Below are 115343 nucleotides of genomic sequence, written 5' to 3'. Positions count from 1 at the left end.
AAGGCGGATGCACAGAATGCCAAAGAGCGGATCGCGGGCATCGAAGAAGAATTGAAAGGTTCGGGTATCACCATCGCGGGCATACGAACCGATAATATCGACAGGGTCAGGGCCAAGGCTAATGTGAGCGATGCGCTGGTCAGTCATCCCGATGTCAACTGTTTTGTGGGGCTTTGGAGCTACAACGGTCCGGCGATCCTGAACGCGGTGAAAGAGTCGGGTAAGTCAGGGAAGGTCAAGATCGTTTGTTTTGACGAGGAAGAAGAGACCTTGCGGGGTGTACAGAACGGCGAGATCCTGGGCACGGTGGTGCAGCAGCCTTTCGAATTCGGCTATCAGTCGACCAGGCTGATGGCGCAATATTTATCGGGTGATAAAAAGGGCTTGCCGGCCAATGGACAGGTGATCATTCCGGCGCAAGTTATCCGGAAAGATATGGCGGCGGATTATCTGTCGAAAATGGCGGCATTAAGACGAAAGTAGCTATGGCGAGGCCCATCCTCCATATGAACAAGATATGCAAGCAGTTCGGCGATGTATCCGTGCTGAAGGATGTCGATCTCACCGTATACGAGGGTGAGGTGCTTGCGCTGATGGGTGAGAACGGCGCAGGGAAATCCACGCTGATGAAAATCCTTTGCGGCGTGCACCCCTTCACCAGGGGCACTATCCGGCTGGACGAAAAGGAAATCTTTATCGCCTCGGTAAGAGACGCGATGAGGATGGGAATTGCGTTTATTCACCAGGAGCTAAACCTGGTGGAGAATCTCGATATAGCGGGGAACATCTTCCTGGGAAGAGAGCCAGTCACAAGATGGGGATGGCCGGATAAAAAAAGGATGTCAAAAGAGACCGCAGGTCTTTTGGCCCGGGTAGGGCTGGACGCCCGGCCAGAGACGCCGGTGCGCCAGCTTTCGCTGGCCAGCCAACAGTTGGTGGAGATCGCGAAGGCGCTGTCCTTACGCTCCCGTATCCTGATCATGGATGAGCCGACCTCTTCTCTCACGATGAAAGAGACAGCGCTTCTCTTTGACACGGTGGCTGACCTGAAATCCAAAGGCACGAGCGTCATCTATATTTCTCACCGGATGAATGAGATCATGCAGATTGCGGACAGGGTCGTCGTGCTAAAAGATGGGAAGAATGGCGGTGAGTTGAAGAAAGAAGAACTGAACCATGCCAGCCTTGTGCGGCTGATGGTGGGGAGGAATATCGACCGTTCAATATTCGCCAGCCGTTGTGCCCTACCTAACGCATCGTTCAATGCCGAATCCATCCGTACTCATCGATACCCCCATCAGCCGGTCAGCTTCTCCCTGAACAGCGGAAAAATAACAGGGATCGCCGGCCTTGTAGGATCAGGCCGCACTGAGCTGGTAGAATCCGTCTGTGGTATAAGATCTCTCATCGCCGGCTCCGTCTACCTCGATGGCAAAGCCATCCGCATTAAATCCCCTTCCGATGCCATTCGCCAAGGCATTTTTCTCGTCCCTGAAGACCGGAAGCAACACGGCATTATCACGGGGATGTCGATCACTGAAAATCTGTCCCTGCCTAACTTACACGCCTATTCAACAATGTCCCTTGTCCGACAAGCAAAAGAAAGCTTTGCGGCCCGCGCGCAGGTGGACAACCTTGACATACGTTGTGCCTCACTGCAGCACCTTTTGAAAGATCTCAGCGGAGGCAACCAGCAAAAGGTCGCCATAGGCAAATGGCTTTCCCGCACAGCGAGGCTTATGGTTTTTGACGAGCCTACCAGAGGTGTCGATGTAGGAGCAAAAGCGGAGATATACCGCATCATGCGACGGCTGGCAGATGAAGGGGCGATGGTGCTCGTCGTCAGCTCCGATATGGAAGAATTAATGATCATCAGCGACAGGATGCTGGTCATGCATGAAGGCAGGATCAGCGGCGAACTCCTTTCGGATGAATTCACTGAACAGCGTATCCTGTCCTATGCATTTGGCAATGGGTAATCCATACGATATTATGAAAAAAGAAAAAGGCATTTTTATCATCTTCATCGTCCTTTGTAGCGTCGTCTCGATAGGAAATCCGAACTTTCTGAGCGCGGCCAATCTGCAGAACACCACCCGTCTGATAGGCATTTTCGGCATCTTCAGCATCGGCAGCGGCATTGTCATCATCACGCGTGGTATTGACCTGTCTGTCGGCTCCATCTTTGCACTGGAGGGTGTCCTTCTGAGCATGCTGCTGGTGTCGCAGAAAATAGCCTGGCCCATCGCAGTGATGACGGTGCTCCTGTTAACACTCGCTATTGGCTGGTGTCATGGGATAATGATCTCCAAACTAAAGATCCAGCCATTTATTATCACCCTTTGCGGGCTGCTGGTCTACAGAGGGCTCGCCCGATTCTTTTCAAATGATATTACCATGGGGTTTGGCTATGGTGAGGGCTTTACGGCACTCCAAAGGCTGGCTACGGGGAATCTATTCGGTGTTCCATCGCCGTTCATATTGCTGCTGGTGGTCGGGGCGGCGGCCTGGGTCTTTCTTCACCGATCTGTGTACGGCCGCTACCTGTTCGCCGTGGGGCAAAATGAAGAAGCAGCATTCTTCTCCGGTATCAACGTAAAAAGAATGCTGCTGGCGGCCTATATCATCAGCGCCCTGCTGGCCGGCATCGCCGGCATCCTGCTGGCTTTTTATACGAACGCCATAGCCCCTTCGTCTCATGGGAACTTCTACGAGCTGTATGGCATTGCGGCGGCAGTGCTGGGCGGCTGCTCGCTAAGAGGCGGGGAAGGCTCCATCATCGGTATCGTCCTTGGCGCCGCCATGTTACAAGTCATCCAAAACCTGGTGAACCTGCTGGGTATTCCCAGCTCTCTAAACTTCGCGGTCATGGGCGTGGTGATCCTCACTGGTGTGCTGGCGGATAAATTTATCAGGCGAAACAAATATTAGCCGCTGCCGAATAAAATTTCACCTGCTGAAGATATCAGTTAAATGGTGAAGAATGATGCGAAAAGTTGGAAAAAGAGGGTGAATATTCTGGATAAAAACAACAGGCGACCCGAAAGTCGCTTATGAATCTAACAAGTGATCCCGCTGAGATTACCTCGCTTCGCTCGGTTGTCCCTCCGCATTGAGCTAGCCCGAAGCCTCCCGGTCCGCTATCGCGGCCCGCGGCTTTTTCATTTGTCCGCGCCTGCAAGCAACCTTGCGCGCTTCCAAACAAAAAAGCCGACCAGACTTTGTCTGGTCGGCTTCGTGATCCCGCTGGGACTCGAACCCAGGACCCATACATTAAAAGTGTATTGCTCTACCAACTGAGCTACGGAATCCTTCCCTTTTTACCCCAACTCAAAAAGAATCAGCGTTTTTTGGGAGTGCAAAAATAAGCCAAAAACTATTTACAACAAATTTTTATCTCAGTATTTTCCCACGAAAAAAAATTGGTTATCAACATTGTGGATAGCTCCCCAATTTCTTTTATTCCCCCCAACACACCTGTTTTATCATCCATAACTCATAAGTTTGCACCCACAACCCATAAGTATGTCTTTCTTCAAAGATAAAGTAGTCGTGATCACAGGTGGCAGCGATGGCATAGGCAAAGCCCTGATCGAAGCCCTTATCCCACAAGGCGCCAAAGTAGCTACCTGCGGTCGCAATCACGACAAGATCTATAAACTACAGGTCGAATACGCCAACGTCCTCCTCCATGCCGTAGCCTGTGACGTCAGCAACGAATTTGAATGCCGCCGCTTCATCGAATCCACCATAGAAACCTTCGGAAGCATCGACATCCTCATCAATAATGCCGGCATCAGCATGCGTGCCCTCTTCCTGGACTCCGTCACGGAAGTCACTCGTAAAGTGATGGAGATCAATTTCCTCGGCGCCGTATACTGCACCAAATACGCATTGCCTTCCATACTGGAAAGAAAAGGCTCCGTCGTCGGCATATCTTCCATAGCCGGCTACCGCGGTCTTCCCGGCAGAAGCGCCTATTCCGCCTCCAAATTCGCCCTCCAGGGATGGCTGGAGTCTATACGCACCGAATTATTGCACTCCGGCGTCCATGTCATGTGGGCATGCCCCGGTTTCGTCGCCTCCAACATCCGCCATGCCGCTCTGGACGACAAAGGACAGGCCCTTGGAGCAAGCGTCCTCAATGAAGGCAAGCTGATGACCGCCGAAGAATGCGCCCGGCATATTTTAAGGGCCATCGAGAAACGCAAACGGACCCTCGTCCTCACTTTCCAGGGCAAGGTCACCGTGCTGCTGAACAAGATCTTTCCTTCCCTGGCAGATAGACTCACCTACAATCACTATTATAAAAATGGTGAATTTGTAAAATAAACACCGGAAAATGGCCTTATTAACCCTGACTTCGGACATCGGTCAGCAAGATTATCTGGTGGGAGCTGTAAAGGGCCAATTAGCACAAATCAACCCGGCGTTCACAATACTGGATATTTCTCATGATCTGTCCCCCTTTAACTATCCCCAGGCAGCCTATGTCTGCCGCAATGCCATCAAGCATTTTCCCGCTTATACCTATCACCTCATCATGGTGAATATGTTCGAGAAAAAGCCCGAGCAGCTATTGCTGGCCTATCACAATGACCAATATCTGCTGTGTGCCGACAATGGCCTGCTCACCATGATCCTGGAAGGACGCCCCGAAATGGTCATCGGCCTGCCCCTGGACAAGACTGCCATTAAGAATACCCTCTACTGCACAGGCGTTATGGGCCGTGCTATCCAGGAGCTGACCAATGGCAGCCGCCTGCTGGACATCGGCACACCTGACCCTCCTTTTACGGAAAAGAACCATTTGCGACCCGTATTCGGAGACAGCTGGATCGAAGGACAGATCATCTTCATCGATCATTTTGAGAATGTCATCGTCAACATCACCCGGGATGAGTTTGAAGAACGCCGCAAAGGCCGCAGCTTCCGCATCGTCTTCAAAAGGGATGAGATCATAGATAAGATCAGCGAGAGCTATGCCGATGTGGGAGAAGGGGAAAAGCTGGCGCTTTTCAATTCCGCCGGCTACCTGGAAATAGCCATCCAGAAAGGCAATGCCGCCGGACTCTTCGGACTCCAGGGCTTCTCCGAGCAATCCCAGAATCAATACCTCCAGAGCCGGCTGTTCTACCAGACCATCAAAGTCTTTTTCGAGTAGCCAGGCCTGGCCCGACCGCCCAATACGTCAGGCCCCGGTCACAACACCTGACCTAACCCACCGTTAATTACCCGTTAATTTCTCCCACCGGCGACTGACCATACCCCAATTTGATGAAAATTCGCGCTTTATCTATCTCCCAACGGCCTCCAAAAATTTGTGTTTATGTCCGAAAATCGCGTCCTTTGCCACCCTAAGGTGGACAGATACATTAAAAACTCAAAAACCTATCTGCCGGTCGTTTAAAATCAACATCATATGAGCTTCAACAGAGTGAATAATATTGTAGGCTGGATCGTGGGTGTGATTGCCTGTACCGTCTATGTCATGACCATGGAACCCACAGGCAGCTTCTGGGATTGCGGTGAGTTCGTCTCCAGCTGCTACAAGCTCCAGATCCCCCACCCGCCCGGCGCCCCGCTGTTCGTCCTCATGGGCCGGTTTTTCATCATCCTGTTCGGCAACAATCCGCTCACCGCCGCAAGGGGCGTCAACTTCATGAGCGCCATCGCCAGCGGCCTGTCCATTCTCTTCCTCTTCTGGACGATCACCCACTTTGCACGCAAGCTCGTACAAAAGACGACAAACGCAGAACCAGATAAACAGCAGCTCTTCACCATCATGAGCGCCGGCGTCGTAGGCGCCCTGGCCTATACTTTCTGCGATTCCTACTGGTATAGCGCCGTAGAAGGGGAAGTATATGCTTCCAGCGCCTTCTTCACCGCCCTGGTCTTCTGGGCCATTCTTAAATGGGAGCATCATGCCGACCAGCCGGGCTCCGACAAGTGGATCGTCTTTCTTTTCTATATGATGGGCTTGTCCATCGGCGTCCATCTGCTGAACCTCCTGACCATCCCCGCCATCGTCATGGTGTATTACTTCAAACGCTTTAAGCCTACCACCTGGGGGGCGATATTCGCCTTCGCCACCGGCTGCGTCATTACAGGCGTCGTCCAGGTGCTGGTCATCCAGTATACCATCAAAGGGGCAGGCTATTTCGATATCTTCTTTGTCAACAGCCTGGGACTGCCTTTCTTCTCCGGGTTTGGATTGTACTTCGCCCTGGTGGCGATCCTCCTCACCTGGGGTCTTACTTTTAAAAGTGAGTCCATTTCCCAGGTCAAGCTCCGCGCCTGGCTGATCCTGTTCATCGTCATCGTCGCGCTGCCTGTTATCATCGGCGCTGCCGGCAGTGGCGGCGGTAAGTTCTTCAAGCTCCTCGTCGCGCTGGGCATTGCGGTAGCAGCCGGCTATATCATCAAAAAAGAAGCGCTGCCCAGCTTCAAGCTGGCCCTTTGGTGCTTTTCCTTTATGCTATTGGGCTATTCCACTTATTTCACCACGCTCATCCGCAGTAATGCCAATCCCGGCGTAGACATGTATAATGTGGACAATCCCGTCAGCCTTGTCGGCTACCTCAGCCGCGACCAGTACGGAGATTGGCCGATCCTTTACGGACCGGATTTCCAGGATCACGCGCCCCGGGTGGACGGCGGTCCGCTCTATGTAAAAGGAAAAGAGAAATATGAGGTGGCAGGCCGGATCTCCGCGCAGGATTGGGGCAATACGCCTTCTTCGCACATCTTCCCCCGCATGTGGGATGGCAATAATGACAGGGGGCAGATCGACGCCTACCGGACTTTTGCCAACCTGGGCGAAGGCGATAATCCTACGATGGCCGACAATATCAAGTATTTCATAAAATACCAGAATGGGGTGATGTTCCTCCGCTATTTCATGTGGAACTTCTCCGGTAAGCAAAATGACCTGCAAGGTTTTGGAAATGTGCGGGACGGCAGCTTCATCACTGGCATCTCATTCCTGGATAATCTCCTCTACGGCGACCAGAGCAAACTGCCCGACACCATCCATAAGAATAACAAATCTTACAACCGGATGTACATGCTCCCCCTGATCCTGGGTCTCCTCGGTTTGGTATTCCAATACCTCCGCAGCAGCAGAGATTTCTGGGTGACAGGTCTTCTGTTCTTCTTCACCGGCTTTGCCATCGTCATTTACCTCAACCAGGCAGGCTATCAACCCCGTGAAAGGGACTATGCTTATGCGGGGTCCTGCTATGCCTTTGCCATCTGGATCGGGCTGGGCGTCATATGGGTGAAGGAGCTTATCGAAAAATATCTCCTCAAAGGCCGGCCGTCCCTGGCAAATTATGCCACTGCGGGTCTTTGCTTCCTGGCCGTGCCGGTGCTCATGGGCAGCCAGGAGTGGGATGACCACGACCGTAGCAAAAAGACCCTGGCAAGGGACATCGGAAAGGATTACCTGGAAAGCTGCCCCCGCAATGCCATCCTGATCTCTTTCGGCGACAATGATACATATCCCCTCTGGTATGCCCAGGAAGTGGAAGGTATCCGGCCGGACGTGCGGGTCATGAACTATTCCCTGCTGGGTACCGACTGGTATATCAACCAGCTGCGGTATAAGGTCAACGAGAGTGCCCCCGCCGATGTGCTGTTTACCCCCGAACAGATCCAGGGCAACACGAGAGATGCCGTTCCCATCGGCAACATCCCCGGTTTCGACCAGAATAAGTATTATGATCTCTACGATATCTTGAAAAATGTGGTGGGCAGCAACGACCCCAAATACACGACCCAGACCGAAGAGGGAGAGACATATAATTTCCTTCCCATCCGCAAGCTGTCAGTTCCAGTGGACGCTGACCTGGTACGTAAGAATGGGACGGTCAATCCCACCGATAGCATCGTTTCGGAGCTCCATCTGGACATCGCAAAGAATAAAAACTACCTGTTCAAGAATGAGCTGGCCGTATTGGCCCTGATCGCCGCTAATAAATGGCAGCGTCCCATCTGCTTCAACTCGACCTATGAGCTGGAAGATATGGGTCTTGGCAAATACATCCGCCAGGATGGACTGGCAGGAAGACTGGTGCCCGTCGAAAATAAGAACCCGAATACGGGCAATTATAACAACGACCTGGCTTATGACAACATGATGACCAAATTCGGGTTCGGCAATGCAAACACCCCCGGCGTTTACTACGACGAGGAAAATCGCCGCCACCTGAATACCCTTCGTGCCGCGCACGCCCAGCTGGCACTGAGCCTTATCGATGAAGGCAAAAAGGACGCAGCCCAGAAGCTGCTGGAGCATTTCGACCGGAACGTGCTGGAATCCAACTTCCCCTATGGAATGACGTCCAATCGGGGCAACCAGCACAATAGGATCTCCATGAGCTTCCTGCTGGCATGCTACCAATCCGGCGATCTGAGACTGGCCCAAAAGGTTTCCTATTCATTGAAAAAGGATCTCGATCAGCAGCTGCGCTATTACAATTCCCTGGGAGAAAGTATGCCGAATGAACAGATGGCCATCAATGCCCAAATGGCCATGCAGGGCAAAGGCGGTAATCTTTCCGACAGGCAGATGGGCTTTGCACAGGACATCGTTTCTTCTTTCCAGATGACCATGCAGCTGACGGACTGGGAAAAACAATTCGGCGCAGGCACACCGCCGCCCGGAAAGCCGGTACAGGAAAAAGGCCAGCCCCTCATCAGCAATCCGCCCCCTGCAGCGGATACTGCAAAAAAAGCAAACTAACCCTCATAAGCCAACCGGCTTACGGAATAAGACAGCGAGGTCCCGGCGCGCTAATAGCAGCCGGGACCTTTGTTTTGCAGGCAGTTAGAACCAAATCCCTTCATGGTTTGTTAATTATATTGTGAACCTGCCGGATTACAATATTTGACGGTTAATTCACCCGGTCAGAGTACAAGCGGGCAGGTTATTCTAAAGAATTATCTGTAAATTGAGTGGGAGCGATTCCATCTTTCTAATCAAACAATATGATAGGATTTCATTTCAGGCGATATGATCCGAGTGACCAGGATAAACCAAAATTCGACCAGCTGCTGGACGTGTTCCTGCAATTGCTGAGCTATACCAACGGCGACGTAGGGGAAGCCTTGCAATGGATGAATCAGCTGGACAAGGAATATCAGCTGACGGATGACGAATATGGCATGGGCGACTTCATTGATGACCTGAAAGACAAAGGGTATATCGACGAAAACAAACAGACAGGCGAGATCTCCATCACCCCCAAGACGGAACAGGGCATCCGCCGCCGTTCCCTGGAAGAGATCTTCGGCAAGCTGAAGAAGACCAAGCAAGGCAACCACAATACCTTCAAGCCGGGCGGAGGGGACGAGATCAACCCCGAGAGCCGCCCCTTCCGTTTTGGCGATCAGCTGGAGCAGATCGATTTCACTGAATCCATCCGCAATGCCCAGATCAATCATGGGATCGAGAGTTTCAATATGCAGGAGGATGATCTGAAGATCAGGGAGACGGACTATAAGTCGCAGACCTCTACGGTATTGATGATCGATATCTCCCACTCGATGATCCTGTATGGAGAAGATAGGATCACTCCCGCCAAAAAGGTCGCCATGGCCCTCAGCGAGCTGATCACCACAAAATATCCAAAGGATACGCTGGACATCGTCGTATTCGGCAATGACGCATGGCCCGTCGAGATCAAAGACCTCCCCTACTTACAGGTAGGACCTTACCATACGAATACAGTGGCGGGCCTGGAGCTGGCCATGGACATCCTGCGCCGCAGAAGAAATGCCAACAAGCAGATCTTTATGATCACGGACGGGAAACCCACCTGCCTGAAAGTAGGCAAACGGTATTATAAGAACAGCTTTGGCCTGGACCGCAAGATCACCAGCAGGTGCCTGAACCTGGCCGCTCAATGCAAAAAACTGAAGATCCCTATTACCACGTTCATGATAGCGAGCGATCCCTATCTGCAACGTTTTGTGAACGAGTTTACGGAGACCAACAACGGGAAGGCGTTCTTCGCCTCCCTGGACCACCTGGGCGCCTTCATATTCAGGGATTTTGAAAGCGGCAAACGTAAGACAGTATATTAACCTACAAACATAAAACTCCGGCTTGCAGCTTGTAGCTAGTAGCTTGCAGCTAGAAATTAACAACATGGACATAACTAAAGTAAAGACATTCGGTGAGCTGCTGGCGGCAGGATACAGGAACAGATCTGTAAAAGAAGAGATCCGGGAGAACCTCATCCGCAAGCTGACCAATAAAGACGCTACTTTTCCAGGCATCATCGGTTATGAAGACTCCGTCATCCCCGATACGGAAAGGGCTCTGCTGTCCCGACATAACATTCTTTTTCTGGGACTGCGCGGCCAGGCTAAGACCAGGATGGCCCGGCAAATGATCGACCTGCTGGACGAATATATTCCCTATATCGCAGGCAGCGAGGTGAATGACGATCCCTTCCGCCCTATTTCAAAATATTCCCGCGATCTGCTGGCAGCCAAAGGTGACGCTACGCCCATCAGCTGGCTCCATCGCACGGAACGTTATGGAGAAAAGCTGGCGACGCCGGACGTCAGCGTGGCCGATCTCATCGGGGACATCGACCCCATCAAAGCCGCTAACCTCCGCCTGAACTTTGCCGACGAGCAGGTGATCCATTTCGGGATCATCCCGAAAAGCAACCGGGGCATCTTCGTCATCAATGAGATTCCCGACCTGCAGGCCCGCATACAGGTTTCCCTCTTCAACATACTGGAAGAAGGCGATATCCAGATCAGGGGCTTCAAGCTGCGGATGCCATTGGACATGCTGTTCGTCTTCACAGCCAACCCGGAAGACTATACGAACCGCGGCTCCATCGTCACACCGCTGAAAGACCGCATCGAAAGTCAAATCCTGACTCATTATCCGAAAACGCTCGACACAGCCCTTGCCATCACCGAGCAGGAAGCGGATATCCACGCCGAACAAAAAGGCAGGGTGGTGATCAGCGATCTGGTAAAAAGATTGATAGAACAGGTGTCTTTCGAAGCCCGCACCAGTGAATACGTAGACAAAAAAAGCGGCGTATCGGCCCGTCTCACTATCGCAGCCTTTGAAAATGCTGTGAGCGCCGCCGAACGCAGGGCCATCCTAAATGGAGAAAAAGAAACACAGGTCTGGATGAGCGACCTCGTCGGCATCGTTCCGTCCATCACGGGAAAGATCGAGCTGGTCTATGAAGGAGAACAGGAAGGCCCTTACCAGGTAGCATTCAATCTCCTGGAAAAATCATTCCGCAGCCAGTTCGTCAATTACTTCCCCAATCCCGATCAGATGAAGAAAAGGAAGGCGGATACAAAAGATGAGAACCCTTTCAAAGCCATTACCCACTGGTTCGACAAAGGCAATCAGCTCAACCTGTTCTTTAATACAAAAGACGAAGAAAAGATCCAGCAGCTGTACAAAGTAGACGGCCTGCACGCCCTCGTTAAAAAATATTTCAAGCTGGCAAATGAAAAAGAGGCGGCACTGCTGATGGAGTTTGTATTACATGGACTGGCGGCCTATTCGCTCATCAGTAAAAAGGTGGTGGAAGGAAAGATCGAATTCAAGGACCTCATCGGCTCCATGGTAAACCTCGGTTCATCAGGAGGCAGCTTTGGCAGCGAAGACGAAGACCTGGACGACTTCAATTAAACATCATTCATCCTGGTACTCATTCGTGAGTCCCGTGATAAAGTCGGTGAACGAACCGCATATAAATGCTGACGATGACCCCTCCCCGGGGTCATTTTCATGTCCGAAAAGGTAGACGCTGCCATAATCTTCGGGAGCCAGCGATAATACAAACACATTGTCGGCAGGGTCCGCAGCAAATGGGACCTTGCCTTGAATATCCACCCCCTGCCCGACATTGTCCCGTATCAGCCTGTCAATCGTACCCAGTGGGATAAAGTAGTCGATGGCATACACGTATTCTTCTCCCTCGATGGCGTCAAAAGGAGGATATCCGCCGTTATTCTTTACATAGAACTCAATAAATTCCCTGGGAAGCGTCACCCCCCATCCGGCAGCGATTTCCACTATCTCATCGTAGCTTAATGCTTTTTCCGAACCTTCGAACTTTTCCATATCCATAGTTCACCCTATTATATTGACTTCTCTTTCCAATTCCACGCCAAACCTGGCTTTGACGCTTTGCAGGATCTCTTCGCTGAGATCATAGATCTCCCGGCCGCCGGCTTGACCATAGTTCACCAGCACGAGCGCCTGCCGGGCATGACACCCGGCATCTCCCTTCCGATACCCCTTCCAGCCGCACTGCTCGATCAACCAGCCCGCAGCCAGCTTCACGCCTCCGTCCACGGGATAGCCCACGATCCCCGGAAACGCATCCCGAAGGCGGGCAAACTCCCCGGCCGGAACCGTAGGATTCTTGAAAAAGCTCCCCGCATTGCCGATCTGAGCCGGATCAGGCAGCTTGGACTGTCGAATGCGTATGACGGCTTCCGACACAGCCTGAATGGTCGGCTTTTCAATACCCATTTTATCCAGCTCTTCCCGGATGGCGCCGTACTCCGTGTGAAGCTTCGGAACCTTCGAAAGCCTGAATGTCACATCCAGGATAACGAATTGTCCCTTATACCGTCGCTTGAAGACACTTTCCCGATATCCGAAAGCACAATCGTTGAGGCTGAATGTGTATACCTTATGCTCGTCCAGGTGGTAAGCCGACAATTCATAGAACACCTCTTTTATCTCCACACCATAGGCCCCGATGTTTTGCATGGGGGCCGCGCCGACACTACCCGGTATCAGCGAGAGGTTCTCCAATCCGGCCCAGTTCCGTTGTAGCGCATGCTGTACAAAGACATGCCAGTTCTCCCCCGCCCCGGCACGGACATAAACATAATGTCCGTCTTCCCGCACCACTTCGATCCCTTTTATCTCATTACGAAGGACCAGCCCATCCACATCACGGGTAAAAAGGATATTGCTCCCGCCTCCCAGGATCAATAGGGGCCTGTTCGAAAAGTCTCGCAATAATGCCGTCAGCTCCTCCTGGCTGCCAAAAGAGGACAACCAACGGGCCGACACATCAATTCCAAATGTATTATACCCTTTCAGCGTGGCATTTTCCAAAATATGCGGCATGTTCCGGTTTGAAGGATAAAATTATGGTTCTTTGCGTAAATATCGGCGCCAATCCTACACGGCATCCACATCCGGGATGATCACCACACTTCGGAACTTCGGATGATTGTGCAGGATGGCCGTCTGCTGCTGGATCACGTGCTTGGCAAAAGAGATGGTATGCCCGTCCTTCGGGAGCTTGAGCAGCAGCTCCATCAGGAACTGGTTGCGAACCCTGCCTACCACCGGTTCCGCAGGTCCAACGAGATAAGGCCCAAAGTCCGGCTTCAGGTTGTTGGCAAACAGCTGCGCGGCAGATTGCACCACCTCCTTGTCCTTATGCCTGAATGTCAGCAGGATGATACGGGAATATGGGGGATAGAAAAATTGCTGCCGGGCAGTTATCTCATGCTGAAAAAAGAGTTTGTAATCATGCGCTCTCAGATAAGCCAGCACAGGATGTGCGGTATTTCCCACCTGTATCAGGACCCTGCCCTGCCCATCCATACGGCCCGCACGTCCGCTCACCTGCTCCATCAGCTGAAAAGCACGTTCATTCACCCGGAAATCAGCAAAGCTCAGGATCCCGTCGGCATCCAAAATACCGACCAGGTTGACATGCATGAAATCCAGGCCTTTCACTACCATCTGCGTGCCTACCAGGATGTCGATCCGTTGCTGCTCGAATTGCTGGATGAGACTGTCATGCGCCGTCTTCCCCTTGACACTGTCAATATCCATCCTGGCTATGCGCGCCTTGGGAAAAACCTCCTCCAGGAGCTCTTCGATGCGCTCCGTACCGAAATTACGCTGCACAAATTTATGATTGCCGCAGGCAGCACAGCTGGTCACCGGCGGATATACCGTGCCGCAATAATGACAATGCAGCTTATTGGTCAGCTTGTGAAAGTTCAGGGAGACATCGCAATTACGGCATTGCGGTATCCATCCGCAAACCTCGCAGACCTGGTAGGGTGAATACCCGCGCCGGTTCTGAAAAAGGATCACCTGTTTGCCGGCTGCCAGGGACTGTTCGATGGCGGTATGCAGGTCCGGACTGATAATGACCTTACCATCTTTTGTGCGGATCTTCTTTGTATCGATGATCTCTATCCCGGGAAGCCGCACCTGCCCATACCGCTCCGATAGTTCCACCAGGCCATATTTTCCGCTGACCGCATTGAAATACGTCTCGACGGAAGGAGTGGCGCTGCCCAACAGCACTTTCGCCTTGAACAGCGAGGCATAATAGACTGCCGCATCCCGGGCGTGATATCGGGGCGCCGGCTCCTGCTGCTTGTAAGACGCGTCATGCTCTTCATCCGCGACGATAAGGCCCAGGTCATTGAAAGGAAGGAACAACGAAGAGCGGGCGCCCAGGATGATCTTCAGCTCGCCGCTGCGGATCTTATTCCATATCTCCAGTCTTTCATTCTGGCTGAACTTGCTGTGGTAAATGCCGATATAGCCTCCGAAATGCTTTTGCAGCCGGCGTATGATCTGGGACGTGAGCGCGATCTCCGGCAACAGGTAAAGCACCTGCTTACCCTGGCGGATTATTTTCTCTATCTGCCGGATATATACCTGGGTCTTGCCGCTGGACGTGACGCCATGCAGCAGGCAGACGGAACGCTCCTGCCAGTGCTGCTCGATACGGTCGAATGCAGCCTGCTGCGCCGGGGTCAGCTCAAAATCTATATTGACGTCCCGGGGAAGATAACGCAGCCGGTCGACGATGCGGCGTTCGAGAATAAGGATCCCCTTTTCCACCAATCCCTTCAGCTGAGCATCGGAAGCACCCGACTTCTTCAACAGCGCGCTTTTGGTCACCTCCCCTTCAGTTTTGGACAAATGCAGGTACCCCAGCAGCAATTCCAATTGCTTGGGCGCCCTCCCGCCCCAATCATTCAACAAAGGGGCCAGCTTCTCCTCATCACTGTACAAGGAGTTTAACACCACATAACTTTCCTTCTTCGCCGAATAAGTATCCTTCAGCGCTTCCCATACGAAACAAACCTTCTTTTCAATCAGCTTTTTTATGACAGGATAAACATGCGATGAATCCAACAGCTGCTGTACTTCATTTATCTTCAGCTCCTTTTTGATATGAAGGGCTTCCGCCACAACGAATTCCTCGTTGTCCAGGTGAGAGAACTCATCGCCTGCCTCTTCATTGAATACAAGTATGGTTTCGCTGCTGAGCTTGAAATGGGCAGGCAAAGCCGCCGCCATGACCTCCCCTTCACTGCAGAGATAGTATCCCGCAACCCATTCCCACAATTGCAGCTGCGCCGCGTGAACAATAGGCTCCTGATCAAGCACGTTGAGTATGTCCCTGGGTTCAAAAGCCTCAGGTTTTTCCAGGTGCATCCGTTTCACGATGCCCGCATACTTCTTATTCCTCAGCTGTACTTCCACACGGCATCCTTCGCGAATGGACATACGCCATTGCTCCGGTACGGACCATGTGTAATTTTTAGGCAGCGCCAGGGGTATGATGACTTCGGCATACATGAACCGGCAAAGTTACTCATTCCGGGGGACATTCAGGGCCTCGATCCAGGGCGCCCCAAGCCTTTCCAGACCAGCTTCCATCTGGCGGAACACCCTCTGCTTCAGGGCCTGCAGATCATCCATGGTCAACCCTTCCACGCTTACTTCCGGCAAGAACACCGTTCGCAGCTCACCGGGATTGAGATTGAAAATGCTGGAATAATGCATACGTTTATATGCGTCGAGGAATAGAACAGGCTTCACAGGCGTCTGCGTCTCGATGGCTATGCGAAAAGCTCCGTCGTAGAATTGCTTCAAAGGAGCATGGGTCTCATTAAAAGTGCCCTCGGGAAAGATAAAGACGGAAATACCCTGCCGCAATACACTTATCAGCTCCCGGGCGCTCTTCGAGCGCTGTTCAGGGTTGCTCCTGTCCACCATGATCACTGCCTGGCGGTAGATATAGCCGAAAATAGGAACCTTCCTCATCTCCGCCTTGCCCAGGACACGAAACGCGCGGCGACGGACAACAAACAGGATCAGCGGTATATCCAGGTAAGAGTTGTGATTGGCGACAAATACATATTGTTTGGCCGCATCGGGTTCCGGACCAGGCAGCATGACATGACGGATCCCTATCAGGGTCATCCAGCACCAGTCCCAGTACCAGCATGCCTTATAGATAAGGTTGCCGCCTCTCACGGGGCCCCGTAGGGAGAACAGGACAACAAAAGGAACCACAAGCAGCATTCCTGCAATAAAGAGCAGGAGCGCATAGCAACAGTAGATCCAGTGTAGAGGCTTCAATGCAGCAGGCATCCTGCAAATATGCTTAATTTTCACCGGAGGCCCGCCCTTTGTTCTTATCTTTTCCCTCATCCGGCCGGCCGCCCGCCGCCCTGAGCTTGACCAGCTTGTTCAGCAGGTCGAACCAAAAGGGTGCGCCCAGGGAGATAGCCAATGCAGTCAGTAACCAACCGATAGGCGTGAACCTGCGGAAGTACCTGTCGTTCCACCCCATTCCAAGGATACTGCGGGATAAGACAAGATCGTTTTGCACATCCTTGTAAACACTGTCAAGCAATACATTGCTGGCAGCTTGCTGCGACCTGAGCGCGATGTTCACCATCTGCTCCCTGGCAGTTTTATCCCTGGCCAGGATGGAATAGATCCTGATAGTATCCACATTCGCAGCAACAGCGATCACTATCCCCATGACCAGGAGTATCCAACGGGTCTGCCGCTTGTACCACCCGGAAACCCGGGACATCGTATTATTGAACCATTCTTCCACCAGGGTGATGAACCGGTCGGTATCCTGCTGCGCGTCGACCAGGAGGTTATTCAATTGCCGGAGGGTCTGCGGTCCGATAATGACCTCAGGCTGCTGCTGTAGTTGCCCCTGGTTATATGCATGCGCCTCCGCCAGTATCCTGCGGATCTCATCTATTGCCCTCTTGCTGCCGTCATAATCTTCTCCCCGCAGTATTTGCATCAGCGCCCGGGAAAAGCTGGCCGCACTGATATAGGATGGTCTGTTCCTTAAGATGAAGCTATTGCTTTCAGAAAGATATCGGATGCCGGGATTGTCATAAAAACGCTTCCAGAGGGCGTTATCCGGGTCATCCTGCTTGCCTTTATTGTCATCCCTCAGCATCCGGGCAATGCCCTTTTGCAGCATTTTCGCCCGCAGGTCGAATATCTGGGATAAGAATTCCTGAAAGATGGTCGCCAGCAGGCTGTATAGCAGAAAGACAAATACCAAACCGACAAATACGTCCAAAGCGATGTTGCTAAACATAGAAGTATGGTTTAATTACTCTATTACTTACAGTCGCACTGCCATTCCACGCCCAATTCAATGCAGGTGATGACCACCAGACTATGCGCTGTTTCCGGTCTTCCCGTCGGCACGGCGAATATGACCCGCAGATGCTGCCCTTCTTTTGTATATCCTTCCAGGGCATATTTCGCATCGGGATGCCCATCGGGCTGGCTTTTCCGGTAGTTGATCTCTCCCCCCTCCAATATCTCCCGTATCTCCTTTTCCGTGATATGCCGGCAATCCATGCGGCAATGGGCATGACGGGTATAGATCAGCCGGCCGGCATGACGGTCGATCGGACTGCCCTCAACGGTTGGGGTAGAAGATTGGCCGCATCCTGTAAAAACCACCACAAGGACAGCCAGCACGTTTATAAGCCTGAGTTTCATGGTATTCTACTATTCTGCTCCGAAGATACAGAGATACATGGTATTTCGCCGTCCTTCAGGTATCTTTGCGGATTGAACCAATATGGAGCCAACGCGCAATAAATCGGTCGCCTTTCATACGCTGGGATGTAAGCTCAATTACTCGGAGACTTCCACCCTGTCCCGCATGCTGGAAAGCGAAGGCTTTGACAAACGGGCCTTCGACGAGAAAGCCGATGTATATGTGATCAACACCTGCTCTGTCACCGATAATGCCGATAAGGAGTGCCGTCACCTGGTACGCCGTATCCAGCGCCGCAGCCCGGAAAGCCTCGTGGTGATCACAGGCTGCTATGCCCAGCTGAAACCCGAGGCCATCGCCGCCATTCCCGGCGTGGACCTGGTGCTGGGGGCGGCGGAAAAATTCAATATCGCCCGCCACCTGAAAGAGCTGTCCAAAGGTGACTCCGCCCGCATCTGCAGCTGTGACATCGAAGCCGTCACCGGCTTTCACTCCACCTGGTCCCTCAACGACAGGACCCGCACCTTCCTGAAAGTCCAGGATGGCTGTGATTACAACTGCTCATTCTGCACCATCCCCATGGCAAGAGGCAAAAGCCGCAGCGATACCATTTCCCGGACCGTACAAAACGTCCGGCAGCTGGCAGCCACAGGCAAGGTGAAAGAGATCGTCCTTACAGGCGTAAACCTGGGCGATTTCGGCAAAGGCCCCGACGGAGACAAAAAAGAGGAAACCTTTTTCGGTCTGATAAAAGAACTGGACACCATCGACGGCATCGAACGCTTCCGGATCTCTTCCATCGAACCCAACCTGCTCAGCCCGGAAATGATCGGGTGGGTGGCCGGCAGCAAAAAGTTCATGCCGCACTTCCATATCCCGCTGCAAAGCGGCAGCGACCACATCCTGGGGCTGATGCGCCGCCGCTATAAAAGGGAGCTGTACGCATCGAGGGTGCAGCTGATCAAAGAATTGATCCCACATTGCGCCATCGGAGTAGATGTGATCGTGGGTTTTCCCGGAGAGACCGAAGCCCTCTTTAAAGAAACCTTCGACTTCCTCCACGAGCTGGACATAGCTTACCTCCACGTATTTACCTATTCCGAAAGGGACAATACCAGGGCGCTGGAGATCAAGCCCGTCGTCCCCATGGACGTCCGCCATCAGCGCAATAAGATCCTGCGGAACCTATCCTACCAAAAAATGCAATATTTCACCCGTCAGCACGAAGGACAAACCCGAAAAGTCCTCCTGGAAGGCCATGTAACCACTCCCATGATGGAAGGTTATACGGATAACTACATCAAAGTTACGACCCCCTACAGGGAAGAATGGGTTAACCAGGTGATTGACTGGAATTTATAAGAGGCAACTCCTGCATGAATTGCGCCGTATGTATTAATAAGCCCCTAACGGCATCCTGTGAACATAAGAGCAGCCATTTTGTTAATCTAAGTAAGCAACATGCGAAAATTCCAGGTTACGATACAATTCGACATGAATGATGAATTCGCCGCTCTTGTCCCCTCCCACCGAACGTACATCAATCGTTTGATCGAGCAAGGGGTCATCGATCACTATGTAGTGACCATGGAGACGCAACGGGTATGGATCACTTTCTCCGCAGAAGACAAGGAAGCCGTCGAGAAATATCTTTCCAAATCTCCCCTGTATAAATTCTGGACATACGAGATCGACGAGCTTTTCGTCGTGGATGGACTGCACTACAGACTGCCGGTGGTCCAGTTGAATTGAACAGGCATACTCAATACCAGAGCATATATTTATACAGCGCGGGGAATTCCCGCAGCAACCCAACCAGGTCATTGGCATAAAATACGTCCGACGAGGCGCTGTGCACATGCTTTATATCCAGCTTGCGGAAGATGTATTTGCAACGGGTGATATGATAGAAGCTGCTGACCACGATCACAGATGAATAATGCAGCGAATCAGCCACGGTCCTGAAATCCTTTGCCGTTAGATAGGTGTTCTCTCCATCATTGTCTTCGATGACATCGGCCGGAGGAACCCCTTTCTGCTCCAGGTATCTTCTCATCGCCATGCCCTCAGGCACCTTGGCTCCTTTCAATCCTTTTCCACCACTGACCATGATCTTACGAACCCGTCCCTGCCTGTACAGCAGCAATGCTCTATCCACCCTTCCCTGCAGGACAGGAGAAAGCGAACTATCCGCGTCGACCCTGTTACCCAGGACCACGGCGACATCGGCTGTGCCTTTGTAGTCACGCAAGCCGTCAAACGAAATGAAGACCAGGTGAATCACCATCCACAGCAAGGCGACTCTGACCAGTATACGGAGGAACTTTCCAACGCCAGTTTTAAAGCTCATTGCCGATCGGTTTTCTTTGAAACCTTGATCTTCCGCATCCATGCCGGCTTTTGCTTTTCCAGCTTTTTATAGATGGGACAGCTTTCGATATGCGCTCCCGGCAGGTAGCCGCTGCTCATGAGAAATTCCCCGACGATCTCCCCGCCTGTAAACCGGAAAGTCTTCTTAAACAGCTTGACCCATTCTTCTTTCGCCAGCGGATGATGCTTGTCCAGCCAATTCTTAAATGAACCAAACTCCTTTTGCAATCCCTTTATGACCTTCGCATTCTCAATGGTCGCCTCTATCTTCAGCCGGTTGCGTATGATCCCCGCATCCTGTAGAAGCCGGTCTTTCTGCTTCTGTCCATAGCGGGCGACCTTGTCGATCTCGAAATTATCAAACGCCCTGAAGAAATTGTCCTTCTTATTCAGGATGGTCGTCCATGACAAGCCGGCCTGGTTGATCTCCAATATGAGGCGGGCGAATAGCTGGTTGTCGTCATGAATGGGGAATCCGTATTCCTTGTCGTGATAATGCACATGTACATTGTCTTTTTCCATCCTTTCTACGACTTCACAATAGCTGCGAGGTTTTTCCATGGTGCAATTTATATAAAAGCCATATTTTTATGGATAGGAGAAAACAAAAAATGTCAAAGATCTACCTGTTCGTATCGCTTGGACTCGCCATTTGCACTTTTTCCGGAAAAGCACAAACAACCGCAGGACTTCCCGAAAACACCGTCTCACCGGGGTATGATCCGCACGCTCTTTTCGCACCGGGATTCTACAATGGTCAAAGCAAGCCCCGTCATGCCGCCAATGGCGCTCCCGCCTCCGATTACTGGCAGAACAGGGCCGATTATACGCTCCGGGCCAGCCTGGACACGGCCGGCAATATCCTGAATGGCAGCGAGACCATCCACTATACCAACAACAGCCCCGACAGCCTTCATTCGCTATGGCTTCAGCTGGATCAAAATACTTACCGCAAGGACGCACGCAGCAATTACTATACGGAAGGAGCCAGCGATCGCCACACGGATGGATATATCCTGGGATCCGTAAAGGTCGAACAGGGCGGCATCACCACCACCGCAGACTACGTCGTGACGGATACCCGGCTACAGATCCGTCTGAGAAAAGCCCTGCCTTCCAGGGGTGGGAAGATCAATATCCTGATCGACTACCGTTATACAGTGCCCGGAGATTTCGGCAACCGCACGGACTACACCAGCACCCGCAATGGAAAAATATACGAGATAGCCCAATGGTATCCACGGATGTGCGTATATGACGATAGCCAGGGCTGGAATACCCTGCCCTTCCTGGGCAGCGGCGAGTTCTACTGCGAATATGGCGACTTCGACTACAAGATCACCCTGCCCTGGAACATGATCGTAGCCGGCTCGGGCGAGCTGCAAAACCCTCAGGAAGTCCTCACGGCAACAGAGCTGGCTAGGCTGACGGCAGCCAGGTCCAGCGACAGGACCGTTATGGTCCACGGCGCCGAAGACATCCATAACCCCTCCGCCAGACCCGTACAAAAGGGCACGCTTACCTGGCACTATAAGATGTACAATACCCGGGACGTCGCCTTTGGCGCCTCGCATGCCTATATCTGGGACGCCGCCCGGGTCAACCTCCCCGGTGGGAAAAAGGCGCTCGCCATGTCTGTCTATCCCGTGGAGAGCGCAGGTGACAGCGCCTGGGGAAGAGCAACAGAATACCTCAAAGCTTCTATAGAGTATTTTTCGGAGAAATGGTATGCATATCCCTACCCGGTAGCCATCAATGAAGCAGGTATCGCCGGCGGAATGGAATATCCCGGCATCGTCTTCGACGGCATCACGGACAAAGGCAGTGTGCTGTATTGGGTGACGGCCCATGAGATCGGGCACAACTGGTTTCCCATGATCGTCGGCTCTGACGAACGTCAATACGCCTGGATGGACGAAGGCTTCAATACCTTCATCGATATCTATGCTTCCGATGCCTTCAATAAAGGTGAATACGCCCCCAAACGGGACGGCGAATACGCGCCCGGCGGCGGCAATCCCGTGGAGGAGATCGTGCCGCTGCTGAAAGATCCGCAAGCCCCCGTGATGATGACGCGCGCCGACGCCATCCCGGAAAAATACCGGCATCCCATGACCTATTTCAAGCCCGCACTGGGGCTGGTGCTCCTGCGGGAAGTGATCCTGGGCAAAGAACGGTTCGACTACGCATTTCGCCAGTATATCGACCGCTGGGCCTATCGGCACCCTACCCCGTACGATTTCTTCAGGACGATGGACAACGAGGCAGGCGAAGACCTCTGCTGGTTCTGGCGGGGCTGGTTCTTCGGCAACGGCGGACTGGACCAGGCCATCCAACGTGTAACCTATGTTGACAATGATCCCGCCAAAGGCATACAGGTGACGCTCACCAATCTCGATAAACTGGTGATGCCGGCTACACTGGAATTGACATGGAAGGATGGCAGCAAACAACGTATCTCGTTGCCGGCAGAGACCTGGATGCAGTCCGGCACGCGGCAGCTGCAGCTGGCGCCCGGCGCCGGAGGACAAAAGCTGGCCGCCGTAACACTGGACCCCGATAAGGTACTGCCTGACGTCAACAGGGACAACAACACCTGGAAATATAAGGACTAAACGCCCGCAGGCTGAGCAGCTGGTTTAGAGCCCATTAGAAAAAATTTCCAGAAAAAAAGCTCACAAAAAAATTTTGTAAGAAATTTTTAGCCCTTATCTTTGCACTCCTTTCAACGGAAGGCCGTAAAAGTAGGGAGTTTAGCTCAGCTGGTTCAGAGCATCTGCCTTACAAGCAGAGGGTCGGCGGTTCGAACCCGTCAACTCCCACGAAGAAGTCCCGAGAGGGGCTTTTTTAATGAGGCGCGAAACGATTAATTTTATTTGCCGTTCCGTACACCTGTCTCCGTAGCTCAGTTGGTAGAGCAGCTGACTCTTAATCAGCGGGTCCACAGTTCGAGCCTGTGCGGGGACACTGACAAAAGCACTTGGAAGCAAACAGCAACCAGGTGCTTTTTTATTTGATAACCCCCGGCCTCATCACCTCACTTTTAAAATACCTCGTATACTCCCTCGCCCCATATTCATTTAAGTGGATCCCGTCCAGCGTCTTATAATCCCGCGAAGCCGGTAACCTTATAAAACCCACATTGGCCATCCCGTCAAACCTCTTCTCGATAGACTGCCGCACATAAACAGGCATCGGCAGATCTTCCAGCTCAGGACTGATCGGCATCTCAAAGAAACAAACCTTACAACCGTGCGAGATCAGCGTATTTACCTCCGCCGACAGCACAGACAATCCACTATCTACCGCGGCGCTATCGATGACCTGGTACGCCTCCGCCTTGCCACGAAGCAGCCGGGAAAAAACGCTCTCCGGAATATTGATCTCATTCTTTAAAACCCTCGCATTACTTCCCTTCTTCTCCTGGTGAAAAAAAGAGCCGATAAAATACCTGGCAATACCCACAGGCTGATTGGATTCCAGTAAGGCAGGTAATTTTCTTTTCAGCGTATTCTTGATTTTTGAATCGAAATGCCCGGTGAAAGATTTGTCCTCGGGTCCAAAGAAAAAATTAGTTTCGATAAAAACAGTATCGGGGAAATATTTACCGGATTCGATAATACGTATGCCATCCAAAGGGTGCAGCCCCGGCAGCGAGAGGCTGTACATACCGGGCAGACTGTCCACCAGCATTTTATCTGACAAAGAGCTGCCGGTCATAACACAGCGGTATGGCTTGGCTGCATACAAATAACGCTCCGCCTTGATAATATTTTCCTGGTACTGGTACTGCCCTGTCTTCTTCTCCCCCCTGGAAACAAAAAGGAATAAGTTATAAACGACAAAACAACCTACACACGTAATAATACTCTTTCTGATCATCACCTAGAATTGAAAATAAATGAATGCACCCGACGGACCACTGTTGACAATGATCATAAACAAAAGAAAACCATACGCAAGGTACCTGTACGTCCTGAATCGGTCATGGACCTTCCATTGAGTGGAAAGCACATAATTGAGATGGTAAAGCACCACAGGGATCGAATACAGCAACAGACAGATGATCAGGGTACTCTCGTTCTTTACGTGGATATTGGTGCCGATGGCGCGAAGATATTGCACCACATGCTCAAATGGTAGCTTGAATAACAACCACGCGAGGGATACAAAACAAAAGACCATCAGGCCCTTGAAGAATGTCCGCAGTCGCCCCGGCTCCTTCGACCCGGTGAAATTCTGCGCAAAGCGCTCGATCGCCAGTGCCCCCCCATGAAACGCCCCCCAGACTGCATAGCTCCAGGCTGCACCATGCCATAACCCACCCAGCACCATCGTCAGCAGTAGATTGATATAGGTCCGCACATTCCCTTTTCTGTTGCCCCCTAAAGGGATATAAAGATACTCCTTCAGAAAGGTGGACAAGGAGATGTGCCATCTGCGCCAAAACTCTGAAAAAGAGGTAGATATGTAGGGGAAATTGAAATTATCCATTAGGGAATAACCAAACATGGCAGCCAGTCCGAGCGCGATGAGCGAATACCCCGCAAAGTCGGCGAATATCTGGCAGGAATACCCAAAAAGCATCGTAAGCAAGGTCAGGCTCGATTGCACTTCGAAATAAGGGGAGGCCATCCAGAAGGTCAGATTCGAAAGGCTGTCTGCCACGACCATTTTCAGGAAATACCCCATGATCAGCTTCTTTGCCACATACTCCCAATCCACATCTTTAAGATATTTACGGCCTATTTGAGGATAGAATTGGTAGGCTTTGAGGATCGGACCGGCAATCAGGTGCGGAAAGAATGAAATGAAGAATAACGTGTTGATAATATGCTTTTTCACTGGCCCCTTTATGGCAAAACTATCCCTGTGCTTGTTGGAATATACATCCACCAGCAAGCTGATCCCTTCGAATGTATAAAACGAAATTCCAATAGGCAACGGCATCATCAGCAGAAAATGCCCCAATCCTTGGCTCGTATCCAATAAAGTCTTGGCAAACAAGGGACTATATTTAAAACACGCCAGGATGGAAAGATTCACCACCACCCCCATAGTGACATAGAACTTTCGCCGGTTAGGAGAGCCGGTCACCACCTTATAGCTGGTGAATATATTGATCGCAGCCGAGAACAATAAGAGCAACAGCAAGATGGGCTGACCATAAGCATAAAAACATAGACTGGAAAGGATGAGGACTGGCACCTGCACCCGGGATAATAAAGGCAGGTAGTAAAAAAAGAAGGTAATTACCAATAAAATGATGAACTCCAAGCTATTAAAAAGCATACAGGCGACAGCGGTTATTAAGATTAATATTGAAAAGTATGGCAACCGAATAGTGAAACGCAAGTTCGGATCGCTGGCTAGAAATAGGCATTTACCGTAGGCCGTTCACCCCGGTCAAAAGTCAGGGATAATGCGTTGCAATATACATGCAATCGGCCATTTATATGAAAAAATCGTGCCCATTGTAGAGATATCATCCAATGGTTATAAATGGTTAAAATCGGTAAAGTCCTGCCGGCTCCTGTAAAGTAAATTGTTAGATGAATCTCACAAAACTGGTTATTATCAGCTTGATCCTCCAATTATTGGGGCAGACCGATAACTTAATGGAACAGACGAATAAGGCCATTGCACAACAAAACATCAGCCTCCATTACACCCTCTCCCTGGATGACCCCGGCACACACAGGATCCATATCAATTTTCATTGTTCCGGCCTTTCCGCACCGGTAATCGATTTTAAAATGCCGGCCTGGATGCCCGGGTATTACCAGCTGCTGGATTATGCTAAGAACGTCGGGAACTTCCATGCTACTGATGACCATGGTCATGAACTGGGCTGGACAAAGACCGGCCCCAACACCTGGCGGGTGGCGCACCCAGCCGGATCAAAAGTCACCATCACCTACGATGTCACCGCCAGCCAGGCCTTTGTAGCGCAGCCCTGGCTGGACAGCACGCATGCCTATATCGCACCCGCAGGCGTATTCATGTACATCGACGGCCTTCTCCAACACGAAATATCCGTGGAGGTCAAACCCTGGTCCGGCTGGAACACGGTAGCCACGGGGCTGGAGGCCATAAAAACAAAACCCCATACCTACCAGGCGCCGGATTTCGACGTACTCTACGATTGCCCCATCCTGGCGGGCAACCTGGAAAAATTGCCCACCTTCACCGTCAACAGCAAGCCTCACTATTTCATCGGCCATCGCCTGGGAGAATTCGATAAACAGCAATTTACCGAAGACCTGAAAAAAATCGTGGAGCAGGGCGTGGCTGTCATCGGTGATATCCCTTACGGCGACTATACATTCCTGGCCATCGGTGCAGGCCCGGGCGGCATCGAGCACCTCAACTCATCTACCATCGGCTTCTCGGGCAGTTCCATGAAAGACAGGCAAGGCCGCCAGCGCATGCTTTGCTTCATCGCCCATGAATATTTTCATCATTATAATGTCAAACGGATCCGGCCCATTGCCCTGGGCCCCTTCGATTATCAGCGGGAGAATAGGACCGACCAGCTATGGGTCTCCGAAGGCCTCACCGTCTATTATGAATACATGCTGGTAGCCCGCGCCGGACTGATGACAGGAGAAGAGCTATTGCATCATTTTTCATCCGATATCGCCGCTTATGAGAAAGAGCCGGGACGCCTCTACCAGTCCCTGGCGCAGGCCAGCGAAAGCACCTGGTCTGACGGCCCCTTCGGCGGAAAAAAAGACAGCTCCATCTCCTACTATCAGAAAGGTCCCGCCGTGGGATTGCTGCTGGACCTGGCCATCAGACACCATACAGGGAACAAAAGATCCCTGGACGATGTCATGCGGACACTCTATGAAGTCTATTATAAAAAGGAAAAAAGGGGGTTCACCGGCGACGAATTCAGAAACACCTGCGAAACAATAGCAGGAACAGCCCTGACGGAAATATTTGACTACGTCTACACGACAAAGGAGCCCGACTATGCAAAATACCTTGCCTACGGCGGATTGGGCATGGACGACAACTTCCGGATCTATCCGCTTCCAGCAACAGACACCCTGCAAGCCGCCATCCGCAGATCCTATCTTACAGCGCCTTCAACACCTCGGCCCCAATAGCTTCAGTACCTAATATATTCCCGGCCGGCGTCCCCGCATCGGCAATATCCCGCGTGCGGAATCCGGCTTTCAGCACCTTATCCACGGCAGCGATCACCGCCTCGGACTCAGCCTTCATGCCAAATGAAATATCCAGCAGCAGCGCGGCAGAAAGGATAGATGCCAGCGGATTGGCCACGCCCTTGCCCGTAATGTCGTGAGCGCTGCCGTGAATGGGCTCATAAACCCCCGTGCCGTCGCCAATGGAGGCGGAAGCCAGCATACCCATGGAGCCCGCGATCTGCGATGCTTCATCCGTAAGGATATCGCCGAAAAGATTGGCCGTGACCACCACGTCAAAACGACGGGGGTCCTTTATCAGCAGCATAGCCGTTGCATCGACGAACTGATGCTCCACTTCTATATCGGGGTATTCCAACGCTACTTTCTGGACCACCTCCCTCCAAAGCCGGGAGGTCTCGATCACATTGGCCTTGTCCACGGAACACAGCTTCTTGCGACGGGTCCGGGCCGCTTCGAAAGCCTTGCGGGCAATACGCTCCACTTCATAGCGGCTGTATTCCGCCACATCATAGGCCGTATCCCCATTGTTCTTACGCCCCTTTTCACCAAAATAGATATCCCCGGTAAGCTCGCGGAAAAAGAGGATATCCGCGCCTTTCAAGATCTCCGGCTTGATGCTGGAAGCGCCTAATAATTCGTCAAATAATTTGATCGGGCGGAGATTGGCGTACAAGCCCAGCTCCTTCCGCATCTTGAGCAGACCTTGCTCGGGACGGACCTTGGCCGAAGGATCATTATCATATTTTGGATGGCCAACAGCTCCAAACAGCACCGCATCGGACTTCCGCATCTTCTCCAGCGACTCGTCAGGCAGGGGATTGCCCGTTGCTTCAATGGCCACATGGCCGATCAACGCTTCGTCATAGGTAAAGGTATGCCCGAATTTCGAAGCTATCTTATCCAACACTTTCTTGCCGACTGCCGTTACTTCCTGTCCTATTCCGTCTCCCGGAACGATGAGAATATGCTTGTTTGCCATTCGATGATATATTAAGCTTAAATTAAGTTCAGCATTTTTTGGGTAGCCTTGATGGCCGAGACCGTCTGATCGCTGTCCAGTCCCCTCGTCTTGAATTCTTTATTGCCGTCGTTCCAGGTAATGATGGTCTCACAAAGCGCATCGCTCTTACCGCCTGGCGGGATCCGCACGGCATAATCGGTCAGGGTGGGCAGCTCCAGTTTTTGTTTCTTATAAACTTTCTTCAGCGCATTCATAAAGGCATCGTATTGTCCGTCTCCCTGGGCATGCTCCTCAAAGACCTCGCCATTGACGGAAAGCTTCACCGTCACGGAAGGGCGGAGGCTCTTTGAATGCGTAAGCACATAATTCTCCACCCTTACTTTCTCCTGGATGGTCTTGCTGTCCAGGATGTCGGAAATAATATAAGGCAGGTCGGCCTGGGTCACCACTTCCTTGCGATCGCCCAGCTCGATGATCCGTTGTGTCACCAGCTTGAGGTCCGGATCCGACAGCTGGATGCCCAGCTGCTGCAGGTTGTTCTCGATATTCGCCTTGCCGCTGGTCTTCCCCAGGGCATATTTGCGCTGACGGCCGAATCGTTCGGGCATCAGGTCGCTGAAATACAGTTTGTTCTTCTTATCTCCATCGGCATGGATGCCGGCCGTCTGCGTAAACACATTTTCTCCCACGACAGGCTTGTTGGCGGGGATCCGCACACCTGAAAATGTTTCCACCAGCTTACTGACCCTGTACAGGGACGCCTCGTTGACAAAAGTTTTTACGGAAGGCAGGAAATCATTCAGCACGGCGATAGCGCTGGCTAAAGGGGCGTTACCGGCCCTCTCCCCCATCCCATTGACCGTGAGATGTATGCCATGCGCCCCTGCTCTAACGCCTTCCAGGACATTGGCCGTGCCCAGGTCATAATCGTTGTGCGCATGGAAATCGAAATGAAGGTCGGGATACCGTTGGACGATCTCCGAAATATATTCGGTGACCTCAGAGGGAATAAGTATCCCCAAAGTATCCGGCAGCATCACTCTTTTTATAGGAAGCCCCTGTAAGAAATCCAGGTATTGGAAAACATACTCCTTGGAATGTCGCATGCCGTTGCTCCAGTCTTCGAGATAGACATTACATTCCAGGCCCTTTTTCTTTCCCAATGCGATGACAGCGGCCACCTCCTCGAAATGCTGCTCCGGCTTCTTTTTCAGCTGGTGGGTCAGATGATTCAGCGAACCCTTGGTCAGCAGGTTCATCACTTTGGCTCCGGCTTCCTGCATCCATTTTACGGAGACATCGCCATCGACAAAGGTGAGCACTTCGATCCTGTCTAAAAAGTTATTGGCCTTCGCCCATTTGGTGATTGCTTTTACAGCCGCCAGCTCCCCTTCAGACACACGGGCTGACGCTATTTCGATCCGGTCGACCTTTAGCTCGACGAGTAAAAGCTGCGCGATCGTCAGCTTCTCCGGAGGCGAGAAAGAAACGCCGCTGGTCTGCTCACCATCCCGGAGAGTGGTGTCCATTATTTCAATATAACGTGGAGCTGGGGACATGTCGTTCGTACGGTTTAATAGATGCTTTTCCCGGCATAGGCGCGGATCTCCTCTTTCATGGCCTGCAGATAATCGATATCATCATAGCCATTGGTCATATTGTGCTTCTTGTAGGTATTGATCTCAAAAGCCTCGCTTTCACCCGTGGCCAGGATAGTAATGGTCTGATCCGGCAGGTTCACTTCCAGCTCGGTCTTGGGGTCGGCTTCGATCGCCCGGAAGATCTTATCCAGGAAAGCAGGGCTCACCTGCACAGGCAGTATGCCTATGTTTAGGGAGTTATTCTTAAAAATATCGGCAAAGAAGCTGGATACCACACAACGAAAGCCATAATCATAGATGGCCCACGCCGCATGCTCACGGCTGCTGCCGCTGCCGAAGTTCTTCCCGCCCACCAGTATCTTGCCCGAATAAATGGGGTTGTTCAACACAAAATCCTTTTTGGGCGTGTTGTCCGGATTATAACGCCAATCACGGAAAAGGTTATCCCCAAAGCCCGTACGCTCGGTGGCCTTTAAAAAACGGGCAGGGATGATCTGGTCTGTGTCCACATTCTCGATGGGCATGGGAACTGCGGAGCTCTTTAATACAGTGAATTTATCGTAAGCCATAATTTTTACAATTGTCGGGGTTGGAATAAATTGGAATAAGATCACTCTGCCATCAATGTCCTCGGGTCCGTCACCACGCCTGTCACAGCCGCGGCAGCAGCCACTAAGGGGCTCGCCAGCATCGTCCTGGCGCCCGGGCCCTGCCGCCCTTCAAAATTGCGGTTGCTGGTGCTGACGGCATACTTGCCGGCAGGGATCTTGTCGTCATTCATCGCCAGGCAGGCGGAACATCCGGGTTGACGCAGCTGGAAACCCGCTGCCGTCAATATATCCAGTATCCCTTCTTCCTTGATCTGCTGCTCCACGATATGCGATCCCGGGACGATCCATGCAGTGACATGATCCGCCTTCTTACGGTTCTTTACAATGGATGCAAAAGCACGGAAATCCTCGATCCGTCCATTCGTGCAGCTGCCGATGAATACATAATCCACTTTCTTTCCCAGCATGGACTCGTCTTCATGAAAACCCATATAGCCGAGGGATTTTTCATAGCTCGCCTTGCTGCCGCCAGAGGCCTGCGCCAAAGGAATATGCTGGGTGATCCCCATGCCCATCCCCGGGTTGGTGCCATAAGTGATCATGGGCTCGATGTCTGCCGCCTCGAAATGGTGCTCCAGGTCAAAGGTGGCGCCGGCTTCGGTCTTCAGGGTCTTCCAATATGCCAGCGCTTTGTCCCAGGCCGCTCCCTTAGGCGCTTTTTCCCTTCCCTTGATATAGTTGAAGGTCGTCTCGTCCGGGGCGATCATGCCCCCGCGGGCGCCCATTTCTATGCTCATATTACAAACGGTCATACGGCCTTCCATGCTCATTTGCTCGAATACTTCCCCGGCAAATTCCACGAAATACCCCGTAGCGCCGGCTGCCGTCAGCCGCGAAATAATATACAGCACCACATCCTTGGGGGTGATGCCCTTTCCGATCCGGCCATTGACATTGATCCGCATCTTCTTCGGCTTGGGCTGCATGATACATTGGGAGGAAAGCACCATCTCCACTTCAGAAGTGCCGATGCCAAATGCGATAGCCCCAAAAGCACCATGGGTTGAAGTATGCGAGTCCCCGCATACGATGGTCATTCCCGGAAGGGTAATGCCGTTCTCGGGTCCCACCACATGGACGATGCCGTTCTTGGGATTACCTAAACCCCAATGGGAGATACCATACTTTCCCGCGTTCACTTCCAACGCTTTAAGCTGATTGGCAGATAGGGGATCCTGCACGGGCAGGTGCTGGTTGATGGTGGGCGTATTGTGATCGGCCGTGGCAAATGTCTTTTCAGGGAACATCACTTTCAAATGCCGGCTCTCCAATCCCAGAAAAGCAACCGGGCTGGTGACTTCATGGATAAAATGGCGGTCGATAAAAAGTATGTCGGGACCATCCTCAATTTTCCTGACGACGTGGCTGTCCCATACTTTGTCAAATAATGTAGCGGGTGATTGGCTCATTTTCCAGAATTTAAAGAAGTTGCAAAATTCTTAAAAAATCTCCATATAATAAGGTTTCTTACTGGATTTCTTCTAAGATCTAACGAGAAAGAGAAATACCGGACGGTAAAGGTAAGCCGTTTCCCCCGCATTGGGAATAAAGCACTTATAACTTTAACTTTAAAGGACTTAGCAGACATGCAAAAAGGCCATATTTGTCTTTTCCACCCTTAATATATATCTTGGGACCTGCTAAAATCGACACTGTTTCACCCAGAACCCATGAACCCCCGGCCGGCAAGAACCTATCTTAAATATTATAGCCTTTTCCTGTCTATACTATTCACCAGCAGTGTCGTCTCCGCACAGCTGACCGCACGTTTCTCCATGGATAAGTCAGGAGGCTGCTCGCCCCTGGTAGTGAATTTCACCAATCAAACGTCAGGCGCTTCACCAAATGCTGTTTATAAATGGGATTATGGCAACGGCAACACTTCAGCCTTGACAAGCGGCGCAGCCGTCTATACTGACGAGCAAAGCTACACGGTGACTTTGACGGTGGAAGATGGCGGCAATACCTCTACCCAAACACAGCAGGTCACTGTCTATAAACCTCCCACGGTGGATTTTTCCGTCGCTCCCGTCAAGACCTGCCTGGGCATGCCCGTTACCTTCACGGCAAACGCAACACCTGGCGGCGGCAGCATCGCCAGCTACACCTGGGACTTCGGGGATGGCTCTACCCAGCAAAGCTACGGCAGCGGTCAGCCCCATACTTATGGCGTGCAATTGACGGCATCCGTCAGCCTCACTGTGACCAACAGCTATGGCTGCCATACCACACTTAGAAAAGCCGACATAGTAAAGATCATTCCTCCCCTGACCTCCAGCTTTACGGCAGATAAAAAAGTCCTGTGCCTGGTCACAGACCCCATTCAGTTCACCAATGCCAGCACAGGCCCCGGCACATTGGACTATCAATGGGATTTCGGGGACGGCAACAGCTCCACGCAACAAAGCCCAACCTACATATTCAATAAAAAAGGGCTTTATACGGTAAGCCTCAAAGTTCATAGCTCCGAAGGTTGCACAGTCACCAGCATCCAATCAAACCCGATCAATGTCGCCAGCTACAGCACGGACTTTTCCGTACCCTCTCCCATCTGCCTTGGCTCTTATGTCACCTTCAACGCACAAAGCGTTCCCGCACCCGACAACAGCCAATGGGAAATTGACGGAACCCCCTCGTACAATTATGGAAGCCTTTCCACTGCCTTCAGCGTACTCGGCGATCATACCATCGCCTTGAAAAATACATTCGGCGCCTGTCCCCAGGTGGCGACCAAACATATCTCCGTCAAAGATATCCCCCACCCGACCCCGTTCTCCATCGACATCACAGGGAAATGCGGAGCGCCCGTGGCAGTGAATTTCAAAGACGCCACTCCGGGGGCGGTCAAATGGGAATGGGATTTCAATTACCTGTATTACAACAACCCGAATATCACCGGCACGAAGCAGACGCCTGCCTTTACTTACAACGCCGATGGCAATTACACCATCTGGCTGCGGGTAACCAACGCGGACGGATGTACCAATACGACCACCGGGAACGTATCGATCACTCGTCCATGGGTCTCCATCTATACGGACCCGCCCACGCTGTCGGTATGCTCCTCCCTGATCACTTTCGGCTTCCATACCAACGCTTCGGAACCGCTGACGGCCACTCAATGGGACTTCGGGGACGGCTCCGCCACTTCCAGCGCCGCCAACCCTACCCATGGTTTCAAAAACACCGGCAGCTATACGGTTACGTTGAACTATACTACCCAGAATGGCTGCAAAGGCGCAATATCCTATATCGTCTATAGCCAGCCTCCGCCCAACCCGGTGGCTGTGTATTCCAACCCTGGCTATCCCGCCACCTGCAACAAGCCGGTAACCGTGGATTTCTCTACCTGGTCCTCGGAACCGCTGACGGCGACCAACTGGATCTTTGGCGATCCCAACAGCGGGAGCAACGCTTCGACCGCGCCTACCCCCTCTCATACCTATTCCAACACTGGCAAGTACGTCGCCCAACTGTCCTACACAACACAGAGTGGCTGTAAGGGTACTGTCAATTCCAACGTCATCATCATCGACCCTAAGATCACCACCTTGGATTTCTCCATGACGCCTAACCCGGTCTGCGGCAATAATACGGTGTCCTTCAATGCCACCCCTAATAACTTCGACATCAACACCTATAATTGGGATTTCGGGGATGGCGGCGGTTCATTCGGACCGATAAGCACCGTTCACAATTATCAGGCCGTGGGTACTTATACCGTTAAGCTCTATGCGCGGAACCTGGGCGGCTGTGATACCACCATGTCAAAGACGATTACGGTGAAGCCCCCTTTTCCCCAGATCTCGGGCGGCACCAATACCTGCAGCGGCAACAGAGGTGATATCACCTTTACCCAAACATCCGTACAAGCCACCACGGTCGTCTGGAATTTCGGCGACGGCGAGACGGCCACGACTCCCGGTACCCAGGCCACCATCACCCATAACTATAAGAAAACGGGCGCCTATAGCGTCACGCTGGCAGCCACCAACGGGCAGTGCACATTGACGTCGCTCCCCTACCAGGTAAAAGTCCTCCTGAAGCAAAATCCCCAGCTCACAGGCAATCTCTCCTCCGCCTGCAGCAATACGCCCGTCAATATTCAGATCGCCAACCTGGACAGAAATCCTTACCAGACGGACATCGTCTATGATTACTATTATTATGCGGGATATGACTTCCAGGCGTCCCAATATGGGGACGGCACTGATTTCCAGGGCACCAGGACCGATGTCGGCCCCTATCCCTATCGCTGGACGACCGCTTACAACGGCACCATCAGCAATTTCAAAACAGGAGAAAAAGGGATCCGCTTTATCCTTACCAGCAGGATCTTTGGCTGCCAGGACACGACCAACATCATGCCGCTCGCCATCAAAGGCGCCGTAGGCGGGTTTAAGGTCGTCGCCGACAAACTGTGTTATCAATCTCCCGTCATACTGGAAGATACTTCCAAATCCACCCCCGACAATGTCATCACCTCCCGGAAATGGGACTTCGGGGATGGACAAACCTTCACCAGCGACAAAGGAGGCCAGCTCAAACATACTTATGCCTCCCCGGGCAACTACTATGTCAATATGCAGATCTCCGATGCCGCCGGCTGCTCTTCTACCGTTCCCTCGGCACAATACGTCACTGTCAAAGGCCCCAAGGCTTCCTTCTACCCTTCAGGTACGGACGTGCATCTGAATACAACGGTGTACTTCTATAATACGACCAATGACAATGGCAATACCAATACGGTATACAGCTGGGATTTCGGGGACGGCGTCACATCCAGCGACCCTTATCCCTACCACACCTATACGGTACCCGGTACTTATACCGTGACGATGAAAGCGTCCAATCCTTCCGTGCCCTGCGGCTCCGCCGCCACCCCGGTGTCCATCATCGTACGGAATTTCAATTCCAACTTCAGCTTTTCATCCTCCTACATAGCAGGGAGCTGCCCGCCCCTCCTGGTGAACTTCACCAATACTTCCTACAACGCTGTCAGCGTAACCTGGGACTTCGGAGATGGTAATACGGCAGGAAACCTCAACTATGCCAGCCACGTGTATGAAAAGCCCGGAAAATATATTGTTACCCTGCACGTCAATACCTACAACGGCCTTACAGGTGAATATATCGACTCTATCATCATCCGCCAGCCACAGGTGAATATTCCCAAGCTGCCTCCGGAAACCTGCATCGGGAACAGCGTCACCCTGAACTCCTCGGCGCAATATGCCAGCTCTTATGTATGGGATTTCGGGGACGGCAGCCTTGTTGCGTCCAATGATGGTAATGCCGTCCATAAATATCTCACCGCAGGTAACTACAAGGCTACCCTCCTCGTGCAGAATGACGCAGGATGTGTCACCGATACGGTCCTCCCCTCCCTGATTAAGATCCGGCCCAACCCGAAGGCCGTCATATCGCCTGCGGATCCGGTCCTCTGCCTGGGTCAATCCATTCCTTTGCAGGCCAGCGGCGGAGACATCTATGAATGGCGGCCGTCCACCGGTCTTAACAATCCTACCATCCCCAATCCGACCGCCGCACCCAGAAAAACCACTGACTATATCCTGACGGTGAAGGATGATATTGGCTGTCAAAATACCGCCCCCCTCACCATACAGGTGATCCAGCCGGGCAACCTGCAGCTCAACCATGACACGGCCGTCTGCGATGGTCAGCCTGTAAAGCTGAACGCCACGGGTGAGATGGTCTACAAATGGGTCGACTACACGGTGGGCCTGGATCATACGGATATCCCCGACCCCACGGCCATCGCCCCCTATACCATTACTTATACGGTGCAGGGCTCCGACGACCATTACTGTTTTGTCCATCAAAAGTCGATCCTCGTCACCGTGCGCCCCCTGCCGACAGTAGAAGCTGGACCGGATGTGCTGGTGCAGGCTGGCTATGATGCCACGCTCAATGCCGAAGGCAGCAGCGATGTCATCAGCTGGCAATGGACCCCTGAGAAATACCTCAGCTGTTATAATTGCGCCTCTCCGGTGTGCACGCCCCTGGCGACTACGCAATACGTGGTAACGGTGAAGAATAATTACTGCAAGGTCTCCGACACTGTGGTGGTCGCCGTGGATTGCAAGGAAGCCCGGGTGCGGATCCCCAGCGCTTTCACTCCCAACAGCGACGGGTCCAATGACGTATTTATGATCAAAGGTATCTCCATCATCAAGCACATGGTGATCTACAGCCGCTGGGGTGAAAAAGTATTCGAACGGGACAACTTCATCGCAGGCGACCGCTCCTCCTGCTGGGACGGCACGTCGAAAGGGCAAAGGTGCCAGCCCGGTGCCTATGTCTACTTCATAGAAATGGAATGCCCTTCCGGAGGTACTTTCAGCCGCAAAGGAAGTTTTGTGCTGATAAGATAGCTTACTCGCTGCGCAGGCTATTCACGGGATTAGCGACACCCGCCCTGATGGATTCATAACTTACAGTGATCCACGCAATGAGCAAAGCAGCCAACGGCGCCAGCACGAAGACCAGCCAGCCCACCTGAATGTGGTAGGCAAAGCTCCGCAGCCAGCTGTTCACAGCCCACCAGGACAACGGAATGGCGATGACCATGGCCATAAAGATCAGACGGGTGAAATCCGTGGACAGGAGTCGGACGATATTGAACAACGAGGCGCCCAATACTTTCCGCACCCCTATTTCCTTCGTCCTTTGCTCGGCCATATACGCTGAGAGCCCATATAAGCCCAGACAGGAAATAAATATCGCGAGAAGGGCGAAGAAGTTGAAGATGCTGCCCATCTGCTGTTCTCCCTTGTATTGGTTGGCAAGCTCCTGGTCAAGGAACCCATACGAAAAGGGATAGGCTGGATTCAGATCCCGGCTAATCTTGCCCAGCGCCTTGATGGTCGCCTCCGTCGCACCCGGTTTCGCCCTTACCATCACCGTGCCGCCCCACTTGTTCAGGCGGAGGATCAGGGGCTCGATGGCGGTCTGGATAGGCTTAAAGTTAAAATCTCCCACTACCCCGATGATCGTTCCCTTTACTTCGCCGAAGGAAATGGACTGACCGATCGCGCTCTCCGGCGTCATCCCCATGATACGGGCGCACTTTTCATTGAGGACATAATTGTTGCTATCCGCTTTAAAATCAGGGGAGAAAACGCGGCCACTCAATAGTTTGGTCTGGAAGACGGAAAAGAAGTTCTCACTGACATCCATGGACGGAAAAACGATCTGTGTCTTGGGAGCTTTACCTGGCCATACGACATCAATGGTACCGCTCGTCAGGTCGGTAGGAAGGTCCGAAATGATGGCCCACTGGCTGGTGAAAGCATCCTGCTGCAATTCGTCCCGCAACGCCCGTTGCTTTTTCCAGATATCGCCCGTCATCGGCATATATAGCAGGTTCTCCCTTTCAAACCCCAGGTTCTTGTGCTTGATATAGCTCAGTTGGTTGTAGATGACCACGGTCCCTATCAACAATACAATGGAAACGACAAACTGCATGACCACCAGTCCATTCCTGAATAGCCGGTTGCCGCCCAGGCTCCGCAGATTGCCTTTCAGGACCTTCACAGGTTGAAAGCCGGAAAGGAACAAGGCAGGGTAGCTTCCGGAGAGAAGGCCCGTAAAGGCGGCAATACCCAGGAGCCCGATCAATATCTTCCCATCCCATACGTGAATGGTCAGCGTTTTGCCCGCAAGATGATTGAACAGCGGCAGCAGCAGGTATACCAATGCGACAGCTGCCAGCAGCGAAAAGAAAGAGATGAGCAATGACTCGCCCAGGAATTGCCGGATCAGCTGCCCTCTCATGGCGCCTACTACCTTGCGAAGGCCTACTTCTTTTGCCCTCCTGGCCGAACGGGCCGTGGCCAGGTTCATAAAATTGATACAGGCCACCGCCAGGATGAAAATGGCTACGACAAAGAAGATATTGACGTATTGCGCATTGCCGTGCATGGGCAGGTCGACTTGCAGTCCGGAAGAATGGAGGTGGATGTCTGCCAATGGCTGCAATTGGAAATTCACTTTCAGGTTCTTCTCATGCTTTTTATATATTCCGTCTATCTGCTGCTGCAGCCTGGCCAGGGCGGCAGGAGTGGCCTCGAAATGCTTATCCAGCACGAGATAGCTGTAAAAGTTGAAATTATTCCAGGTATTCGTTTTCAGGTCATTGCGATCAGCAGCAGCAGACAGGGGTAATATCACATCGAATTGCAGGTGAGTGTTGGACGGGATATCGGCCAGCACACCGGTCACCACCACATTGCCGCCATTGTCCTTCCTCAGGGTCTTTCCCAGCGGGTCGTCCTGCCCGAAATATTTCTTTGCCGTTTCTTCCGTGAGCAGCACGCCGTCCGGCCGCATCAATGCCGTGCGGGCATCGCCGCTCAGCAGTGGAAAAGAAAATACCTGAAGAAAGGTGGAGTCCGCATAGAACACCCGTTTCTCCTCGAATTTCCGGACACCGGCTTCGAAAAGAGCGGTCTCCGGATGGCTGATCCTCACCGTATTTTTGATCACAGGCATCTCCGATTGCAGCCCGCCCAGCATACCTGCCGGATTGACCGCGGCCCGGAAATCACCCGCATTACAGGTGAGACGGTATGTCTGTTCGGCATCTTTATGCCACCTGTCGTAGCTCAGCTCATTCTGCACCCACAGCAGGATCAGGATGCTGGAAGCCATGCCGATCGCAAGGCCGGAAATATTGATAAAGGAATAAGCCTTGTGACGCAGGATACTACGCAAGGCGATCTTGAAATAATTTTTGAGCATGGAAGTGGCAGTTATTGGTCTATGGGACGAAATAATGTGCCATTTTGTTACACCTTTGACCGTCATTCCATTACGCAATCGTACAGCAGCCCTATTGTCCGATTTCGAACGGCGGATGTCCGCTCTCAATAATGGTAAAGCGCCGCCGGCCCGTCATTGATCCCGAAAAGCAGCATGCCTTTTCCCAGCTCCAACACCCCTCGCACATCGGCTCGCAAATGAAGCCCGCTCGCGGTCTGAGGTACATACTTAAACCCTCCCTTCCCATCGTTCAGCAGGAGCGCACCATGCCCCGCACGGTATCGGCCAAAACGGATCCTCGTCCAGGCATTGTCGCCGGCCAATACCAGGTCCTTGCTCCCATCGCCATTGACATCCGTGGCTGCTATGGCATACACCGGCGCATACTGCGCTTCCGGCGGCAGCTGATGCAGGACAAACCCTGAATCGCCTTTATGCTGCAGCCACACGGTACTGAGTAGGTTCGCTTGTAAAGGGCCCGCACCCTTCAGCTGCTCCGGGCTGAAAAGTTCACCGATAGTGGCATCGGCATAGTCATGATATTCCAGGAATTTCTTCTTCAGCATCGGCAGCTGCGTGGTAAGGTCATCCCGCGAAGCGGCAGGATAGGACACCCCGTTGATGTAATAGCAAAAGACGGGATCGATACTCCCGTTGTTATCAAAATCCTTGTAATAAAGGGTCAATGGCTGCACTTCGCCAGCCTGGAACTGGTTGTTCAGGCCTTGATTACCTAAAATGAGGTCGACACTGCCATCCCCGTCCAGGTCCGCCGCCGCGATCCGGTTCCACCAGCCGGCAGACGGAAAATGAATATATTTATCCGACGCATCTTCCAGCTTCCCCCCCTTGTTGAGATAGACCTTCACCGGCATCCACTCCCCTACCACTACCAGGTCACACCGGCCATCCTTGTCCAGGTCGATCCATAAGGCATCCGTGACCATGCCCATGCGCTCCAGGAAGGGCGCCGCCTGCGCAGTGCCATCGCTGAAATGTCCCTTACCATCATTGAGCAGGAGCTTACTGCCCGGAGACAAGGGGTATTTACCAGGTATGACCCTTCCCCCGATAAAAAGGTCCTGATCCCCGTCCCCGTCGATATCCTCAGCCTTTACGCAGCTGATGCTGGCTGGCCAGGACGGGAGAGCGCCCTCCGCCTTCGTAAAATGCCCCCGTCCATCGTTGAGGTATAGCCGCCCCTGAAGCAGCGGGTCTTTTTCCTCAAATTCATACCCCCCGCCACCGACATAAAGGTCGGCATCCCCATCTCCGTCAGCGTCGAAGAATGCAGCGGCGCCATCCTCCCCCAAAGAATCCTTCTCGATGGCCGGTTGTGACGATAGCTGCAGATCACCGGCAGCCGATTGCAGATAAATATGTCCCGCATGCCCCTTCGATCCTCCCATGAACACATCCTCCACTCCGTCCTTGTTCACATCGGCCTTAGCCATGCAGGGTCCGCTGCGCGACAGGTAATTCAGCAGCAACGGCTGCCTGTCAAAGTCATTATACATATTCTCTGTATGAACAGGTCCGGCGCCTGCGGCCTTCATCAGCACAGGAGCCGAAGCCTTGTAATTCCACTTGCCGCCAGCATCCTTCACCCGCACCTGCAACGCCTGGTCCGCCTTCAGCTGCCGCAACACCTGCCACCTGTCATCCGGCCAGATGACAAGAACGGAATCGACATACGCATGATCACCCAGTCCAAAGTTCATCACGGGATCAACAGATGATTGAAATCCCCTTACAGGGAATGCCTCCTGGTAGAATATAGTGTCCTTGCAAAAGAGCTTGACCTTGGCGCCTATCCCGGTGCCGTTGCCGGGATCCCCTTTCAGGGCGATCTTCAAATAGTGCGCATTGCGTAGCATGCGCGCATTGTTCCTATAGATCCCTGCATATTCATTGGTGTTGCTGATCACCAGGTCCATCGCCCCATCGTTGTCCAGGTCCGCATAAGCGGCGCCGGCTGACACCGTCTTCTGCGTGAGCCCCCAGGCACTATTAGCCTTCGTAAATGCATGGCCGCCTGTATTTCGAAAGAGATAGCTGGTACCCGGACTGGAAGGCATCTTGCTGATGGCCTCCTTCACGATGTCCTCCTTATCTCCTCCGCCTGCCCGCAACGCCTTGTCGGCGGAATACTTCAGGAAATCCATATCGGTATAATCCTTCACGTAACCGTTGGTCACCAGGAGGTCCTTATACCCATCATTGTCAAGGTCGGTGAAAAGTGCCGCCCAGCTCCAATCGGTATTTGAAACGCCTTCCAGCTGACCTACTTCGCTAAAAGTGCCATCCCCGTTGTTCTCCTGCAGCATGTTTCGACTGTACTGGTAATAAAATCCTCGTCCAAACAGCTGCTGGAATTTATTAAAGTTCTCTGCCCCGCTGTGCATTTTCTGCGTATGGTTGTCTTCTGGCAGCATATCCAGCGTCATCAGGTCGACAAGCCCATCGTTATTGAAATCTGCGGCGTCATTGCCCATGGAATACAAGGAGGTCTGATCCATGCAATCCCCGAGGCGCTCGGTAAACGTCACCTTCCCATCCGCGTCTTTTCCATTGTTGATGAAAAGATAGTCCGCCTCGTTGAAGTCATTGGAGACATAGATATCCGGCCAGCCATCATTGTTCAGATCCGACACCGCCAGCCCCAGCCCAAAGGTCAATACGTCGGATACAATGCCGGACTGAGCAGTAACATCTGTGTAAACAGGATGCTTCAGCTGCTGGTCCCATTCGTTGCGATACAGCTTGCATTCATAAGCCGGCTGCCGCTCCCTGCGCCATCCGGGGTTATCAATGGCTCCCGTGGTATATTGATGCAACGAGTGATTGATAAGGAACATGTCCAGATCCCCGTCCTTGTCATAATCGAAGAAAGCCGCCTGGGTGGAAAAACCCTTGTCCGCTAGGCCATATTCAGCCGCCTTTTCCGTAAAAGTCAGATCGCCATTATTGATGTAGAGCAGGTTGCTTCTCCGGTTGGGGTCGCTGTCCGCAGAACGGCAGATATAAATATCCATGCGGCCGTCACCATTGACATCCACCATGGTAGCGCCCGTGCACCAGCCTTCCTTTTCCGCCAGGCCGCTCTTCTGAGTGATATTTTCAAATCTGAACCCGCCTTTGTTAAGGTAAAGCCGGTTATGCACCATATTCCCCGTAAACAGCACATCAGGTAAACCATCGTTGTTGATATCCCCGACAGCAACACCGCCGCCATTATAAAAGTAAATGTAGTTGAGTACATTCAGCGCCTCTCCGTCAAACAGGGTATTCCGAAAATCTATCCCCGTACGGTCCTTGTCCAGCTGCGTCAGCAATGCATCATGACGGTCGCCGCAACCCGCGATGAAAAATATAAGCAACGTCCACTGAAGAGGATGACCGAAGATACGCCGCATAGATAAAACAATTAAGCTCCCATCCGGATAGATGGGAGCCTTAAGATAAAGTATTTCCGCTAATTCTTATCCCACCACAAAGGGGTCAGCACATTATCATCCCCGCCCAGCAGACTCTTGGCGGCAGTGACGGCCGCGGCATTGCTTGATTTTTCCGAATCCAGGAAAGGGATCCTTCGGATCCATTGTGTTTTCGTATTCGTGATCAGCGGGTTATCCGAGTTGACCACCTCATACAGGGGCATGACATGACTTCTCCGCCAGTCTGCCCAGGCCTCCATACCGTCCGGATAAAGTGCCAGCCATTTTTGGGTCGCGATCTGCATCCGCTGCGTATCCGGATCGGAATGCCATGCGATGGGAACGGTAGATACAGCCGGAGAGTTGAGACCGTCACCCGGTGGAATTGGCTTATTCGGACTATTGATATAAGCTGAAATGGCAGTGGGATCGATGATTCCCCATTGATTCATCGAATTGGTGATACCGGCCTCGTATAACTGCTGAGCAGACAATCCACCACCCATATCCCATCCCAGCAATTTACCTTCCGCCCGCAGGAAGTACGCCTCTGCCGCCTCTATTACATTCTGGGAAGTAGCCACATAATCGCCCCTGCCTACAGTTGTTCCTCCTACCTTGACGCTGGTGGACGCCCAGCGTGCGCCTGTATGCGAATTGGCATCCGCCAGGTTAGGATCCAGGCCCAGCTGATCTACGGACAATCCGTTCCTCAACCCGCTGTAGTGACTAAAAACACCGAAAGTGGGATCTCCGCTGTTGACAGTGGGGAGGAAATACTCGGAAATTCTTGGATCCTGGTATCCTTTCAGCACAGAGGCCATCGTAGCGCTCATCCGGAACTCATTCCAGTCTGACATGATGGAAAGTCCGTTGTTATCGTCGCCGTTGGCTGACCGCTTGATAAAGGCATCATGATTCGGGCTCTTTGTCATAACACCGGAGGCCACTGCGGCTTCCGCCTCCGTCTTGGCCCTTGCAGGATCCACCTTGGATATCCGCAACGCAAGGCGAAGGCGTAGCGTGTTGGCAAACCTGACCCATTGATCGACATCCCCACCGTAGATCAGGTCATAGGAAGCAAATCCATTTCCGCCGGCATGGGTTTTCAGCACCGCCACGGCATCCGTCAGCCTTTTGAAGAAGTCGTCGTATATCTTATCCTGTGCGTCGTAAGGCATGGACGTTAATACCTGCCCGGCCTTGAAATAAGGAATGGGGCCCCAGTAATCAGTAACTTTATGAAAGGCGAATACCCAAAGGACCTCCGCCATGGCATGCTCAGCCGACATGGAATCCGTCTTGGAAAAAATGGTCAGCAACTGAGGTAGTACGCTGGAATAAATAGGATTGAAATTGGCGCCCACCCAGTCCTGCCGGATCACCAGTCTGTCGGAAGGAAAATAAGTGGCCTCACAGGCAAAGTATTGACAATATTGATCGGCAAAAAGATTCTGCGCGATCTGGTAATTAGCCGCATTGGTGGTAGCCACCTCTTCAGCCCTGGAAAACAGGAATGGCAGCTCCAGGGGCCCAATAGTGGGAATGGTATTCTTATCTGTATTGATCTGTTCAAAATTCTTCGTACAGGACACCGTGCACATGATGACGCCAATGATCATCAGTACTTGCAGGCGGCTGTTCAGTATCATATTCACTCGTTGATTCATATAATAGCTTTTTAAACTGACTTTAAAAGGTGGCTTTCAAATTGAATCCCAGCGTGCGCGTGGAAGGCATCGCCCCATATTCCGTGCCCTGGAAATTACCATTGCCATTACTCATGTCCGGATCCATCCACATCTTACGCTTGCCTAAACCTGGAATGCTCAGCGTAGAGCTTCCACGATAGATCCAGAAAAGATTGCGTGCCACGGCAGAAAAACGCAATGATTTTATAAGATGAAAGCCCCCTACGGGAATGTCATATCCAAAGGACAGTTCCCGCACCCGAAAGTTGGTGGCGCTGTAGGCGAAGAATTGTCCTACCCCATAACGTTGGCCGGAAACAGTCGTCCAGAATTGCTGCGCTGTAATGGGAGTGGTATTGGCGGCGCCTCCGGTGGTAACGCCACCAAGGTTCAGGCCGCCTTCACGGAACCGCTCTGTGCCTTTCGTTATCCCGCTGAATGCCAGGTTCATTTCGGTGCCCGATTCGATAATACCTCCAATGCGGCCATCCAGCAGCACACGCATGTTAAACCTTCCATACTGGAAAGTATTGGTGAAACCCAACACCTCTTTAGGATTGAAGTTGCCGATGAAAGCAATAGGGTCACCGGAGATATACGAAGTATAGGGTGTTCCATTGGCATTCACCAGGTATTGTCCCTTATCATTCTTTAACCAGGTATGGGCGTAAAGATCGCCGAAGCTGCCGCCTTCCTGTACCCTGGGTAACGCAGAGCGTTGATCCCCGCCTGCAAGGTCGGCAGCCTTGAGCTCATCGCTCAGCTTGATGACCTTGTTACGATTGAGCGACAGGTTGAGCTGAACATCCCAGCTGAAGTTTTTATGCTTGACTGGGGTGCCATTGACCACCAGCTCCAGGCCATGGTTCTCTATATTTCCCGCATTGATGTACTTATTGGCATATCCGGTGCCTACAGGAAGGGGGATCGTCAGCAGCTCGTTGGTTGAATTGCTTTTATAATAATTCAGGCTGAACCCTATGCGGTCATTGACAAATCGGCTTTCCACGCCGAACTCGTAGCTCTTGACCAGCTCAGGCTTCAGATTGGGCAGGGGGAGCGTAGTTCCTCTGCCAATTCCGCCATTGCCCGCACCAGGGAAAAAGGTGAAGCTGGCATTGCGTACACCAAACTGACCTCCATTGCCCACCTGCGCATAGTTGGCGCTAACCTTCAGGAACGACATGGCTGCCGGAAGATCTTTGATGAGGTCCGACAGGATGGCGGATACCCCCACAGAAGGATAAGTGAAGTGATAAGGCGCCAGCACGGTAGAATTCCAATCGGTCCGCACACTGGCATCCAGGAAGAGAATGTCCTTCCAACCCAACGTGGCCTGGCCAAATACCGAATGAGTCTGTATCTCACTCCCTGTCGAGGTCGTCTGCGGGTTGGTGGAGAAATTCAGGTTGAACTTGTTCGCAACATTCAGGCCATTGCTGCCTTCCGTGTTCTGCTCATACAGCCTGTCCTGGTAGATCGTACCCACGTGATAGTTTAGTTTCAGGTCTTCACTGAGTTGATTATTGCCTTCCAGTATCAGGTCAAACCATTTATCGGTCCTTGTGAGATCAGTAACCTTGTATGAACCTCCTGCATTGGTATTCCACAGTAAAGTGCCTTGCTGGTATTTTTCCTCCATACGGTCGGCCGTCCGGTCAAGATTGCCCGATCCCCGGATACTCAGCCAGGGCGTCAGCTGGTAACGGAGCGACATAAACCCGATGATACGGTTGCGCGTCTCGTTAATAGCCGAATTATAGATCATCCAATAGGGGTTCTGGTAAATGGAGTTGTTCGTAGATGGCCAGTTGGTAGGGTTCGCTATGGTGTAGCTGTCAAAGAACTGGTAGTTCCTCGCATCCTGGGTGCTCATGCTCCTGGGCATCTCATAAGCATCGAATACAGGAGAATTTTCTTCCCCCGTACGAGGCCGCCCTTTGATCACCTGCGTGACGTACGTGATCTTGGCGTCCGTTGACAGCTTCTTGCTGATCTGGTTGCTGATCCGCCAGTTAAAGATATGCCTGTTCAGATCATTATTGCGGATGATGCCCGTGCCATAATTATTCGTATAAGACAGGTAAGTCTGCGCTTTCTCACCTCCCGTGGCAAAGCTGATGGAATTATTGAGGCTCATTCCGGTGCGGAAAAAATCCTTCACATTATCCGGTTGCGGCGATAGCTTATTCGCTTTATATAGGTAGTCGATGTAGGACTGGCCGGTCATCTTAGGTCCCCAGCTGGCTCCTTTCTGCGAGCTGTCTGGCAGTACCCCTCCGGAACCTTGTCCATATGTATTTTGAAAATCAGGCAGCGCAAAAGTTTTCTCCATACCGACGCCCGAGTTCACCGATACCGTAGTCTCACCCTTCTTACCTTTCTTGGTAGTGATGATAATAGCCCCATTACCGCCCTGACTGCCATATAAAGCTGCTGCCGACGCTCCGCGAAGAACCGTCATGGATTCGATATCGTCCGGGTTGATGTTGGAAGCTCCATCGGAACTCTGCACTGATCCAAAATCGTTCGTGGCAGCGCTAAATGTCCCGTTGTTCAACGGTACGCCATCCACGACGATTAGGGCATTGTTGTCTCCTTGTACGGATTTGTTCCCTCTCAATACGATCCTGGCGCCGGAACCCAAACCGCCCGAGCCCTGTGTAATGACCGCATTCGCCACTTTTCCTTGCAGTGAATTAAGAACATTGTTCGGATCCCTTACTTCCGTGAGCTGCGATGGCTTGACGGATTGCGTGGCATACACCAGGGATTTGGATTGCCGGGTAATGCCCAGGGCCGTAACCACCACCTCTCCCAATTGCCTGGAATCAGTGCCCAGCGTTATGCTCAGCTGCCCGGCGGATGGGCCTGCAGTGACCTCTTTTGTCGCATAGCCGATGGAAGAAATGACAAGGATGACAGTTCCCGACGGAGCCTTGATAGCAAATGCACCTTCCGCATCCGAAGAGACGGCGGTATTCAATCCTTTCACCTTCACCGTGGCGCCTGCCACCGGCCCTTTACTGGCCTCGTCCGTGATCTTTCCCGTGATCGTTCGTTCCTGGGAGAATGCTATGCGGCCGCATAGCAATACAAGCAATAGAAGCAATACCTTTGGATAGGTCATAAGCAGATGTAGTTTAGAATTTTCAAGTGTAATTGAAAAACGGTATTACTACGTTGGTGCTTACGACCAGCCCTATGTAATGTATAGAATTTACATATTCTTTTTTGATATTTATAAGCAAATAGTTGCCAATCGTCCCCGTTAGGGGCCGTCAAACAGTTATTATTCCCTTGCTCAGTTCAGGCGAAAGACCCCGGGAGGGCCATTGTTGATGCCGACGATAAGGGAATGATTGACAAAGGCCACCGACCTGACGTCCTCACGAATGTGCAGCCCGCTGCTGCCTTGAGGCACATAGCGGAAATGCCCCTTGCCATCTCCGGCAAGCACTATTCCGTGATTGGCATCCAGCTGCCCGATGCGGAGCTTGTTGAATTTATTGTTTCCCAGCAGCAGGATGTCCTTATGTCCGTCATGATCGAAGTCCTGCAGGCAAGCTGCAAAAACGGGAGCATACTGGGCCTCCACAGGCAATGGACGGATGGCAAAACCATTGCCCGTATTTTCCAGGTACACCGTTCTCAGCTCCGTCACGCTCATATGCGGCACTTCTTTAAGGCTCTTGCCTTTATACAGGTCGGTGATAGACGCCTTTGCATAGCTGGCGTAATTATAATATGATTTCCGCAGCAGGGGCACCTGGCGGTTGGCGTCGTCCATCCCGGCAAACGGATAAGCAACGCCTTCTTCATAGGTAGAAATGAAAGGGTCGATGATCCCGTTCTGATCGACATCGGAGTAGTGTATCTCCATGGGCTCCCTGCCGGATGCTCTCAGGGGAGAATTCAATCCGAAGTTCCCGGCCACAATATCCTCGTCGCCATCTCCGTCCATATCGGCTGCGGTAAGGCTGCACCACCAGCCGGATGGCAATGTATCCCCTATCCTGCCCGTAGCATCCTCCAGGGTAGTCCCATTATTCAAATAGATCTTTATGGGCATCCATTCTCCCCCGATGATCAGGTCTTTTTTTCCGTCCTTGTTCACATCCACCCATACGGCGGAATGCACGATCCCTTCCAGCCGGCTCAGGGAAGGACATATCTCCGATGTACGGTCTGCGAACTTCCCTTTTCCATCGTTGATCAGCAGCCGGGAAGGAGTGGACAAGGGATAGTTGCCAGGTTCGACACTGCCGCCTATGAAAATATCAGGATGCCCATCGCCGTTCATATCATACACTGCAATACAGCTTTTATTGCGGAGGAATACGGGCAGCGCATCCTTCTTCTCGCGAAATCCATTTTTTCCCTCATTGATATAGAGACGGTCCTGGAAAAGAGGACTAGCCTTATCGAATTCATAGCCCCCGCTGACCACATAGAGATCCGGATCGCCATCTCCGTCGGCATCGAAGAACGCGGCGCTGATGTCCTTGCAATTTTCATCGCTGGTAAAGTATCCTTCGGAAGAAGCCTTGTATTTTCCCCCTTTTTCAGCGATCAATATTTTCCCCGGGCTGCCTTTCGCGCCGCCGATAAAAATATCCTCCAGGCCATCGCCATTGACATCGGCGGTAGCCATGCAGGGCCCGTCATGAGAATAGAAATGCGGCATCAGGTTCTGCGTCAGGAAATCATTCGTGAACGTTTCTTTGTGGACATAGTCGATGGCCTTATCTTCCTGCGTAAAGAGCGGCCGGGGCTTTTTTGCCAGCTGCCCGTAATCGAATTTTCCGCCGGCCGTCGCATGATCAAGCATCAGTGTCCGGCCCCCCTTGATCCCGACGATCGTCTCATAAGTATCGTCCGGCCAGACAACAAGGACTGAATCCACATCTTTTTCATTCCCCAGCCCCACCGAGATCACCGGATCTACCCCCGACTGGAACCCCCTCGTCAGCAGCTGCTCCTGGTAAATGGTCTTATCCTTTATATGGATAAACACCTTCGATCCAATGCCCATGGGATTTCCCGCCGGACCTTTAAAAGAGAATTTAATAAAATGACGGTCGGGATAAATTTTTTCCGCATTGTTGCAATAGATAGAAGCGTCTTCGTCGATATTGTTGGTAACAAGGTCCAGGTCCCCGTCATTATCCAGGTCGACATAGGCTGCGCCATTCGAGATCAGTACTTCCCCTAATCCGCTGGCCTCCGCCACATCCTCAAACCCGTCGTCGCCCATATTCCTGAACAAATAATGAGAGCTTATCTCTCCCGGAATATGCGTGAGGTATTCCTGAAAGCTGATGGGTGCCCCGCCCTGTCTCATCGCCTGCGCATGCTCCTGCGCAAATTGAAGGAAATCCAGGTTGGTAATATCCCGTTTGACGCCATTGGTTATATAAGCGTCTTTCCGCCCGTCCAGGTCATAGTCCGCAAACAGGACCGACCAGCTCCAGTCCGTAGCGTGTATCCCTGCCAGTTGGGCTATCTCGGAGAAAGTACCGTCGCCGTTATTTTTTTGCAATTGATTTCGCATGTAGAAAGGATAGAACCCATAGGAAAGGAGCTGCCGGTATTTGTCGAACCTGTCGGCTGAACTATGCATCTTCAGGTCCGCATGCTTCCCCGGCAGCATGTCCAGGGTGCAGATATCAGGCAGCAGGTCGTTATTATAATCGGCAATATCGCAGCCCATGGAATACATCGCCACATGATCCAGCCTGTCGCGGAGCTGATCGCTGAACGTTCCATCCTTATTATTGATATACAGGTAATCCTCTTCATTGTAATCATTGGAGACATAGACATCTGGCCAGCCGTCCATGTTGACATCCGCGGTCACCAGTCCCAGACTGAAAGTAAGGGGGTTGCTCCTGATCCCCGCCTGCCGGGTTATGTCCGTGAAATGTCCCCCGTCATTGCGGTACAGCTTGTTCTCGAACGATGCTTCCGCGGGCTGCCTTTTCAGACTGGCATAATTCAAATTGACGCCCCTGGAATATTCGGGCTTGGATTGCTTGATCAGGAAGAGATCCAGGTCGCCGTCCTTGTCGAAATCGAAAAAAGAAGCCTGGGTAGAGTATCCCGAATCATTCAATCCATACCGGGCGGCACTCTCCGTAAAAGTCAGGTCGTGATTGTTGATGAACAGCAGGTTGGTCCTGTTCTTGCCGTCTTCCAGCGCAGACCGGCAGATATAGATATCCAGCCAGCCGTCCGCATTGACGTCAGCCACCGAAACACCCGTGCACCATCCGTCAAATCGGGCAATGCCGGCTTTTCCGGTGATATCTTCGAATTGGAAGCCCCCCTTGTTGAGATAGAGCCTGTTCTTCACCATGCTGCCGGTGAAGACCAGGTCCGGAAGACCATCATTATTGAAGTCGCCTACGGCGACGCCGCCCCCGTTGTAATAGTAAGGAAAGTTCAGGCAGCTGAATCGCTCGTTATTGTCCAGGATGGTATTCCGGAAATTCACATGGGTCTTTTCCTGGCCCATCTTTGTAAACAGCAGGTCGGCCTTTCTGTCGCAGGATTGGAAAAAGGCAACGCCCGCCAATAAACATATGTACCATCCTCCTTTCACCTGCATAAGATCAATTTAAAGAAGGTCGTCCCTTTTCTGGGGACGACCTCAATCAATTTCAGCTATTTTATCCACCTTAAAAATTAGACGTGTTGCTCGCAGGGTCCCACCATACATGGGTCCCTCCGACATCCGGTCCGCCCAACGCCGTGAGGGCGGTCTTAATGCCATTGGCATTCGTTTGGTATTCCCCTAAGGCGAATTTGAATATCCTTCTGGCGCCGTCCGTCGTGCTGATGGTCCCGCCACTGTAATTCAGATAGTTGGGGAACACCTTCGGATAGCCTGTCCTTCTCCATTCGGACCAGGCCTCTTTCCCATTGGGGAACAGGGCGATCCATTTCTGGGTGAGGATCTGCTGCAGCTGATGCTCAAGGGATGCCGTGGGATCATATTTCACGGGGACCAGGTTGACCGCCGCAATATTATGCGCCGATTTTTTCGGGTCGACATAATTCACAGGCAGGGATGTCCCGGCAATATAAGTGTTATACGCCGCCGTGCTGATGCCATACATATCGAAATGGGCTTTGATGCCGGCCTCATAATAACTCTGGGCCGTCCCGGTATAAGCGCCGGTGCCCCATCCCCGTAGCGCCACTTCGGCGAGCGCCTCGTTCACTTCGGCGGCGGTAATGACATTCAAATCCCCTCCCCATCCAGCTGGGTTCTGACCGAAAACACCCACATTCACGGCGGAATATCCAACATAGTCACCCTTTGCCGCAATATCCGCGCCCTCCCGGATACCCTTGAAAATGGCGCCTACGGTGGGGTCGGTAGCCGGAGAAAAGAATAAGGGCAGACGCGGGTCGTTATACCCCGTCAGGATCGTTTCAAAATCGGCGCCCAATCGTTCGTCTGTCCAGTCCCTGGATACCTGTACAAAGCCGCCGCCCAGCGCGCTGTTGAAATTTACGTGCATGTTGTCGGCATTGTCGGTAATGATCCCGTGCGGCTCGCTGAGCGCCTTCTGCACCTGGACCTTGGCCGTTGCGTTATCGATCCTTGTCAGCCTTAGGCCGAGCCGGAGCCGGATGGAGTTGGCGGCCTTGATCCACTTCGTCAGATCGCCGCTGTAGATCATATCCAGGTTGCCGAAGGTGGAAGTGCCGCCTGCTGCTACCAGGGCCGACAGGCCGGTGACAGCCGTATCGAGGTCGGCAAAGAACTCTTTGTAAACGTCCTGCTGGCTGTCATAATCGTAAGATACAAGGTCCGCTTCGGGAATGGCATATTTTGAATAAATGATGGGACCCCATCCGTCTGCTACCAGATGCATACCGGCAACCTGTATGATCTTGGCAATAGCGAACTGCGTATTGGTCGCATCGGTGGCCGGCGTTATCTCCCTGGCGCCTTTGATGATGAAATAAGTCTGCTTCAATACATTGTCATAAGCATTCCCCCATAGGCCATCCTGCCAGCCGTCCTGGTTAAACAGGGTACAGGGATACTGGTTGCCCCGGAACCCTGAAGGAGGATATACATACCCCACAAAATTATCCCCGTAAAAATTGTCCAGTTGGGTCAGCCACGGGCCATTCTCCACCAGGTTTTGCTGTGCCGTTGTGAAGTAGGCGCTCACATTGGCGTTATTGGGCAACAGCTGCTCATTGGTCAATGCATAAGGATCCGTGTTCAGGTTCTTGAAATCCTTTGTACAGCCATATTGCAACGCCGCAAAAGCTATTATAAAAATCAACAAAAAATTATTTTTCATATTAATCCTTTTTTGAAAAACGAAATAGATACGCGCTTCATTTAATTAAAAGGAAACTTTGATCGATCCGCCAAAGCTCCTGGTTGCCGGGGCCGTAAATGCATTATAGCCTTGGTTTCCATTCGTAGTTCCCACAGCTATATCAGGATCAAAGGCTGCCTTCTTATGAAAGAAGAACAGGTTCCGTGCGTTGAATCCAATGGATACGGCTTTGATGATGTTGTTCGTTTTGGCCATTAGCCTGTCCGGGCGCAGGCTGTACGCTAGCGCCAGCTCCCTCAGCCTTATATTCGTGGCGCTGGTCATATAATATTCAGCAAGGCCGGCCCTGGATGCCACCGCACCATACCAGACTTTCGGGTCAATGGAGGTGACGGCGCCTCCCCCCACGTATTTGGCTTTCACAGGCAAAAATGTGCTGGCATGATCCCTGGCATCTGCGGACGCCTGGGATACGCCATATTCATCCAGAATGGCCTGCGTGACGTCCATTACCTGACCTCCTATCCTTCCGTCCACCAGGAAGCTTAACGAAAGCCTGCCCTTGAAAGTAAATGTGTTTCTAAACCCGATGATCGACTTGGGCAAAGGTGTCCCAAGCCCCGTGCTGTCTGCACTATAGAGGGTATATAGTGGCTTGCCCAGGTTGGCGCCTGTGTCTATCAGAATAGTGCCATCCTTTTCATCCCGGACAAATTTCTTTCCGAAGAAAGTGGGATAAGGCAGCCCTTTCCGAATGCCGAAATAAGTCATATTGCCATTGTCGGCGCCTGCGATAGCATGCACGAAATTGTCCGTACCATTAAACTCCTTCACCACATTCTTGTTGACATAGAGGGTGGCATATATATCCCATTTGAAATCCCTGCTTTTGACGGGAATCGCGCCTACACTTAATTCAAAGCCCTTATTTTCAATGTTACCTGCATTGATCAGGTAATTGTTGAAGGTCTGGCCGCTGCCCGCCTTGAAGGTTACCAGCTGATCTTTCGTGTTGATCTTAAACCAGGTGAAGTCGACGAATACCACATCGTTCTTCAGTCGCAGTTCCGTCCCGAATTCCAGGGAATTGGACCGCTCCGGTTTCAGAGCCGTCAGCGGATAAGGACCGTTGCTCCCGGCGACCACGCCATTCTGGTTGTAGCTGAAATAGCTGTAGGGATAGGTTTGATACGAATCGATGTCATTCCCCACCACCGCGTAGGAGGCCCTCAGCTTCCACAAGGAAATCGCTTCCGGCAGCTGTGCCATTTCATTCACGATCGCAGATAAGCCGACAGAAGGATAAAAATAAGATTTGGTCGGCAAAGGCAGACCACCTACGGGATATGCCAGTGCGGAAGACCAGTCGTTCCTGGCCGTGGCATCCAGGTATAACATGTCTTTATAAGAAAGGTTCAGGCCGCCGAACACCGCCTCTTTCCGCTTGCGATACTGATGCTCTTCCGTTGTCAGGTTGGCATAACGGATATTGGCCAGCGTAAATACATTGGCCAGGACCAGCGGTCCTTCAAAATGCTGGGAATAGTTGTCGATGTTCTGGAGGCTGGTGCCCACCAAAGCGCCGACACCCAGATCATTTATTTTCTTGTTGAATGAAAGAATGGCATCCCCATACACCTGCTGGTTGTCGTATTTGAAGAGCTTATATTTTCCCAGCGGGTCGGCCAAAACCGTTTGCGTTCCGGAGGAAAGCTTGCTCTCCAGCGTCCGGTACTCTTTATCGATATTACCCCGTACCTGCAAATTCAGCCAGTCCGTGAACTGGTATTTCAGCTGGAGGGAGGCATAGGCCTTATCCGTTCTCTGGGTGAATATATCCCTGTTCAAGATCCAGAAAGGGTTCTGTTGGTTGTCATCCCCGCCGCCGCCGGATGGGTTGGCTATCCAATCGATGTTCCACCAGTTCTGCAGGTTATAGTTCCTGGTGACATTGAACACTTCATAATTCTTTTTGAATTGGTTGAAATCAAGTCCCCGGGGGAATAAATAGAGTCCGGTGATGGGATTGTTGTATAGGCCGGGAGACAAGGGATTCTTATAATGCTGTTCTGTGAACAGGATATTTGCGTCCGCAGTCAGCTTGCCTCCAAAATAAGTGTTGCCTTGCCTGATGTTGATCGTATTCTTATTATAGTTGCTATTGGGATAAATGTTGGAAGCATTGGTGTTTGAATACGACATATAGGTGTTCCGGTCCTTGTCGCCGCCCCTGAGAGCGACGCTGTGCGTCCACGTGTTGCCGGGCACAAAAAAATCTTTCTCGATGTTCTTGTAGCTGCCTTTCGTGGTGCTCCAGCTGTAATTGGCCCCCGCCGCAGTCTGTCCGTACGTGTATTGCAGCTTAGGACCATAGGCCCGGGTATCCCGGTTGTAGTTGACGGCATAATCTACTGTAATGGCGCCGGCCCTTCCCTTTTTAGTGGTGATGAGCACCACCCCATTCTGCCCTTGCGAGCCATACAGGGCCGAAGCGCTCGCCCCTTTCAGGACCGTCACGCTTTCGATATCTTCGGAATTGATCTGGGACAGATTGTCGCCGGCGTCGGGCAACGCTGCCCCATTGTAGATACCCGCAGGCTGCGTAGGGGAATTGTTCTGGAACGGAATGCCATCGATGACATATAATGGCTGGTTGTTTCCGAAGGACTTGCTACCCCGGATCACCACATTCACCGAGCCGCCTGCTCCGCCTGATCCCCTGAAAACATTCAGGCCCGATACCTTGCCCTGAAGGGAATTCATCACGTTGGTCTCGGGAACAGCCGTGAGCGCCGCACCTTTTACTTCTTCGGTGGAATAAGTCAGTGATTTGGCCTTTCGCTGGATACCCAGCGCGGTAACGACCACTTCGTTCAGCGCGGCGGCAAGCTTTAGCTGGACATTAAGGGTAGACTGACCGGTTAATTTTACTTCCATCCGCTCGAAACCTACGCTGGTGATGACCAATACGGCATTGCTGCTGATGCCCTTCAGCTCGAACTCCCCGTTATCATTGGTCACGGTGATCTTGTTGGTGCCTTTTACGGCGACCGTAGCCGAAGGCACGCCTTCCCCTTTTTCGTTCGTGACCCGGCCCGTGATATCCATCGGCGGAGGCATCACCAGCCTGCTGTCGCCAGGATTATTGGCGCCAGCCTGTTTCCGGCTGATCACGATGGTCTTGCCGACAATTTCATAGGTGAGAGGCTGATCCCTCAGACAGGCGGACATAATGGACTCCACGGAGGCATCCCGTACATGCAGGGTCACTTTTTTTGCATCTTTTATGAGACCATAATCACAAAAGACGATGTATCCCGACTGCTTGTTAATGGCCGAAAAAACCGTTTCGAGCGGCACATTCTTCCCTGAAAATGTAATGCTCTGTGAAAAAGCCGTGGCGCTGACCTGCAGGCAGGTAGCCAGTAAGAGGAGGGTGGTCATTTTCATGACAAGCAGTGTTTTCGTGAAAAAACCCTTCTTATGCAGCACGGGTTTACAAATAGCAGTTAAATGCATACTTTTGTAGTGTTTGGGTTAAAAAAAAGCAGTCCTACAAGATTGATTATACCAAGTGCCGTCCGGTCGCGGTCAGCTGATCCGGCGGCGGGTTAGCCCGAACTTCCAGCCGTCCCGAATTCCAGTCGGGGCGGTTTTCTTTTTGGACGAACCACTATCTTTAATCTATTGATTTTATTTTTGTTGCGTTGCTTACATTTTCACGATTACTTTTTTGCCTTCAATGGAAAATTGTACGCCGCTTTTTTCAAGGATCCGGAATACAGCCGATAAGGAGAGATCCCTCTGCATACCGCCCCAGAATACCCTTTCATCGTTCTTACCGATGTAACTTACCTCCACATCATACCACCTTGCCAGCTGCCGCATCACCGTTTGCAGGTTTTCTTTATTGAAGTTGAAATATCCGTTCTTCCAGGCTATTGCGGCCGCCACGTCCGCATCGGCGATCACCCGTTGTCCCGGAATGTCCAGCGCCGATTGCGCTTGCTGGCCCGGCTCCAGGATATTTTCGTCTTTCCCATTCCTCACTTTCACTGCGCCATCCACCAGCGTGGTCCGGATCATATGCTCATCGCTGTACGCCTCCACATTAAAGCTGGTCCCCAATACTTCCACTTCCCTCGTACCACCTCCGCCGGCGCCAGGAAGCACCTTCACTTTGAAAGGCCGGGCAACGTCTTTTGCCACTTCAAAATAGGCTTCTCCGGTGAGCTCCACGTCACGCTGCCTGCCTGTAAAGCTGGTAGGGAACCGCAGCGAAGAAGAAGCATTCAGCCAGACCTTGGTGCCATCCGCCAGGATGATCTGGTATTGCCCGCCCCTGGGCGTCGCGACAGTATTATACAGCAGCCCGCTCGTAGCTCGCGGCCCGTCGCTCGCAGCTGCTTTATACGCCAGCACACCGCTGGATATTTTCACCACTTTCATGTTGGCCTGCACGCCCAATGAGCCGTTCTGCGCACTGTCCAATATCACCTTTTCGCCGTTTGCCAGCGTAAGCACCGCCTTGTTGCCGCCAGGAAGTATCTCCTGCCGGGCTGGTCCCGCCTTTGCCGCAGCCACCACGCCAGTGGCATGGCCTTTCGAAGAAATAAAATAACCAAACCAGCCTGCACAGATCAAAAAGAAAATGATAGAGGCAGCCGCCATATACCAGCGCCATCTCGGGATGGACGCCGGCAAATCGTCATCATTGGCCATTGCCTCCGTCTGCTGCATCATCGTATGAAACCTGGCGTCCCAATTTACGGTTGCCTCGGGGGCTTTTTCGCCGGCGCTTTCCCAAAGTTGCCGTAATGCCTTTGCCAATTCCCTGCTGCGAGGTTCCTTGTTTACCAATGAAAGCAGTTCGTCCAGCTCCTCCCTGGTGCAGCTTCCCGCAAGATATTTTTCCACCAGATATTCCCACCTTTCTTTTGCCCATCGTTTGTTTATCATAATGAATAAACCGCTTTCCTATATGACGATGAAAAGAAAGGCAATAACTAACCCGGATTATCTTTTTTTTAACTTTTTTTTACCCTTTGATCCGGGACAACAGGAGGATGGTCATGGCAAGGTCCATGTGGCTGATAAGATAAGTGCGGATAAAACGCTGGGATTCTACAATGTGGTTGTTTACCGTGGATTTGGAAAGACTGAGCTTCCGTGCGATGTCTGCATGGGAAAAACCTTTTTCCCTGCTCAGCAGATAGACTTCTTTTCGTTGAGGAGAGAGAAGCGCTACAGCTTCCCGCAATTTATTTTCATATTCGTGCTGCATGACGACGCTGTCTGCCCGGGCATCTCCTGCCTGCTGGATATCGTTCCACAGCAGATTCCGGAATACAGGGTCCCTGGCCGCGCTGCGTAAGAAATCAATGGACTTATTATAAGCTATCCTGAAGAGAAAGGCGTCAAAATTTTCTATTTCGGTGACAAGATCCTTCGCCAGCCATATTTTAAGGAAGACGTCCATGACGAGCTCTTCAGCCACTTCCTTCGATCTGATGATACCCAGGATATAAGCATAGAGTCGGTCGCGATACGCAGCGAACAGCGTTCTGAACGCCGGCTCATCACGTTGCGCAACCTGCCTCAGCAGGGCTTTCTCATTATGTAGCATATCTGTCGGCACGCAAGGGGTTATAAACTGTTTGACTCAGTCTCTGAGAACGAAAAATGTCACAGGAAGGTCCTTTTAAATAAATGCTGCAGACTCAATGGAGGGATAAAGCTTAGTTAGTTTGATTATCGGCTCTGTAAATATATCACTATTATATTACAAAAAAAAGAATTCAACAAAAGTGCTACTCTGCCTGAAGGAGTGACAACTGCCCGACCTTTTCCCATTGTGGATCAGGATGCAGCGTTATCAGTATATGCAGGTTGTTGCTGCCGGTGGCGCCTTCCGCTGGCAGTGGCGTCAGCTCAGGATACATATCCTTTGGGCTCAGCCGGTACATGCTGCCATTATAAGCATCCAGGGCAAGGCCCACCAGCCCCAGGATATTGCCAAATGCCCATCCGTCCAGCTTACGGGTAAGTTCCGCTTCAAAAGGCTTATAGCCAGGAAGCGCCAATTTCAAATGATGGTTCTTTCCCCTTTTGAGGATCACCCTCGTCGGTGTCTGGCCAATGTATTTGCCATCTATATAGATTGCTGCCACACGGGGTTCACATGTGAGGAATACGCCTTGCCGGGAACCATGCATGATGGTGGCACAGCCGGAAAAGAAAAAGGGGATGATTGCGAGCACATGCAGACATAAGGTCTTTCGAGGCATTGGATGTCTTCTATTTTTCAGGTTACGGATTCCATCCAATATACATAAGCTTTTCGGCACTTGCAAGCTATTTGGCGGCAAAAAACACCTTTAGCGTCGCCGTTTAACCACTCTAAACCCCTGATTACTCTCAGGACGACCCTGTTACTCGGACCGCAACGTCTGCACCGGGTTAGCCCGCGCGGCCCGGATAGCCTGCCAACTGATAGTGAGCATGGAGATGAACAGCGAGATCACCCAGGCCAGGATAAAGATCCACCAGCTGAGATCTACGCGGTAAGCAAAACCCTGCAGCCAGGAATGCATGCCCAGCCAGGCAAGCGGGAAGGCAACGATGGCCGAAAGGGTCACCAGCTTGAAAAAATCCTTTGACAGCATACCGACGATATTACTACCGCTGGCGCCCAGCACTTTCCGGATGCTGATCTCCCGGATCCGCTGCTGCGTGGCATACGCCGCCAAACCCAACAGACCTATGCAGGCAATGAAGATGGCCAGGACGGAGAATACGGTAAACACCCGCTGCACCGTCTGCTCGGCCTTGTATTGTGCGGCCAGGTTCTGGTCAAGGAAGGTATAGTGAAAGGGTTTTTCCGGTACGAAATGGTGCCACGATCTTTCGATGGACTGGATGGCAGCGGCAAAATTATCCCCCTTTATCCGTACGGAAGTGATCCCCGTCACTTCATTCAATCGCACGGTACTGGTAAAGACCAACGGAGCTATCGCCTGGTGAAGCGTCTGAAAATGAAAATCCTTTACCACTCCTACCACGGTATATATATAAGGTGAGTCCGGCTTGGGACTGAGGAATCCAGCCGTGGTAGTCAGTCTGGTCCCGATGACCGGTTCCTTTAATCCCAGGGCAGCCACCGCTTTCTCATTCAGCACGACGGCCAACGAATCTGTACCAAAGCTGCGGGAGAAGAATCGGCCTTCTTTCATCTCCAATCCCAGCGTAGCGGCAAACTGATCGTCTGCAATGATACCCTTCCCCGTCATGGACTCCCGTGTACCCACCGGCTGCCATGTAACCCCGAAAAAACCTTCATTACCTGGCATGGAGGAAACGCCGCTGACCTTTTCCACTCCCGCGATACCTAAAAGCTCATTCCGGAAGGCGCGCGTTTTATCGCCCGCAAGATCAGATCGCTCTATCTCGATGATATGATCTTTCCTGAAGCCCAGCTTATCGCCCAGCATATACCCCATCTGCCGGTTGACGATGATGGTACAGATGATCAGGATGATAGAAATCGCAAACTGAAATACCACCAGCCCATTGCGCAGCGCCGTACCGTATTTCGAGGATTTGAATTTCCCTTTCAATACCTTGATAGGCTTGAACGATGACAATACGAATGCGGGATAGAGCCCCGCAGTTATGCCTACAATGACCCCAAAGACCAACAAGCCGGTCAGCCTCACTGGCGTTAAAAAATCAACAATTGAAAGTTCCTTTCCGGACATCTTATTGAAGGCCGGCAGCAACAGTAAGATAAGGCCCAGGGCCAGGACGATGCTCAGCAGGCTTACCAGCGTGGACTCCAGGAGGAATTGAAAGATCAGTGACTGCTTCTCCGAACCGAAGGTCTTGCGGATACCGACCTCCTTGGCCCTTTCCATCGATCGGGCAGTGGAAAGGTTGATAAAATTAATGCAGGCGATGCCCAGGATAAAGATCGCAATGACGCCGAATATATAAACCGCCCGCATGCTGCCATTGGGCTTCACCTCCGCTTCCATATCCGAGATCAGATGGATCTTCGTCAGGGGCTGTAAGTAATAATGGTATCCATTGCCAGCGGCAACAAAAGCCTGATAGCTCATGCCAAAATTACGGGCAATATCCCCTGAGACATATTTCTCCACGATACGGGGGAACTTAGCTTCCAGCGTCGCGGGAGAAGCATTCTTTTTAAGAAGGAAATAGGTCCAGGTGGAGAAGCCGGTGTAATCGGCTTGACGGGAAAATGGAAAGCTGTTGAGGGACAACAGGATATTGAATTGCATGTGGGAATTCTCCGGCCAGTCCCGGCAAACGCCGGACACAGTGAATCTTTGTCTGCCGTCCGTCTCGAACCACTGCCCCATCGCTTTTGACACGGAGCCGAAATATTTTTTGGCAGTGGTCTCGTTGATCACGGCCATATTGGGTTTTTCCAGCGCAGAGGCGGTGTCGCCTTCCAGCAAGCTGGCATTGAACACATGGAAAAAGTTGGAGTCGGCAATGAGCACATGCGGCTCCTCGAAAAGCTGGGCGCCCACTTTGATAAATACATTGGCATTCCCCGCGAAATTCTGCAGCCCCGTCGATGCTTCCACCTCGGGAAACTCCTTATGCACGGCAGGCCCGATAGAGAAAGGGATAACAGCATAAGAAGCATTATGTTCCGGGTACTTACGATCCAGCACCATCCGGTAGATCCGGTCGGCGTTCTGATGGAACTTGTCGTAGCTCAGCTCGCTGCGAACAAAAAGAACGATCAGCAGGCATACGGCCATTCCCGTAGCCAGTCCCAGGATATTGATCAGCGTGAATGCCTTCCTCTTGAGAAGACTACGGATAGCCACTTTCAAATAGTTCCTGAACATATATTATAGTTTAAAAAGTGATTGACGTTCGTCATTCCAGGTTTGTCCGTTGTTATTCATTCCATTCTTTTTTTATCTTTTCTTATCTTTTCTTATCCTTCCGTCCTATTCCGTTCCCAGCCCCCAGTCGATCCCTTTCAGGGTGGCTGGCACCCCATCCTTGATCCAGCGGGCCGGCGGCTCACCTTTCAGGTAGTAGCCAAAGAACTGGGCAAGACGTATGGACCAGTCCTTACGATTGCGCCGCTCCGTTAGCCCATGGTCTTCCCCGTTGTATTGGATCAGCCACACTTTTTTCCCCAGTCGCCGGAGGGCGGAAAACATTTCGATGCCCTGGTACCAGGGTACGGCGCCGTCCGCATCGTTGTGCATCATCAATAAAGGCGTCGTGACCTTATCGGCCCTGAAGAGCGGCGAGTTCTTTATATACAGGTCCTGCTTTTGCCACAGCGTGGCGCCAAGGCGGCTCTGGCTACGCTCGTACTGGAATTGCCGGCTGATGCCCGTGCCCCAGCGGATACCCCCATAAGCGCTCGTCATATTGGCCACAGGGGCTCCCGCTTCAGCGGCAGCAAATTTATTGGTCCGGGTGACCATGTAGGCTGTCTGGTAGCCGCCCCAGGAATGTCCCTGTAGAGCCATTCTTGTCGTATCCACCCATTTGAAACGGGAGAGATAACGGACAGCAGACATGATGGAATTATAAGCATCCTCGCCCGGAGCGCCCGTCTTGTACCAGATGTCGGGGTCAAAGACAAGATAACCATTACTGGTGAAATAGGGAATATTGATCGACGCCCTTACTGGCTGCGGCGCGATATACTGATACCGGTTTTCCGCATCCCGCTCGTAATAATAGAAAATAATGGGATACTTTTTGGTGCTGTCGAAGTTCTCCGGCTTATACAGCAGCCCTTCGCTCATTTTACCATCCAGCATCTTCCAATGATGCAGCTCGACGCTGAACCAGTTATATTTTTCCTGCTGCGGGTTGATATGGCTGAACGGCTTCGCGGCGGCATTGTCGGGGACAAGGTCCGCCACGGCATTCGTATCCACCGGCGGCGCCACATATACGTCATATGACCGGTCAAAACTGCCTTTCAGATAGCCCATCCGCCAGCTGTTCCTCGCCTTGAAAAAACCGTTGTAACTGACAGGAAGGGTGGAGGTCACAGGCGCATAGGGTGTGCCGATCTTATACAGCTGCAAACCACTGGTCATCTCCTTCGTATCGAAAACAGTCAGCAGGACCAGCTGCCCGTCCCGGATAAACCGGTCCTCCCTGTCCAGCTGAACATAGCGTATCGTCCGGTGGCTGGCCCGCCCCTTGCCGTTGGTCACGTTGACAGGCGCCGCCTTCCCCATAGGATCACACTGCCAGACATCATATTTGTCATAGATATAGACAGAACGATCGTCCTGGTGCCAGGCCATATTCCCGTGAGGCGGCGGATCATCAGGATGATCATCCTCTTCGTCATACAATGGCTGCCGGATACCCGCGGTGATATTGTTGACCCTGCCATCGGCGATGGAATAGGTGAACCAGTTCTTTTGATGCCAGTCATACCATAATATGAACCTCCCCGCGGCCGAAAGGCTGGCGCCCTGCCGCACATTTTCCCGGATCAGCTTACGGCTGCCATCCCGGAGGTCGATCAGGAAGATTTTTTGCAGGCCGTTCTCTTCCCACTGCTGCTGAACCCGGTAGCCCTTACTACTGCTGCCCAGGGCATAAGGCGCATTACCTTCCGCGCCGGGGATCACCGTCTCGCAATCCTCGTCAGCCAGCGGTATCAGCCGTCCGTCATTCCTATTGACAACAGCCAGGTAGCTTCTCTTCAACTCGTTGCTTAGCTGCGTCAGCTGCTGGGGAGACAAATAGTCATCCTTATAGTTCCAGACATCCAGCCGGGCCGTCTCGAAATCCACCCGGTTAGTATCTTTGGGAGGCCGCACAGGTGCGAGACCCAGGAAGAGGCGGCTGCCATCCCTGCTGAAATTATTCGCATAGTCGGCGCTGATAGTTAGTGTGGTCTTTATCCTGCTGCGGTCTGCCTTTATCACCGCGCTGTCCATCCCCGGCGTATAATACCACAGCCGGTAGAATTTCACCAGCGCTTTGCTCACACTATCCCGCTCTGCCACAAAGGCCAGCTGCCCGCCCTGTTCGTCCAGCGCGTAATTTTTGGCGTCGTTGAACCCTTTCATCACCGTGTCGGTCCTGCCGTCTTTCAGGTTCACCCAAAGTATGGTGGCTTTCACCAGCGAATCGCTGTTCTTCCGCGTCGTCTCCGCAATGAACGTATTGCCATTCCGTGAAAAATAATATTCACTCACCAACGGGAATTTCTTCTCTTTCCCCGTGTTGAGATCACGCAGCACCAGGGTCGTCCCTTCTTCGATCGTCTCCCCTCCCTTCCCTTTGGTTTCCTTCTGCGCCGGAAGAATTGAAAAACCTTTGGAGGCTATTTCAGCTACCTTCCGACGGAGACTGTCTGCTATCCGGGACAGGCTGTCCGCCCGGGTAAGTAATTGCCGGATACGGGTAAGCGAGTCCGGAGCTCCCCGGGTAGAGTCCGCCTTTCCCGTGCCGCCCGGGGACTTCTCCAGCAGGTAAGCCAGCCAGGTCCCTTGCTTTTCTGGTACCTTATAGGATTTGACCTGGGGTATCTTCATAAGGCTGTCCTTACCCAGCTCTATCCAGGCCAGCGTATCCTTGGGCATCTGCTCCGGGGTCTTCTTTTTTATCCGGGCTTCGCGGGTTTCCTTGAAAAAGGGCTTGATATGGAACACCACCCATCGGCTGTCCGCCGTGATCGAGGCCGTGGCGCCCCGCGGTATTTCTTTTGCATAGGAGGTTTCTGTATTTCGTATCACGAGCCTGCCATCTCCCTCCTGGGGCATAATGGTATAGACCAGGTATTTACCATCCGGGGAAAGCAGCCGCTCGCCAATGGATTCCCACCCGTCATAGACAGTGTGGTCAAGAGCCGGTTTTTGGGAAAAAGCAGGATGAAAGGCAAAGGCCAGGATAAATAGAAAAGAGGCTTTTCTCATGTCAGCGGGCGTTTGGTTGAATCCTGACGAATTTAACCAATGTGGATGAAAATTCCGAACAATTTCCACCAGCGGGCCGTTGTCATAAACAATTCATTATATATTAATATGAGCAAAGAAACCTCCTTCAAAAAAGAATTCACCATCGGGGATGATCGCATCGTTCGCCGCATGGGATATGGAGCCATGCGCATAACGGGCAAAGGCATCTGGGGACCGCCCAAAGACAAGGCCGAGGCATTGCGGGTATTGAAAAGAGCTATGGAGCTGGGCGTCAACTTCATCGATACGGCAGACAGCTATGGCCCCCATGTATCCGAAGACCTGATCGCCGAAGCATTGCACCCCTATCCCCCCGACCTGGTCATCGCCACCAAGGGAGGGTTCCTGCGCACAGGTCCTGATGCATGGACCATTGATGCAAGGCCGGAACATTTGAAAATTGCCCTGGAAGGCAGCCTGACCCGCCTCAAGCTGGACCAGATAGAGCTCTATCAGCTGCATAGGATCGACCCGAAAGTGCCGGCGGAAAAAACATTCGAATTCTTACAGGGCGTACAGGAAGAAGGCCTGGTAAAGCATATCGGCCTCTCCGAGGTCAGCGTGGATGATATCAAACGGGCCGAAGAATACTTCGATGTCGTGTCCGTGCAGAACATCTACAGCGTGGACAACCGCAAATGGGAATCCGTACTGGAATATTGCGAACAGACAAATAAAGCCTTCATTCCCTGGTATCCCATGAATGCGGGCAACGTGGCGTCGATGAAAAAGATCGAAGAGGTGGCCAATGATTTGGGCGCCACCCCCCACCAGGTGGCGCTATCCTGGCTCCTCCACCATTCTCCTAATATTTTGCTGATACCAGGGACATCCAGTGTCAGTCACCTGGAGGAGAATATTCAAGCGGAGCTGATCTCACTGTCACCCGCACAGCTGAAGAAATTGGAATCATAACAAGCGCTTTATATACGGCTCGATATCGGCCGGCTTTGTGACAGGAGAAAATCTTTTCACAGGCCGGCCGTTCTTATCCACGAGGAACTTGGTGAAATTCCACTTGATCCGCCGCCCGAATAACCCGCCGAGCTTAGACTTCAGGTATTTGAACACGGGATGCGTATGTTCGCCGTTGACGGCTATCTTCTCAAACAGCGGGAAAGTAACCCCATGATTTATTTTACAGGTCTCCTCCATCGTGTCATTGCTCAATGGCTCCTGTCCCCCGAATTGATTACAGGGAAATCCTAATACCACCAGTCCTTTGTCTTTATAGTCCATGTACAATTTCTCCAGCCCCTCGAACTGAGGGGTCAGGCCACACTGCGTCGCCGTATTCACGACAAGGACCACTTTCCCCTGGTAGGTCGACATGTCGATGGGGCGTCCCTGCGGATTGTTGGCGGAAAGCTGGTAGAATTCGTTAGGCATTTAAATGATAATTAATTATTCGATTGATTTAGCCTGGATAGACTGGTTTATGGATTTATTTCTCCAGCCCCATTTGCTTCATGTAGGTCTGGTTGTCCCAGAATAATGATTCTTCTATCATCAAGCCGTTCTTCCAATGACCTACCGTACACATCGGTATCTTAAATGATTTTCCAGTTGGCTGAATGAATTTACCATTGCCAAGGGGCATTGGTTTAGTAAATGTTCCTTCCATAACACCGGTAACACAAGTCCATTCGCCCGTGCCACCTCCAAATCTAATAGGATGCACTTTTATTCTGGTATCAGGAGCATATACAAACATAGCCTTCATATCCTCAATATGCTTTGGGAGACCATTGGTATGGTGGCCGTCGGGCCAATTCACAACTATATCATCAGCATGACTTTCGTGAAAACGAACCCACTGTTGGCCACTGAATATCACAAAATCCAATGTATCAAATGTAGCTAAATTTTTTACGAGATCCGGGCTTCCGACCGACATCGCTTTCAAAACGTTTTGCATCGAATCAATTTTGGCCTGCATCTCTTTTGAATTTGCGCTTTCATTACCTGAGCAGCTTGCAAATGCCACAATTACAGCTATACCCAAAAACGCAATCAATAAGTTGAATGTAGTCTTTTTCATGATTATTTTTTTAAATTATCGTTTTTATTGAAAGCAAATTCCTGTTGCGCCAGAGATGCAGAAATGCAGAAGAAGATCGATATACTACACAAAATTACAAAATATAGGCCCCAATGCTATTGGTTTTTTGCAACTAACTTAAATGATCCCACCAGGAATTGCTCTGTACCAGTCACGGGGATGACGAAGCAAAAGAGTCGCCCCGGGGTATCGTCGTATCCTTGGAAATATTGGCACCCTGAGGACGAACTCGCTTGGTAGAATGCCTACCGGATGGTTTATGCGCAGGAGCCTCTAACGAACTCTCAGGAAAAGACACAGACCTCTCCCGCACCGGCGGCTGCCGGCTTCCCCGTTGCTCCAGCCATTGTGCCCCAAACGCATACAGCCCTGCCAACAGCCCAAAACCCAGTATCGACAGAAAAAGACATTTAAAAAAATACTTGAAATTCCCATGACGGTCATTCTCCGGGAACAGGCTGATCCTGCGCACAATAGGCTTAGGCTGTGCTTCCAGTACCGCCGTCATCTTTTGCAGCTGCTGACTATGAACAGCCTGCATCCCCGCCAGGGTCTCCTTCACCTGCACACCGAAATCCGCAACGCCCGCCGCAAACTGGTCCTTCAAAGGCTGCAGGTCCGGCGGCGGCGCCACAATTTGCAAATTTTCCAGTTGCCGCTGAAATCCATCCATCCTTTCACCCAGGCCGGCAACGGTCTTATTCATCTCCTTTATAGCATTGGAAAACTGTTTGTGTTCATTCAGTATCTCGTTCAGCACCGCCCTGAACATTTCCGTTTCATTTAATTCCGGCATATTATAAGCTTAAACTATGTGAATGTGTGTGACGATGCCATTGCTCATGACGTTGATGGAGCTCCTGCTCCTGTTTGAGGCGCTGTTCCTCCGCCAGTCTTAACCGCTCCTGCTCCTGGCGTAACGACAAGCTCAACGACAAGGTCGATTCTATCTTATGGAAGGGATATCCTGCTTCATACCCCCTGATTACCACATGATTCTCATCCTTAAAGGCGATACCTCTTTCAGAAAGATACACGGTATATCCTTTTTCTTCCATCAGCGCTTTAAACGCTGTCACGTCCTGCGAAACAAGCAGGGTCTCCGTGATATTCTCCTTCAATTTATCCAGGCGAATGCCATGTCGGGGAACCTGACGCTGTTCCTCCGTCAGGAACCCGGGTGGACTTAGCTCCTGCCGGAGCCCATGCCGGAGCTCAGCCTGCCGACAATAATCAATTAACCTTCTCAATGAGAAGCTATTACTGGTAGCATGCCTGTCAAATCCTATCCTGTTAGCCACCACGTGAATGTGCTGATGGAACGTATCCTTGTGCTGAATGACCACATACTGGTGCTTCTCAAAGTCCATATGCGTCGCACATTCTTTTCCCAGTTGGACAAGCTTGCTTCTGGCCACCTGCTCCCCTGGAGGCAGGCTGAGAGAAAGGTGCATGACAGGCTCGGATATGTCCCGCCTGAGCCTGATCACTTCCCTGAATTGCTGGGCAAGCTCTTCCTTATCGCCATAGCAATGGTGGCAATAAAGGATCTCGGCACGATCTTTATAGATCACCTGCCGGCTTTGCGTCAGCTTATCAGTCAGGCAATAGTCTAAGGTTAGTCTGGCTGACCTTCCGGTGCTGGTGGTTCCGAACATAACAGGTAAGATTTAATGTCCTTTATTAATTGTTTCACTTCTTTAGCCCGGAACATCAATTCTGCCCGCTCTAAGCCGTCCAGATCCTCGTTATCCAGTCGTTTACGGGCAATGATCTCCAGGACGCTAATGATCCCGGATAGTACACCGATGAATGCCAGCACCTCCGGTGGCAGCGTCTTTCGCTTTTCCGGCGAATCCTTCAATCCCATGTCCCGGAGAAATACGGAGACTGAAAGGCCTGCTTCCCGGGCCCGGATCTTGATATAGCGTTTCTCAGTGGGGGTACAACGGAGCATGACATAAGTGCTCTTACGATGTGTTTTCGATGCATACATATTTTTTGTTTTTAGGACATCAAATATCGGCATGCACAAAGCCTCCGTCAATCCATAACGCATCATGGATTTTACAGCAATTGAAAGTGAAAGACTTATGGGAAGAAGAATTCCTGCAATGCCTTGTAAAGTTTCTCCAGAGCAGGGTCGTCCATCTTCATCTCCTTTTTGATACCGGAAATTTTCACCTGTAAAGTATTGGTCTTATAATCCCCGAATTGCACAAACTGCCGGAGGAGGGATGCCATATCCATATCGCTAAAGTTCTTGAACAGCAGCAACCCCTTCTGACCCGGCTCCTTTAGGTTCTGCAGAAGGATCAGGACCTGGACGACTTTCGTCAAATCATGCTCATTATAAAGTAGGTCGATCCTCCCCAGATAGGTCCGTAAAAGCGTGGATATCTCCTCTTCGATCTTATCGATCAACCCCTCCTTCCCCATAGCCAGCGCTTCCTGCGGTATCTCGGGCGCAGGAGGAACAGGGCTCTGCAGTCGCTTTTTCTCCTCTTCCACCCACCTCATGGTGGTCTCCAGGCTGGCCTTCCATCTTGGAAACCATACCCAGAACATCCAGCGATGATTCCTGATCATTCGCTGTTGCCGGAGCACTTCAAAATAGAGGAAACGGACAAATTCATCTTTATTCTCGTACGCCTTGTAATGAAACTCAATATAACGCACCAGGTCATACCCCCGGTATTCATACATTTTACCAAAAATTTCAGCGTTGTATTGGAACTTATTGGGCGGTTGCTTAAAATACAGGTAATAGTCCTTCTGGTAAGGCCCCACCTTATACTGAAAATAGGGGATCAGGTCATCATCTTTGTGCAGGTCAAAAGGAACCCGCATTCCAATCAGCGGTAACAAGTTACGGATAAAATCATCGTCCAGCCATTTGCGCGGAGGCTTCATAGTTAATAAGGTTTAATGAAAGAATAAGGTTAATAAATCTAAAAGGACCTACAACAAGCAAGACAGCCATAAGTTGCCTGATTTTCGAACAAAACAGGAAAGGGCTGCCTTATGTCAGGTAAGGGATCTTTTGTATCATTGTGCCCATGATGCAAAGAAAATGGTGGCAGCGTCTCCTACCCCATGCGATCGCCCTGCTCATTTATGTTGGAACAGCCGTCGTCTATTGCAGACCGGCTTTCCAACATAAAGTATTGGTACAGGAAGATATCACCCAATGGAGGGCCATGTCCCGAAGCTCGTTCCTGTACCGCGAACAGCACGGCCACTTCCCATTATGGACAGAGTCCATGTTCAGTGGAATGCCTGCCTATCTCATCGCTATGGAAGCGACAGCCTTCGCCCCACAGCCCTATGTCACTTCCCTGGTGTCCTTCTATCTGCCTAAACCAGCCAGCTTTTTTGTCCTGGCCTGCATCGCCATGTATTTCCTCACACAGGTGCTGCGGGTGAATCCCTACGCCGGCATCATCAGCGGCCTGGCCTATGCCTACGCTACCTATAATCCCGTGATCATTTCCGTGGGGCACGACACGAAAATGCAGGCCATCGCCCTGTTGCCCGCCTTTATTGCCGGGCTGATGCTGATCTATGAAAAAAAATATGGCTGGGGCGCAGCCCTCACCGCCCTCTGTACGGCCATGATCGTCGACGCCAATCACCTGCAGATCTTTTACTATGGACTGATCGTCGCCGGGTGCATGACCGCCGGCTATGCCTTCCGATGGGTCAGGAATAGAGAATGGAAACACCTCCTCATCACAGCCTTGCTGGCATCCGCGTGCGGACTGACAGGGATCCTTTGCAATGCCGTCGCCATCTTTACCACTGCCGACCTCAGCAGGGCCACCATCCGTGGCGGGAGCGAGCTCGCCGCGAACACAACGGCTCAAAAAGGGCTCAGCGAAGACTATGCTTTCAGCTACAGCCTTTACCCCAATGAATCCTTTATCCTGATGGTACCTAAGATGTATGGCGGCAGCTCGGGGCCCGAACTGGCAGAAGATCATTCAAAAGCCCAGGCCTCCCTGAAAGGACAACCCGCAGAGATTGCCCAGGCTATACAACAACAGGACCTGCTCACCTTTTACTGGGGAGGCATCGGCGGCACGGCCGGACCGGCTTACGCGGGTGCTGTCGTTTGCTTCCTGGCCCTGCTGGGCATGTTCGTCCTCGACAACACCCATAAATGGTGGATGGCAGCTACGGTCCTGCTCACCCTCCTGATGAGCTGGGGCGGCTACTTCCCGGAATTTAACAGATTCCTGTACGCCCACCTCCCCATGTACAATAAGTTCCGGGCGCCCAGCGTCATCCTGGTGATCCCGGTATTCCTGCTGAATATGCTGGCAGCACTTACACTTCAGCAGATCCTGGAGAACCAGGGATCCATCTGGCAAAAATACAAGCATGCGCTCCTGCTGACAGCCGGCATCTTCCTCATCCTGGCAGGGTTCTACTTCCGCCTGGATTATACCACCATCTACGACAGGCAGTTCCTGCGCCACGCCATGAAAGCCGATGGTGCCACCAGGGATCACATGACGGCCTTCATACAAGCCCTTCGCGATGACCGCAAAGTACTGTTCCTGCATTCCATGATCCGCTCCCTGCTGTTTATTGCCGCCGCAGCCCTGATAACAGGCCTTTACCTGAAAAGAAAAATAAAAACCTGGATCCTGCTGACAGCATTGGGTGTCCTTACCTACACCGACCTGATCACCATCGACCTTCAGTACCTCAACAACAATAATTACAAGCCGGCAGCCACCGCTCCCACCGACCAGGTGGCCACCGCCGCCGACCAGCTGATCCTGCGGGACACCGGATACTATAGGGTATTCGACCTGCGCTATGGTGCCGGCTATACCCTCGGCTATGGAGCCGCCACCGCCTGGTTCCATCGCTCCATCGGAGGTTATAATGCCGCCAAGCTCAGCATCTACCAGGACCTCATCGAACGCCAGCTCAGCAGCTATCCCCGGTGCCAGCCCGTAGTCGATATGCTAAACACTCGTTACCTCATCGGCCCCGGCGATACTGTCATCCACAATGAAGGCGCCCTGGGACCGGCCTGGTTTGTAAAAGGAATAAAATACGCCCGCAGCCCGGAAGAAATGATGAACGCCCTGTCAGGTCTCAGCCCAAAAGACACCGCCGTCCTCATGGAAAAAGACAAGCTCCCCGCATTGGATGCTCCCAGCCCGGCCGACAGCATATGGCTTACCGATAACAACAATGATGAAATGACTTACGGATCCTCCTCCAGACTAGGCCGCTTTGCCGTATTCAGTGAGGTCTGGTACAACGGGGGATGGAAAGCCTACATTGACGGGGCAGAAACACCCATATTCAGAGCAAATTATGTCCTGAGAGGACTGCCGATCCCGGCCGGCCGGCATACCATCCGGTTCGCCTTCCATCCCGGATCCTACTATTTGGGACAAATAGTACAGCGCGTGGCGGGAATTTTAACATTATTGCTGCTTATATCAATGATTTACATAAAATTAATATATTCACACAAAGCAAAAACAGCCTAACTTTGCGGCTCTGATAGGTCAACTTAAATAGCAGATTACGGTCCGCACCTAAATGAATATGTGAATATGGCAATTTTAGCGTTTTTTCTGTGTCACTGGTTCTTATCCCTGTTCTCACAAACTTTCTTCCTGCATCGCTATGCATCGCACAAGATGTTCAAGATGAATAAATTCTGGGAAAAGTTCTTCTACACCTTCACTTTCGTCTCCCAGGGCAGCTCGTTCCTGAACCCCAGGGCCTATGCCATCCTGCACCGGATGCATCACGCCTATAGCGACACGGAGAAGGACCCGCATTCTCCCCATTTTATCAAGGATGTCTGGGGCCTGACGATGAAGACGAAGAACATCTACATGGACTACCTTAAGTATAAGAAAGAGCCGGAGCCCGCTTTCCGGGATCGCTACCCCACCTGGAAAGCCCTGGATCGGGTCAGCGACCTGTGGGTGACACGCATTGCCTTCGGCATCGGCTACACGGCCTTCTATGTGGCCTTCGCACCGTATTGGTGGGTATATCTTTTGCTGCCCATCCACTTTTTCATGGGGCCGATCCATGGGGCCATCGTCAACTGGTGCGGGCACAAGTACGGCTACTCCAATTTCGACAACAAAGATCATAGCAAGAACTCTTTGCCGCTGGACCTGCTGATGATGGGAGAACTCTTCCAGAACAACCATCATAAGAGTCCCAACGATGCGAATTTCGCAAAGAAATGGTTCGAGCTGGATCCAACCTGGCCGATCATCCGCGTATTACATACCCTCCGCATCATTCGGTTGAGAAAGACCCAATAAGATCATACAATGGTCCGCATTGTACAGGTCTGAAATAGTAGTACACCCGGCGCCGTCAATCTTTTTCGCGGAATCGGCTGAAGAAAAGAAAAGCCAGGATACAAAGCACAAAACCACAGATGCCATTCATCCGCAGGCCCCGGTCATGCCCCGGATCCTTCCCGTATATTGTTAGAAAGGCAAATAAGGCAATCCCCAGCGTCTGTCCCAGCTTCACAAAGAAATATTTTACGGCAAAGAACATCCCCTCCCTGTTCTCCCCCGTCTCGACAGCATCCTTCTGAGCGATCTCGGCCAGAATGGCATTCGGCAGGATACCCAGGGACGCAAGGGGAAAAGCGGCGCAGATCACCAGCGCATAGATCTGGACCAGCGGCGAAGCCGGCAGCTTCCCCAGGAAATAAACGCCGATAAATATCAGGCTCAGCAAACCAAAGGAAAATAAGACCACCGGCTTTTTGCCCCAACGCCCGGCCAGCAGGTTGATCAGGGGATAGAATACCAATGACCCCAGCACCATCACGCCCATCAACAATCCCCCTTTTGATTCAGGCAGGCCAAGAAGCACGGTGATGAAATACAGCAGGCCGCTGGATATGATGCTCAGCGCCATGAAATAGGAGAAATCCGAGATCAGGTAATATTTAAAATTACGATTGGCAAAGGTCTTTCGGATGGCAGGCAACAACGCCAGATGGGAAGGCTTGCTGGCTGAATACTTCCTTTCATCGACATAAATAACAGGTATGAGCATGATGGCGCCCGCCAATACACAGAGCCCTCCCACCGTCATCTGAACGGCGGCGTCACGGTCCCCCACCCTGAACACGGATTGTACCCCGTCAGCCAGGTTGTTTACCAGCGCCGATACGATGATACCCAGGACAAAGCCCACTTGTTGAAAAGAAGAAAGCTTCACCTTTTCCGCGGCCGTATCCGTCATTTCCGGCAGCAGGGCATTGTAAGGGATCATATAGGTGGTTGCCGATACAAAAAACAGGATAAGGGTGATGGTGAGCCACCAGGCATTGGTAATGCTCTCCGCTTTCACCAGGGGATGAAAAGTAAGGAAGCAAAAAAAGGCAGCGGGCAAGACGGCCATCTTCATAAATGGGATGCGGCGTCCCTTGGGATGCTTACTCTTATCGCTAAGCGAGGCGATGAAAGGATCGTACAGGGCATCCACCAGGCGGCCTGAAGCCGCTATGAGCGACATGATATTCAGCACTCCCAGTATCAGTAGTTGCGGCACCAGCGGAATGAGCCCTGCATTGGAAGGCGGCAGATAATAATAAGGCAGCATTACAATGATGAGATTTGTCAGCATGCTCCAACCCATCATACCCGCTGCATAGGCAAACTGCCGGCTCAACGGTAATTTTTCCCTTGGCATACTGCAAGATGCAACTATTCCTGCATAAAATTTTCCAGATGGCCTACCTTTATCATCTATGAAGGCAATACTCATCACGCGTAAAGGAGGACCCGAAGTCCTGGAAATGCATCAGTTGCCCGCCCCCGTACCTGCTACAGGCGAAGTGCTGATCAGGGTCGCAGCGGCCGGGCTTAACCGTAGTGATATCTATTCCCGTATTTCGACCGCCTACGGAAAAAATGACCTGGATATCCCGGGCCTGGAAGTGTCGGGCCATATCGAAGCTTGCGGGCCAGGCGTCGTCCGTTGGAAAAAAGGAGACGCGGTCTGCGCCCTGGTGACGGGCGGTGGGTATGCGGAATACGTCGCCGTCCCCGAAGGACAATGCCTGCCCGTGCCGGCCGGCCTGAGCCTGGAAGAAGCGGCAGCCCTGCCGGAGACCGTTTTCACCGTTTGGCTCAACGTCTTCCGGATCGCAAGACTGCTGCCGGGAGAGAACCTGTTGGTACACGGAGGCAGCAGTGGCATCGGCGTCACCGCCATCCAGCTGGCCAAAGCGTTGGGCTCACCGGTGTACGTGACAGCCGGCACGGACGAAAAGTGCCGCTGGTGTGAATCGCTGGGCGCTACCCGCGCAGTCAACTATAAGACGGATGACTTCGGGGAAGCGTTTAAAGATATAGGCATCGACGTCATACTCGATATGACGGGCGGGGATTTCACGGCTAAGAACATTCACTTGCTGCGGGAAGACGGCAGGATAGTATGGATCAATTCCATGCGGGGAAAGAACGCCACCATCGACCTTTCGGAGATCATGCGCAAACGCATCGTAATGACGGGCAGCATGCTCAAGCCACGGGATAAGGATTTCAAGTCGGCCCTGGCATCGGAAGTGGAAAAATTTGTATGGCCCCTGGTCGCCAATGGCGCAGTAAAGCCCGTGATCTATAAGATCCTGCCCCTGAAGCAGGCAAGCGAAGCCCAGCAGCTGATGGAGAGCAGTGAGCACATAGGCAAGATCCTGCTGCGCGTAAGCTAGACCGCCTTGGCCTGAACCACGTTGAATTCCGGCTGATGATGCACGGGGAAATTCATGGAGCTGGCAATAAAACAATATCTGTTCGCCTCGTGATGCAGCGCCTTGGCCTTTTCCACCAGCGCTGCATCCGTAATGGTCACCAAAGGTCGTAGCGTCACCTCCCTGAAATAGCCGCTGCCGTCAGCCTTTTCCATCATCACGCCCTCGGCCTGGTCACGGTAATCCACCACCACGATGTTGTTGACTGCACAAAGATGCAGGTACCACAACATATGGCAGGAAGATAGCGAAGCCACCAGCAGCTCCTCCGGGTTATACCGCTCCCGGTTGCCCCGGAAAGAAGGATCGGATGATCCTTGTATCTCCGGCTTGCCTGCAACCGAAATAATATAGTCCCTGTCGTAAGCCTTATAATCGGCAGTCCCTTCTCCCTTATTGCCTGTCCATGTAAGGACAGTGGCATAATTGTGTGTCTTTTCCATAGGATAAAGGTACGATTCGTAGATTTACAGCATGAACAGTCCTATACTTACGTGCATCCTGCTGCTGATCCTTCCCTCCTGTCTTTTTTCCCAGTCGGGCGCCGGTCCGCGCCACGACTCCTTTATCGTGGTTCCCCTGGGCGTAAAAGGCGGGCTGGATGAAAGCAATCTCTCCGCTTATATGGTGGCGCCCGCCGGTCACGAGGACTATATTTGCCTGGATGCAGGGACCCTTTATGCCGGCATTCAAAAAGCCGTGGACAATGGCGCCTTCTCCGGCAGCGTGAGCAAAATATTGAGAGGACATATTAAAGGCTATTGTATCTCCCACCCTCACCTGGACCATGTGGCAGGCCTGATCATCAATTCCCCCGACGACACGGCCAAAACCATTTATGGCATGCCCCATACCCTCAAAGTGCTGGAGGAAAAATATTTCACCTGGGCCGCCTGGGCTAATTTTGCCGATGCAGGGGAAGCCCCCGCTTTGAAGAAATACCATTATGCACCAATGCAAGCCGGACAGGAGATACAACTGACAGGAACAGGTATGCAGGTCACCGCCTTTCCCCTCAGCCATGGCGAGCCTTACGAAAGTTCTGCCTTCCTCATAAGAAAGGGAGATGCCTACCTCCTGTATCTGGGTGACACAGGCGCCGATACCATCGAGCATGCCGGAAAACTGGCGAAATTGTGGCAGGTGACAGGTCCCCTGATACGACAAGGAAAACTCCGGGCCATCTTTATAGAGACATCCTTCTCCAATCAACAGCCGGAGCGGCTGCTGTTTGGTCACCTTACGCCCCGCCTGCTCATGGACGAATTAAAAAGATTGGAACAAATTGCCGGAGAAGCCCCCATGCGGGACCTTCCCGTTGTCATCACCCACCGTAAACCTTCAGGTGAGCAGGAAAACATCATACGACAAGAGCTGGAAGCGGGTAATCTCTTGCACGTCAGGCTTATTTTCCCCGATCAGGGCGTTGCGATCCACCTGTGACATGATCTAACCGATCCACCTGTGACCTGATCTAATATTTACTGTCGTCATCCTTCGCAGGGCCGTCTGCCTCATCCTCCGCTTCCCCATCATATTCCGTTCCCGAAAATGCATTCGCAGAACCATTGTGGGTGATGGTTTCCTTTTTGCCGGGAGGATGAGGGAAGCCAGGAAAATCCTGGTCGATATGCTCGTCGTTGCTCTGCTGGACTTCTTCTTTTTTTCGGATAGGCTTGTTGGCTTTCTTCTTCATATGAACCTGTTTGAACCTATCCCAGCAATTCCTGCACCATCCAACGCCTGCTTGAACATCCAACGCCTACTTGAAATCGATATACATGCTCTCGAAATTGAGGATCATTTCACTGAACTGCCCGATCAGGTCCTGGCCCAGGTTACCATAATATTTCTCATTGAGATTGGGGATGGGATCCTTGTGCACAGCCACCTGCTTTAAGGTCGCCGTCTTGCTGCCGACCCTGATGGAAAAATCCCTGATCATATACACGTCCTTTTCGACGACGCCCCCTGCGCCCCCCAGCCGGATAGTAGAAGCTTTACCCTTTTTTAGGATGTCCTGCCTGTATCTCCGGAAATAATTGTCGAAAAGATCGGAGGATGAAGCTCCCGTATCGAACTTAAAACCAAGCGTATCCCGGCCTGCAATCGCGCAGATGACAGGATCGAGCCCGTCCATGGCAAGATTGTGCCATTCAGCATGCCCCGGTTCCGAAGGAATGGTCATCTTTCCGTTCTGGTGGATCCGGATCTCGCGCCATTGGGCAATGACAGGATAACCAATAATAATATTGAGCGCAAGATCGATAGGGGCAATATACAGGACCTCATCGGGCATCACCTGGAAAACGACGTTTTTCATAAGGATCTCGCTGATCCGCAAACTGTCGGCTACCCCCAGAGAACATTTGAAGCGCTGGCCCGTAACGCCTGCCCCTTCGTCATAGCTGACATTCAGCATGCGGATCCCCAGCTTTTTGGCATAAGTGGCCGAAATACTCGAGATATTCGCCCTGGTGTCGAAGATCGCCAGATAATTGCTGTCCCCATGCCGGACAGGGATCTCCATCAAACCCACTTTATTCTTCGTCCAGGGCAGGACCACATTCCCGGGGATCCGCGCCTCTTGCAACGGCACGCCGGCAAGGCCATTGGTGATTAGCGCCGTGTTCCTGACATCGGCATAGGCAGCGCTATCCATCGCCATTTTGTAATGATCGATCAGCTCATTATCCACCCGGGCAGCGCTGGCATACTGGAAGGTCTTGAAATAGTTGTCCTCCTCCAGCAGCATCAGACGTGCCTTGACACTGTCGGGCAAATGAGCGCCATATCCCTCCATCAGGGCCCGGATGTCCTGGATGGATTGGGTATTCATATTAAAAACGTTATCTATAAAAGCACGGAAATACAAGGCTTTCTCGGGGTCGACATCATCTTTATGCAGCTCCAGGCTGCTTCTTAGCTTGAAATACTCCTTTTGGTCCAGCCAGGATTGCCACTCCTTTTCCAGCTGAGGGGAGACAGCATGCCGGCAGGCCAGGCTGCAACACAGCAGCAACAGAAGATGGAATCTATTCATAATATATTATTATAAGCAACTTCGGAGGTAAAATAGTCGTTCTTTTCAGCATTCCGGCGACATTTTTGTTTATTTTGCAATAGGCAGCCTAAATACACCTGGCTGTCCCACCAGTGTTAAAGTCTAAACATCGTGATCATGTCAGAGAGAAAAATAACCTCCACCAACTATCGCAACCAGGCTTACCTCGAAGAAAAATGCACGCTTAACGAACTGCTGGACCTTGTAAGCAAAAGGTGGTTCAGCGATGTGCTGTTTTGTATCGAAGAAGGTAACAACCGCTTCAAGCTGATAAAAGATGACCTCAAATACATCAGCGACACCATTCTTTCCGATCGCCTCAAGCTCCTGGAAAAGTATGGATTGATCACCAGGACCGACTTCGACGAGATCCCGCCGAAAGTGGAATACGCGCTTACCGACAAAGGAGAAGAATTGTCGGGCCTGCTGGACCTGATGTGCCAGTTCAGCGAAACCATCATCGGCGACTTAAAAGGCGCCGTAAAAGCATAAGCCCGCTATACTTTCAAAAATACTTTCTTCTTATACAGGAAGTACAGCAAAGCCCATTTGACGGCCAGAAAACAGAACACCCATACAAAAGCATTCCAGGGCTCTCCCACTAATTGCAACAGCCATTTAAAAAAGCCGTCCGTGGCGTATTTCCAGTTGATAAACCGGCTGGACATATAAATAAGGATGGAGTTCATCCCGATGACCGTGAAAAAGAAAGCCCATTTCCGATGCCCCAGCACGTCGATGATGTAATAGAATAAAGCCAGGAACAACAGGCTGAGCCCTCCCGCCAGCAAAACAAATGAGCTGGTCCAAAGGTTCTTATTGATAGGAAATACCAGGTTCCAGATGAGAGCCAGCCCAAGGGAGATCACTCCGGCCAGGGCCATGCGCATCGCCCTGACGGACGGCTGAAGGACGCTGTTCCTCAAAAGATTGCCGGTAAGTATCCCCATAAGGCCCGTGCCAATAGCGGGAATAGTGGACACCAGTCCCTCGGGATCATGGATCACCAGGTACAAATGACCGGGAAGAATGGACCGGTCGATATACGATGCGAAATTTCCCTCCATACTTAGATCCCCACGGGGAAAACCCGGGGCGGCATTAAAGGCCAACAATAACCAATAACCGATGAGCAAACCCGCCAGCCAGATGATCTGTCCCTTTTGCTTTGTATAGATATAAATGATGTTCGCGAACATATAGGCCAGCCCGATGCGCCCCAGCACACTGCAAAAGCGGACCTCCGACAGCGGGTGGATCTCCAGCCGGTTGTTGTAAATGATCCCCAGGATCACCAGCGTCAGGCCCCTGCGAACCACCCTCCACAACAGCTTTTGCCGATCGACGCCTTTCTCCAGCTCCCTTCCCACGGAATACGGCGTTGCCACCCCCGCAATGAAGAGGAACAGCGGGAAGATAAGGTCATAGAAATGAAAGCCATTCCATTTCGGATGATCGAACTGTTCGGATAACGTTCCCCAAAAAGGACTGCCGGTGATCTTGGCCAGACTATGAAAGAACTCTTCGCCGCCGATGATCCAGAACATATCCAGCCCACGGAGGGCATCGAGAGAATACAGTCGTTGAGAAGGTGTAGCAGTTGCCGGTTGAGCCATAACAGAAGGAATATATGATTGTAGGCATGAATATACTGATTTTAACAAGTTTTTCGCATAAATCTGTCGCTTGCCGTGGCAGGATTATTGCGCGCATTACCATGGATCATATTTTCTCACAAAAAATGATTTTTATGAAGAAGATAATCATCGGCCTTTGTTTGCTGTCGGCCACCACTATGATGTATGCAAAAGACCTGAAGACACGCTATACACCGGAAAAGAATGTACCTATGTCCGTAAAGGAAAGATTTCATAGGGATTATCCCGATGCCAGCGCCATACACTGGAAATACAATGATGGAAGATGGGATGCCAGCTTCCGCAAAATGGACGGCAATATCGAAATGACCTCCTGCTACGATGCGAAAGGTCATCACATCGACTCCCGGGTGCCCATCGCCGGCACCGCAGTACCCGATAAGGTAATGCACCGGCTGAATGAAAAGTATGCGGGCCGGTATGCGCACCGCTATACCAAGATCGAACGGCCTATGAAACGGGACCTGTACCAGGTGAAAGTAAAAGAACAAGGCGCCTATAGGAACCTGTACCTCGACAAACGTGGTCATGAGCGGGATTATGCCAGTAGGTAAGTGAAGACCTGCCATTAAATGATCCCATGTGATAGCTGGCTGTCTCAAATTAGCTCCTTGAGGCGGCCCTTTTTTTGCCCGCCCTGTAAAATAAATTTGGAGGTATGAATTCTTTTTTAGACTTTAGTGTACTACTTTACTAGTACACTAAAATACCCACTATGGTAAGCGTCCGGAATTTGACCTTTTCTTATCGCCGCAGACCCGTATTTAATGGCTTGGATCTTGAACTTAAGCCGGGCTCTATCTATGGACTATTGGGCCGGAATGGAACAGGCAAATCTACCCTCCTGCGTAATATGGCAGGGCTCCTTTTCCCCCAGCAGGGGCGCCTCGACGTCCTCGGATTCGAGCCTCGTAAAAGACAGCCAGCTTTTCTACGGCAAGTGTTCCTGCTGCCGGAAGAGTTCTACCTGCCTCCGATCACCATTGCCAGGTGGGTCCGTCATACGGCTTGTTTTTACCCCCATTTCAGCTTTCAACAATTTCATCAATATATTGCCGGATTCGACATTCCGGCAGAAGGCACCATGCAGGAAATGAGCTATGGTCAGCAGAAAAAATTGCTCATCAGCTTTGCGCTTGCCGTCAATGCCCCTCTCCTGCTGATGGATGAGCCAACCAACGGCCTGGACATCATCAGCAAAGGCCAGTTCCGGAAGGTGATCGCCGGGGCGTTGGACGAGAAAAAGTGTATCCTTATCAGCACACACCAGGTGAAAGACCTGGAAAATCTTATCGACAGGATACTGGTCATCGAAGATGGGAAGATCCTCTTCGAACAGGACATCGAAACCATCGCCCAAAAACTGACATTCTCATTCTCCTTCGATCCGGAAGATCTTTCCCGGGCCCTCTACAGCGAATCCTCCTTCAAAGGGAATGCGTTGGTGCTTCCCAATACGGATGGAGACGACAGCCGTCCGGACCTCGAAATGTTGTACAAGGCCGTGATCCTGGCCAGCGAGCAAATAAATAAGGCGTTTAAATCCTAAATAATGAATCAAACTTTTGACTTCGGCAGATGGTGGATGCTGGTAGGCGGTCACTGGGCAGAAAACCGCAAACGATATTTACTTGCCTTACTGGCCATGGGCGGCCTGCTTATGGCCTGGTATGGCTTTCTCCTTGCAATAGATAAGTTCGGTCCCTTAAATCTTTTTCTCCAATATACAGCCTACCATTGCGGCTTGTATGTGGTCGGATGTCTTTATGCCAGCACCATCTTCGCAGAATTAGGCAGCAAGGCCCGTGCTATCCAATACCTGTCCATCCCGGCCAGTCACCTGGAAAAACTAATGTGCGGGATCCTTTTCGGCGTAGTGCTTTTCTTCCTTGCCTATACGCTTGTTTTTTATTTAGTGGACATACCGATGGTGTCCATGGCCAATGACATTATTGCCCGGGAACACCAACATTGGCCTGGTACTATGTCGCCCATAGGGAAGGTTGAAGTGCTCAACCTATGGAATAACCAGTGGGCGCCTATGCCGGATAAACAATATCACCTGATCTTGCTGGGCTATTTTGTCGTCCAGTCAGCCTTCCTCCTGGGATCGGTCTATTTCAAACGCTGGGGCTTCATTAAGACCATCGTAACCATCCTGCTGTGCTGGCTGGTCTTCATCCTTTTTATGGGTAAAGGGTTGCAGGAGTTCCTGCCTGAAGGGTGGCATTACGACACCCCGCTGCAATGGATCAATTTCAGCACACCGGGCCCCCCTCAATTTGTCAGACTACCTCCTTCATTAGAAAGGATCCTGATCTTTTTGATCCAGTATAGTATTGCTCCCATGCTTTGGTTCATTACTTATTTCCGGCTGAAAGAAAAAGAAGTGTAGGGCTAAAAACATCAATATGCAGTTCAGAGAATCCCAAAGTATTTACCTGCAGATCGCGGATTATGTCTGTGAAAAGATCCTGTTGAAGGAGTGGGAAGCCGGCGGGCGCATTCCATCCGTTAGGGAAATGGCCATCCAATTGGAGGTCAACCCTAATACAGTCATGCGGACCTATGAATTCCTGCAGCAGCAGCAGATTATTTTCAATCAAAGAGGCATTGGTTTTTTCACGTCGAAGGATGCCATCCAGCAGGCCGTCCGCTATCGGAAAGATGTATTTATTGAAAAGGAGCTGCCCCAGGTCTTTCGCAGTCTCTTCCTGCTGGGCATGGACCCGGAAGAATTAAAGCCACGGTATGAACAATACCGCAAACAATATTTTTCATAGCCCTCCCACAATGTTGATGTATGAAGACAAGCAATAAATTATTAGTTTTTCTTTTCCTGGCCATGCTGGCGTTCTTAGGCGCCATCCATCTGGGCCTGTATAGTCAGCTCAAAAAGGGCCATATTATCAGTTCAATACGTCCGACAGATGAATGGATCCGTCCATATAAAGGAAAGTCCCCGTCAGTAGTATATCTGGAAGGCAATATCAATGTCACCCTGGTACCTTCCGACAGCTTTTTTGTTGAATACCGGCAAACCGATGCGGGTTATATCAGCTGCAAGCCCGTGAACGAAGATTCGGTAGTGATCCGGGGGAATGGCGGCAGTTTCACAAACGCACATGATGCATACCACTTCTACAGCGATCTCCCCTGGGTATCCGTTCATATGGGCAGCCACACCGGCATCCGGCTAAAAGGCCTGCTGGCCCTGTTGAAAGGAAATGATAGACCCGGCTCTTTCCAAGCGCATGTTACAGCCACCGATACCCAGCTTTGGATCGGAGAGTCCTATCGTACCAACGATACGAACTATCCTTCCCAATATTATGATTCTTTACAGATAGAAGGGAAGAATATCGACCTGATCCTGCATAGCAACGCCCATATCCGCCATCTGGCCGCCAACCTGGACGCCAGCAGCGAGGTCAATGATCAACAGGCACAAATAGAAACGATCAGTATCCATTATACGCCACAAACAAAGATCAACCTCACAGGCCTCAACCTGGACAAGCTCAACAAAAGCACTCGGTAAAACAGCCCATACACTTCTAAAATAACCATATGCAACTAGTCATTCGTGGTCTCTCCAAGACCTACGCCAACGGCGTGCGCGCCATCCGGGACGTGAACCTGACGCTAACCAACGGCATGTTTGGCCTGCTGGGGCCTAACGGCGCCGGCAAATCCTCCCTGATGCGGACCATCGCCACGCTGCAGGAAGCCGACACAGGCAGCATATTCCTGGATGACCTGGATGTCCTGCGCAACAAGACGGAGGTCCGGAAATTACTGGGCTATCTTCCCCAGGAGTTCGGCGTATACCCCCGCATCTCCGCCGAACAGATGCTGGACCACGTCGCCCGGCTGAAAGGCGTGCAGCGGGCCGGCGAACGTAAAGAGCTCGTGGGCGAGCTGCTGAATAATGTCAACCTGTATAAGGACAGGAAGAAAAAGCTGGGTACTTTCTCCGGTGGCATGAAACAAAGATGGGGGATCGCACAAGCCTTGATCGGTCAGCCGCGACTGATCATCGTGGACGAGCCGACGGCAGGACTGGACCCGGCGGAACGCAATCGCTTCTATAATTTACTAAGCCACCTGGGTGAAAATACCATCGTCATATTATCCACGCATATCGTGGAAGATGTCAGCACCCTCTGCCCCAATTTTGCCATCATCTGCCAGGGAGAAGTCCTTTACAGCGGCCGCCCGCAACAAGCCATGACGGAGATGGAAGGAAGAGTTTTTAGCAAGATGATCCCCAAGAACGATATCGGACAATATCAGTCCGGTTATTCCATACTCTCCACGCAGTTGAAAGGAGGCGAATTATATATCAGGATCCTATCCGACAGCGATCCTTCCGACGGGTTTGCGCCCAGCCCTCCTAACCTCGAAGACGTTTATTTCAGCCATATCATCACCCGTATGGACATCAACACCTTATAATTTCTTTCTATGCTGCTGCAAATCTTCCTTTTCGAAATAAAATATCGCCTGCGCCGCCCGGCCTTTTATATCTATTTTCTTTGCGCGCTCCTATTCGTCACCCTCAACTTTGGGCACGGAGCCGTACCCGCTGAGGAAAAAGAAATGGTCAACGCGCCCGCCGTGCTGGCCGTCTTCTCCTGCGCAGCCAGCCTGTTTCTTATGCTGGTAAGCTCTTCCATCATGGGCGTGCCGCTCTACCGGGACATCGAACACAATACCAAAGAATATTACCTCTCCTACCCGATCACAAAGGCAGGCTATTTCTGGGGCCGCTGGCTGGGCTCTTTTTTCTTCGTAATGCTCGTCAGCATGGCCGTAATGCTGGGCGCCTGGCTGGGAAGTCAGTTAGGACCAGCACTGGGATGGACACCCGCCGGGCGCTATGGTCCCGATAAATTTTATTACTATCTGTATCCCTGGCTCACCCTGGTATTGCCCAATATCTTCTTCACCTCCTGCCTCTTCTTCGGCCTGGTAGCCATTTTCAGGAACGTGAAGGTGATCTACAGCAGCGGTATGTTCCTTTTCCTGGGCTATATCCTGAGCAACTTCTTCCTGAGCAATATCAATAACCCCCGGGTCATTTATCTCGCAGATCCCTTTCTCCTGAATGGTCTTCGCGCGGAAACAGCAGCCTGGTCGCCTGCTCAGCTGAACACGTCCGTCATCCACCTGCAAGGATTGATGCTGACTAACAGGATCATATGGATCTCCGTGGGAGCCCTGATCCTCCTGCTCACCTACCTGCGGTTCTCTTTCGAACGTTTTTTCAGCGGCGCCCATGGGCGGCGTACCGCAGCGCCCGGAACCACAGCCCCCATCAAACGCAATGGCATCCGGGCCGTCTTCCGGAATGTGCAGGTACAGCTGGAAGGATCCTATCTGCGAAAGACATGGTCGAGCCTTACACGAATAGAGCTGCTGAATATCATAAGGGATAATTATTTCTGGATCATTTTGTCAGGAGGGCTTATCTTCCTTTCCTTCGTATTTTACCATGGTCCGGGCGGCATGAAAGTCAGAGATTATCCCCGTGCAGCCTTTTTCATGGATGTATTCACCGAGGTATTCGGCAACTTCGTCTTTTTTATCATCATCTTTTATACGGGCGAGACCGTGCACCGGGAAAGACACACTCGTTTTGCCTTTATCAACGACGCACTTCCACCGCCGACCTGGATCTTAAACCTGGCAAAACTATCGAGCCTTTGCTGCCTGGGCATCTTCCTTTCCCTCGTACCCATATTGGTAGGCCTTGGCGTCCAGCTCTCAAGGTCCTTTTACTATTTCAATTTCCCCCTGTATTTCACGGCATGGGGCAGCTACCTGCTGCCGCAAATGCTGGAGATGGTCCTTTTCTCCTATGCACTGCACAACCTGGTGAACAATAAGTTCGCAGCCCATGCCATTGGGATCACTTTGTGGGTGTTTATGATAGTTGCTGCCGACTTTCACTATTTCAACTACAATCTCCTGTTATATGGACATTCCCCTGATGCCATATTCACCGATATGGACGGCATCGGACATATCCTGAGACCCCTGCTCTGGTTTCAAAGCTATTGGCTGGCGGCTGGCGTTGTACTGGTATTCCTGGCATCCCTTTTCTACGTCCGGGGCGTCAGCACCACCTTCAAAGAAAAAAAACAGCTGGCCCTCCAAAGATTTCAGGGGTCTGCCCGGTCAGGCGCTTTTTTATCCATCACTGTGTTCCTGGCGATAGGCGCCTATATCTATTATAATGTCAGCTACCTCAACGAATACTTAACGCCTGCAGAAAGCAATGAAAGAAAAGCCATCGCGGAACGACAGCTGAAAAGGTACAATGAGCTTCCCTTGCCAAGGATCACCAGCCTGCGCCTCACCTGCGACCTGTATCCTTCCGACCAAAAGGCAACGACAAAAGCCTGGCTGACCATCACGAACAAAGGAGACAAGCCCATCGATAGCCTCCTGCTGGATGGGGACGGGCTGACCTATGACCTGCTTTACAACGACCAGTTCCTGTCCTATAGAAACCCCCTGTCCTTTCCCCGGGGAAAATTTAATTTTCTCAGACCCGCGAAGGAACCTTCTGATTACCGGCTATACGTCCTGCCGGATCCGCTGTTGCCCGGAGATACGGCAGCGCTGGAGATCCACAGCCAGCGCTCTTTCGACGGCTTTCAGAACGATCTCTATGGCCTGGCCATGCTGCGCAACGGCTTTGTGTTCAACGGAGGCTTGCCTGCCCTGGGCTACGATGATGGAGAAGAACTGGCTAACAACGATGACAGGAGAAAATTCGGTCTCCCGGAAAAGCACGAAGCAGACATTCCTCACGACGATCCCGCAGGCAGGCGAAGCCTGGAATCCGGCTTCAACGCAGACCTGGTAACCCTGGATATCACCGTAAGTACGGCAGGCGACCAATGGGCTATCGCACCGGGCACCCTGGAAAATGAATGGAGCAGCGGAGGCCGGCATTATTTTCATTACGTGCAGGATCACCCAAGACTTTACCTTCCTTCCGCCATGGCCTCGGCCCGCTATGCCATCCGGCAGGACACGACCATACTTGAGAACGGAAAGCCCGTAAACCTCCAGGTTGTATATCATCCGGCTCACAAGGCCAACGTGCCACGATTTATGGCCGCTCTTAAAGATGGGATTCGATCTTACTCCCGACAATTCGGTCCCTATCCTTTCGGACAAATGCGCCTGGCAGAGATCTCTTTCTTCGGCCCATCGATGAGCAGCTTTTGCCAGACAATACTCAATACGGAACGGGTAGGCTGGAATGCCGACATGCGGGAACCCGGCCTGCCGGATAATATCTATTACACTACAGCCGTGGCATTGGCGGAGCAATGGTGGGGACAGACCGTAGCGCCCAATCATACGGTAGGATCACAGATCATTTCTAAAGGACTATCCCAATATTCCGCACTGATGCTGGTCAGGAAAAAGTATGGAGAGGACGGGTTGAACGAACAATTGCAAAGAGAAAAAAATGATTACGGATGGGGACGAAGGACCCATTACACGCCGGAACACGATCTCCTGCACGCCAACCAATGGTATCAGTTCGGTGCAAAAACAGCCCTGGTATTATACGGCTTGCAAGGGCTCGTCGGGGAAGACAGCGTGAATGCAGCCCTGCGGTCCTTCAGAGACCAGTATGCATTCCGCGACGGAGGCTACTATGCCGGATCGGAAGACCTCTACCGGGCGCTGGAAGCACACACACCGGATTCACTCCGCTATTTCCTGGAAGACAGCTGGAAAAAAGTGTGCCTCTACAACAATAGGATCGTCGATGTCTCAGCCGCTCCGCTCCGGGAAAATAAATTCAAAGTGACCCTGAAACTGGAACTGCAAAAGAGCTGCTTCGACTCCACGGGAACAGAACATGCCGCCCCCATGAATGACTACATCGATATCGCGATCTATGGTAAAGCCCCGCTCTACCTCCAGCGCCATCGGCTGACAGCCGGACTTAAAACATTGGAGATCATCGTAGAAGGCAAACCATCCAACGCCCGGATCGACCCTCACACCTATCTCATGGACACCAACCAGGAAGACAATCGGAAAATGATCCCGTGAAAAAGTTTTGGTAGAATTAAAAAGGGTCGTATATTTGCTAACACCGTTAGGTAAAGTAACGGGGCTATAAAATGGGCATCACAGATCGTAAACTAAGGCAAAAAGAAGAAGTAAGGGCTAGCATCCTGGACACCGCCTGGGAACTGGTCGTCACCGAAGGATGGCAGTCCTTTTCCATCCGTAAAATTGCCGATGCCATCGAATACAGTGTTCCCGTTATCTATAGCCATTTTGAAAATAAAGACGCTATCTTGTTGGAGTTCAATAAAAAAGGATTTCAGCTCCTGACGGAAACCCTGGCAGCCGCCAAAGCCGGCGAGTCCAACCCGGCCGATGAGATCCGGGCCATGGGGCGCGCCTACTGGAATTTTGCTTTCGCTAATAAGGAATATTACCAGCTGATGTTCGGACTGGGGATCCCCACCTGCGAGACAGCCAGCAAGATTCCGGCCATGCAGGACTTTAACAAAGTCGTCACCGGCAGCATTGTCGCCATGGTACCGGAAGGCAAATCACTGCCTTTCGACCCTTTCCTGAAATACCAGTCCTTCTGGTCTATGCTCCACGGACTGGTATCCATCAATATGTCCTCCCTGACCAATATGGCAGGCAACGATCCCGAACATGGACACCCGGGACTGCCGCAGCAGGTCCTGGAAGATGTGTTGTGCAGCTTCATCCGGGGGATCCAGATGGCATGGCAACCATCAGAACAAACCTAAAATTTTTTTGCCCACAGCGTTAACAGTGTTATAATTTATAAGTGCGATAGAATTAATAATATAATGAAACAGATAAAATCGAAATACATGGACTTTTTAGAATCTTTGAACTGGCGCTACGCAACCAAGCGCATGAATGGAAAAAAAGTTCCGCAGGATAAAGTGGATGTAATATTAGAAGCCGCCCGCCTGGCCCCTACAAACAGCGGTCTGCAGCCTTTTAATATCCTTTCGGTCACAGACCCTGCATTACTGGAAAAGATAAGACCCATCGCAAACAATCAGCCGCAAATTACTGAAGCCTCCCATGTGCTGGTCTTTGCGGCCTGGGACGACATTACGGATCAAAAGATAGATGAAGTGTTTGACCAGGTGATCCGCGAACGCAGCCTGCCCCCCGGCGCACTGGACAATTACCGTAATTTCCAGAAGAGCAAATTCGCCTCCATGCCCAGGGAAGAACGTTTTCAGACGGCAGCCCGTCAGGCCTATGTGGCGTTTGGCATCGCCATCGCTGCCGCCGCTACCGAACACGTGGACGCTACCCCAATGGAAGGATTCCGCAACAATGAGCTGGACGAATTGCTGGGACTGAAAGAAAAAGGACTCCGCAGCGTCACGTTATTGCCAATAGGCTACAGAGATGAGGAAAATGACTGGCTGCTCAAGCAAAAGAAAGTCCGCCGGCCCAAAAATGAACTGATCATCGAAGTGAATTAATATTTTTTTATTAACAATTAGCTCAAAGTTTAAACATTAAAATTCAACCTTCGTTCGTATTTTGTCGTTAATTAACCTATACATATCAAAAAACAAAAAAAATGAAATCGACACTCGTAACAGCAGCATTTTTTACCCTTTTATCAACCGCTGGTTTTTCTCAGACCTGGAACTGGGATAAAGCGCATTCCCAGCTGAATTTCGGAATTACCCACCTGGGCATCTCCGAGATCGACGGCAACTTCGGCAGCGTCACCGCAAAGATCACCGCGTCCAAGGACGACCTCACGGATGCCGTAGTAGACCTAAGCGCAGAAGTAAGCACCATCAACACAGGCAACGAACAAAGGAACAATCACCTGAAAAGCCCCGATTTCTTTGACGCAGCTAAATACCCCACGCTGACCTTTAAAAGCACTTCCTTTAAAAAGACTGGCGCCAAGACGTATGAAGTAGCCGGCGACCTTACTTTGCATGGCGTTACCAAGCCCGTAGTGCTGACAGCCACGCTCAACGGTACGACTCAAAATCCCCAGAGCAAAAAAACCGTAGCAGGCTTTAAAGTCACTGGCACGATCAAACGTACCGATTTCGGCATCGCCACAGGCTTCCCCAGCGCTATGCTGAGCGACGAAGTAGCCCTGAACGCAAATGCAGAATTCGTAAAAGATTAATTATCTTTCTACCCTATCCACCGATGGTGGATAGGGTATCTTCAAAGAATTTTTTATGAACAAGTATATCTATCCCGCAATAGCCACACTGATCCTGACAACAAGTGCTTTTACCTTCATTGCCACCAATTGGAAGATAGCTGACGGCTATAACATAGAATTTTCAAGCAACGACGCATCCGGCGTCTTCAAGACCTTTAAAGGCGACATCGTCTTCGACGAGCAAAACCCCGCTGCATCGAAATTCAATGTCAGCATCGACGTGGCATCCATCAATACAGGCAATGGCCTGCAGAACAAGCACGCAAAAAGCGACGAATGGTTCGATGCAGCCAAATATCCACAGATCCGTTATGTATCCCAGAAAGTTGTAAAGGCCGGCAATGGATTCCAGGTCACGGGTGATCTGGAAGTACACGGCGTTAAGAGATCCACTACCATCCCTTTCACTTTTCAGAAGAGCGCCGCTGGCGCCGTCTTCACCGGTAGCTTCACCGTCAATCGCAGCGACTTCAAGGTCGGCAAGCCTGGCGGGGATGTAGGCGAGCAGATCAAAATAGATATCAAAGTCCCTGTTACCAAATAAACGCTAACCCCCATGTTTAAAAAAGCACTCGTTCTCGGCATCATATCCGGCCTCCTTGCCGGCCTGGCCGGACTGATCTACGCACATCTCTATTATTCCATCAATGAAGCGGACTTCAGCAAAGTAGCCTCCTCCATACGCATCGTCGCAGGCAGTGTGGCCGGCGGCGTCCTGGCTGCCATCGGATTCACGGCGCTGGACAAATGGTTGAAGGATAAAGGCGAGATCGTATTCAACCTGCTGTTCACCATCCTGAGCTTTGCCAGCCTGCTGACGCCCATCTCCTATAAACTGCCCACGACGCTAGAAACGCCCGAGCTCTTTCCCGGCATGGTCATCCCCATGCACTTCTTCCCGGCTTTAGCCTGGTACACGCTGAAGCCTTTGTTCATCCGGCAAAAAGCCTGAGCAACTTATCCACATTCAGAAAGAAATATACTTCCCTGCCCGCTGTCACCGCAGCGGGTGGCACGAAATTTTATGATAGATAAACAGCTCCCCTCAGAGGAAGCTGTTTACTTTTATAGTAATAATATGAATAAAAAGGTACTGATACTAGACGATGACATGGACATATTGCAGATATGCTCCATCGTGCTCAAAAAGAAAGGATTTGACGTCTCTACCCTCAATAATTCCCACCAGGTGGTCGATCGCGTCAGAAACCTGCAGCCGGATGTCATCCTCATGGACAACTGGATCCCCGGACCCGGTGGCATAGAAGCTACGAAAGAGCTGAAAAATACCACTGACCTGCAAGGCATTCCAGTCATCTTCTTCAGCGCGAACAGCAACGTCACGCAGCTGGCAAAAGAAGCACACGCGGACTATTTCCTTCAAAAACCTTTTGATATCATTGAATTGGAAGCCATCGTCCAGGTCGCCATCAATCAGCCCGTGCCGGAAGTCTGACCGTTGGGAAATTGAATACTACCGCTGATATCGAATTTTATTCGACAAAAATTAAAAATTACCGCATTTAATTCTTTTTTACTAAGTTTACGGTATGTCTAATACTGCCGTCGCTGCGCCCATCGCAGCCGCCAAAACGAAAAGCAAACGTATTGAATCCATCGATCTGCTAAGAGGTACCGTCATGATCATCATGGCGCTGGACCATGTCCGTGACTACTTCCACGCTTATTCCTACGTCAACGATCCCACCGACCTTCAACATACCTCAGTCCCCATCTTCCTGACCCGGTGGATAACCCATTTCTGCGCGCCCATCTTTATGATGCTGGCCGGCGTGTCCGCCTGCCTTTATGGGCTGAAGAACGGCAAAAAAGCGCTTTCCTTCTTCCTTTTTACCCGGGGTCTGTGGCTGGTGGTGGCGGAATTAGCCATCGTCACATTGGAATGGACCTTTAATCCCCACTATCCTGCACTGATCCTGCAGGTGATCTGGGCCTTTGGCATCAGCATGATGGCCCTTTCCCTGTTGATCCACCTGCCCCGCCCCGTCATCCTGCTGATTGGTGTGGTCCTGGTGGCCGGGCACAATTTCCTCGATACGACCCATGTGGCCGGCAAAGGTTTACCTGCCTTCCTTTGGGCCCTCCTGCATGAACAAAGCTTTGCCTTCCAATTTGGAGGCATCAATCCGCTGGTCGGCTATCCCATCATCCCATGGATCGGCATCATCACCCTGGGTTATTGCCTGGGTAGTTTATACGCACCCGGTGTGGCCCCTGAGTTCCGGAAAAGATCGCTGCGCAACCTGGGCATCGGCGCCATCGTATTGTTCGTCTTATTGCGCTGGACAAATATCTACGGCGATCCCTCACATTGGTCTTCCCAAAAGAATGCGATCTATACCCTGATGTCGTTCATCAACACGACAAAATATCCCCCATCCCTGCTATATGCCCTCATGACGCTGGGCCCCGCCCTGCTCTTCCTGGCTTATTCGGAAAAACCACTCAACGCATTAACTTCAAAACTCACCGTCTTTGGCCGCGTCCCTATGTTCTACTACCTGGTGCACATACCGCTCATTCATGGACTGGCCATCCTGGCCGCCATGGCCTCCGGCCATGCGGCCTCGGATATGGTAGACCTTACCACCTGGGTAACGGCCAACCCCCAGCTAAAAGGCTATGGGTTCTCGCTGCCGGTGGTATACCTTGTATGGATGGCGGTGATCGTAATGCTTTATCCGCTGAGCAGCCGTTTCGACCGATATAAAAGGGCCAACCAGGCGCAGAAATGGTGGCTGAGCTATTTTTAAGCAGGAGGCCACGTCGCGAGTCCCTTCAAAAAAGCAGGCAGATCCTCGGCCGGCACCAGGAAATCGACGGCCACCTGGTTGACGGCATGTTGTGGCATATAAGATACCTCTGCGGTAGCTGGATCCTGTACGACTACGATCCCACCCCGCCCCTTGACATATTGAAGGCCTTCCACCCCATCCGCGTTGCCACCGGAAAGCAAGAGACAAATGAGGTCTGCCCCATACACATCGCCTGCACAACGAAAAGTAACATCGATGCTGGGGCGGCTGAAGTTCACCCTTTCGGAATAATCGAGTGAAAAGGTATGGTCCGCTTCGATCAGTACATGGTAATCGGCCGGAGCGATATAAATGGCCCCCGGCAGGATGGGCTCTTTCTCCTCCACTTCCTTGATGAGCGCCTGCGTCCTGGAAGCAAGAAGTTCCTCCAGGTTGGATTCAAAAACACTGTTACGGTGCAGGATGATCAGTATGGGCACCGGAAATTCCGGGTGGATCACCGGGAGTATCCCCAGGATCACCTGCAGGCTGCCCGCCGAGCCGCCAATGATCATTAATTTAGGTCGCCTCATGGACCTTCCTCCAAATTTTTTCTTTCCCGATCTGCCTGTACCGGTCCGCTATGGGCGAAAACCGGAGAGATTCCTTCGAACCCAGGGCAAGATACCCGAAGTTCTCCAGGCTATAGTCAAATATTTTGAACACTTTCGATTGAAGATTCCTTTCAAAATAGATCAGCACATTCCTGCACAATATCAGCTGAAATTCATTAAAAGAGGAATCCGATACCAGGTTATGGGTGGAAAAGATCATCTTTCCCGTCAGGCTGGTGTCAAACTTCGCCAAATGGTAATTGGCAGTATAATAAGCGGAAAAATCCTGGATGCCCCCCGACTGGATATAATTCTCCGAATATTTCTGCATCTGGCTGACTGGAAAGATCCCTTTCCGCGCCTTTTCAATGACCAGCGGATTGATATCCGTTCCATACAGCAGGGACTTATGCAGCAGTCCCGCCTCTTTCAATATGATAGCCATGGAATACACTTCTTCCCCGGTGGAGCACCCCGCATGCCAGATCCGGATAAAAGGATAGGTGGCCAGAACAGGCAGGATGGAAGTACGCAGGGTCCGGTAAAATGAAGGGTCCCGCAGCATCTCGGTCACATTCACCGTGATCTCCTCCACAAAGCGGCGGAAATAGAGCGGATCATTTTGCAGGCGATGACGGAATTCCGCAAAGCTGGGAAATTTATCCAGGGTGAAAAGGCGCTGGACCCTTCTTTGCAGGCTGGCGCGGGAATATTCGGTAAAATCATACCCGTACCTTGTAAAAAGATCGTTCAACAAAATGTCCAGCTCCTCATATCGGATGGAGGTGATCATTTTTCATATAACCATATCCGTAGCAGCGACATAAGCTGGTCGATGTCCACGGGTTTCGAAATATAGTCTGAAGCCCCTGCCTGGATACATTTTTCCCGGTCGCCTGCCATAGCCTTCGCCGTGACGGCAATAATAGGTATATGCTTCAGGCGCGGATGCTTTCTGATCCGGGCAATGGCCTCAAAACCGTCCATCTCCGGCATCATCATATCCATTAATACAATGTCAACGGATGAAGTCCCTTCTTCGGCAATCGCCAGCGCCTCCTTTCCGTCCATGGCCGAAAGCACCCGCATCTTATGCGTCTCCAGCGCCTTGGTCAGCGAAAAGATATTGCGAACATCGTCGTCGGCTATCAATACGGTCTTGTTCTTCAGCACCTCGTCCAGCGCCCCCAGCTTGCCCAGCACATTCGAAGGACTGGTTTCCTGTTCCCCGTCCACCAGGTGAAGGAACAGGGATACTTCGTCCAGGATCCGCTGGTAGGAATGGGCGGTCTTCACCACGATGGAATCCGCATACTGCCGGAGTCGCACCTCTTCCCCTTTGGAGATCGTCTTGCCCGTTAGCACAATAATGGGAATATTTTCCAATCCCGGATGCTTGCGTATGGTGTCCAGGCTCTCCCGGTCGGCCTCATCCGCAGCTTCTCTGCTGAGAATGACACAATGCACGGCTTCCTTTTCCAGCATGGTAATGCTTTCGGCGATCGTATGGGCGATCTCGGACCGGACATCGTGCGTACCAAGGAAATAGGAAAGGGCCTCGGCATGCCGGGTGTTGTCCTCGATAATGAGCACTTTCCTGGAGCTGCGGTTCAGCACATATTCGATCCGCTCGAAAACGGCATCCATTTTTTCAAATGCCATAGGCTTGGAGATAAAGTCGATCGCGCCTTTTATCAGGCTCTCGTTCTTTACCTCGAAGGAGGAGATGATGTGCACGGGTATATGCCTGGTCTTCGGGTCTTTTTTCAGGTCGTCCATCACTTCCCACCCATTCCGCACAGGCAGCTGGATATCCAGCAGTATCCCCATGGGATTGTATGTCTTCGCCAGGCTGACCACCGTGTCGCCCCTGACGGAAATGATCCCCTTATGCCCTTTCTTACGGCCGAATTCCAGCAAGGCCCTTGCAAAATAAGCGTCGTCCTCCACGATTAGCAAAGGCCTGTCCATCGGCGTGAGATGATCCCTGTCATCAGGTATATCCGGCGGTATATCGGTCAGCGTAAAGACGGGTGTATTTTCTCCCAGGGTCACCGAGCTCATTTTGGAAAGGACGGGCGCCGGCGCTTCCTTCGTTGCCTCCATTTTGAACTGCGGTATGGAAACCTTGAACGCTGCGCCTGCATCGGGCTTGCTGTCCAGTACGATATCACCTCCCAGGAGCTTGGCCAGCTCCCGGCTGATGGAAAGCCCCAGCCCCGTGCCTCCGTATTTGCGGCGGGTGGAACCATCGGCTTGCTGGAAAGCTTCAAAGATCAGCTCATGCTTTTCTTTGGGGATACCGATGCCGCTGTCCCGGACGGAAAGATCGATGAAATGCTGCCGCGCCGAAGGTGCTATGCTCAGCGTGATCGATCCCTTGGCTGTGAACTTGAATGCGTTGGAAAGAAGGTTCTTCAGGATCTGCTCCAGGCGCATCTTATCCGTCTCTATCTGAGCGGGCGTCTCCGGATCAATGACAAAGCTCAGCTCCAGGTTCTTGTCCTTTGCCAATGGCACGAACAGCATGCGCATATCGTTAACGATCTCCTCCACGCTCACCAGCGTATGCTCCAGCTGAAGCTTGCCGGATTCGATGCGCGACAGGTCCAGGATCTCGTCGATCAGTTCCAGCAGCCCCTGCCCCGAGTGCTGGATGACCTGCGCATACTCTATCTGCTCGGAAGAAAGATTTTTTCCGCCATTCTCCGCCAGCAGCCTGGACAGCAGCAGGATAGAATTCAACGGGGTCCGCAGCTCGTGGGACATATTGGCCATGAACTCCGACTTGTATTTCGTGGTCTGCGCCAGCTCTTCGACTTTTTTCTGAATGTCCAGGTTCCGTATGAGGATGAGCTGGTTCTTCTCTTCCAGGCTTCGGCTCCTTTCCTCCAGCTCCTGGTTTGTCTGCTGCAATTCTTCCTGCTGTACCTTCAGCTCCTCTTCGGACACCTGCAGCTTCTCGGCCTGGACCTCCAGTTCCAAATTCATATTCTCCATCTCGACGTGCTGCGCCTGCAGCTCTTCAGACTGGGCCTGGGTCTCTTCCAATAGCTCCTGCAGCTTCAGTCGCGTCTCGATGCTGCTGACGGCCGAACCTATGTTCTCTCCGATACTGCTGAAAAAGCCCAGTTCCCGCTCAGTATAATATTCCAGGGATCCCAGCTCGATGACGCCCAATATCTTCTTTTCATGGAAGAAAGGAAAAGCCACCATCGTGCGCGGCCTGATGCTGCCTGCCGCAAAACTGACCACCCACTCCCCTGGCGGGATATCCTTCACGAGCATCCGCTTGCCGTCCTGTGCCACCTGCCCTACCAGCCCTTCGCCCGGAGCGATCGTCCTGCGCTTGCTGTCAGGCGACAGAGCATACGTGCTTTGCAGGACCAGCATACGGGAAGAAGTATCCATGATATAGACCGCCCCTATCCTGCTATGCGTGTATTCCGTGATGAAATTGACGATATTGGTTGCCAGTGTCTTCATATCCGACTCGCCGATGAGGATCTCATTGAGTCGCGCCACGCCGGCCTGGTGCCATTCATTGTCGGACAATTGACGGAAGGAATACTCCAGGCTTTCCGCCATTTTATTCAGACTGACGGAAAGACCTCCCAGATTATCTTTCTGTTCGTCAGACACCCGTACCTGGTAGTCCCCATCCGATATCCGGTCCGCGATCCCGCTGATGATGCCTATGCGCCGGCCGATCTCCTCATCCTTATTCTGAAGCTCGGTGTAAAGGATGGTCCTTTCCAGGTAATCATTATGGACACGCCTGTAAAAGAATACGGTTATCAGGAGTGAAACCAGGGCGGCAATGAGAATAAGCACAGGCGTATAGCCGGAGAATTTTTTCACCTGCTCGACCCTGATCGCCAGGAGCCGGCGCTCCTCCTCCTGCATCCGCTGGACGATCCCCCGGACCTCATCCATATAACCCTGCCCCTTCTTCAGGTCGGCAAGGCTGAAAAGGTTGTTCTCCCTTTTCTCATCGATTATCTGCTGGAGTATGGTCAGCCGTTGAGAGATCAGATTATACAGTTCGTTGGCATGCTGCGCCTGCCCCGGGTTATCCACTGTCATAGCCCGGATATTGTCCGCGACGGCCAGCGCCCTTTCCTGGCTGCCATAGTAAGGACGCAGGTAGGTGCTGTCTCCCGTCAATAGATACCCGCGCTGGCCTGCCTCCGCATCCTTCAGGATGGAAAGGACGCTTTCCAGCCTCGTAAGGACGGAATCCGTGTGATCCACCAGCCGGGAGCTCCTCAGAAGGTTTTGAATGCTGCTATAACTGGCGACGGAAGAAATGACCAGGATCAACAGAGATAGTCCAAACCCGATCTGCAGATTGCGCAATAAGCCGGGTCGCATAACAATGTTCATCAGGTGTACTTTATTTTTTTATCTGTTCATTCACGGTCTGTAATGCCCTGCCGTTGGCGACAGGGATGGAAAAATAGAAGACGGATCCCTGGCCGGGCTCACTCTCTACACCATACGCTCCTTCATGCCTGCGGATGATCTCGGCGCATATATACAGGCCGATGCCCAATCCCTGGAAACGATTGGCCGCCTCTTCCACCCTGTAAAATTTATGAAAGATATTGGATTGATGGTCTTTTTGGATACCGATGCCGAAATCTCTCACCCGCACACACAGCCGCTGATCATTTTCGATCTTTGTTTCGATCTGGATCTCCTTATTGTCCGGCGAATACTTGACGGCATTGGTGAGATAATTGATGAGCACCTGCTCGATCCGCATCTCATCCCCGTTCAGTTGTACATCCGCGCTGCCCTTCAATACGACGCGATATTCCGGGTATGTCTGCCGTATCATCTCGATGGCGCTGGAAAGAGTGGACCCGAAATTAAACACCTTCTTGTTGAATTTCAATTTGCCGCTTTCGATCTTGGAAAGGTCCAGCAGGTCGACGATGAGATTGTCCAGCTTGCGCACCTGTACCAGGGTCCTTTCCACATACATCCTGGTAGGATCATCCTCCCCGATGGCCCGATCCAGCAGCTGGACATAGGCCTTGATGGTCGTCAGCGGCGTTTTCAGCTCATGGCTCGCAATGCTGATGAACTCATCCTTCTTCCCGAGGGCCTCCTGCAGCTCGCCTTCCACCTTCTTCCGGAACTCGATCTCACTCCGCAGACTCGCATGTATCCTGTTCAGCTCGCTGTTCTGCTCATACAACCTGTAAAAGGTCTTTACCTTCAGCAACAGGATGTCCGGGTCGATCGGCTTGGTGATATAGTCCATCCCGCCCGACGAATATCCCTTGGTAATGAATTTTTTGTCTGTATTGGCCGCGGAAAGAAAGATGATGGGAATATCGCGCGCCTTGCTGGATCCGCTGATCGCCTCGGCCACTTCGAAGCCATCCATGCCCGGCATCTGCACGTCCAGTATGATCAGGGCATAGGAATGCCTGAGGATCTTTTTCAGGGCCTCCTCTCCGCTTAAAGCCGTATCAGTAGGAAAAGAATGTAATTCCAGGATGGTCTTTAAGGAGAATATGTTCTCTGGTTTATCATCGACGATCAATATCATGGATGAACAAAAGTAAGCGATAAAGTAGATCGGTAAGTGCGAATATATGGGGAAGTATTTCTACAATTTTCTGGCACGTCAGTGGGGGCCATGAGGGCGAAAGATCCTTTTTCATCCTGAATTTGCCTGTTTAAGCCTTGTCCGGGCTTTTTGGATTAATAATTGAAATTCTATTGTCAGGACACCGCATCATTAAACGATTTACTATGCCACCCAGCCTTAACCCATATCAGAAAGCTAAGATTCACGTCACGGTCAAAAGAAGCGAGCTGCAGAAATTCTTTTATGCTGCCGGCGATCTGGTGGCCTTTGCCGGTAGGTTCTTCGGGAATGTGTTAAAACCTCCCTATGAATGGCGCGAGATCTTCTACCAATGTTTCCTCGTAGGCTATAAATCCACCTTTCTCATCAGTCTGACGGGTTTTATCATGGGTGCCGTGCTTACGATCCAGACACGCCCTTCCATGGCGCAGTTCGGCGCCATCTCGATGATACCCGGGATGATCTCGGTCTCCGTGGTAAGAGAGATAGGTCCGATGATCACGGCCCTCATTTGCTGCGGAAAGATAGGTTCGCGCATGGGCGCGGAGCTGGGGTCCATGAAAGTGACAGAACAGATAGACGCCATGGAAGTGTCGGCCATCAACCCTTTTCGCTACCTCGTCGTCACGCGCACGTTGGCCACCATCCTGATGGTCCCGATGCTGACCATTTATTCCGATATTATCGCTTTATTCGGCGGCTATCTCGCCATGAATATACATGACACCACCACCCTGCGCCATTTCTTCGTCGCAGCCATGTCGCACCTGGAATTCATCGATGTTCTCCCGGCCATCATCAAAACTTTTTTCTTCGGGGGGGTGATAGGGCTCATCGGTTGCTATAAAGGCTGGAACGCACGCAGGGGCACCGAAAGCGTGGGCATGGCCGCTAATTCCGCCGTGGTGGCATCCTCGTTGGCAGTATTTGTCATCGACATGCTGGCGGCTCAGATCACAGACCTTTTAGTATGACAGAAAAAGTAAACGATACCATTGAGAATGAAGCAGGCGCCGAGGAGCCGCAGGAGCCCACGGCCGCCAGCGAAGAAAAAAGGGCCGCGGGGAACGAGTCCCAGGAGCCCGTCATTACTATACGCGGCCTCAAGAAAGCTTTTAAAGACCATGAGGTGTTAAAAGGCGTGGACCTGGAAGTACGCAAGGGAGAGAACGTGGTGGTCCTGGGCAAATCAGGCTCCGGAAAATCCGTGCTGATCAAGTGCATGGTGGGCCTGGAATACCCGGACGAGGGCGAGATCTCCGTGCTGGGTCAGGACATCTCCACCCTGAAATATGAGGAGCTCAATGCCCTGCGGGTGAGAGTAGGGTTTCTTTTTCAGAATGCCGCGCTCTATGACTCCATGACGGTGAGGGAGAACCTTGCCTTTCCCTTGCGGAAACACAAAAAGACCATGACGCGGGAAAAGAAAGAGGCCGTCATCATGGAGATGCTGGAGAACGTAGGTTTGACGGATTCGATTGACCAGATGCCTTCCAAGCTGTCGGGAGGACAAAGCAAACGTATCGGTCTTGCCAGAACGCTGATCCTTCGCCCCGAGATCATGCTCTATGATGAACCTACCACCGGCCTCGATACGGGCACTGCCCATGAGATCAGCGAGCTGATGATCAAAATGAAACAGAAATACAATATCTCGTCCATTACTATCACTCACGACATGGCCTGCGCCAGGCTGACAGCGGACAGGATCATCATGCTGAAGGAAGGAGTCGTGGTGGCGGAAGGAAATTATGAAGAACTGGAAAAGTCGAAGGATGAATGGATCCGGAGCTTTTTCCATTAAAGAACGGATACACTTAAACATGCAGTTATGCCAAAGGAAAAAAATTATAAATGGAAGCTGGGGCTCTTCGCAGTCGCAGCCCTCGTTGTAGCGATTGCCGCCATCTATTACATCGGCAAGCAAAAGAATAAATTCGGATCCGTGCTGCATATCAGCGCGCTTTTCAATTCCGTCAGCGGACTCAAGATCGGCAGCAATGTGCGGCTGGGCGGCATCGACGTCGGCACCGTGGATGGGATCGCGCTGGTCACCGATACGTCGGTACAGGTGGAGATGATCATCCAGAAGAAAGCCCAAAAATTCATCAAGAAGGACGCAAAGGCCAGCATCAGCTCCGAAGGACTGATGGGCGATAAGGTCATCGCGATTGTGGCGGGTACAGCCGGTCAGTCCCCGGTACGCGAAGGAGACACCATCGGATCACTCAAGCCGATCGAGACCGATCAGATCATTGCCAGCCTGAAAGTCTCAGCGGATAATGCATCAGTAATCACCGGCAACCTGGCGGACATCACCTCCCGGATCAACAGTGGGAAGGGCGCCCTGGGAAAACTATTGAAAGACACCAGCCTTTCCTCCAACATCAGTACCACGATGAAGAACCTGAAGAAAAGCTCCGAGGGCCTCAGTGAGAACATGGAGGCAGCCAAACATAATTTCCTGTTGAGAGGATACTTCAGGAAGAAGGACAAGGAAAAGAAGAAGCAGGAAGAAGAGGCTAAGAAAAAACAGGAGGAAGAACAGAAATCAAAAGAAAAAGACAAAAAGAATTGATCCTATTTTTTCAGCCCCTGCAAAAAATCGATATACTCGTCGATCACCTCGTTATTCATCTTGTACTTGATATTACGCCCCTCTTTTTCTGAGAGGATGAGGGCCGTGTCGGTCAGCTGTTTCATATGATGGCTGATGGAAGGCTGCGCCAGATGGATATTCTCATACAAGTCTACACAGTAGAGGCATTCATTTCTCTTCCTGATCTCGCTGAGTATCTTCAACCGTGTGGGGTCGGACAGAGCCTTGGATATCTTCTCCGCCCTTTTTGGGTCCATCTGAGCCATATGACAAGTTTGTGGGTGAAATTACAGATTTTTTCATTATATACATTGTAAATTGCAGGTATGAACGTGAAGAACTTCCCTTTAACACATATACCGGAGCGGACGGAAAGCCCTCGGACGTATGGTCTTACCATGATCAATGACAAGGGTTTAAGCGTGACCGAAGCGAAAAGCCTCATTTCGGTGGCGGCCCCCTACGTAGACATCGTAAAGCTGGCCTTCGGAACCGCCTTCGTATCGCAGGACCTCCACGAAAAGGTAAAGGTCTTCCAGGATGCAGGCATGAAAGTTTACTTCGGAGGGCTGTTGTTCGAAGCTTTCGTCATCCGCAACCAATTCACGGATTTTGTCCAATTGCTAAAAGACTACGCCATCGATTATATCGAAGTATCCGATGGTTCCATCGACATTCCTCATGAAGAAAAATGCGGCTATATCGAAAAACTATCTGCCTACGGCACCGTGCTCAGCGAAGTAGGCTCGAAAGATAAGGATCGGGAACATATTACGCCACCCTACCGCTGGATCCAATTGATGAAGGCGGAGATGGAAGCCGGCGCCTCCTATATCGTGGCAGAAGCCCGGGAAACAGGCACCGTGGGCCTTTACCGCAATTCCGGCGAGGTCCGGGAAGGCCTGGTACAGGAGATCCTTACCAAGGTGCCCGCGGAAAAGATCATTTGGGAAGCGCCGCAGAAAGACCAGCAGCTGTATTTCCTTACCCTGATCGGCCCCAATGCCAATTTGGGAAATATAAACCCCTCCGAGGTCATCGCGCTGGAATCCATGCGGATTGGTCTCAGAGGGGATTCATTTAATTTATTTCTTAAATAAGCCGCCAAAGCCCGTAGTCCGGCAGCCGGTCGGCTATTTATACGTCACGGACAGCGTAATGGGAACATTCAGCGCTTTCGAGACGATGCAGCCGGACTTGGCGCCTTCTGCCACTTCCTTGAACTTCTCTTCCGACACACCGTCGATGACGGCAGCCTTTACATCCAGGTGGATGCCGTCGATCTTCAACCCTACCAGATCCAGATCAAGAATAGCCTCCGTCTCAATATCGTTGGCCGTAATACCGGCCTGGGTCAGCGCGGCGCTGATAGCCATGGTAAAACAGCCTGCATGGGCCGCAGCTATCAGTTCCTCTGGGTTGGTACCAACCACGCCCGGGTCAAAACGGGTCTTAAAAGAGTAATTCGTTTGGTTGAGAATAGAGCTGGGAGTGGAGATCTCTCCCTTGCCTTCTTTCAGGTTGCCTTTCCAATGCGCCTTGGCTGTCCTTTTCATGATGATAATTTTAAAGATTATAGTGATTGATTGCCTGCCGTTGATTACTGGCCATATTCAATATGCACTGGCCTTGTTCAGCTTTTCCAGGGCCGTCGCATCCAAAGAAAGCGAAGCGGCCTTCACCAGGTCGTCTAATTGCGCCGTGCTGGTCGCGCTGCTGATAGGCGCCGTGATAGACGGTCGGGCGATCAGCCAGGCAAGCGCCACACTGGCAGGGTTGGTTGCATACTGGACCGCCACTTCATCCAGGGCGGCAAGGATCCGATAGCCCCGCTCGTTCAGATAGGCTTTGACCCCTCCTCCCCTTACGCTCTTCGCAAGGTCGCCCTCACTCCGGTATTTCCCCGAAAGGAAGCCCCTGGCCAGCGAAAAATAGCTGATCACACCGACCTGGAGCTCCTTACAAAGAGGCTCCAGCTCTTGCTCGAATTCCTGCCGGTCATATAGGTTGTACTGGGGTTGTACGCTCTCATAGCGCGGATAGCCGATCCGGGCGCTGGCCTCCAGGGAAGCCTTCAGCCTGGTAAGCGTGAAATTGGAAGCGCCGATGGCCCTCACTTTCCCTGCTTTGATCAGTTCGGCATAGGCCTCCATGGTCTCTTCCACAGGCGTGACGTCGTCGTCCCAGTGGCTTTGGTAGAGGTCGATATGATCTGTCTGTAAGCGCCTGAGTGAATTATCCACTGCGCTCAATATATATTCTCTGGAAATATCCCTCTTTCCCTGACCCATGTCGCCGCCTACTTTGGTAGCAATGACCACCTTATCGCGCAGGCCCCTGCTTTTTACCCACTTGCCGATGATGGTCTCCGATTCACCTCCCTGGTTGCCTGGAACCCAACGGGAATAAATATCCGCAGTATCCACCAGGTTGAAGCCGGCATCCACAAACCTGTCAAGGATCTGAAATGATGTCGCTTCATCGATGGTCCAGCCGAAAACATTGCCTCCCAGCGCCAGCGGGGCTACCTGTAACCCCGACCGGCCTAATTGCCTTTTTATCATTGTCCAAAGCTAACAAGTAAAAATAATGATTGTTCATATCTTTACAAAAGGGCGCCATAAGGCGCTGGCGGCTGATTATGCCAAAAACATCTAACACATCCGAGGAGAATATCTTACTGACCCTGGCCAGGCATACGGCAGGGTTCACGGGAGAAGACTATTTCCGGGCGCTGGCCAGATACATCACGGCTACCCTGGGCGTCCGCTACGCCATGGTTTCGGAATGCACCAACGAGGACAATACACGCGTCCGGACCCTGTCCTATGTCGACCGGCAGGACCTCCTGGAATCCATAGAATACGATATAGCAGGCACTCCCTGCGAGATCGTCATGCAGGGAAAAGATTATTTCTGTCCCGAAGAACTGCAGAAGCAATTTCCGGGCGAAGAGCAGGCAGGCGTGTCTTCCTATATTGGAGTGCCCATTTACCACCCTTCCTCAGGCGAGGTCATCGGGCATATTGCCGCTTTCGACCCCCTGCCGATGACACAGGAGCAGAACCAGACAGCAGTGTTGAAAATATTTGCCGCAAGGGCCGGAGCTGAGATCGACAGGCTGCATGCCTGGAAAAAGCTCGAGGAGACCCATCAGGAGCTGACGGTGCGGTTAAAGGAAATAGAATCCCTGAAGAATCAACTGCAGGCCGAGAATAAATATTTACAGGAAGAAATAAAGCTGAACCACAATTTTGACGAGATCGTCAGCAAAAGCAAACGCTTCCATAAAGTATTGCGGCAGATCGAACAGGTGGCATCCACCGATTCCACTGTGCTGATCATGGGCGAATCGGGCACAGGCAAAGAGCTGATCGCCCGGGCGATTCATAACATCAGTCTCCGCAGCCGCAAGCCGCTGGTAAAGGTCAACTGTGCAGCCCTGCCTGCCAACCTGATAGAGAGCGAACTTTTCGGACACGAGAAAGGCGCCTTCACCGGTGCGCTGGAAAGACGGATCGGCCGCTTTGAGCTGGCCGACGGCGGCACTATCTTCCTGGACGAGATCGGAGAGCTCCCCGTAGAACTCCAGGCCAAGCTCCTGCGCGTCCTCCAGGAAGGAGAGTTCGAGCGGCTGGGTAATCCCCGGACCCTCAAAGTGAACGTGCGGGTGATCGCCGCCACCAATCGCAACCTGGAACAAGCCATCGAAAAAAAAGAGTTCCGGGAAGACCTGTATTACAGGCTGAATGTTTTTCCCGTCGTCTGCCCTCCCCTGCGCGAAAGAAAAGAAGACATCCCCCTGCTGATAAAGCATTTTTGCCAGAAACACGAAGGGAAGACGGGCAAAAAGATCACCCATATCCCCGCCAGGGTCATGACAGCCCTGGAAACATACGACTGGCCCGGAAATATCCGCGAGCTGGAGAATATCATCGAAAGAGCAGTTATACTCAGCCGTAATGGATCGCTGGAGGACGGAGAATGGATCCCCGCCGCAAAAAATACCGCACGCCCCGGCTCATTGCGCAAACTGGAGGACGTAGAGAAAAATCATATCCTGGAAGCGCTTAAAAAGACGGGCTGGAAGGTCAGCGGCGAAAAAGGCGCCGCCAAACTGCTGGGGCTGAACGCCACCACCCTGGAAGCCAGGATGAAGAAATGGGGGATCAAAAGGGAATGAGGGAGCGTAAATAGATAAAGTAAAAAACTAAATTATTTAGTATTTTTGCTTTCATAAACGCTTACCTATGGATTTCGAGTCATACCCTGTCACTAAAGTTCCTGAAAATTATTTTTACGAATTTTTCAGTCAGGGCCCGAAAGGACTGATCAAAAAAGTGGTTCAATATCACAGAATAGAGCAGTGGGATGAAATGATCTTTAATCTCGCTTTTGGAGATTGGAATGCTCGGACCCGGCGCATTGATGATAAAATAAAAAGCAACAATTCCTACACGGAAAAAGTATTGGCAACGGTTGCAGCAACCGTAATCCAATTTACGGATGACCATCCTGAGGCAATAATATACATTGAAGGCAGCACTCCCGCACGTACCAGATTATACCAAATGGGGATTAACAAACACTGGAACATTATTAATCAAAAAGTTCGGATTGAAGGCTTGGTAAATGGAGAATGGGAGGAATTCCGAACGGGCCGTCAGTACGAATGTTTCTTGCTTAAGCGGCAATAAAATTGTAATTTTAAAATGTCTAAATGTTCACTTATGTCCAACAAAAGTCCAAAAAAAGCGGGGAAAGTATCAAAGGGCGCAACAGATACGATAGACTATAGCAAAGACCCTTTTTTTGTTAAAAAGAACAAAAAGGCTGCAGAGACCATCCGTAAATATGGCATCCCCGACAGCCTGCTGAAAGGCAAACAAACTAATTAGCCCCCTCCCAACATGTTGGGACTTTCCCAATATATTGGGAACAAAATCTTTCCTGCCAAAAACATAAAATCCCCCAAACCCTCTCCCACAAAGACTTTCAGCGCCTAAAAAAATCCTGGCACACGGCTTGGCTATATAATCCCAAATTATCAGCCCATGAGCCGGACCATCACCAGATCACACCTTCAAAAAGAAGTCATCACCAGCGGGCACCTCTCGCTGGTGCATTTCAGGACCGACTGGAGCGGCGCCTGCCATATCATCGCGCCCGTGTACGAGGACCTCTCAAATTCCTATAAAGGCAAAGTAGATTTTTTCTCCATCGACGTGGAGCAGGAGACAGGCATCGGCACGGAACTGGGCGTTCCTGAAATTCCCACCATCCTTTTCTTCAGGGACGGTGAAGTAGTCGACCGCGTCGTGGGGCTCATCTCCAGGACGATCCTTGTCACCAGGATCGAACATGCATTGACCGCCACCAACAAAAACACCTTTTAAACGCTTATTTATGCCAGACACAGACAATACCAAATTACTCCTTCTACAAAGCCACCCGCTTTTCAGCCGGCTCAACAGCGAAAAGCTGGAGACCATCAGCTCGTTGCTGAAATGGAAAACCTATGCCAGGGGCGATGCTTTTGGCTATGGCGAAGGATCCTATCATAAACTTTGTCTCCTGATCAAAGGGAAGGTAAAGATCGCCGACTACGACCTGACGGGCATCGAGCTGGTCCGGGACATTCTCACAGCCCCTGATATCTTCGGCGACCTGAGCCTGGAAGGATCCCTCAGCCCTGATGAATATGCCGTTGCATTGACGGCCGGAACAATGGTCGCCTCTTTTTCCACGGCAGACTTTAAAAAGATCCTGGAAGATCATCCCGGAATGGCGCTCGATTTCGCCCACACGGTAAATAAAAAGCTGCGGAAGCTGGAGGACAGGCACTCCGACCTGGTATTCCGGGACGCAAAATACAGGCTGATCCGTTTTATCAAAAGCTGGGCGCTCAGCGACGGCAGTCGGATGGGCAATAAGATCATCCTTCCAAACTACCTCACCCACAGTGATATTGCAGGCGTGATCGCCACTTCCAGGCAGAGCGTCAACGTGCTTTTCAATGAGCTGCGGGACTCCGGACTGCTGTTCTACAACCGCAAACGCATTGAGCTCAATGACACAGGCACCTGGAACTAGCTTCCAGGGGCTTCTTCCTCCTTTATCAGCTCGTGCATGTACTGGTATTTCAGGTGATCGTAGAAAGAATGTTTGTCTACCAACATCGCAACCAGGCTGGCTACCATTCCTGCCAGCATTAGATGAAAGATAACGTTATGACGGTCTGTCATTTCCAGCACCAGTATAGCCGAAGTAAAAGGCGTACGGGTGACGCCCGTGAGAAAGGCCACCATGCCCGAAAGTACCAGCAGATTGGTATCGGTGGCCGACAGGTGCAGCCAGCCGGAAAGCGTGGCGCCGATGCTGGCGCCGGCGCTGAGCGCAGGTGCGAAAACACCACCGGAAGCCCCCGCCGTAAACGAAAAGACAGGTCCCACTATGCGCAGCAGCGGCATATACCAGCTATTGTATTTATCCTGCGTGAACAAGGCTGTCGTCATCAGCTCCTTTCCCGATCCCAGCACCCGTTCATTTATGAAAAAAGCCAGGGATGCCAGGAGCAGCGCACAGCCCGCCACATACAGGACATGCTGGCGGGTAAAGCGAAAACTATCCTTCCACCGGAAGAGCTTCAGGATCCATTTCGCCATCAGGCTCCCGGAAAGTCCGGCAGGGATGGCCACCAGCAACACACAGAGAAAGATATAGCCAGAGAGATGGCTGACATCCGGGTATCCTAAATATAAATAAGGCCCCAGCAGGGCCTGGGCAGTCAGCCCGGCAATGATGACGGCCGTGAATAAGGCAGTCTTGAAATAGCTGATATGCGTTCGGGTCAATTCTTCCACGGCGAACACGATCCCTCCCAACGGGGTATTGAAGGCCGCCGCAAGCCCTGCCGCCGCGCCTGTCATGATCATATTCCGCTTGGATATCCTGGGCCACCAGGCGGGCAGCCATTCGTTGATCTTCCGGAAGACAGAGCCCGCCACCTGGATGGTTGGCCCTTCCCTGCCGATGACACCTCCGCCAAAGGCCATGATAAGGCTCGATATCACCTTTACAAAAATTATCCGCAGGCTCAGCAGCTTGTTGACCTTATCATTGTATTTCGGGGTGGCCAGCTCGATAGCCGCCATCACCTGGGGGATCCCGCTACCCCTGGCATAGGGCGCCCACTGGCGAACCATCCACCAGGCGGAGAGAAAACACAGCGGGGTGACCAAAAAAAATAACCATGCATGCGTGTGAAGCATATAGGCCGTTCCCTTTTCAGCCAGCGCAAAGAGCCTGGCATAAACCACCGCCACCAGCCCGGTGACGAGAGACGCTACCCAAAAAGGGATAGCCTGAAGAAGATTTTGCTTCACTTTTTCATTCCTGATCCTGTCGAACGCCTTTTTCCCCGTAATACGAACACTACCGATAAAGGTCATATGTCATTGATTGAATTAATATTAGCTTGTTTCGCCGGGGTTAAAGGTACAAATATAAGGCCGCGGAGAAGGCTATGCGGACGCTAATCACATTTTAATAGCCTGATATACACGACACTCGGGGACTTGCCTTTGTAAATTAAAATACTTATTTTTCGGCTCGCGTATCTCATTCCCATGAAATTAACCTCGCAAAAACCGCTTGCATTTCCGCATCGGCCTAAGCCTTCTGTCCGCTGGCAACTGCTGGACAAAATAAGGTTGGGGGCATCCCAATTTCCGGCATGGGCTTCCCAGCTTCAACCGGCCAAAAAGAGCCTCCGTTTCCTGGAAAAGATTAAAGACACCGGTCTCGTCGCTGCCATGGGCGATTATGAAAAGCGGAAGCTTCGCATATTCAACCAGCTCAATTTTTTCCAGCTGCTCACAGGCATCCTGGTACCTGCCCTGGGCCTGGTACAGAATCACAGCCTGCCTGCCCTGGTATGGCTCGTAGCCAGCGTCCCCGCTTTAGTCAGCGTGCTGGTGCTCTGGCTAAATGCCCGTCACCATCATTTTCCCGCCCAGCTCGCCTATTTCGTCCTCTACCCTTTTGCCACCAGCATCGTTTATTTCAGCGGCATTAACCTGGGCGTCGAACTGTCCTTTATCCTCTACGGGATCTTATCCGTATTCTTTCTCCAGGAGATCGATCAGATGTTGTTTTCGGTCGGCCTGTCCATGGTCAGCTACTTCGTCCTGGCCGTGATCTGCAAACATTACACCTACCAGCTGGCGGCAGCGAACATATACTTCTATTTATTCAATCAGCTGCTGGCCATCGCCTTTATCTTTTATGGGCTCTTCCTCATCAAACGCGAGAATGCAGGCTATCAGCATAGTATCCTGCAACAGAAAGAGGCCCTATCCATCAAAGAACGTTTGCTCCAACGCCAGACAGAAGAGCTCATAGAGCTGAATGCGCTCAAGAACAAACTCTTCTCCATCATTGCTCATGACCTGAAATCTCCCATCTACGCGCTGAGAAACCTTTTTCGTAATATGCAGGAATATGATCTGCCGGCAAATGACATCAAGGAAATGGTGCCGGAGGTCGTCAACGAGCTGACGTATACCAGCAGCCTGATGGAAAATCTCCTGCTTTGGGCCAGAAGCCAGATGCAGGCGGATGCCGTCAAACCCCACCTGATCGATATTTCCGGCCAGATAAAGGATGTGGCAAGACTGCTGCAGCTGCAGGCCAAAGCCAAACAGATCCGGGTGATCCTGCAGGTGGATGACAGTCTCTGCGCATTTGCAGACAAGGATATGATCAACCTGGTGCTGCGGAACCTCCTCTCCAATGCCATCAAGTATACGCCCGCCAAAGGCTCCATCACCCTCACCGTACAAAAAGCCATCAAGGGCATAGAGGTCGTGGTGAAAGACACCGGCAAAGGCATGGACGCCGAAGCCATAGAGATGATCAGCCAGAACAATTATTATACGACAAAAGGCACGGCAGGTGAATCAGGCACGGGCCTGGGGCTCATGCTCTGTAAAGAGTTCCTCCTCCGCAACGGCGGCACCCTGCACATAGAAAGCGAGCCGGGCAAAGGCAGCGTTATTTCGTTCACGTTGCCGGATGCCGGTTGAGATCTCCTGTCTATTCGATAATTTCGCCGAATGAAACCGAGCTCTGCTGTTTGACATAAGCGCTGCGAGGTTCCATTCGACCATCAAATGCGAAGCATTCACCGAGGCCATTGAAAAAACATTATGATTTCGAGATAAAAAGACATTTTGTACGAATGAAACTACAACTCTGGTCCATCGGAAAAGACCATGAAGCATATGTAAAGCCGGGAGTGGAAGACTTCACGAAAAGGATCAGCCGTTATTATCCCGTTGAATGGATCATCGTTTCTCCGCCCCGCAACGCAGGCGCCCTGTCTCCGGCAGACCTGAAGAAAAAAGAAGGTGACTTGATATTGGAGAGCATCGGCAAAGACGATCACCTGGTAGCCCTGGATGAAAGAGGCCGGCAACAAAGCTCGGAAGGACTGGCGCAATTTATCCAGGCACGTGCCAATGAAAGCATCCGGAACCTTATCTTCCTCATCGGGGGCGCGTATGGTTTGGATGATCGTGTCTTGCAAAGAGCCAACTACAAATGGTCCCTGTCACAGCTGACCTTGCCGCATCAATTGGTGCGGCTGGTACTGGCAGAACAGCTGTACAGAGCCTGTACGATCTTACGCAATGAAAAATATCATCATTCATAAAACTTAACGCATCCACCGCTAAAAGTAGTCACGGGAATACCCTATCTTTAAAAAAAATCTCAATGTTCACGATCACCATCAGTATTATAGTCCTTACCACTCTGATCTCACTCACCGCCATCAATAATCCCCGCATCATGGATGACCTGATCTTCTGGCCTCCGGCGATCAGCATGCGCAATCAATATTACCGTTTCTTTACCTGTGGATTGATCCATGCAGATTACATCCATCTGCTCTTCAATATGGTCACCCTTTACTCTTTCGGACGGGCATTGGAAGTGATGTACAGGGGAGAATTAGGATTACAGCACTACTATTACCTGATATTATACGTAAGCGCAATTATCGTTGCCAATATACCCACCTATCTCAAACGGCGGGATGACTACAACTACCGCAGCCTGGGTGCCTCAGGAGCCGTCTGCGCTGTCATGTTCGCTTTCATTTTGATCGACCCCTGGGAGACCCTCTATCTCTTCGGCTCCAGGGCGCTGGGCGTGCCGGCCCTTCTCTACGCCATTCTCTTCCTGGCCTATACGATCTATATGTCCAGGAAAGGGGGGGACAACGTCAACCACGACGCCCATCTCTGGGGATCTGTCTTCGGGATCGTCTTTACCATCGCCTTGCATCCCGACGTCGTCAACACTTTCATCAACCAGATGCGGCACCCGAGATTCTAACGGGGGAGAAATGCTATTCTCAGCACCTGCTTCGTTCGCTCCGTTATCCGGAAACGATCGTCTATCCGCATGCCTACTACCCAGATGATCTTTTTGTCCATCTCCAGCACCCACACCTTCTCCTTTTGCGCAAGCGAAAGCTTATTGTCAATAAAAAAGCGGGCCAGCTTCTTCTTCTTCCGCATTCCCAGAGGATAGAAATAGTCACCGGGACGCCATTTGCGCAGCAACAGCGGGAATTGCATGGCCGTCGTATCCAGCCACGCGATCGACGCATCAGCCGTGGGTGCCTGCACGGTCAGCAGTTGCAGATCCAGGGTCCCTCCTTCATATAAGACCTTGCCTGCCGGGGATTCGATCAGTACATGATCGGCCGGCGCCTCCGCCAGCGGAGAGATGATCAACCAATTCCGATCCTTGAGTATCCGATGGCTGGCCGACAAAACATATTTGCCGGATCCCGCATCCAGCAGCGCCACCACGGAGGACACCTGCTGCGGGGAAAATCCCAGCGGATGTATGATCTCGTATATCAGCGTATGCAGGGGCTGCGATCGTCGTAGCTTCTCCACCGGGATATGCACCTCCTCCCCTTTCTTCTCCAGCAGCTTCTTTTTATATTGTTCCACCCCCTGTCTGTAAAGCACCTCGATCTCCCGGAATCGCTGGATATTATCGGCCAGGTGCGCCGTCACGCCCGGATACACCGATTGCAGCAAAGGGATCAGCTGGTGACGGAAATAATTGCGCGTATATTTATCCGAGGCATTGGAGCTGTCCTCTACCCAGGAAAGCCCCTGCTCTCCTGCAAACTGCCGCAGCATTTCTTTGGTAGCAAACAACAGGGGACGAACGATCCTGCCCTGCCGGGGCTGAATGCCCCGCAATCCCGCGATACCCGTCCCTTTAAAAAAATTCATCAGCAGCGTCTCTATATTGTCGTCCTGGTGATGGGCAGTGAGGATGGGACCCGCGTGCACCTGCTCGAACCACTGATAACGCAGCTCGCGTGCAGCCACCTGTATCGAACATTTTTTTTCGGATGCATACCGGGTCGTGTCAAACCTCTCCACCATGACCTGCTTGCCCAGCCTCCTTCCCATCTCCCGCACAAACGCCTCATCCCGCACACTCTCCTCTCCCCGCAGCTGAAAATTAACATGCGCGATAATAAGATCAAATCCCGCCCGGCAGCAAAGCTCGCACAGTACCACCGAGTCCATTCCCCCGCTGACAGCCACGAGCAATGTCTCATTCGAAGAAAAAAGCGCTTCCTTATCGACAAAATCCTTAAAAGCCTGTAACAGCTGCATCGCAATGTATTTTAATCCGTCAGGTCTTCATAAGCCGCCTGCAATTCATTATATGCACGCACCTCCCCCGCTGCACGGGCAGCCGTCATACCCTGCCGGTACCAGTGGATAGCCAGTTCCTTTTCGCCCGTGCGTTCCAGTAATTTCCCCAGGTGATAATACGATCCGACATAAGCGGGATCTCTTTCCAGCACTTCTTCCCAAAGCCGGCGGGCGAGAACATCGTCTTCCCTCTTCACATATTCCAGCGCAAGCGCATGTTTTACAAACGCATCATGCGGGTCTTTTTGCAGGAATGCCTTCAGCTTCTCTATCCTATCCATGCCTGTCAAATTTTTTTTTCTCTTGGTTGGGAATTATCTTTATAAAGTTTATCTTTGTTTTAGTTGCATAAACAACTTTATTGGTCACCTTAAAAACTCTTCCGCCATAATGAAGATATTAGTCTGTATCAGCAAAACGCCGGATACCACGGCGAAGATAGCCTTCACCCAGAACAATACGAAATTCGCTGCCGAGGGGGTCCAATGGATCATCAACCCTTATGACGAATGGTATGCCCTGGTAAGGGCGATAGAGCTTAAAGAAAAAGACCCTTCCACGGTGCTCCATCTTGTGACGGTAGGCGCTGCCGATGCCGAGCCCATCATCCGCAAAGCGCTTGCCCTCGGAGGTGATGAGGCCATCCGGGTGAATGCAGATCACCACGATAGCTTTTACATTGCCAGCCAGATCGCGGCAATTGCCAAAACGGGTGGCTATGATCTCATATTCACAGGAAAGGAAACCATCGACTACAATGGCTCCTCCATCGGAGGGATGGTGGCCGAATTGCTGGACCTGCCTTATATATCCCTGGCAGTGAAATTCGATCTTGAAGGAACGACGGCTACGGTTGTACGGGAGATCGAAGGCGGGGAAGAAACGGATAGCGTCAGTCTCCCGGTAGTCGTCAGCTGCCAGAAAGGAGTCGCCGAACAACGCATACCCAACATGAAAGGGATCATGGGCGCCAGGACCAGGCCCCTGAAAGTAGTAGAGCCGGTGGCGGTGGAAGCGCTCACCAGCGTAGTGTCGTTCGAGCTCCCTCCCGCCAAGGCAGGCGTCCGGCTGGTGCCCGCGGACAACCCCGAAGAGCTGATCCGGCTGCTGCACGAAGAGGCAAAGGCATTCTAATCATCACCATTTCCCAAAAAAAGAATCATGTCAGTATTAATATTTATAGACCATTCTGAAGGTCATGTTAAAAAAGCGTCCCTGGAAGCATTGAGCTATGGCGCAGCCGTCGCTCAACAGCTGGGTACCACAGCCGAAGGGCTCCTGTTGGGCACCGTCACCGAAGACCTGGCCGCCCTGGGCAAATATGGTGTTAAAAAAATACATCAGCTGGCCCAGGACAGCCTCAATCACCTGGATGCACAGGTATACGGAAAAGTTATTGCGGAGGCGGTAAGCGCTACCGGTGCTACCGTCGTCATTTTCTCCAATAACCTCAGCGGCA

94 protein-coding genes and 3 tRNA genes (2 of these 97 running past the window's edge) are annotated in these 115343 nt (G+C 51.7%); 49 read left to right on the top strand and 48 right to left on the bottom strand.

The genetic code is table 11. The features are described from left to right. The 3 genes in view from Q4E93_RS32770 to Q4E93_RS32760 are tightly spaced (at most 23 nt apart) and all read left to right on the top strand, a layout consistent with a single transcriptional unit that may run on beyond the window. Positions 1 to 483, top strand: partial view of a sugar-binding protein gene (locus Q4E93_RS32770; RefSeq protein ID WP_303592176.1) — the 3' portion only. It extends 453 nt beyond the left edge of the window; 483 of the gene's 936 nt are visible here — the last part of the coding sequence; the start codon falls outside the window, past its left edge; it ends in the stop codon at positions 481 to 483. A 23-nt stretch (positions 484 to 506) separates the two neighbouring features. Beyond that, the gene (locus Q4E93_RS32765; RefSeq protein WP_303592175.1) at positions 507 to 1979 is read left to right on the top strand and encodes a sugar ABC transporter ATP-binding protein; all 1473 of its coding nucleotides are present in this window, start codon (positions 507 to 509) and stop codon (positions 1977 to 1979) included. Positions 1980 to 1992: 13 nt separating this feature from the next. Next, a complete protein-coding gene (locus tag Q4E93_RS32760; RefSeq protein WP_303592174.1) occupies positions 1993 to 2931 on the top strand; it encodes an ABC transporter permease in 939 nt (312 codons plus the stop codon). Between the two features lie 307 nt (positions 2932 to 3238). Here Q4E93_RS32760 and Q4E93_RS32755 read toward each other — a convergent pair. Beyond that, positions 3239 to 3311: transfer RNA gene (locus tag Q4E93_RS32755), tRNA-Lys, on the bottom strand. 214 nt (positions 3312 to 3525) lie between these two features. Here Q4E93_RS32755 and Q4E93_RS32750 point away from each other — a divergent pair. The 5 genes from Q4E93_RS32750 (at position 3526) to Q4E93_RS32730 (ending at position 11680) form a co-directional block, all read left to right on the top strand. Beyond that, complete coding sequence (locus tag Q4E93_RS32750; protein ID WP_303592173.1) at positions 3526 to 4332, top strand: SDR family oxidoreductase; 807 nt, start codon at positions 3526 to 3528, stop codon at positions 4330 to 4332. A gap of 10 nt (positions 4333 to 4342) precedes the next feature. Then, on the top strand, positions 4343 to 5164 hold the full coding sequence (locus Q4E93_RS32745) for an SAM hydrolase/SAM-dependent halogenase family protein (protein ID WP_303592172.1): 822 nt from the start codon (positions 4343 to 4345) through the stop codon (positions 5162 to 5164). A 258-nt stretch (positions 5165 to 5422) separates the two neighbouring features. Beyond that, the gene (locus Q4E93_RS32740) at positions 5423 to 8746 is read left to right on the top strand and encodes a glycosyltransferase family 117 protein (protein ID WP_303592171.1); all 3324 of its coding nucleotides are present in this window, start codon (positions 5423 to 5425) and stop codon (positions 8744 to 8746) included. 245 nt (positions 8747 to 8991) lie between these two features. Beyond that, positions 8992 to 10089: a vWA domain-containing protein gene (locus Q4E93_RS32735; protein WP_303592170.1), complete on the top strand. Its 1098-nt coding sequence runs from the start codon at positions 8992 to 8994 to the stop codon at positions 10087 to 10089. Positions 10090 to 10153: 64 nt separating this feature from the next. Continuing rightward, positions 10154 to 11680, top strand: a complete 1527-nt coding sequence (locus Q4E93_RS32730; protein WP_303592169.1) for a sigma 54-interacting transcriptional regulator — start codon at positions 10154 to 10156, stop codon at positions 11678 to 11680. Positions 11681 to 11683: 3 nt separating this feature from the next. On the opposite strand, the gene Q4E93_RS32725 is transcribed toward Q4E93_RS32730, so the two are convergent. From Q4E93_RS32725 to Q4E93_RS32700, 6 genes are read right to left on the bottom strand one after another with little or no spacing between them, the layout of a single operon-like run. Continuing rightward, on the bottom strand, positions 11684 to 12115 hold the full coding sequence (locus tag Q4E93_RS32725) for an SMI1/KNR4 family protein (protein ID WP_303592168.1): 432 nt from the start codon (positions 12113 to 12115) through the stop codon (positions 11684 to 11686). Positions 12116 to 12124: 9 nt separating this feature from the next. Then, the gene (gene murB, locus Q4E93_RS32720; RefSeq protein WP_303592167.1) at positions 12125 to 13138 is read right to left on the bottom strand and encodes a UDP-N-acetylmuramate dehydrogenase; all 1014 of its coding nucleotides are present in this window, start codon (positions 13136 to 13138) and stop codon (positions 12125 to 12127) included. A 54-nt stretch (positions 13139 to 13192) separates the two neighbouring features. Continuing rightward, entirely contained in the window at positions 13193 to 15631 is a 2439-nt protein-coding gene (gene priA / locus Q4E93_RS32715) for a replication restart helicase PriA (protein WP_303592166.1), read from the bottom strand. Positions 15632 to 15643: 12 nt separating this feature from the next. Further along, entirely contained in the window at positions 15644 to 16429 is a 786-nt protein-coding gene (locus Q4E93_RS32710) for a lysophospholipid acyltransferase family protein (RefSeq protein ID WP_303592165.1), read from the bottom strand. Between the two features lie 13 nt (positions 16430 to 16442). Further along, positions 16443 to 17411 carry a hypothetical protein gene (locus Q4E93_RS32705; protein ID WP_303592164.1) on the bottom strand — a complete coding sequence of 323 codons (969 nt, stop codon included), beginning with the start codon at positions 17409 to 17411 and terminating at the stop codon, positions 16443 to 16445. Positions 17412 to 17434: 23 nt separating this feature from the next. After that, complete coding sequence (locus Q4E93_RS32700; RefSeq protein WP_303592163.1) at positions 17435 to 17824, bottom strand: DUF4258 domain-containing protein; 390 nt, start codon at positions 17822 to 17824, stop codon at positions 17435 to 17437. An 82-nt stretch (positions 17825 to 17906) separates the two neighbouring features. On the opposite strand from Q4E93_RS32700, the gene mtaB reads away from it, so the two are divergent. Both mtaB and Q4E93_RS32690 read left to right on the top strand, forming a co-directional pair. Next, on the top strand, positions 17907 to 19187 hold the full coding sequence (gene mtaB, locus Q4E93_RS32695; RefSeq protein WP_303592162.1) for a tRNA (N(6)-L-threonylcarbamoyladenosine(37)-C(2))-methylthiotransferase MtaB: 1281 nt from the start codon (positions 17907 to 17909) through the stop codon (positions 19185 to 19187). A 99-nt stretch (positions 19188 to 19286) separates the two neighbouring features. Next, complete coding sequence (locus Q4E93_RS32690) at positions 19287 to 19577, top strand: muconolactone Delta-isomerase family protein (RefSeq protein WP_303592161.1); 291 nt, start codon at positions 19287 to 19289, stop codon at positions 19575 to 19577. Positions 19578 to 19587: 10 nt separating this feature from the next. Here the strand turns inward: Q4E93_RS32690 and Q4E93_RS32685 are convergent, their stop codons facing one another. Together Q4E93_RS32685 and Q4E93_RS32680 are read right to left on the bottom strand one after the other, a co-directional pair. Continuing rightward, the gene (locus Q4E93_RS32685) at positions 19588 to 20175 is read right to left on the bottom strand and encodes a YdcF family protein (RefSeq protein ID WP_303592160.1); all 588 of its coding nucleotides are present in this window, start codon (positions 20173 to 20175) and stop codon (positions 19588 to 19590) included. Beyond that, the gene (locus Q4E93_RS32680; RefSeq protein ID WP_303592159.1) at positions 20172 to 20756 is read right to left on the bottom strand and encodes a DNA-3-methyladenine glycosylase I; all 585 of its coding nucleotides are present in this window, start codon (positions 20754 to 20756) and stop codon (positions 20172 to 20174) included. Before Q4E93_RS32680 ends, Q4E93_RS32685 begins: the two co-directional genes overlap by 4 nt. Before the next feature lie 50 nt (positions 20757 to 20806). Between Q4E93_RS32680 and Q4E93_RS32675 the strand changes: the two genes are divergently transcribed. The 3 genes from Q4E93_RS32675 (at position 20807) to Q4E93_RS32665 (ending at position 23162) form a co-directional block, all read left to right on the top strand. After that, positions 20807 to 22810 carry a M1 family metallopeptidase gene (locus Q4E93_RS32675; protein WP_303592158.1) on the top strand — a complete coding sequence of 668 codons (2004 nt, stop codon included), beginning with the start codon at positions 20807 to 20809 and terminating at the stop codon, positions 22808 to 22810. A 132-nt stretch (positions 22811 to 22942) separates the two neighbouring features. After that, positions 22943 to 23017 (top strand) — tRNA-Val (locus Q4E93_RS32670). A 72-nt stretch (positions 23018 to 23089) separates the two neighbouring features. Beyond that, positions 23090 to 23162, top strand: a tRNA-Lys gene (locus tag Q4E93_RS32665). Positions 23163 to 23204: 42 nt separating this feature from the next. Here the strand turns inward: Q4E93_RS32665 and Q4E93_RS32660 are convergent. Both Q4E93_RS32660 and Q4E93_RS32655 read right to left on the bottom strand, forming a co-directional pair. Continuing rightward, the gene (locus Q4E93_RS32660; RefSeq protein ID WP_303592157.1) at positions 23205 to 24077 is read right to left on the bottom strand and encodes a hypothetical protein; all 873 of its coding nucleotides are present in this window, start codon (positions 24075 to 24077) and stop codon (positions 23205 to 23207) included. Between the two features lie 3 nt (positions 24078 to 24080). After that, positions 24081 to 25487, bottom strand: coding sequence for an MBOAT family O-acyltransferase (locus Q4E93_RS32655; protein ID WP_303592156.1), 1407 nt, complete (start codon positions 25485 to 25487; stop codon positions 24081 to 24083). 260 nt (positions 25488 to 25747) lie between these two features. Here Q4E93_RS32655 and Q4E93_RS32650 point away from each other — a divergent pair, with 260 nt between their 5' ends. Next, positions 25748 to 27310 (top strand): M61 family metallopeptidase, encoded by a 1563-nt coding sequence (locus tag Q4E93_RS32650; protein WP_303592155.1) that lies wholly within the window; start codon positions 25748 to 25750, stop codon positions 27308 to 27310. Here the strand turns inward: Q4E93_RS32650 and leuB are convergent. Genes leuB through leuC form a run of 4 tightly spaced genes read right to left on the bottom strand, consistent with a single transcriptional unit; the run spans position 27279 to position 31955 of the window. Continuing rightward, a complete protein-coding gene (gene leuB, locus Q4E93_RS32645) occupies positions 27279 to 28352 on the bottom strand; it encodes a 3-isopropylmalate dehydrogenase (protein WP_303592154.1) in 1074 nt (357 codons plus the stop codon). The genes Q4E93_RS32650 and leuB overlap by 32 nt on opposite strands. 17 nt (positions 28353 to 28369) lie before the next feature. Further along, positions 28370 to 29863 carry an alpha-isopropylmalate synthase regulatory domain-containing protein gene (locus Q4E93_RS32640; RefSeq protein WP_303592153.1) on the bottom strand — a complete coding sequence of 498 codons (1494 nt, stop codon included), beginning with the start codon at positions 29861 to 29863 and terminating at the stop codon, positions 28370 to 28372. A 44-nt stretch (positions 29864 to 29907) separates the two neighbouring features. Continuing rightward, complete coding sequence (gene leuD, locus Q4E93_RS32635; RefSeq protein WP_303592152.1) at positions 29908 to 30504, bottom strand: 3-isopropylmalate dehydratase small subunit; 597 nt, start codon at positions 30502 to 30504, stop codon at positions 29908 to 29910. A gap of 41 nt (positions 30505 to 30545) precedes the next feature. Beyond that, a complete protein-coding gene (leuC, locus tag Q4E93_RS32630) occupies positions 30546 to 31955 on the bottom strand; it encodes a 3-isopropylmalate dehydratase large subunit (RefSeq protein ID WP_303592151.1) in 1410 nt (469 codons plus the stop codon). Positions 31956 to 32216: 261 nt separating this feature from the next. Between leuC and Q4E93_RS32625 the strand changes: the two genes are divergently transcribed. Further along, a complete protein-coding gene (locus tag Q4E93_RS32625) occupies positions 32217 to 36941 on the top strand; it encodes a PKD domain-containing protein (RefSeq protein ID WP_303592150.1) in 4725 nt (1574 codons plus the stop codon). A 1-nt stretch (position 36942) separates the two neighbouring features. Here the strand turns inward: Q4E93_RS32625 and Q4E93_RS32620 are convergent, their stop codons facing one another. The 12 genes from Q4E93_RS32620 to Q4E93_RS32565 all read right to left on the bottom strand — a co-directional run bounded on the left by Q4E93_RS32620 (position 36943) and on the right by Q4E93_RS32565 (position 64712). Further along, on the bottom strand, positions 36943 to 39309 hold the full coding sequence (locus Q4E93_RS32620; protein WP_303592149.1) for an ABC transporter permease: 2367 nt from the start codon (positions 39307 to 39309) through the stop codon (positions 36943 to 36945). 125 nt (positions 39310 to 39434) lie between these two features. Beyond that, positions 39435 to 42746 (bottom strand): VCBS repeat-containing protein, encoded by a 3312-nt coding sequence (locus tag Q4E93_RS32615; protein WP_303592148.1) that lies wholly within the window; start codon positions 42744 to 42746, stop codon positions 39435 to 39437. 59 nt (positions 42747 to 42805) lie between these two features. Beyond that, the gene (locus Q4E93_RS32610; RefSeq protein WP_303592147.1) at positions 42806 to 44437 is read right to left on the bottom strand and encodes a SusD/RagB family nutrient-binding outer membrane lipoprotein; all 1632 of its coding nucleotides are present in this window, start codon (positions 44435 to 44437) and stop codon (positions 42806 to 42808) included. Positions 44438 to 44459: 22 nt separating this feature from the next. Further along, positions 44460 to 47588 (bottom strand): SusC/RagA family TonB-linked outer membrane protein, encoded by a 3129-nt coding sequence (locus tag Q4E93_RS32605; protein ID WP_303592146.1) that lies wholly within the window; start codon positions 47586 to 47588, stop codon positions 44460 to 44462. A 174-nt stretch (positions 47589 to 47762) separates the two neighbouring features. Next, positions 47763 to 51068 carry a VCBS repeat-containing protein gene (locus Q4E93_RS32600; protein ID WP_303592145.1) on the bottom strand — a complete coding sequence of 1102 codons (3306 nt, stop codon included), beginning with the start codon at positions 51066 to 51068 and terminating at the stop codon, positions 47763 to 47765. A gap of 70 nt (positions 51069 to 51138) precedes the next feature. Continuing rightward, positions 51139 to 52785, bottom strand: coding sequence for a SusD/RagB family nutrient-binding outer membrane lipoprotein (locus Q4E93_RS32595; RefSeq protein ID WP_303592144.1), 1647 nt, complete (start codon positions 52783 to 52785; stop codon positions 51139 to 51141). Positions 52786 to 52830: 45 nt separating this feature from the next. Next, complete coding sequence (locus Q4E93_RS32590) at positions 52831 to 56217, bottom strand: SusC/RagA family TonB-linked outer membrane protein (protein WP_303592143.1); 3387 nt, start codon at positions 56215 to 56217, stop codon at positions 52831 to 52833. 261 nt (positions 56218 to 56478) lie between these two features. Further along, positions 56479 to 57726, bottom strand: a complete 1248-nt coding sequence (locus Q4E93_RS32585; protein WP_303592142.1) for a FecR family protein — start codon at positions 57724 to 57726, stop codon at positions 56479 to 56481. 79 nt (positions 57727 to 57805) lie between these two features. Then, positions 57806 to 58405 carry an RNA polymerase sigma factor gene (locus tag Q4E93_RS32580; RefSeq protein WP_303592141.1) on the bottom strand — a complete coding sequence of 200 codons (600 nt, stop codon included), beginning with the start codon at positions 58403 to 58405 and terminating at the stop codon, positions 57806 to 57808. A gap of 172 nt (positions 58406 to 58577) precedes the next feature. Next, a complete protein-coding gene (locus Q4E93_RS32575) occupies positions 58578 to 59054 on the bottom strand; it encodes a PEGA domain-containing protein (RefSeq protein ID WP_303592140.1) in 477 nt (158 codons plus the stop codon). Positions 59055 to 59198: 144 nt separating this feature from the next. After that, positions 59199 to 61649: an ABC transporter permease gene (locus Q4E93_RS32570; protein ID WP_303592139.1), complete on the bottom strand. Its 2451-nt coding sequence runs from the start codon at positions 61647 to 61649 to the stop codon at positions 59199 to 59201. A 105-nt stretch (positions 61650 to 61754) separates the two neighbouring features. Beyond that, on the bottom strand, positions 61755 to 64712 hold the full coding sequence (locus Q4E93_RS32565) for a S9 family peptidase (RefSeq protein WP_303592138.1): 2958 nt from the start codon (positions 64710 to 64712) through the stop codon (positions 61755 to 61757). Positions 64713 to 64820: 108 nt separating this feature from the next. Here Q4E93_RS32565 and Q4E93_RS32560 point away from each other — a divergent pair, with 108 nt between their 5' ends. Then, positions 64821 to 65669, top strand: a complete 849-nt coding sequence (locus Q4E93_RS32560; RefSeq protein ID WP_303592137.1) for an aldo/keto reductase — start codon at positions 64821 to 64823, stop codon at positions 65667 to 65669. Here the strand turns inward: Q4E93_RS32560 and Q4E93_RS32555 are convergent. From Q4E93_RS32555 to Q4E93_RS32530, 6 genes are all read right to left on the bottom strand, one after another. Further along, a complete protein-coding gene (locus Q4E93_RS32555; protein WP_303592136.1) occupies positions 65664 to 66143 on the bottom strand; it encodes a glutathione peroxidase in 480 nt (159 codons plus the stop codon). The two genes, Q4E93_RS32560 and Q4E93_RS32555, sit on opposite strands and share 6 nt — an antisense overlap. 55 nt (positions 66144 to 66198) lie before the next feature. Further along, positions 66199 to 66795, bottom strand: a complete 597-nt coding sequence (locus Q4E93_RS32550; protein ID WP_303592135.1) for an ester cyclase — start codon at positions 66793 to 66795, stop codon at positions 66199 to 66201. A gap of 172 nt (positions 66796 to 66967) precedes the next feature. Next, complete coding sequence (locus Q4E93_RS32545) at positions 66968 to 67612, bottom strand: hypothetical protein (RefSeq protein ID WP_303592134.1); 645 nt, start codon at positions 67610 to 67612, stop codon at positions 66968 to 66970. A 1-nt stretch (position 67613) separates the two neighbouring features. Next, positions 67614 to 68474, bottom strand: a complete 861-nt coding sequence (locus Q4E93_RS32540; RefSeq protein WP_303592133.1) for a relaxase/mobilization nuclease domain-containing protein — start codon at positions 68472 to 68474, stop codon at positions 67614 to 67616. Next, on the bottom strand, positions 68435 to 68812 hold the full coding sequence (locus tag Q4E93_RS32535; RefSeq protein ID WP_303592132.1) for a plasmid mobilization protein: 378 nt from the start codon (positions 68810 to 68812) through the stop codon (positions 68435 to 68437). Before Q4E93_RS32535 ends, Q4E93_RS32540 begins: the two co-directional genes overlap by 40 nt. 95 nt (positions 68813 to 68907) lie before the next feature. Then, positions 68908 to 69729 carry a hypothetical protein gene (locus tag Q4E93_RS32530; RefSeq protein WP_303592131.1) on the bottom strand — a complete coding sequence of 274 codons (822 nt, stop codon included), beginning with the start codon at positions 69727 to 69729 and terminating at the stop codon, positions 68908 to 68910. Between the two features lie 146 nt (positions 69730 to 69875). Here Q4E93_RS32530 and Q4E93_RS32525 point away from each other — a divergent pair, with 146 nt between their 5' ends. Further along, complete coding sequence (locus Q4E93_RS32525) at positions 69876 to 72332, top strand: YfhO family protein (RefSeq protein ID WP_303592130.1); 2457 nt, start codon at positions 69876 to 69878, stop codon at positions 72330 to 72332. A 66-nt stretch (positions 72333 to 72398) separates the two neighbouring features. Beyond that, positions 72399 to 73130, top strand: a complete 732-nt coding sequence (locus Q4E93_RS32520) for an acyl-CoA desaturase (protein ID WP_303592129.1) — start codon at positions 72399 to 72401, stop codon at positions 73128 to 73130. A 55-nt stretch (positions 73131 to 73185) separates the two neighbouring features. Here Q4E93_RS32520 and Q4E93_RS32515 read toward each other — a convergent pair whose 3' ends face one another. Further along, positions 73186 to 74523 carry an MFS transporter gene (locus tag Q4E93_RS32515; RefSeq protein WP_303592128.1) on the bottom strand — a complete coding sequence of 446 codons (1338 nt, stop codon included), beginning with the start codon at positions 74521 to 74523 and terminating at the stop codon, positions 73186 to 73188. 58 nt (positions 74524 to 74581) lie between these two features. On the opposite strand from Q4E93_RS32515, the gene Q4E93_RS32510 reads away from it, so the two are divergent. After that, positions 74582 to 75547, top strand: coding sequence for an NAD(P)H-quinone oxidoreductase (locus Q4E93_RS32510; protein WP_303592127.1), 966 nt, complete (start codon positions 74582 to 74584; stop codon positions 75545 to 75547). Here Q4E93_RS32510 and Q4E93_RS32505 read toward each other — a convergent pair. Next, positions 75544 to 76029 carry an OsmC family protein gene (locus Q4E93_RS32505; protein ID WP_303592126.1) on the bottom strand — a complete coding sequence of 162 codons (486 nt, stop codon included), beginning with the start codon at positions 76027 to 76029 and terminating at the stop codon, positions 75544 to 75546. The genes Q4E93_RS32510 and Q4E93_RS32505 overlap by 4 nt on opposite strands. A 31-nt stretch (positions 76030 to 76060) precedes the next feature. Here Q4E93_RS32505 and Q4E93_RS32500 point away from each other — a divergent pair, with 31 nt between their 5' ends. After that, positions 76061 to 77029, top strand: coding sequence for an MBL fold metallo-hydrolase (locus Q4E93_RS32500; RefSeq protein ID WP_303592125.1), 969 nt, complete (start codon positions 76061 to 76063; stop codon positions 77027 to 77029). Positions 77030 to 77060: 31 nt separating this feature from the next. Here the strand turns inward: Q4E93_RS32500 and Q4E93_RS32495 are convergent, their stop codons facing one another. Continuing rightward, positions 77061 to 77282 carry a hypothetical protein gene (locus Q4E93_RS32495; RefSeq protein ID WP_303592124.1) on the bottom strand — a complete coding sequence of 74 codons (222 nt, stop codon included), beginning with the start codon at positions 77280 to 77282 and terminating at the stop codon, positions 77061 to 77063. Positions 77283 to 77348: 66 nt separating this feature from the next. After that, complete coding sequence (locus Q4E93_RS32490; RefSeq protein WP_303592123.1) at positions 77349 to 78629, bottom strand: pepsin/retropepsin-like aspartic protease family protein; 1281 nt, start codon at positions 78627 to 78629, stop codon at positions 77349 to 77351. Between the two features lie 138 nt (positions 78630 to 78767). Between Q4E93_RS32490 and Q4E93_RS32485 the strand changes: the two genes are divergently transcribed. After that, positions 78768 to 79142, top strand: coding sequence for a winged helix-turn-helix transcriptional regulator (locus tag Q4E93_RS32485; protein WP_303592122.1), 375 nt, complete (start codon positions 78768 to 78770; stop codon positions 79140 to 79142). 5 nt (positions 79143 to 79147) lie between these two features. Here Q4E93_RS32485 and Q4E93_RS32480 read toward each other — a convergent pair whose 3' ends face one another. Beyond that, positions 79148 to 80266, bottom strand: a complete 1119-nt coding sequence (locus Q4E93_RS32480; RefSeq protein ID WP_303592121.1) for an acyltransferase family protein — start codon at positions 80264 to 80266, stop codon at positions 79148 to 79150. 134 nt (positions 80267 to 80400) lie between these two features. Between Q4E93_RS32480 and Q4E93_RS32475 the strand changes: the two genes are divergently transcribed. The 14 genes from Q4E93_RS32475 (at position 80401) to Q4E93_RS32410 (ending at position 93328) form a co-directional block, all read left to right on the top strand. Continuing rightward, positions 80401 to 80862 carry a PepSY-like domain-containing protein gene (locus tag Q4E93_RS32475; protein ID WP_303592120.1) on the top strand — a complete coding sequence of 154 codons (462 nt, stop codon included), beginning with the start codon at positions 80401 to 80403 and terminating at the stop codon, positions 80860 to 80862. Between the two features lie 218 nt (positions 80863 to 81080). Beyond that, positions 81081 to 81857 (top strand): ABC transporter ATP-binding protein, encoded by a 777-nt coding sequence (locus Q4E93_RS32470; protein ID WP_303592119.1) that lies wholly within the window; start codon positions 81081 to 81083, stop codon positions 81855 to 81857. A 3-nt stretch (positions 81858 to 81860) separates the two neighbouring features. Next, complete coding sequence (locus Q4E93_RS32465) at positions 81861 to 82703, top strand: hypothetical protein (RefSeq protein ID WP_303592118.1); 843 nt, start codon at positions 81861 to 81863, stop codon at positions 82701 to 82703. 16 nt (positions 82704 to 82719) lie between these two features. Beyond that, positions 82720 to 83091 (top strand): GntR family transcriptional regulator, encoded by a 372-nt coding sequence (locus Q4E93_RS32460; protein WP_303592117.1) that lies wholly within the window; start codon positions 82720 to 82722, stop codon positions 83089 to 83091. Between the two features lie 20 nt (positions 83092 to 83111). Beyond that, complete coding sequence (locus Q4E93_RS32455; protein ID WP_303592116.1) at positions 83112 to 83849, top strand: hypothetical protein; 738 nt, start codon at positions 83112 to 83114, stop codon at positions 83847 to 83849. A 29-nt stretch (positions 83850 to 83878) separates the two neighbouring features. After that, positions 83879 to 84766, top strand: a complete 888-nt coding sequence (locus Q4E93_RS32450; protein ID WP_303592115.1) for an ABC transporter ATP-binding protein — start codon at positions 83879 to 83881, stop codon at positions 84764 to 84766. A gap of 9 nt (positions 84767 to 84775) precedes the next feature. After that, positions 84776 to 88396: an ABC transporter permease/M1 family aminopeptidase gene (locus Q4E93_RS32445; protein WP_303592114.1), complete on the top strand. Its 3621-nt coding sequence runs from the start codon at positions 84776 to 84778 to the stop codon at positions 88394 to 88396. Positions 88397 to 88467: 71 nt separating this feature from the next. Continuing rightward, a complete protein-coding gene (locus Q4E93_RS32440; RefSeq protein WP_303592113.1) occupies positions 88468 to 89118 on the top strand; it encodes a TetR/AcrR family transcriptional regulator in 651 nt (216 codons plus the stop codon). An 87-nt stretch (positions 89119 to 89205) separates the two neighbouring features. Further along, positions 89206 to 89838, top strand: a complete 633-nt coding sequence (locus Q4E93_RS32435; RefSeq protein ID WP_303592112.1) for a nitroreductase family protein — start codon at positions 89206 to 89208, stop codon at positions 89836 to 89838. A gap of 101 nt (positions 89839 to 89939) precedes the next feature. Then, positions 89940 to 90512: a YceI family protein gene (locus tag Q4E93_RS32430; protein WP_303592111.1), complete on the top strand. Its 573-nt coding sequence runs from the start codon at positions 89940 to 89942 to the stop codon at positions 90510 to 90512. Positions 90513 to 90567: 55 nt separating this feature from the next. After that, the gene (locus Q4E93_RS32425) at positions 90568 to 91098 is read left to right on the top strand and encodes a YceI family protein (RefSeq protein WP_303592110.1); all 531 of its coding nucleotides are present in this window, start codon (positions 90568 to 90570) and stop codon (positions 91096 to 91098) included. A 12-nt stretch (positions 91099 to 91110) separates the two neighbouring features. Further along, a complete protein-coding gene (locus Q4E93_RS32420; RefSeq protein ID WP_303592109.1) occupies positions 91111 to 91506 on the top strand; it encodes an ABC transporter permease in 396 nt (131 codons plus the stop codon). A gap of 126 nt (positions 91507 to 91632) precedes the next feature. After that, positions 91633 to 92010, top strand: coding sequence for a response regulator (locus tag Q4E93_RS32415; protein ID WP_303592108.1), 378 nt, complete (start codon positions 91633 to 91635; stop codon positions 92008 to 92010). A 94-nt stretch (positions 92011 to 92104) separates the two neighbouring features. After that, positions 92105 to 93328 (top strand): acetyltransferase domain-containing protein, encoded by a 1224-nt coding sequence (locus Q4E93_RS32410; RefSeq protein ID WP_303592107.1) that lies wholly within the window; start codon positions 92105 to 92107, stop codon positions 93326 to 93328. Here the strand turns inward: Q4E93_RS32410 and Q4E93_RS32405 are convergent. The 4 genes from Q4E93_RS32405 to Q4E93_RS32390 are packed head-to-tail and all read right to left on the bottom strand — an operon-like array spanning position 93325 to position 99487. Next, positions 93325 to 93903: a chemotaxis protein CheB gene (locus Q4E93_RS32405; RefSeq protein ID WP_303592106.1), complete on the bottom strand. Its 579-nt coding sequence runs from the start codon at positions 93901 to 93903 to the stop codon at positions 93325 to 93327. The two genes, Q4E93_RS32410 and Q4E93_RS32405, sit on opposite strands and share 4 nt — an antisense overlap. After that, complete coding sequence (locus Q4E93_RS32400; RefSeq protein WP_303592105.1) at positions 93890 to 94717, bottom strand: CheR family methyltransferase; 828 nt, start codon at positions 94715 to 94717, stop codon at positions 93890 to 93892. The genes Q4E93_RS32405 and Q4E93_RS32400 overlap by 14 nt, the downstream gene beginning before the upstream one ends. Continuing rightward, positions 94714 to 98310, bottom strand: coding sequence for a response regulator (locus Q4E93_RS32395; protein WP_303592104.1), 3597 nt, complete (start codon positions 98308 to 98310; stop codon positions 94714 to 94716). The genes Q4E93_RS32400 and Q4E93_RS32395 overlap by 4 nt, the downstream gene beginning before the upstream one ends. Positions 98311 to 98320: 10 nt before the next feature. Next, entirely contained in the window at positions 98321 to 99487 is a 1167-nt protein-coding gene (locus tag Q4E93_RS32390; protein ID WP_303592103.1) for a sensor histidine kinase, read from the bottom strand. 206 nt (positions 99488 to 99693) lie between these two features. Here Q4E93_RS32390 and Q4E93_RS32385 point away from each other — a divergent pair, with 206 nt between their 5' ends. From Q4E93_RS32385 to Q4E93_RS32375, 3 genes are read left to right on the top strand one after another with little or no spacing between them, the layout of a single operon-like run. Continuing rightward, a complete protein-coding gene (locus Q4E93_RS32385) occupies positions 99694 to 100503 on the top strand; it encodes an MlaE family ABC transporter permease (protein WP_303592102.1) in 810 nt (269 codons plus the stop codon). Continuing rightward, positions 100500 to 101333 carry an ABC transporter ATP-binding protein gene (locus tag Q4E93_RS32380; protein ID WP_303592101.1) on the top strand — a complete coding sequence of 278 codons (834 nt, stop codon included), beginning with the start codon at positions 100500 to 100502 and terminating at the stop codon, positions 101331 to 101333. Before Q4E93_RS32385 ends, Q4E93_RS32380 begins: the two co-directional genes overlap by 4 nt. Positions 101334 to 101360: 27 nt before the next feature. After that, positions 101361 to 102107 carry an MlaD family protein gene (locus tag Q4E93_RS32375; RefSeq protein WP_303592100.1) on the top strand — a complete coding sequence of 249 codons (747 nt, stop codon included), beginning with the start codon at positions 101361 to 101363 and terminating at the stop codon, positions 102105 to 102107. A gap of 2 nt (positions 102108 to 102109) precedes the next feature. On the opposite strand, the gene Q4E93_RS32370 is transcribed toward Q4E93_RS32375, so the two are convergent. Then, positions 102110 to 102394, bottom strand: coding sequence for an ArsR/SmtB family transcription factor (locus Q4E93_RS32370; RefSeq protein ID WP_303592099.1), 285 nt, complete (start codon positions 102392 to 102394; stop codon positions 102110 to 102112). Between the two features lie 60 nt (positions 102395 to 102454). On the opposite strand from Q4E93_RS32370, the gene Q4E93_RS32365 reads away from it, so the two are divergent. After that, a complete protein-coding gene (locus Q4E93_RS32365) occupies positions 102455 to 103228 on the top strand; it encodes a phosphosulfolactate synthase (RefSeq protein WP_303592098.1) in 774 nt (257 codons plus the stop codon). Between the two features lie 33 nt (positions 103229 to 103261). Here Q4E93_RS32365 and Q4E93_RS32360 read toward each other — a convergent pair whose 3' ends face one another. Together Q4E93_RS32360 and Q4E93_RS32355 are read right to left on the bottom strand one after the other, a co-directional pair. Continuing rightward, positions 103262 to 103684, bottom strand: a complete 423-nt coding sequence (locus tag Q4E93_RS32360; protein WP_303592097.1) for an OsmC family protein — start codon at positions 103682 to 103684, stop codon at positions 103262 to 103264. 57 nt (positions 103685 to 103741) lie between these two features. Then, on the bottom strand, positions 103742 to 104692 hold the full coding sequence (locus Q4E93_RS32355; protein WP_303592096.1) for an aldo/keto reductase: 951 nt from the start codon (positions 104690 to 104692) through the stop codon (positions 103742 to 103744). Positions 104693 to 104769: 77 nt separating this feature from the next. Here Q4E93_RS32355 and Q4E93_RS32350 point away from each other — a divergent pair, with 77 nt between their 5' ends. From Q4E93_RS32350 to Q4E93_RS32330, 5 genes are all read left to right on the top strand, one after another. Beyond that, positions 104770 to 106311, top strand: coding sequence for a sigma-54-dependent Fis family transcriptional regulator (locus Q4E93_RS32350; RefSeq protein WP_303592095.1), 1542 nt, complete (start codon positions 104770 to 104772; stop codon positions 106309 to 106311). Positions 106312 to 106378: 67 nt separating this feature from the next. Then, on the top strand, positions 106379 to 106825 hold the full coding sequence (locus tag Q4E93_RS32345) for a DUF6934 family protein (protein WP_303592094.1): 447 nt from the start codon (positions 106379 to 106381) through the stop codon (positions 106823 to 106825). A gap of 33 nt (positions 106826 to 106858) precedes the next feature. Further along, the gene (locus tag Q4E93_RS32340) at positions 106859 to 107026 is read left to right on the top strand and encodes a hypothetical protein (protein WP_303592093.1); all 168 of its coding nucleotides are present in this window, start codon (positions 106859 to 106861) and stop codon (positions 107024 to 107026) included. Positions 107027 to 107182: 156 nt separating this feature from the next. Continuing rightward, positions 107183 to 107524: a thioredoxin family protein gene (locus tag Q4E93_RS32335; RefSeq protein ID WP_303592092.1), complete on the top strand. Its 342-nt coding sequence runs from the start codon at positions 107183 to 107185 to the stop codon at positions 107522 to 107524. 10 nt (positions 107525 to 107534) lie between these two features. Continuing rightward, positions 107535 to 108221: a Crp/Fnr family transcriptional regulator gene (locus Q4E93_RS32330; protein ID WP_303592091.1), complete on the top strand. Its 687-nt coding sequence runs from the start codon at positions 107535 to 107537 to the stop codon at positions 108219 to 108221. On the opposite strand, the gene Q4E93_RS32325 is transcribed toward Q4E93_RS32330, so the two are convergent. Next, the gene (locus Q4E93_RS32325) at positions 108218 to 109579 is read right to left on the bottom strand and encodes a chloride channel protein (protein ID WP_303592090.1); all 1362 of its coding nucleotides are present in this window, start codon (positions 109577 to 109579) and stop codon (positions 108218 to 108220) included. The two genes, Q4E93_RS32330 and Q4E93_RS32325, sit on opposite strands and share 4 nt — an antisense overlap. A 177-nt stretch (positions 109580 to 109756) precedes the next feature. Here Q4E93_RS32325 and Q4E93_RS32320 point away from each other — a divergent pair, with 177 nt between their 5' ends. From Q4E93_RS32320 to Q4E93_RS32310, 3 genes are all read left to right on the top strand, one after another. Then, positions 109757 to 111214: a sensor histidine kinase gene (locus tag Q4E93_RS32320; protein WP_303592089.1), complete on the top strand. Its 1458-nt coding sequence runs from the start codon at positions 109757 to 109759 to the stop codon at positions 111212 to 111214. 155 nt (positions 111215 to 111369) lie between these two features. Beyond that, the gene (locus tag Q4E93_RS32315) at positions 111370 to 111843 is read left to right on the top strand and encodes a 23S rRNA (pseudouridine(1915)-N(3))-methyltransferase RlmH (RefSeq protein ID WP_303592088.1); all 474 of its coding nucleotides are present in this window, start codon (positions 111370 to 111372) and stop codon (positions 111841 to 111843) included. A 62-nt stretch (positions 111844 to 111905) separates the two neighbouring features. Then, on the top strand, positions 111906 to 112529 hold the full coding sequence (locus tag Q4E93_RS32310) for a rhomboid family intramembrane serine protease (RefSeq protein ID WP_303592087.1): 624 nt from the start codon (positions 111906 to 111908) through the stop codon (positions 112527 to 112529). Here the strand turns inward: Q4E93_RS32310 and tilS are convergent. Both tilS and Q4E93_RS32300 read right to left on the bottom strand, forming a co-directional pair. Beyond that, the gene (tilS, locus tag Q4E93_RS32305; RefSeq protein ID WP_303592086.1) at positions 112526 to 113842 is read right to left on the bottom strand and encodes a tRNA lysidine(34) synthetase TilS; all 1317 of its coding nucleotides are present in this window, start codon (positions 113840 to 113842) and stop codon (positions 112526 to 112528) included. The genes Q4E93_RS32310 and tilS overlap by 4 nt on opposite strands. A gap of 11 nt (positions 113843 to 113853) precedes the next feature. After that, the gene (locus tag Q4E93_RS32300; RefSeq protein ID WP_303592085.1) at positions 113854 to 114165 is read right to left on the bottom strand and encodes a tetratricopeptide repeat protein; all 312 of its coding nucleotides are present in this window, start codon (positions 114163 to 114165) and stop codon (positions 113854 to 113856) included. A gap of 109 nt (positions 114166 to 114274) precedes the next feature. On the opposite strand from Q4E93_RS32300, the gene Q4E93_RS32295 reads away from it, so the two are divergent. Next, positions 114275 to 115018, top strand: a complete 744-nt coding sequence (locus Q4E93_RS32295) for an electron transfer flavoprotein subunit beta/FixA family protein (protein WP_303592084.1) — start codon at positions 114275 to 114277, stop codon at positions 115016 to 115018. 27 nt (positions 115019 to 115045) lie between these two features. Further along, positions 115046 to 115343 carry the 5' end (the start) of an electron transfer flavoprotein subunit alpha/FixB family protein gene (locus Q4E93_RS32290; RefSeq protein WP_303592083.1) on the top strand. It continues 668 nt past the right edge of the window, so 298 of the gene's 966 nt are visible here — the first part of the coding sequence; its start codon is at positions 115046 to 115048; its stop codon lies off the right edge, out of view.

Origin of the sequence: Flavitalea plasmicola (assembly GCF_030546645.1) — a bacterium.
Lineage (GTDB): Bacteria > Bacteroidota > Bacteroidia > Chitinophagales > Chitinophagaceae > Puia.
This window is presented reverse-complemented; position numbering and strand designations above follow the sequence as displayed.

What these genes read in the sequence shown, in the direction of transcription:
- Q4E93_RS32765 (WP_303592175.1), top strand. Translation starts at nt 507, where the DNA reads ATGAACAAGATATGCAAGCAGTTCGGCGATGTATCCGTGCTGAAGGAT.
- Q4E93_RS32760 (WP_303592174.1), top strand. Translation starts at nt 1,993, where the DNA reads ATGAAAAAAGAAAAAGGCATTTTTATCATCTTCATCGTCCTTTGTAGC.
- Q4E93_RS32750 (WP_303592173.1), top strand. Translation starts at nt 3,526, where the DNA reads ATGTCTTTCTTCAAAGATAAAGTAGTCGTGATCACAGGTGGCAGCGAT.
- Q4E93_RS32745 (WP_303592172.1), top strand. Translation starts at nt 4,343, where the DNA reads ATGGCCTTATTAACCCTGACTTCGGACATCGGTCAGCAAGATTATCTG.
- Q4E93_RS32740 (WP_303592171.1), top strand. Translation starts at nt 5,423, where the DNA reads ATGAGCTTCAACAGAGTGAATAATATTGTAGGCTGGATCGTGGGTGTG.
- Q4E93_RS32735 (WP_303592170.1), top strand. Translation starts at nt 8,992, where the DNA reads ATGATAGGATTTCATTTCAGGCGATATGATCCGAGTGACCAGGATAAA.
- Q4E93_RS32730 (WP_303592169.1), top strand. Translation starts at nt 10,154, where the DNA reads ATGGACATAACTAAAGTAAAGACATTCGGTGAGCTGCTGGCGGCAGGA.
- Q4E93_RS32725 (WP_303592168.1), bottom strand. Translation starts at nt 12,115, where the DNA reads ATGGAAAAGTTCGAAGGTTCGGAAAAAGCATTAAGCTACGATGAGATA.
- murB (WP_303592167.1), bottom strand. Translation starts at nt 13,138, where the DNA reads ATGCCGCATATTTTGGAAAATGCCACGCTGAAAGGGTATAATACATTT.
- priA (WP_303592166.1), bottom strand. Translation starts at nt 15,631, where the DNA reads ATGTATGCCGAAGTCATCATACCCCTGGCGCTGCCTAAAAATTACACA.
- Q4E93_RS32710 (WP_303592165.1), bottom strand. Translation starts at nt 16,429, where the DNA reads ATGCCTGCTGCATTGAAGCCTCTACACTGGATCTACTGTTGCTATGCG.
- Q4E93_RS32705 (WP_303592164.1), bottom strand. Translation starts at nt 17,411, where the DNA reads ATGTTTAGCAACATCGCTTTGGACGTATTTGTCGGTTTGGTATTTGTC.
- Q4E93_RS32700 (WP_303592163.1), bottom strand. Translation starts at nt 17,824, where the DNA reads ATGAAACTCAGGCTTATAAACGTGCTGGCTGTCCTTGTGGTGGTTTTT.
- mtaB (WP_303592162.1), top strand. Translation starts at nt 17,907, where the DNA reads ATGGAGCCAACGCGCAATAAATCGGTCGCCTTTCATACGCTGGGATGT.
- Q4E93_RS32690 (WP_303592161.1), top strand. Translation starts at nt 19,287, where the DNA reads ATGCGAAAATTCCAGGTTACGATACAATTCGACATGAATGATGAATTC.
- Q4E93_RS32685 (WP_303592160.1), bottom strand. Translation starts at nt 20,175, where the DNA reads ATGAGCTTTAAAACTGGCGTTGGAAAGTTCCTCCGTATACTGGTCAGA.
- Q4E93_RS32680 (WP_303592159.1), bottom strand. Translation starts at nt 20,756, where the DNA reads ATGGAAAAACCTCGCAGCTATTGTGAAGTCGTAGAAAGGATGGAAAAA.
- Q4E93_RS32675 (WP_303592158.1), top strand. Translation starts at nt 20,807, where the DNA reads ATGTCAAAGATCTACCTGTTCGTATCGCTTGGACTCGCCATTTGCACT.
- Q4E93_RS32660 (WP_303592157.1), bottom strand. Translation starts at nt 24,077, where the DNA reads ATGATCAGAAAGAGTATTATTACGTGTGTAGGTTGTTTTGTCGTTTAT.
- Q4E93_RS32655 (WP_303592156.1), bottom strand. Translation starts at nt 25,487, where the DNA reads ATGCTTTTTAATAGCTTGGAGTTCATCATTTTATTGGTAATTACCTTC.
- Q4E93_RS32650 (WP_303592155.1), top strand. Translation starts at nt 25,748, where the DNA reads ATGAATCTCACAAAACTGGTTATTATCAGCTTGATCCTCCAATTATTG.
- leuB (WP_303592154.1), bottom strand. Translation starts at nt 28,352, where the DNA reads ATGGCAAACAAGCATATTCTCATCGTTCCGGGAGACGGAATAGGACAG.
- Q4E93_RS32640 (WP_303592153.1), bottom strand. Translation starts at nt 29,863, where the DNA reads ATGGACACCACTCTCCGGGATGGTGAGCAGACCAGCGGCGTTTCTTTC.
- leuD (WP_303592152.1), bottom strand. Translation starts at nt 30,504, where the DNA reads ATGGCTTACGATAAATTCACTGTATTAAAGAGCTCCGCAGTTCCCATG.
- leuC (WP_303592151.1), bottom strand. Translation starts at nt 31,955, where the DNA reads ATGAGCCAATCACCCGCTACATTATTTGACAAAGTATGGGACAGCCAC.
- Q4E93_RS32625 (WP_303592150.1), top strand. Translation starts at nt 32,217, where the DNA reads ATGAACCCCCGGCCGGCAAGAACCTATCTTAAATATTATAGCCTTTTC.
- Q4E93_RS32620 (WP_303592149.1), bottom strand. Translation starts at nt 39,309, where the DNA reads ATGCTCAAAAATTATTTCAAGATCGCCTTGCGTAGTATCCTGCGTCAC.
- Q4E93_RS32615 (WP_303592148.1), bottom strand. Translation starts at nt 42,746, where the DNA reads ATGCGGCGTATCTTCGGTCATCCTCTTCAGTGGACGTTGCTTATATTT.
- Q4E93_RS32610 (WP_303592147.1), bottom strand. Translation starts at nt 44,437, where the DNA reads ATGAATCAACGAGTGAATATGATACTGAACAGCCGCCTGCAAGTACTG.
- Q4E93_RS32605 (WP_303592146.1), bottom strand. Translation starts at nt 47,588, where the DNA reads ATGACCTATCCAAAGGTATTGCTTCTATTGCTTGTATTGCTATGCGGC.
- Q4E93_RS32600 (WP_303592145.1), bottom strand. Translation starts at nt 51,068, where the DNA reads ATGCAGGTGAAAGGAGGATGGTACATATGTTTATTGGCGGGCGTTGCC.
- Q4E93_RS32595 (WP_303592144.1), bottom strand. Translation starts at nt 52,785, where the DNA reads ATGAAAAATAATTTTTTGTTGATTTTTATAATAGCTTTTGCGGCGTTG.
- Q4E93_RS32590 (WP_303592143.1), bottom strand. Translation starts at nt 56,217, where the DNA reads ATGAAAATGACCACCCTCCTCTTACTGGCTACCTGCCTGCAGGTCAGC.
- Q4E93_RS32585 (WP_303592142.1), bottom strand. Translation starts at nt 57,726, where the DNA reads ATGATAAACAAACGATGGGCAAAAGAAAGGTGGGAATATCTGGTGGAA.
- Q4E93_RS32575 (WP_303592140.1), bottom strand. Translation starts at nt 59,054, where the DNA reads ATGCCTCGAAAGACCTTATGTCTGCATGTGCTCGCAATCATCCCCTTT.
- Q4E93_RS32570 (WP_303592139.1), bottom strand. Translation starts at nt 61,649, where the DNA reads ATGTTCAGGAACTATTTGAAAGTGGCTATCCGTAGTCTTCTCAAGAGG.
- Q4E93_RS32565 (WP_303592138.1), bottom strand. Translation starts at nt 64,712, where the DNA reads ATGAGAAAAGCCTCTTTTCTATTTATCCTGGCCTTTGCCTTTCATCCT.
- Q4E93_RS32560 (WP_303592137.1), top strand. Translation starts at nt 64,821, where the DNA reads ATGAGCAAAGAAACCTCCTTCAAAAAAGAATTCACCATCGGGGATGAT.
- Q4E93_RS32555 (WP_303592136.1), bottom strand. Translation starts at nt 66,143, where the DNA reads ATGCCTAACGAATTCTACCAGCTTTCCGCCAACAATCCGCAGGGACGC.
- Q4E93_RS32550 (WP_303592135.1), bottom strand. Translation starts at nt 66,795, where the DNA reads ATGAAAAAGACTACATTCAACTTATTGATTGCGTTTTTGGGTATAGCT.
- Q4E93_RS32545 (WP_303592134.1), bottom strand. Translation starts at nt 67,612, where the DNA reads ATGCCGGAATTAAATGAAACGGAAATGTTCAGGGCGGTGCTGAACGAG.
- Q4E93_RS32540 (WP_303592133.1), bottom strand. Translation starts at nt 68,474, where the DNA reads ATGTTCGGAACCACCAGCACCGGAAGGTCAGCCAGACTAACCTTAGAC.
- Q4E93_RS32535 (WP_303592132.1), bottom strand. Translation starts at nt 68,812, where the DNA reads ATGTATGCATCGAAAACACATCGTAAGAGCACTTATGTCATGCTCCGT.
- Q4E93_RS32530 (WP_303592131.1), bottom strand. Translation starts at nt 69,729, where the DNA reads ATGAAGCCTCCGCGCAAATGGCTGGACGATGATTTTATCCGTAACTTG.
- Q4E93_RS32525 (WP_303592130.1), top strand. Translation starts at nt 69,876, where the DNA reads ATGATGCAAAGAAAATGGTGGCAGCGTCTCCTACCCCATGCGATCGCC.
- Q4E93_RS32520 (WP_303592129.1), top strand. Translation starts at nt 72,399, where the DNA reads ATGGCAATTTTAGCGTTTTTTCTGTGTCACTGGTTCTTATCCCTGTTC.
- Q4E93_RS32515 (WP_303592128.1), bottom strand. Translation starts at nt 74,523, where the DNA reads ATGCCAAGGGAAAAATTACCGTTGAGCCGGCAGTTTGCCTATGCAGCG.
- Q4E93_RS32510 (WP_303592127.1), top strand. Translation starts at nt 74,582, where the DNA reads ATGAAGGCAATACTCATCACGCGTAAAGGAGGACCCGAAGTCCTGGAA.
- Q4E93_RS32505 (WP_303592126.1), bottom strand. Translation starts at nt 76,029, where the DNA reads ATGGAAAAGACACACAATTATGCCACTGTCCTTACATGGACAGGCAAT.
- Q4E93_RS32500 (WP_303592125.1), top strand. Translation starts at nt 76,061, where the DNA reads ATGAACAGTCCTATACTTACGTGCATCCTGCTGCTGATCCTTCCCTCC.
- Q4E93_RS32495 (WP_303592124.1), bottom strand. Translation starts at nt 77,282, where the DNA reads ATGAAGAAGAAAGCCAACAAGCCTATCCGAAAAAAAGAAGAAGTCCAG.
- Q4E93_RS32490 (WP_303592123.1), bottom strand. Translation starts at nt 78,629, where the DNA reads ATGAATAGATTCCATCTTCTGTTGCTGCTGTGTTGCAGCCTGGCCTGC.
- Q4E93_RS32485 (WP_303592122.1), top strand. Translation starts at nt 78,768, where the DNA reads ATGTCAGAGAGAAAAATAACCTCCACCAACTATCGCAACCAGGCTTAC.
- Q4E93_RS32480 (WP_303592121.1), bottom strand. Translation starts at nt 80,266, where the DNA reads ATGGCTCAACCGGCAACTGCTACACCTTCTCAACGACTGTATTCTCTC.
- Q4E93_RS32475 (WP_303592120.1), top strand. Translation starts at nt 80,401, where the DNA reads ATGAAGAAGATAATCATCGGCCTTTGTTTGCTGTCGGCCACCACTATG.
- Q4E93_RS32465 (WP_303592118.1), top strand. Translation starts at nt 81,861, where the DNA reads ATGAATCAAACTTTTGACTTCGGCAGATGGTGGATGCTGGTAGGCGGT.
- Q4E93_RS32460 (WP_303592117.1), top strand. Translation starts at nt 82,720, where the DNA reads ATGCAGTTCAGAGAATCCCAAAGTATTTACCTGCAGATCGCGGATTAT.
- Q4E93_RS32455 (WP_303592116.1), top strand. Translation starts at nt 83,112, where the DNA reads ATGAAGACAAGCAATAAATTATTAGTTTTTCTTTTCCTGGCCATGCTG.
- Q4E93_RS32450 (WP_303592115.1), top strand. Translation starts at nt 83,879, where the DNA reads ATGCAACTAGTCATTCGTGGTCTCTCCAAGACCTACGCCAACGGCGTG.
- Q4E93_RS32445 (WP_303592114.1), top strand. Translation starts at nt 84,776, where the DNA reads ATGCTGCTGCAAATCTTCCTTTTCGAAATAAAATATCGCCTGCGCCGC.
- Q4E93_RS32440 (WP_303592113.1), top strand. Translation starts at nt 88,468, where the DNA reads ATGGGCATCACAGATCGTAAACTAAGGCAAAAAGAAGAAGTAAGGGCT.
- Q4E93_RS32435 (WP_303592112.1), top strand. Translation starts at nt 89,206, where the DNA reads ATGGACTTTTTAGAATCTTTGAACTGGCGCTACGCAACCAAGCGCATG.
- Q4E93_RS32430 (WP_303592111.1), top strand. Translation starts at nt 89,940, where the DNA reads ATGAAATCGACACTCGTAACAGCAGCATTTTTTACCCTTTTATCAACC.
- Q4E93_RS32425 (WP_303592110.1), top strand. Translation starts at nt 90,568, where the DNA reads ATGAACAAGTATATCTATCCCGCAATAGCCACACTGATCCTGACAACA.
- Q4E93_RS32420 (WP_303592109.1), top strand. Translation starts at nt 91,111, where the DNA reads ATGTTTAAAAAAGCACTCGTTCTCGGCATCATATCCGGCCTCCTTGCC.
- Q4E93_RS32415 (WP_303592108.1), top strand. Translation starts at nt 91,633, where the DNA reads ATGAATAAAAAGGTACTGATACTAGACGATGACATGGACATATTGCAG.
- Q4E93_RS32410 (WP_303592107.1), top strand. Translation starts at nt 92,105, where the DNA reads ATGTCTAATACTGCCGTCGCTGCGCCCATCGCAGCCGCCAAAACGAAA.
- Q4E93_RS32405 (WP_303592106.1), bottom strand. Translation starts at nt 93,903, where the DNA reads ATGAGGCGACCTAAATTAATGATCATTGGCGGCTCGGCGGGCAGCCTG.
- Q4E93_RS32400 (WP_303592105.1), bottom strand. Translation starts at nt 94,717, where the DNA reads ATGATCACCTCCATCCGATATGAGGAGCTGGACATTTTGTTGAACGAT.
- Q4E93_RS32395 (WP_303592104.1), bottom strand. Translation starts at nt 98,310, where the DNA reads ATGAACATTGTTATGCGACCCGGCTTATTGCGCAATCTGCAGATCGGG.
- Q4E93_RS32390 (WP_303592103.1), bottom strand. Translation starts at nt 99,487, where the DNA reads ATGATATTGATCGTCGATGATAAACCAGAGAACATATTCTCCTTAAAG.
- Q4E93_RS32385 (WP_303592102.1), top strand. Translation starts at nt 99,694, where the DNA reads ATGCCACCCAGCCTTAACCCATATCAGAAAGCTAAGATTCACGTCACG.
- Q4E93_RS32380 (WP_303592101.1), top strand. Translation starts at nt 100,500, where the DNA reads ATGACAGAAAAAGTAAACGATACCATTGAGAATGAAGCAGGCGCCGAG.
- Q4E93_RS32375 (WP_303592100.1), top strand. Translation starts at nt 101,361, where the DNA reads ATGCCAAAGGAAAAAAATTATAAATGGAAGCTGGGGCTCTTCGCAGTC.
- Q4E93_RS32370 (WP_303592099.1), bottom strand. Translation starts at nt 102,394, where the DNA reads ATGGCTCAGATGGACCCAAAAAGGGCGGAGAAGATATCCAAGGCTCTG.
- Q4E93_RS32365 (WP_303592098.1), top strand. Translation starts at nt 102,455, where the DNA reads ATGAACGTGAAGAACTTCCCTTTAACACATATACCGGAGCGGACGGAA.
- Q4E93_RS32360 (WP_303592097.1), bottom strand. Translation starts at nt 103,684, where the DNA reads ATGAAAAGGACAGCCAAGGCGCATTGGAAAGGCAACCTGAAAGAAGGC.
- Q4E93_RS32355 (WP_303592096.1), bottom strand. Translation starts at nt 104,692, where the DNA reads ATGATAAAAAGGCAATTAGGCCGGTCGGGGTTACAGGTAGCCCCGCTG.
- Q4E93_RS32350 (WP_303592095.1), top strand. Translation starts at nt 104,770, where the DNA reads ATGCCAAAAACATCTAACACATCCGAGGAGAATATCTTACTGACCCTG.
- Q4E93_RS32345 (WP_303592094.1), top strand. Translation starts at nt 106,379, where the DNA reads ATGGATTTCGAGTCATACCCTGTCACTAAAGTTCCTGAAAATTATTTT.
- Q4E93_RS32340 (WP_303592093.1), top strand. Translation starts at nt 106,859, where the DNA reads ATGTCCAACAAAAGTCCAAAAAAAGCGGGGAAAGTATCAAAGGGCGCA.
- Q4E93_RS32335 (WP_303592092.1), top strand. Translation starts at nt 107,183, where the DNA reads ATGAGCCGGACCATCACCAGATCACACCTTCAAAAAGAAGTCATCACC.
- Q4E93_RS32330 (WP_303592091.1), top strand. Translation starts at nt 107,535, where the DNA reads ATGCCAGACACAGACAATACCAAATTACTCCTTCTACAAAGCCACCCG.
- Q4E93_RS32325 (WP_303592090.1), bottom strand. Translation starts at nt 109,579, where the DNA reads ATGACCTTTATCGGTAGTGTTCGTATTACGGGGAAAAAGGCGTTCGAC.
- Q4E93_RS32320 (WP_303592089.1), top strand. Translation starts at nt 109,757, where the DNA reads ATGAAATTAACCTCGCAAAAACCGCTTGCATTTCCGCATCGGCCTAAG.
- Q4E93_RS32315 (WP_303592088.1), top strand. Translation starts at nt 111,370, where the DNA reads ATGAAACTACAACTCTGGTCCATCGGAAAAGACCATGAAGCATATGTA.
- Q4E93_RS32310 (WP_303592087.1), top strand. Translation starts at nt 111,906, where the DNA reads ATGTTCACGATCACCATCAGTATTATAGTCCTTACCACTCTGATCTCA.
- tilS (WP_303592086.1), bottom strand. Translation starts at nt 113,842, where the DNA reads ATGCAGCTGTTACAGGCTTTTAAGGATTTTGTCGATAAGGAAGCGCTT.
- Q4E93_RS32300 (WP_303592085.1), bottom strand. Translation starts at nt 114,165, where the DNA reads ATGGATAGGATAGAGAAGCTGAAGGCATTCCTGCAAAAAGACCCGCAT.
- Q4E93_RS32295 (WP_303592084.1), top strand. Translation starts at nt 114,275, where the DNA reads ATGAAGATATTAGTCTGTATCAGCAAAACGCCGGATACCACGGCGAAG.